Origin of the sequence: Nocardia sp. NPDC060249 (assembly GCF_042728755.1) — a bacterium.
In the GTDB taxonomy this organism is placed as follows: Bacteria; Actinomycetota; Actinomycetes; order Mycobacteriales; family Mycobacteriaceae; genus Nocardia.
Map to the genome: position 1 here is coordinate 39,687 of NZ_JBHXAQ010000004.1, position 114,435 is coordinate 154,121.

Here is a 114,435-nt window from a genome sequence, read left to right on the forward strand (position 1 = left end):
GCTCGGCGTGATCGGGCTGACGATCGCCAGTTGGGGGCGGTCGGCGAGGGCAAGTGCCCGGGCTTGGGCGCCCGCGGTCGCCGGCAACGATCGCGCGGTGGCCGCGTAGCCGGACCCGGTGGTCGACCTGGATTCGTTGTTGATCGCCTCGAGCACACTGCGGTGCTTGGCGGTGGCGGCCGCGTTGACGACGAACTCGCCGTTGGACATCAGCACCGGGACCGCATCCTCGCGCGGTCCGCCCGGTCCACGGACCAGACCACCATCGCGCATCTTGGTCGACCATTCGATCAGGGTGTCGCCGATCTTGGCCAGGCCGAGACTGCTTCCACCGACGACGGGAACCCAACTGGGAACGGTGAAGTCGAGCTTCTTCAGTACCTCGCCGACGGCTTTGAGTACGGTCGCGCACGCCCGTTTCAGGGCGTCGAAGACCTTGCCGACGACTTCGCCGACAGATTTGAACGCTCCCGAGACCACCTGGACGGTCTTCTTGAACGCCGGGACAACCGTTTGGCTCCATACCTTCTCGAAGAAGTTGATGACCGGTTTGAGCGCCTTGTCGAAGGCCTTGACCAGTGCGTCTTTGAGCTTGTTCAGCCAGCTCATGATCTTGTCGATCCATGGCTTGAGGTCGTCGACGATCTTCTTGATGATGCCGAGACCGCCCTCGCTCAGGGCCTTGTCCAGCTCGCCTTGTTGCTTCTCGTGCTCGCCGTGGTCCTTCGCGGCGTTCTTGTGATCGCCGCTCGAGTTCTTGACCGCGGCGGTGAGGGGCGACATGCCGGTCGCGGCGGCCTTCGCCGAGTCGACCAGCTTCTTCGTCGCCGTGGTGTGCGGGGTCTCGAGGGCATCGCTGGCCTTTTGCGCGGCGTCGAGTTCCTGCTGCGCGGTCGCTATCGCCTTGGCATCGTCGCCCTGGCCATTGCCTTTCTCCGCAGGGCTGCCCTTGCCAGGGGGCTTCTTCGGCGCCCGCGGTCCGCCGGCTCCGGCCGGTTGTTTTCCGCCGGGCCGTTTGCCCCCCGGTGCCGGACGCGGGGCCCCCGGTTTCCCGCCCGGCTGAGCGGGTTCGGCCGTCGACTTGGCCACGCCCCCGGGGGACTGCTGTTGACGCGCCCGCATACCCATCGGCGCCGCTGCGGCAAGCGCGGCGGCGCCGGCGACGCCACCAGCCGCCGCCACACCATCTTCGTCTTCGGCCGAGTCGTCGCCGTCGTCGTCGTCGTCGTCGAGTTCGTCTTCCTCGGGATCGAGATCGTCGAGCTCTTCTTCGTCCGCGTCGAGGTCGTCTTCGGGCCGGGATCGGTCCATCGTCTACTCCTTGGGTCATGCGTCGCCGCGACTTACCGCCGTCCGGCCGCGTAGGTGATATCTCGTTGCGCGGCCACGGCTTTCGAACGCAGGTAGGCGCCGTCGTGCTGGGTCGTCGTGAGGTTGATCGTGGTCGACCGATCGAATCGGTGCGTGGTCGCCACATCGGGCAACGCTTGCGCCGGTTTGACGCGCGAAAGGCCCAGTGAGGCAACCACTTGCGCGTCTCGCCCGCCGACATTGAGGGTGTCTTTGTTGATCGATTCCAACAGCGGCCCGTAGCGCGCCGTCGCCGCGGCGTTGACCACGAACTCGCCGTTGGACGCCAGCACCGGCACCCGGTCCTCGCGCGGACCACCTGGCCCCCGCACCACGCCGCCATCGGCCATCCGTGCCGACGCCGCCCACGACGTCATCGCCCCTCCGAGCCCAGCCAGGCTGAGCGTCGCGCCACCGAGCCAACCGGGAAGACTGAACTCGATCTTGGCGACCACCGAGCCGATCACGGCGACGATGTCCGCCACCTGGTTGACCACCCCGGCGAACAGGCCACCGATCCCGCTCCCCAAGCTGCCGAGCGCGTCTTTCACCTCGTCGATCACCGTGGTGAACGGCGCGAGGCACGCGGCGAACACCTTCTTGAAGTAGTCGCCGACTGGCTCGAGCACGTTCTTCTTCACCGTGTCGAAGGCCTTCTTCACGGAGTCCCAATGCTCGATGAGCAGCCCGATCACGACAATCGCGACCTCGATCGCCGCGACGATCTTGCCGATCACCGATTTGCCGACAGCCTTGTTGAGCTTGCCCTGGGATTTGTCCCACTTGTTCGACGCGCCTTCGACATTCTTCTGGGCACCCGCTGAGTCTTTGTGCGCCTTGGCGAGATCGTCGAAACCCTTCGACGATTTGTCGACGTTCTCGGTCATCTTCTGGCTGGTCGCCGCGTGCGTGCCGAGGTTCTTGACGTCGCCGCGCAGCGCTGAGGTTCGATCCTTGAGCGCCTTGGTCTCATCGGTGATCGGTTTGGCGTCACCCGCATTCGACTTATCCGGCGAGGCTTTATCCTTCGCCGCACTCGCCGTGTCTTTGACCTGCGAGACGGCATCCGACAGATTCGCCGGATCAGCCATTCCGGTGAGATAGTCCTTGCCCTGGGCGAGGCCGGCGCCGCCGAGCCCGCTCAGCGCGGCTTTCGGGTCGGCGACGGCCTGGCGCCAGTCAACTCCCGACGTCATCGCGCCCATCGCCAGACCGCCGGCCAGACCGGCACCGCCGCGCACCTTCGAGCCGAGCCCGCCCCGAGGCCTGCCCTGCGGTTTGGATGGCTTGCGAGGCTTGACCGACTGGCTCGGCGGTGTAGCCGTTGGTCGCGCACCCCTAGGTGGTTCGACCGAAGCCGGGCGGTGCTCGTTCTTGTATCGCGTTGGTGCGTCATGCCTTTCGACGCTCGACTGACCGCCCTCCGGGCTATCGGAGTGAGCCACGTCGCCTTTCGACGGCTTGCCCGAACTCTTCACATCGGACTTGGCCGCGCCACCCTTGCCCTTGTCGCCGGCATCGAGTGGATCGCTCGCGGCCAGCGCCGCGCGCAATGCGGCGTCGAACTGCGCGTCGCCTTTACTGCTCATCGTTCTAACCACTCCCTGAGGTGTCTGAAAGGTTGGGCTAGCGCGACCCACCCGCGTAGGTGAGCGCGCGTTGCGCGTGCACGGCGCGCGACCGCGCGTAACTGGTGTCGTTCCCTCGGTTCAGCGCGATGGTGGTCGAATGGTCGATCGCGCGAACTGTCGCGCCGCTCCGCCGCACGCCGCGCAGTGGGGCGATATGCGGACTCTTGGTCAGCGCTGACCGGCCGGTATCGGTGCCGGCTACCCGCAGGTGATCACTGTCGACCGCAGCCATCACCGTCCGCTTCGGGCTCCCGGCCTCAACGACGACCTCATCGGTCGAGCCGGCCGGTGCCTTGGCACGGCTCGCACCGACAAGACCACCGTCTGCCATACGCGCCTGCGCCCACTCGGACATGGCGTCGGCGATGCCGCCCACGCCTGGGAACGCTCGGAACTTGCCGAGGAGATCGGCGACCTTGCCGACGACCACGGCGATGTAGTGCACCATCTTCTGGAACACCCCACCCACGGTCGAACACAACGCCTTGAACGCGCCGGAAACAGCCGTGCTGATGTGGGTGAACGGCTTCAGGACCTCGCCGAACTGGTCCTGGAAGAATCTACCGACCGGATCGAGCACCTTCTCCTTGACGACACTGAACGCCGCCTTGATCTCGTCCCAGTGCTCAACGATGAGCGTGATCGCGAGAATCGCGGCCCCCAGGGCGAGGGTGAACCAGCCGACCGGCGACGCGTTCCACACCAGGTTCAACGCGGTCTGCGCCACTGACCACAGCTTGGACGCGCCGCCGATGATCTTCTGCACGGCAGACGCGGTGCGAATCGCGCCGGTCAGCTTCTTGAGGTTCTTGGCGACGCCGCCGACCTTGCCGACCATCTTCTTGCCGGCGCCCGTGTGGTTCTTGATGGCCGCGAGGTTGTCATTGAACGCGCCGCCGAGGTTCTTGAGGGCGGTCGCCTCATCCTTGAGCCCTTTGGTGTCGACCTTGCCGCCCTTGGGTTTGCTTCCCTTCGGGCCTCCTGGTTTACCGGCCAGCGGAGCCTTGGCAGGTGGACGTTTCGCCAGGTCAACCGGCTTGCTCCTATTCGGCGGTGCCGCAAACCTTTCCGGTCCCGCGGACGCCGGTTTCTGGCTCTTTGCCGGCTGCTTCCGGTCGACACCGGGCGGCTTCGCGCCCGGACCACCTCCGCGTGGCGACTTCGGCGCAGCGCCACGCTCTCGCTTGCCGCTCTCACGCGGCTGAATCGGCTTCTTCGGCGGCCGAGCCGTGGGGCTTGTGCCCTTAGGGTGATCATCGACCTTGGGCGGATTCTTCTGCTGCCGAGCAGGTCTGGACGCGGAAGGCCGACGCGAAGGACTCCTGCTCTTACTCGGCTCCTTCGTATTGTCCGCCTTTTTCGGCCTCTGATCCGTTGAATCGTTGAGGCCGTCCAAAGAGACCGGATGGATCTCGATGTCGAAGCCGGCCAACGGGTCCGGAACACCCTCCGGTTTCGGATCACTCATCGTTTCCAACCTTCCGATCTCTTGTGAATTACCGACGTCTACTTGTCAATACCGAGTCAGCCGCACAGCGGTCACCTGACTACACGCCGACCGGACTGAACCGCGCATCCTGCACGGCCTGCAACATCCGAATCTGCGCGAACGCCGCATCGACATCAGCGACCCGCACATCAAATGTGCGCGGACCAGGCCCGTTATCCGTGCGAGGCAAAGCACCGTCGTGCAGGAACGGCGGCCGATACGCGTACCCGATCTTGCGTTCCTCAGCCTGGGCGGCACGCAACACCGACCGATCGATCACGGCCATCACCTCGATACCGGATGCCCTCCGCGGCACGACCCCGCGTTGCCCACCCACCAGGCCACCGTCGGCCAACCGCTCAGAAGCCCAAGCCACCATCGCATCACCGACACTCTTCAACCCGAACGACTTATTGACCGGGAATCCGATATTGATCTCGAGCCGCTGGAAGATCTGACCGATCGCCTTAACAATCCCCACGACCGTCGACCGCACCGCACCAACCGCGGTACCAACCACCCCACCCATCCCATTGAACCCAGCCATCACAGCGTCAAAAGCCAAGCGGTAAGGCGCAATATAGACCTTGAACGCCGCCATAAAGAACTCAGCCACCGGCGTCAAGACATTCTTCAACACCCAATCAAACGCCGCCCGAATCTGATCCCAATGCTCCACAATCAACTGAATAATCGGCACCGCCGCCGAAATAGCCGCAGCCACCGTCCCCACCGGCGAAAACAACATCGCAATATTCAGCAACTCTTGCGCAAAGGCCCAGTCATCCGACACCTTATCGATCACGGCTTGCACGCCCGCCGAATCAACAATATCAGATACAAACCCAGATACCGCCGAAACAGCACCCCCGACCAGCACCACCAGTTCATTCAGGCCATTCTGGACGTAGCTAGTGAATGACGTCGACATCCGTGAAAACTCGGCGATAGTCACCTTCACACTGGCAAAGAATCCGTTATCGGAGCCTTCAACTGAACTGCTTACCATCGCATCGGCGGATGCTGCAAATACAGTCGCCGCGTTAGATTCAGAGGCACTCAAAGTCTGCCACGCAAGAGCACCAGCGGCAACCCCAGAGAAGACGCCTATCCTCCCGCCAGCTCGCATTACGGTCCTACGTGCTGCGGCCCGCTGTTGAAGTCTCTCCTGGGCTGCTTCCGAGGCTCGATCGCGCTCGAATTTCTCAAGCACTTGCCTATATCTCTTGTCATCCTCCGTTACGTTCGGCAGGTGTCGGAGGTTGTGAGATGGATCGGTGTTTGTCCCACGCTTTCCTAGCGCCGTCTTAGACCTTTTGAGCGCCGGTGGGAGGCGCGCGAAGCGAACTTGATCGCGCTCATTCGCGACAATGTTGCGAAATCGCCAGCCTTGAGCCTTAGGCGCCCAGCCCTTGACCGGGTCGCCGGCATCGCCCTTCACCAGGAGATAGTCGACCGGCACGAACCCCGCGTGCGATTTCCCCGAGAGGGCATTGAAAACCTCCGGATATAAATTGTACAGCTTGTAGCGGAGTTCCACGTCCATCCGGAGCAGGTCTTCAAGGTACGCCCTTGTTCCTTGACGAAATTCCGCGTAATCAACCTCGCGAGTATCCGCCCTCGGCCTTCGACCGAGTTGCTCAACCACTTTTCGGACACCCAGACCTGGCTTTTTTCTAGACCGCTTCCCGGAAGGAGTAGCCGACGGAAATCCACCCTTAGCCTCTACGACCACGAGCTTAAGATTGGGTCGCTTTCCGATTACTGCAACGACATCCAGGGTGTTGTTTCCCCGATCTCCCCTAACCAGAATTTCTCCGCCGTGGATGGCTATCTGCTTTTCCAGGTAAGCCTCCGCGACGTTTAGACCCAGTTCTTCCCCGATAGATTTAGCCCTTTTGTACGAACGGCTTGTATCCTCAGAAATGCGCTCTGCAAATTCTATCAGTCGAGGATCGGTTCCACTATCCGCCAAATCGTCCGCAGTTTGCTCGATTTCATCGGACCTCAGCGCCCCTTCACGCAACCCAAGTGCACTTGTAAGATTCCGCCGGATTCTGGCATTCAACTCTTGATGGTATACAGCCGGGTAATATTCACTTGCCAGTCGCCTCTGTCTGTCAGATGAGCGTTTGTCAATATCGGCTACCTCATCAATTTTCGCAGCATCGAGCTCCGAAGTATCAGGATTTAGGTCAATATTCGTTGTCAGCGCCCCGCGGCGACTAAGGGGACTTGTTGCCATTATTTAACCAACCAATTGATTCGAATAGTTATAGTGAGCATCAGAGGCCAACTCGATCCTTGAGATATAACTGCGAGTTGGTGATCAAGGACTTGCCCACACTGCGCTGCCGGCACCGCGGTCAAAAACGGATTATGTTGCATCCACGCCCGTGTACAGGGTTGACCATCGGCGGTCGACCGATGATGCTGTCGGCGCAGGGATCGCGCCTGTAACTCGCAAGCCGACGTTTTCGTCAGGGCTTGACGTCGAAGCGCGCCGCAAACTCGCGCAGATCGGGCGGCGTAGCAAGCAGTCGATGCGGATACAGCGGGCGATCGTGTGATGGACTCGGGACAGCAACTGCCGGTGCCGTTGACCGCGCAGCCGATGCGGGTCTCGGAAGCGTAAGGTGCAGCAAGTGATCCGCGACTTCAGCGAAGAGGGGCACGGATTCGCTCGGCCAAAAAGACTGAAGAGCGGACCAGCAAACCCACCCAGCCACACGTAGTCGGATTCGTCAGATCGCTCGGTGCTGCCCACCCCCTGGGTCTGGAATAGCCGTTCTCGACGTGAAATCCGTTGAAGTTGGTAAGTGTCCTGCGGGGCAGTGGGATCGCTGACATCAGTCGCGAGACGCTTGGCTGAGCCTCAAAGCCGTTGGGATGCATCGAATCTGATCAAGTGCAAGCTTGCCGCGGTGTGGTACTTCACACTAAACGGCACCGACCACCGCAGCCATGCCGTACAGGATGCGGTGATCAGCGACTACGTCCGGTGGCGCAATCGTCGTCACGCCTGGCCGATCCAGAGGCATGGATCGTAATTTGGCCCGGGTCGAATCCCGATTCAGCCTTCTCTGAATGCGACCAGGTCTGCGTGATCTCCGTACGACAGACTTTGGCTATCAATTGAAATTGACGCTGCGTCTTCAACTCCGAAAATACTTCGTAGCACACCAACTGCACTCTTCGATAGCGCATAGTATTTATCATATATGGTTGGCCATTCGACCGCGTAGACCCAATGGCGGCTTCTCTTGTCAGGCTTTACCCAACCATCTCGAACCAACTGTTCAGCGTCTATATCCCCAATCTGAGGAAATTCGCATCTCAGCAACAGACCCAGTCGGCTGCTCTCGCCGAAGCTGAATCGTACCCATTTCTTGGAATCTGCAACAATGGTCAAGACTCCATCTTCCGGTAGGCGAGATAGCGTCAAAGACAATGCCGACAAGAACGACTGCCATCCGAGAGTTGAACTCGGCGACACTGAGTCATTCGGCTTCTCGTCACCGTGATTCAGACGCCGTTCATATTCGAGCTCATCACGGCTGGAATTCTTCCAATCTTGATAGTTTGGATTGATTATGCCGAGCATGAGATAGCTAGCGCGCAACCTCAATTCTATCGACAGTTCCGGCAATTCCCAAGCAAGCGTGGGCTCGCGCCCGGGAATCGCTTGTGTCGGATTTCCAAACTCCGATGTGAGGCGTGAACCAGCTAGGAAGAATGCGTCAATACGCTCCGACGCGGAGACCGATCCACTTCCTGAAGAGGACAGCCTGAATGATATTTGCCGCAGAACCTGTGAAGGCGCTTCATCACTCCAAATATTGCGTCCAATCGATACATGACCGATAGGTTCCGCGATTTCAAGATTCGTTAGCAGACGAGGGCGAATAGAAGGCTCCGCGACCCGCCACTCTGCGACATCGCAGAACCGCGATACGTCGTCGGGATTCCAGCTCCAGCTGAAATTTGCAGCTAGGCGAGCGCTTCGCACGGCTCCGTCGATGTCGGCTTGCATACTTGAATCCTACTTCTTTCGAGGAGTGATCGTTGGGTCACATCGGAGTCTGCCCGGAGCGCCCGGTCGGCCACCGAACCAGCGGCAGGAGACGCGAGACACGCTACTCTGTCTCAAAATCGATTGCATTGAGGTCAGGAGATTGGACCAAGGCTGGCCCGTGGCGGCGCCTACGACTTTGTCGTACTCGATGAACTGGGCGGCGGCCAACACTGCCGATAGTGCCGCTTTGCGGCCCTTGGTCGCCATCGGCGGGTGATCGAACGGGGATCGCGTGGGGCTGGGTGGCCACATGAGACCAGGGCCGACAATCAATCCAACGCATCATCGGTCAATTCAAGCCGTGACGGGCACCTACACTCGTTACCAATGCTCGCATTTGCCGTCGTGTCGCAGCGCATCAATGGCCGCAATACACTCTCAACCAGCACAAGACACCGGATGCGGCAAAGTTCGGAGATTTCCGGCGCACCAAAGGTTATAAATAAGCCTCAACGACTGACTACAAAACTCTCCATCGGAATCTAAGCCACACCAAATGCGGAGATATCAGGGGTAATACCCAAGTTCTCCCAAGCCTCTATACTCACCTCAGCTGGACTCTTAGCTAGATATACGCTACGGAAAATATCTGCGAGCGAAGTTGCGAACTTCTGATACTCAGTGTATCTACATGGCCAGAATAGTTCGCGACTCCATTTAAGCGCACCATCGCTACGTGACCCAATCCATTCTTCGCCGACAAACATAGGGTTCTCGAATATCGTCTCACTGACTTTTTCACCCGGCGTTGATGTGCACTCCAGGCGATAGTCCTCTACGAAAACTAGAGCTGATCCGTTATCAGTCGAAAACTCAATGTGCCCATCGTTGGGCATGACCCAAACCGTTGCCGCCAGAGCGGCAATGAAATCGCCCCACTCTTCCGGATTGGAGTACGTAAATTCCTCACCGGAATCAATGATCCCCCCCTCCAGTTCATCAAATTCTTCCGAATCGAAACCGCAATCCTCATCGTAGGTAGCCTGAAGGTCCAAATATTTCTGATAGACCGGATTTACGAGATCAATCTGAACAAAAGTATCCTCGCCCGCCAACACAATCGCGAGATTGGGTAGATGCCATGCGATTTCAGACCCATTTCCTGGTCGACGTCGATCCGGCTCACTGAGATCAGTCATGAGACGCGCAGCGAACTCTGCAAATTTATCTGCCACTAGCGCATATACATCCGTAGTTCCCGGGTCGGCCATGGCAACAAAAAATTGCAGCTGAATCATTTGCTGACTACTCTTGCCCTCCTGACGCAAAAAGTCAGGATTGTAGGTTGAATGCGCTATCGGCTGTCCGATGTCAATACCAGTCCGCATAATTGCACCATATTTATCTCGTGACTGCACTTCCCAGCCTGCGAGCCTACAAAAATGTTTGATATCATCCTTTTTCCAGGTCCAATTAAAGCTGGTGGCAAGTTGCACAACTCGAGCCGCGCCTTCGATGTCGCTTTGCATACTTAACTATCCAACTTTCGACTGTTGAGGGCCTGAAACCTCGTTGCGTAGCCTGCTCGAGGGTACACACTATGGGATGTCCCGTAAGTCGTTGAGCAGCAACCGGTATCGAGTCGCCGGTGGTGACCTCCTCGGCTGACCCGGTGATGGTGGAGTTCTCGGGACCGGCCACGCACGTTCTCTCTCCTGATCACCCGGTTGTGGCGTGGGGGGGTGTCAACGGCCGGTACGAGGCCGGCCGCCGGGTTGTGTTTCGAAGACCGGGTGCTGCCCGCAGCTACCGGCTAGCCGGCGACCGGTTTGAAGATGTCGACGATGCTGTTCATCGTGGACAGGCGCCGTTCCTCACGGACTATGTCCATTGCTGTCTGCGGACGGGGCATCGGCTTCACCTGGGGTGGGTCCGCGCCGGCTGCCGCGATCACGGCCGCTTGGACGCCCTGCAAGCCGTCGATGATCGACAGGAGCAGATACGTGTCGAGGGTGTAGCCCTCTGGCGTCGGTGGCTCTTCGGCGTCGGGATCGGGGTCGGATTCCTCCATGTCGAGCCAGTACTCGGCGAGCTCGCGGTCCAACGCCAAGGCCGTCTTGTAGTGCGACCCGCGGGGCAGGCGGTCTTTGAACCGCCAGATGGTGCGCCAGTCGCGGGTGCGGAACTCGATGGGCCCGAAGCAGTCTCGGATGTCGATGCCGCGCTCGAGTAGGTCGTATTCGAGCGCGGCACCGAACTTGTCCCAGAACTCTACGAGCCCTCGGATCCCCCCGGCAGCTCCATGGCGCCTTCGCCGTAGAAGTGGGCGTACAGATCGTTCTGGAAGGCGACCCATTCGTCGATGGGGCGGTCGGCGAACAGGTCGTCGACCGCGTCGTAGGCCTCGCCCAGCAGGATCCGCAGCTGGTCTTCTTCGTCGTCGGTTTCGGCCAGCAAGCGCGCCTGACGGCGGGTCAGTGGCTGGATCGCGATGTCGGCGGTCAGGTGGTAGGGGCCGCGTCGCTTGGCTGCGAGTTCACGCTGGATCTCGTAGAAGCGGCCTTCGTCACCGCCTGCGACCTTTGTAGCCGTTGACGTTTTGCGGGGTGCTGCCATCAGGGGATCTCCGGTTTCGTAGTGGCGGAACGTAGTTACTTGGCGGGCTTGGCCGCGGCGACGGCCTGCTTGACGTCTTCCTTGACGCGGTGGCCGAGACCGAACTTGGCGTCACCGAACGCCGAGGCGTCGAAGACCTGGTACTCGTGCGTGCCGTCGGTCATCGTGACCGGGAACTGGGTGGGGATGAAGGACACGGGGTTGCCCCGCTTTCTCTCCGGAAGCTGACAGGAAGTGGCCGCGTGCCGCGACCGGAGAAGCGCGGCACGCGACCACGTTTCATGGGCGTCGGCTACGCAACGGTGACGACGCAGTTGACCGAGGCCAGCGCGGTGCCGCCGGTCGGGGTGTACACGATGCCGACGGTGGTGTTGCCCACGGTGGCGTTCGCGGCGGCGGTCACGAAACCGGACGCCGACACCGTGATGTTCGAGCCACCGGCCGGGGTGAAGGCGCAGTTGGCGTTCGGCAGGATGCCGCCGAACTGGTCGGTCACCACGATCGGCGCGGACGTGGTGGTGCCGCGCGTCACGGTGATCGGCGCGGGAGCGACCGCCGAGACGGTGTACTTGATGCCGGTCGCGGACAGCAGCTTCTGCCAGCCGGTGCCACCGAAGCCGTGGGCGACGGCGTAACCGAGGGTGTCGTCCTTGAAGGCGGTGAGGGTGAGCTTCTCGCCCATCAGGTTGGTGGGGGTCCACTGCTCGCCACCCCACTTGGTGACGGCGACCTTCGGCATGATCTTGAAGATGTAGATCGGGGCGGCGTCGGTGCCGTCCTTGCCGATCACGACCGCGGAGTAGTAGTTGATCTGCGGGGTGGCGGGCTGCCAGAAACCGACCTCACCGTTGGCCGCGGCCTGGGTGGACGCCAGGTTGGTGTTGCTGGTCAGCGCCAGGTTCAGCAGGTTGGTCTGCTGCGGCTCGAACTCGATGGTGGTGATATCGCTGGTGATGTCGTCGCGGACCGGCTGCATCTCGCCGTACGCCTCGATCGGCGAGGCCGTCACGGCGCGCGCGAAGTTGACGCCGGACTTCTTATCGATCAGGCCGACGGACTGGTACGACGCGGGCAGCGCGAGCAGGTTGCCGGTGGCGTCGGTCATGCTGCCCGGGGTGACGGGGGTGGAGTTCGGCCACGGGGCCAGGAACACCGCGGCGTCGAGCGGCTTGAGCAGCAGCTGGCGCTGGGCGGCCTTCAGGGTGGTCAACGGGGTGGACGAGATGGGAGGCAAGACTTTCTCCATTCATGTGCCCGGTGAACCGGGCTGGACAGGGAACTGGGCAACCCCCGCGATCGGCGGGGGTGCCGGTGATATGCCGTCTACTGACGGCGGGCGTCGATGGCGAAGGCGAGCTCGACCATCTGGTGCAGCGGATCGAGGTCGGGGAATTCGCTCGTCCCGCGGCTGCGACGCAGATTCGGGGCGCTGAAACGCGGTTCAGCAGCAGCGATTTCCTCCACGTAATCGACCAGCACGCCGTTGAAGCGTGCGGCCGAGGCGTTCAGAAAGGCATCGCGCACCTGAATCGCCATGGTCTGCGCCTGCTGCCTGGTGCTGTGGAAAACGGCCGCCCGCACTTTCGCCTGGTAGGTGATCGCGTTGTGATCGAGCGTGCCGCCCGTGGTACGAACCCAGATCAGCGGCAACGTGATTTGGCTCGCCGTCGCGGGCAGGGCACTCACGGTCGGCGCGATGGGTGTGAGCAGCCCGATCATGAACTGCTCGAAGTCCGGGAACTGCCCGGCGTATGGGCTGGTCATGCGACACCGTCGTCGAGTGCCGGGGCGATCTCGACAGCGGCGTGCAGTACGCCCGTCGAGGATTCCGATGGCTGCGACGCGGTGGCTTCCTCAGCGCCGAGCGCGGAACTCGCGGCGAACGTAGTCAATTCCGTCATGGTGATCTCCGGGAGTTGGGAACGGATACCGCTGGGCAAGAACCGCATTCGCGAGTTGGCGGTGCGGGGCCGTCGAGGCGGTCCGTCGTGGAATCAGAGGCCGAGCAGCGGCAGGACCACTGGTGCGAGCACAATGGCCAGCTGAAGCAGTTCGAGCAGGACGGGCAGCATGGAAGTCACCTCCCCTCCGGTGCCGGCGTTTCGAGGGCCTTCAGGCGGTCCAGGATGTCGGCCATGGCGTCGACTACGGTCATGCCGTCGAGCTGGTCCCAGCCCGCGAACATGCCCGCGTCGCGCTGCTGGCTACCGCACAGCTGCTCGCGGATGTCCTTGACATCGGTGCCGATCGGGCCGCAGAACGCGGTGATGAAATCCTGGATCTGGGTTACTTCGGATGCGCTCATCGGAGCGTCCTCTCCGTCGATGAATGCCTGTACGTCGCGACGGAACTCGTCCATGTCGATACCGGCGGGGTCGATTTTTCCTTCGTGGGAGTACTCGCGGTGGGCCACGCAGTCCTCGGCGTCGCGGCCGATGCGGGCCAGGATGGCCGCGCAGCCACGCTTGTAGGCGTCGAGTTGTGCTGGGGTCCAGTCGCTTCCGTCGCCGCGGGAGACGGCTTCGATGCCGATCACGTGGTAGTTGGCGTTGTCGGTGGGCCAGCCGGGCCAGGAGCCGCGGCCCGCGTGCCAGCACACGCCTGCGGCGATCACGCGGAAGGTGCCGTCGCGTTCGAGAACCAGCTGGGCCAGCGGGCCGGGGAGGTCGGCGCGGCCGTCTTGGACGATGCGCCAGTCGTTCTTGCCGCCGCCCGCGGTGTGGTGGCACAGCACGCCGCGCAGGTCACGGAAATCACCGTGGCCGCGGTCGCGCCAGCCCTCGTGTTCGATGACATCCAGCCCGGCAGCGCGCAGCACATCGGCCAGCCATACCGGGTCGCCTGTCCAGGCCATGGGTATCTCCTTGTGTGAGTGAAGGTTCGGGGTCCCGCCCTCGTGGACGAGGGGAAGCGCCGAGGGCGGGACCTTCGCTCCTGACGCGGCGGCGACGTCTACGACCGCAGACCACCTGCGGGAGACGGGCGCGTCAGGAGCGCGGCATGCGGCGGGCTCGAATCCCGCACCGTATCGAGTGTTCTCCGGGGGCCGACCGCATGCAGTTCGGGAACGGCGGGGTCGCCGTCAGATTTCTTCTTGGAGGGTGGCGGGGATCTTGTAGTCCGCCACCGGGGGCTCCATACCTGGCACGTGTAGGCGCAGGAAGCCGAGCAGTTCGTCGATATGGCGCTGAAGTGCGCGGATCAGGCGTATCGCGTCGCGGAATCGCAGGTGATCGTCGGCGGCCTGCTCCTCTAGGGCAACCACCCGCTCCCGCAACTTGGCGACTTCGCGGGCCTGCCACGCGGTCACCGCGCCGATGACGGTGGCCAGTGCCATACCGGTCGCCTGCACGAATTCAGGGCTCAACCACGATGTCATCGGGTTCACCCGCCGATCCGGTCACCGGAGTTACGGCGGGCCTGATCAGTGCGCCCGCGATCAGCGGCGTCGCCAACCCGTAAAGGGTGAGCAGTGTTTCGATCCATGCCGTGTCGATCTCGCGACCGAGGAGATAGGCGAGGACACCCGTCACAGCGACGAGTACCGACCGGACCAGCGCGGGTTCTGGGGTCTTGCTGATTCTCATGATGTGTTCCTTCCCCGAGGTTTCGCGGGTCTCAGATGCGCCCTTCGGCAACATCGCGGTTCAGTGCCTGGGCGAGTGCGCGGGCGTGGCCGTAGCGGACGTAGTCACTGGTGTGCCTGCCGTCGAACAGGTAGCCGCGGGCGTAGGCGACAGCGCCGGTCCACTGACTCCAGTTCGACGGAGACCACCAGCGCTGCAGTTGTTTTCGGGTGGCGGTGTCGAGCATTCGCTGTGCCCAGCGAACCGCCGAGTTCGCGCTGGCGAAGCTGAAGAAGGCGCTCAGATCCGCGATGGTCCGCAAGGGATTGCCCGCGGGCAGTGCGGTGATGGGATCGCCGGGCGCCGCGACCCAATAGGCGGGGATACCGTCGATGGGGCGTTCGCCTACGACGCCATAGCCGCCGGGATCGGTGTCGCCGAGGTACTTGCCCGCCGGTCTGCGCGGATCGGCGATCAACGCGCAGGCGATCACCTCACGACCCGGATGTTCACCGCGGCCGATCTCCGCCGCGAGGTCACCGGCAACCGCCGCACCCTGCGAATATCCAGCCAGCACGACGAGATTCGGCGATCGGTCGATAGCGGCGAGAAGCGCCCGCTTACCTTCGGCGACGCTCTCAGCGTAGCTCACCCGCGACCCGTAGTCGGCGGGATACGGGACCATCCGAGGGGTGAACATCGCCTTGTTCAACGCGTCGATGAAGGCACCGGTGACACCGTCGCCGCCAGGATTCCAGGTTCCGCCGACCACGAGTACATCGATCGTGCGGGGCGATCCCTTCGGAGACCACAGTGACATGTTCGTACCTCTCTGAGACGTGAGTGGAGGTCCCGTTCCGGCGGAGTGCTCCGCCGGAACGGGACCGATGCGCCCCTGCGCTGCGACAACGCCTTTCGACCACAGCGAGCTGCGGGAGACGGGCGCGTCAGGGACGGGCATGCGGCGGGCTCTGAACCCGCTGGCTCGAGCGCCGACGACAAAGCCCCCGTGCCGTTTTCACGGAACGAGGGCTGAGAAGGACTGTGACTACCGGTGGTGCCGGCCGGGTGCCAGCTGGCGAAGCATCTCACCGGAGCTCGATGTCGGCCACAAGCACCGATAGGGGTATTCGGATGGCATCCCGGGCAGCCAGCCGAGGCGGTTCAGCAGATGCACCGGTATCACCGCGAATTCCTCGTTCGCGAGGTGTTGCAATCGCCAGCCGAGCAGGAACTCGGTGACTCCGAGGAGCGCGGAAACATCGGTGAGATTGTCACCGACCTCCAGCGCGTCACGCAGATGGGAGAGGGGGATGAGGCGGTGTGCCACAACATCGTGCACCTCCATCTCGATCCGGCCGCGCCATCGCTCCCCGTCGAGTGCGGCCGCCAGTTCGCGTGATTCGGCCATCTCGATGTGGGCCACGGCGTGTGCGATGACTTCGTTTCGGACATGACCGGACAGGTCGGCCTGGATAAGGACTGCGCGGTCGGCTACCGACCAATACGACACGAAGTCGAAGACCACGGCCGAATCGACCCGGATTCCCTGGTTGAACGCAGATTCTTGGGCGTTGAACCCATTGCGCTGCACCGCGATATCTTGTCGGTCCGGCATCGAGGCATCCGACTCACCTTCATCACCCATGGCAATACACAACTCTCACAACTCGGAACTCACCATGACCCGTCGCATCATCACCACCGGAGACGGTGTCAGATGCCGTATGTCAGGTCACCGAGAGGTGGTACGCGTCACCGTGGTAGGCGCCCGCAGCGAGCGCCAACGATCCACCGCACCAGCGACGACTTGGAGGTCCTCCACGCAGATGTCGGAGAGATCGACATGACCGACACGGTTCCTTCTACCTGGTATCGAGTCGTCTACCCGGTAGAGGGGGCCGCCGTCACGCGTGGGTCTCTCACCGGTCGGCTTACCGGAGTCGTCGGGAGTAAATGCATCGAATGCACCTGACACAAGTAGAACCTCACCCAGCAGCCGAAACATCGAGACTCTCGGTCGAGAGCACGCGCCCATTCTAGCGCTGACGTGAACCGAGTCCCGGTCAGGATCTGGCGGAGCCGGCGCTCGCCGGCATCGAATCGCGGTGTGCCTAAATACTTTTGGGCACGACAAATCCCGCTGGCACTAGTTTGCGCTATCGGCCACAACTTGTCAACACCGACTTTCAGAAGCTGCTAAATCCCAGGTAGACGTGGGTATTCCGATACACGAAAACGACGCGATCGGCCCGAACTGGCTGCGGCCTAAGCACTTCGGGCGCACCTGGAACACGCTGGGCCGGGCCCCACAACGCCAGCGGGGCGCCGGCAACAATCTGCCGACGCCCCGCTGGGTCACTCTGTTCGCTATGCATCTTTCGCCCGGTGCCGCGCCGGAAGGGCACGGTGCGCATCCAGAACCTCACCCACGATGAAGAGCTCCGGCCAGTCCGGCGACCAGGGCCCCGGGACCGGGCTGATCAGACCGGCCTTGCGCAATGTGCGCACCCGCCGAGCGGTGAGGTTGCGAAAACCGTCACCCAGCTCTTCGGCGAGTTTGCCGATCGCCGCCGCATGGAGGCGAACGGCTCTGGCGCGCAGGACCAGAGCCGCGTCGGCGGGCGCCAGATCGACCGGCGGACACACCACCGCTTCGGCCGCCTCGATCGCCGCGGCGAACTCGGCAGGCGCGGCTTCCACGCCCTCCGTCATCGCCAGCGCGATGATGTTGCGCTGCAACCACTCCGCCATCCCGCTGATGGTCGCGACCCCGGTGTAGTCGACGCCGCGCTGTTCGCAGACCAGCCGAACCCAGGCCACCAACACCGACTGGAGATGGTCGGCCGCGCGAGCCGCGGCCGGATTGAACGGAAGTCGTTGTTCCCGTGCGCCATTGCGCGTGCGGTAGTCCACCGTGCCGAAGCGGGTCTGGCGCGTGCGCGCGTCCGACAGGTCCTCATCCAGGTCGGGGATGTCACCGAGCATCCGGGCCAGATCCCGCGCAGCTTCCCGATCCAGGTACAGGTGGTTGTCATCGGCCCACCTGTCCAGTGGGGTCACGCCGCACGAATCCTCACGAATGCGGTTCGACGCCGTGACGGCATCGTATGGGCCCATGTACTTGCTCCTTCGGTCGATAGCGGGCCGGAGCCCCGGTCGTACCCTGCTACGCGGCCGAAATAGAGTGGCGCGCCCCCGGGCGGTGTCCAGGAGTGGCTCCTACTGGGACCCACAATCGGACACCCGTTGTATGCAACGTTGTTGCAACGCGTCTGTCAAGCCGAGGCGGCAGAGTGCTGTACCCAGTCACGTAGCACCACAAACAAACTTGCCATTCACTGTTACGATCTACATCCGGTGTGGGATTTCACTTCGCAAATTCGCAGCCGGTGCCTACATACACTTCATGCATCAGTGCAAACAATCTGCTACCCTCGATGCATGGTGAGACAACGGAGCGCGGTGGTCCCCGCCGAGGTCAGCGCCACCCTGCGACTTGCTCGCAAGGAGCGCGAGATGTCGATGGATCGCGCCGCGAAAGCAGCACGGATCAGTACGAGCCTGTGGACACAGGTCGAGAACGGGACCCAGTACAAGCGCGGTCAGAAGGTCCCCGCCAGCACCACCGCCGAGACCTTGCAGGCCATGGCCGCGGCGGTCGGTCTCGATGCCGAACCGCTGCTGACGCAGGCGGGGCTGGACCCGATCGAGACGGAGCACGTTCGGCCGCAATCCGCTGAGGGCATCGTCGACCTCTCCGGGTTGTCCGAAGGTGATCTGCGAATTGTCGCCGCTTACGTCAACGGACTTCGCGCGGCCAGACACAGCTGAGCTCGAACGACGAATGCCCCGCTCATCGCGGGGCATTCGTCGTTTGCGTACTGCGTCAGGAGGCCGGGGGAGTTTCCACCGGGGTCTCCTCCGCCGCTGCCGAACCGCTGGTCAGCGCCTTGAGGATCGCGGCCAGGCTGCCGGCGGAACCGGTGGTGGCCTCATCGCCCGTGCCGCCGGTGCCGGGATCGGTCTCGTCGGCGACCTCGGTGCCGGTCTCGGTGTCGGCCGGATCCTCGGCAGCCGCCGAACCGCTGGTGAGCGCCTTCAGGATCGCAGCCAGGCTGCCGGCCGAACCGGTGGTGGCCTCTTCACCCGTGCCGCCGGTGCCGGGGTCAGTGGCAGCCGGCGGGACCTCGTCCGCGGTAGCGATGCCCGTGCCGAACATGGCCATCCCGGCGGCGATGACGATGCCGAAGCCCAGCGTGCGAATCTTCTTCATGAAGTGAAACCCCTTGGTATTAACCATGATTGCCGACTTTGTTGCCGACTGAAAGTTTCTAACACGGTCGGCGGCACTTCTCGAGCCCGCGATTTTCGGGGCATTCGCGCAACCATTGCCACATGGTTGCTCGTCACACGTGTGGCGGCAGGACTCGTTTCGGGGATCTCATATCGATTGCCCGAAGACCGTCGTTCGGCGCCGCGAACAGGAACTCGAACAAGGTCATTGCCGCTGGACAATCGATCGATCACACGAACCGCGGCGAGATCCTCGTGGAGTAAGAGACGAGGCAGATCACCGCGCTTGTGCCGAACCCTGAGGTATTCCCAGTTACCGCTCGGCTTAGTCCATGATTGATATCACCCCGAAAACCTGTAACACGTTCAGTTTCGCGAACGATTGGGACGCAGTCGGATTCAGGTCTGCCGCCGCACGCGGTACTTGCCGGAATATATGCTGGGGATTTCCTGGTGGATAGCTGTTTACTCAGGGACCTCAGCTCGGATGGACGGCTCGCTACGACGGGCAGTTCACGGTGTACTCCCACTGGGTGTCATTCGGTCCGGTGACCCGGACACTCACCGTCGAGGACGAGCCCGCGGGCAACGACACGACTCGAGAACCAGTGCCCTGGTTGGCATTGTCGCCGACGTAGCCGGTGTCGAGCACCTGGCCGCCTTCGTAGAAGACCTGGATGCGGTCGGGAATGTTGAGGGTTTCGTAGGTCAGGACGAACGAGGTCGGTCCCGTGACGCCGAGCTGATGCGTCGTGTTGGTGACGCCGGCCCCGCCGGACTTGGTCGAGCGGTTGCACGGCTGCACGCTCTCGGACGAACCACCGCTCGAGCTGCCGCCGAGGATTCCGCTGCCGGTGTCGAGCAGATCCCCCAGAATTCCGCTGCCCGTGTCGATTACCCCGCTTCCGGTCTCACCGCTTCCGGTGTCCGCGCCTGCCGCCGCCCCGGCACTCGCGACCAGCGACAGCGCCGCCCCCACGACAGCGACCGCCCGAAGAATCCCCCGATTCGAAAGACTGATCTTGTTCACAACGCTTCCTCCACAACACTTCTCGCCACGGATCTGGATCAGGTGAACCCGCCGACGCGACCGAACGATCGCTGGGCAAGAGAAGTTCTACACGCGTTTCAAGGGGACCGGAATGCCCGAAATTCGGCCACCGCAGTGTTCAGATGCCGAATAGTTGCCCGGTGGCGCTAGTCCGCGGTATTGGCCGCCGGGCAACACCGCAAAGTCAGCCCACCGCGCCCGGGGCAATTTCTTAGCACGCAGAAGAAAACACCGGACGGTAGACCAAAATAGGCGTCAGAACGGGCCATGGCAATCGTCTAGTGAACCATTTCAGGTCGATGAGTAAAGTCACAGCAATTGCCCGTAACGACACCTATCGGCATAACGATCGGCGCAGCACTCGAAAGCGCAAGGCCCCGAACACAATCCCGGTTCACCTGCCCGGATACCGACAAGGGCCGCACACCCCCCTGGAGTGTGCGGCCCTTGCCGGTGGAGACTCAACGCAAGGTTGCGGTGAGGTGTGGGTAACCCTTCTTGGGGTGCAGGATGGAGAGGTCCCAGCCGGATCCGGCCTGGTCGGCGTAAATGTTCACCGAGGACGGAAGGAAGATCGGCTTGCCGAACTTGACCGCGTAGGTGGTCTTTTCGGGGACACGACCCTCGATGGTGCCGAGAATCGCGGCGGCCGACCACATGCCGTGGGCGATGGTCTGCGGGAAACCCATTGCCTTGGCGCCGATTCCGGACACGTGGATCGGGTTGTGGTCGCCGGACGCGGCGGCGTAGCGGTTGATCATTTTCTGATCCACCCGCTGCACACGCAGCGGCGGCGGGGGCACCTCGTCGGCGGGAGGCGCCGACTTGGGACCGCCCGACAGGGACATGCGCTGCTGGTGCAGGAAGGTGGTCACCTGGCGCCAGACGAGCTCACGGCCCACGCTGATCTCCGTGATCGCGTCCACCAGAAGCCCTTTCGGGTGTTCGCGGAGGTTCTCGATGTGAGTGGAGAAATCGAGGGGCTCGGCAACCGAGATCTCGCGGGTGCGTTCGATGACGTTCTCGAAGTGCACCGCGCCCACCGCGCTGAACGGGAAATCCCGCGCGACGACGAGTTGCATCGCCAGCGGGAAGCTGAGGATGAACGGGTACGTCAGCGGCAGGGTGTCGCTGAAACGCAGGCCGGTGGCATGGCAGTACGCGGCGAGATGGTCGGGGTCGACCCGCACGCCCTCGAGGACAACTCGACGGTCGGGCAGGGTCGGCTTGCGCGCCGACAGCGGACCAGGCAGCGGGATGGCGCCCAGCGCCGCCTTGGCGTACAGGCCGCCGTTCTTGGGAACCCCGGTGAGGGTGATCGTCTGGGTCATCAGGCGCCGATCAGGCTCTGACCGCAGACACGAACCACGTTGCCGCTCACCGCGTTCGACGCGGGGCTCGCGAAGTAGGCGATGGTCTCGGCGACGTCGACGGTCTGGCCACCCTGCAGCAGCGAGCTCATCAGGCGACCGGCCTCACGGGTGCCGACGGGGATGGCGGCGGTCATCGCAGTCTCGATGAAGCCGGGCGCCACCGCGTTGATGGTGATGCCCTTCTCGGCCAGCACCGGCGACTCGGCGTCGACCATGCCGATGACGCCGGCCTTGGACGCGCCGTAGTTGGTCTGGCCACGGTTGCCCGCGATGCCCGCGATGGAGGACACGTCGATCACGCGGCCACCTTCCTTGAGCACGCCCTTGGCGACGAGGCCGGAGGTGATGCGATGCGGGGCAGCGAGATTGACGTTGATCACCGAGCTCCAGCGGCCCTCGTCCATGTTGGCGAGCAGCTTGTCGCGGGTGATGCCGGCGTTGTGGACGACGATGTCGATGCCGCCGAAACGCTCGGTGGCGAAGTCGGCCAGACGCTCGGCGGCGTCGGGCGCGGTGACGTCGAGGGCCAGCGCGGTGGCGCCGATCTTGTTCGCGGTGTCGGACAGCGCCTCGCCCGCGGCGGGGATGTCGGCGACGATCACGGTGGCGCCGTCACGGGCGAACACCTCGGCGATGGTGGCGCCGATACCGCGCGCGGCACCGGTGACGACCGCGACCTTGCCCGCGAGCGGCTTGTCCCACGACGCCGGGGCGACCGAATCGGCGGAACCGACCCGGATGACCTGACCGTCGACGAAGGCCGACTTACCCGAGAGCAGGAAGCGCAGGGTCGACTCGAGGCCGGTCGCGGCGGCGCCCGCTTCGGGGTGCACGTAGACGAGCTGGCCGGTCGCGCCACGCAGCAGCTCCTTGGCGACCGAACGGGTGAAGCCCTCGAGCGCGCGCTGGGCGATCTGCTCGTCGACCGAGCCGACCAGTTCGGGGGTGGTGCCGAGAACCACGACCCGGCCCGACGGGGCGAGGCTGCGCATGGCGGGCTGGAAGAACTCGAACAGCTGCGCGAGCTTGTCGATCGAATCGATGCCGGTGGCGTCGAAGACCAGCGCGCCGTACTTGGTGCCCGAGTCGAGCGAGTCCGCGACGGTGTAATCCGACAGCAGCGCGCGGACCGGCTCGGCCAGGCGACCCTTGCCGCCGAGCAGCACCGGGCCGGGCAGCGCGGGCTCGCCCGCCTTGTAGCGGCGCAGCTCGGCCGGCTGCGGGAGGCCCAGCTTGCTCGCGAGGAACGCGCCGGGGGCGGAGTGGATGAAAGATCCGTAGAGGTTCGGTGCACCCTTGCTCTTGGCTGCCACTGTTCCTACCTTCTCTGTGCTCGACGAGTGTGGTGACCGTGCTCCGCCCAGTGTCCCCCGTGTAAGCGCACACTTGCGGGTACGGTGTCGACAACGAACTTACTCCGGAGTAAGTTTAATGTAAACCGATACGACGCCGCGACCGCACGGGGGCCGATTCCAGCGGCCGGCGTTACCCGGAACCGACGAGACCATGGAGAACTCGAGTGACAAGCAAAGCCCGCTCGGCGACGCCCAAGGCCAGCACTGCTAAGACGAGCACTGCCAAGGCCGCCAAGACTCAGCGCCCGATCGCCATCGTTGGCGGCAACCGCATCCCGTTCGCGCGCTCCGACAAGGCCTACGCCAAGGCGTCCAATCAGGACATGTTCACCGCCGCCCTCGATGGGCTGGTCAGCCGGTTCGGTCTGCAGGGCGAGCGCCTCGGCATGGTCGTCGGCGGCGCTGTGCTCAAGAAGGTCGGCGAGCACAGCCTGATTCGTGAGAGCGTGCTCGGCTCGAAGCTCTCGCCCTACACCCCCGCCCACGACCTGCAGCTCGCCTGTGGCACCGGTCTGCAGTCGATCGTCACCGTCGGCGACGCGATCGCGCTGGGTCGCATCGAGTCCGGCATCGGCGGCGGCGCCGACACCACCTCCGACGCGCCGATCGGCGTGAGCGAGGACATGCGCGAGTGGATGCTCACCGCCAACCGCGCCAGGACCACCAAGGACAAGGTCAAGCTGGTCGGCCAGCTGCGCCCCTCGATGCTCGGTATCGAGATCCCGCGCAACGCCGAGCCGCGCACCGGCCTGTCGATGGGTGAGCACGCCGCCATCACCGCGAAGGAATTCGGCGTCGCCCGCGAGGCGCAGGACGAGCTGGCCTACCTCTCGCACAAGAACATGGCGGCCGCCTACGACCGTGGCTTCTTCGACGACCTGATCACCCCGTTCCTCGGCCTGACCCGCGACGACAACCTGCGTCCCGGCTCCACCGTGGAGAAGCTGTCGACCCTGAAGCCGGTGTTCGGCGTCAAGGCAGGCGACGCCACCATGACCGCGGGCAACTCGACCCCGCTCACCGACGGCGCGTCCGCGGTGCTGCTGTCCACCGACGAGTGGGCGGCCGAGCGCAACCTGCCGGTGCTGGCCCACCTGGTCGACTCCGAGGTCGCCGCGGTGGACTACATCCACGGCCCCGACGGCCTGCTGATGGCGCCCACCTACGCGGTCGCCCGCCTGCTGGCCCGCAACGGCCTGACCCTGCAGGACTTCGACTACTACGAGATCCACGAGGCCTTCGCCTCCGTGGTGCTGGCCACCCTGGCCGCGTGGGAGTCCGACGCCTACTGCAAGGAGCGCCTCGGCCTCGACGGCGCGCTCGGCTCCATCGACCGCAGCAAGCTCAACATCAACGGCTCCTCGCTCGCCGCGGGCCACCCGTTCGCCGCGACCGGCGGCCGCATCGTCGCCTCGACCGCGAAGATGCTGGCGGAGAAGGGGTCCGGCCGCGCGCTGGTCTCCATCTGCGCCGCCGGCGGCCAGGGTGTCGTCGCGATCATCGAGCGCTAGTCCGCGCTGATCACACAGCCACGGCGGGTGGTCTCCGGCTTTCGGAGACCACCCGCCGTTCGTTGTCAGACCTCAGCGGCACATCGGGTTCGGGTGCGGCTGCGACGACCCCCAAGGTCCGCAGATGATGAGCTTCAAAAGGCCGAGTGGAATGTCGATCGCGGCGGAACCGGTTCCGGCGGAGCCTGATTCGGCTACGACCGCTGGTTGCGCGGGGGCGGCGAGCGCGGTGGGCGCGCCCGCGGCGATTCCGGCGACAGCCACGGTGGCAACAAGGACTCGGATCATTCGACGATGCATGATAAGCCTTTCGGGGGACAAACTGAGCGAAGCTGATAAACACATCGAGCGCCTCGATACGAGCGTTATCCATAACTTCCAGGGGCTTGACGGCTTGAATTGCCCAGTGCTACAAGCCATTCAAGTTTCGCGATGCACTGTCAGCTCGCGTCGATAGCGGCGGCGAGAAGCGGCCAGGAGTTGTGTAGGTCCTGTTCCCAATACCGCCAGGTATGGGTGCCGGCGGGGCGGAATTCGGTGTGGGCGGGGATGTTCAGCTCCGCCAGGCGCGCGGCGAGACGCTGGGTGCACTGGTTGGCGGCGGCTTCGATGGCGCCGCCGAGAAGAATCTGATCGGTCATGCCGATGACCTTTCCCGGCGTCGCACCGGGCGGCAGAGTTTCAGCGACGCCGGGGAGCCCGTTGGCGCTGGACAGGTAGATTGCCTTGCCGCGCAGCCGTTCCGCATTGCGGAAGGCGTCGTTCGCGCGCCAGGCGGGGTCGCCGGGCGGGCCCCACATGTTGGCGGGGTCGGCGCCACCGCGGGCGAGGACGACATCGATATAGGCGCGGCTGACCGGATCGTCGACCGAGGCGCAGCCGCTGTAGGAGCCGACGGCGCGGTAGCGGTCGGGGGCGGCGATGGCCAGGTTGAGGACCGCCGTGGCCGACATCGACAGGCCCGCGATGGCATTCACGCCGGTGGTACCCAAGGTGGCGTCGATGATCGGCGGGAGTTCCTCGGTGAGGAAGGTCTGCCATTTGTTGCGGCCGAGCTTCGGATCGTCGCGCTGCCAATCGGTGTAGTACGAGAACGCCCCCGCCGCCGGGGTCACCACGTTGACGTTCTTGTCGGCGAAGAACTGCACGATGTCGGTCTGGTTGTACCAGTTCGCGATGTCCTCGCCGCCGCCCGCGCCGTTGAGCAGATACAGCGTCGGGCGTGGCGCGCTGGTGTCGTGGGGCGTGATGACCTGCAGCGGGATCACCCGGTCCATGGACGCGGAGTACACGTGCAGCGTCTGCTGCCGCTGGCCGGGCCGCTCGATCCGGTCCAGCCGCGATCCGTCCGCGCCGGCGGTCCCGACGGCGACGACCGACAGCGCGATGACGGCGAGCGCGGTCAGCACCGCCCGCTTACAGGGGAACACGAGTCCTCACAGAGTTCGACAATGAGTGCGCCACACAAAGAATGGTTCGCCGGGACGGCAGCGCGAGACCGCCCCGGCGACCAGGTGCCAGACGATCAGCTACCGATCAGATCGCCCAGCACGTCGGAGATGATGTCGCTCAGCGAGCCGGTGGAGCTCAGCTGGCCATCATCGGAACCCAGCCCGTTGTCACCGAGGCTGCCGATCACCGTCTCGCCGGCGTTGGCGCCGCGGGCGGTGAAACAGGCGGTGAGGCCGGGCATCTCATTGCTGACGCCCACGGTGCCCGCGACCCCGACGCCACCGCTGGTGACCATCTGGCCCGCCTTGACGCCGCTGGGCACCGGGTAGGTGATGGTCAGGGTGACCGGGTTGCCCGAGTTGACGAACCAGCCGGTGCTCGTGACCTTCCAGCCGCCGGCGTTGGGCTCGGCGGTGACGTCCTCGGTGACCTGGCCGCCGATCGCGTGATAGGCGGTGATGGTGGTCTTGGTCGGTGCGCCGAACCCGACCGGCGGGAAGTCGGTGATGGTGTTGACGTACGGGTTGCCGATCCCGGTGGTTCCGACGATCACCTTGTAGGTGACCGAGGTGCCGACGCCGATCTGCTCGGCGCTCGCGATCTTGTCGTAGACGTGGGTGATGCCTACGGTGCTCGCATCTTTCTTCTGCGCGTGACTGCTCACCGCGCAGGTGGCGTCGGCGGCGGCGACGCCGGATCCAAGGCCGACACCGACACCGGCGACGACCAGGGCGGCGGTGGCGACGCCCGCGGCGATACGCGAAGTCCGGAACATGATTTTCCTCCAAAGCCCCGGGCGAGACGACCGGGGCGAATTCCTCATCAGGTGGGCTTTCCCCCCTCTGACCACAAGGTATAGGTCCGACTGGACGCTTGTCCTGGAAAAGAAGAACGTGTTCTTATTTTGTGGAACATCGCCGTTTTACTCTCCCGCACGGGTAGCATCCGAGGATTTCGGTCCACTCGAATCAACCCGGAAAAGCCACAACCGGCCTCCGTCTGACGACGAAAGGCCGGTTGTGGGCGTCCAGGGGGCTACTTCTGCGGCAGCTCGTTGTGGCCACCGAACGCCTTCCGCATGGCCGAGAGCATCTTGTCGGCGTACAGGGCCTGGCCGCGGGAGGAGAAGCGCTGGTAGAGGGCGGCGGAGAGCACCGGGACGGGAACCGCGGTGTCGATGGCGGCGTCGATGGTCCAGCGACCTTCGCCGGAGTCGGAGACGCGGCCGCTGTAGGTGTCCAGGTCAGGGTCGGTGACCAGGGCCGACGCGGTGAGATCGAGGAGCCAGGAGGCCACGACCGAGCCGCGGCGCCACACCTCGGTGATCGCCGGGATGTCCAGGTCGTACATGTAGTACTCGGGGTGCTCCATCGGCGTCTCCTCGGCGGAGTGCTCACCGTGCAGGTACTCCGAGCCCGCGTTGGCGTGCTTCAGGATGTTGAGACCCTCGGCGTAGGCGCCCATCGCGCCGTATTCGATGCCGTTGTGCACCATCTTCACGAAGTGACCCGCACCGTGCGGACCACACAGCAGGTAGCCCTTCTCGGCCTGCGACAGCTCACCGGTGCGACCGGGGGTGCGCGGGGCCGAATCGTAGCCGGGGGCGATGGTCGCCAGCAGCGGCTCCAGGTAATCGACCTGAGCCTTGTTTCCGCCGATCATCAGGCAGTACCCGCGCTGTAGGCCGAACACGCCGCCCGAGGTGCCGATGTCCAGGTAGTGAATACCCTTGGGCTCCAACGCCTTCGCACGCTTGATGTCCTCGTGGTAGCGGCTGTTGCCGCCGTCGATGATGATGTCGCCCGGCTCGAGCAGCTCGGCGACGTCCTCGATCACCTTGCCGGTGGCACCGGCGGGAATCATCACCCACACCACGCGGGGCACCTCGAGCAGCCCGATGAACTCGGCCAGGTCGGTCGTGCCGCGGAACTTGTCGCCGAGCTCGGACTCCAGCTCGGGGATCGGCCCTTGGTGGCGCTCGTAGCCGACGGCGGTGTGCCCGTCGCGCACGATCCGGCGCACGATGTTGGCACCCATCCGGCCGAGGCCGATCATTCCCAGCTGCATCAGTTCTCCTCGTTTGTCCGGTCCGTGGTGTCGAGTCTCACCCCGATTGTCTCGCGCCGCCGGGTCGTCGCCCGTGGCGGCGTCGGCCCGCGCGCCGAAATTCCTCCGAATGGGCTGTAACGCCCCGCTCCGAGCCCCGATAAACAGATCGGCTCCGTGTAGTTGCCAGACCCCCGACCCGGCAACTACGCGGAGCCTTTCTGCTGCCCCCACCCGGTTGCCGAGCTGCCGAGCGCGCCGAAGCGCGTTACCCTCGGGCCGGACCCCGCAAACATTCGGGGCCAACCTAACGGAAGGACCTCCGTGCCCAGCGAGTCGACCGCCGGACAACCGGCCGACCGAAGGGGCGAGGTCGGATTACGCAAGCTGCTCGAATCAAATCGCACTTTCGATCCGGACACCACCGCCCTTACGCAGCCCTTGAACACCGTGACCCGCGACCGCTGGTCACCCACCCCCGGCCCGGCAGGCCCGCCCCCGCCGACCCCGCCGGGCAACCAGCAGCTGATCAAGCGAATCGGGATCGCGGTCGGCGCCGTGCTGGCCGTCGGAACCGCCGCCTACCTGGCCGACCTCGCGTTGAGCACGGGTGAGGTGGCGCGCGGCGTCGTCGTCGCCGGTATCGACATCGGCGGGATGGACCAGGCCGAAGCCGACGCGCTGCTGCACACCGAGCTCGGCCCCAAGGCCGAGCGGCCGCTACCCGTGCGGATCGGCGATGTGCAGGCGAGCATGGTGCCCGCCACCGCCGGTCTGTCGGTGGACTACGACCGCACCTGGGACGCCGTCGGCAGCCAGCCGCTGAACCCGGTGAGCCGACTGATCTCGCTCTTCGGCACCCGCGAGGTTCCGGTGTCGAGCACGGTCGACACCGCGGCCCTGGACGCACAGCTCGAGAGCTTCCGCGTCCACGACAACCCGACCGTCGAAGGCACGGTGCGGTTCGAGAACGGCAGGCCGGTCGCGGTCGCGCCGGTGCCGGGCCGGGTGCTCGACACCGAGGCCGCGCGCGCCACCATCACCGACCGCTGGGCCGCGAGCAGCCAACTGGATCTGCCCGTGGTGGCCGCACCCGTCGCCGTGCGCACCGATGCCGTACAGGCGGCGCTGCGCGATATCGCGACACCGGCGGTCGCGGCACCGATCACCTTGTCCGGCAAGGATCTTCAAGCCTCGCTGACCACCGGCCAGATCGCCGACGTCCTCGGTTTCGTCCCCGACGGCAACGGCGGGCTGGCTCCCCGGATCAACAACGACGCCGTCATCGCCTTGCTCGCACCGCAATTGGCGAAGTCCGAGGTGGAACCCAAGGACGCCACCTTCACCGCGGGCGCGGGTAAGCCGACCGTCGTGCCCGCCGTGGTCGGCGAGAAGGTCGACTGGCCCAAGACGCTGGAGAAGCTGCCCGCCCTGCTCACTCAGCCGGGTCCGCGCACCAGCCCGGTGGTGTATCAGCGCATCGAGCCCAAACTCACCACCGAGGCCGCCAACGGGCTCGGGGTCAACGAGATGATCGGCCAGTTCACCACCGGCGGCTTCAGCGGACCCTCCGGGGTGAACATCCGCACGGTCGCCGCCAAGGTCGACGGCGCGGTGGTCAAACCGGGAGATACGTTCTCGCTCAACGAATTCACCGGCCCGCGTACCGCCGCGGAAGGCTATGTGGAGTCCGGCATCATCGACAAGGGCAGGCCGAGCACCGCGGTCGGCGGCGGCATCAGCCAGTTCGCCACCACGCTCTACAACGCGGCCTACTTCGCCGGGATGGAAGACGGCGGGCACACCGAGCACAGCTACTACATCTCGCGCTACCCGGCCGCGCGCGAGGCGACGGTGTTCGACGGCGCGATCGACCTGGCGTTCCGCAACACCGGCACGACCGGTGTCTACATTCAGGCGGTCGCCACCGGCTCCGAGATCACTGTGCGGTTGTGGGGCACCAAAACCGTGAACGTGGAATCGATTACGGGTGAGAAGTCGAAGCCGACCGAACCCAACGAGGTCGTGCTGCCCAAGGGCAAGGACTGCATCGCCTCCGAGGGCGCGCCCGGCTTCACCATCTCCGACACCAGGGTGATCACCGACGCCAAGTCCGGCGCCCAGGTGTCGCGGCATACGCGGACGGTGAAGTACGACCCCATCCCGGTCGTCAAGTGCGAGTAGGGGTTCGATAGCGGCAGGCTCGCGCGGTAGGCGGATTCGCCACCGCGCGAGCCTTTTTCGTCAGCAGTTGCAATCGCAGCTGCAGTCGCCGCAGCAGCAGTCTTCGCCACAACAGTTGCCGCAGCACTCACCGCAATCGCAGCAACTGCCGCAGTCGCAGCGCTTGGCCCAGGCGTCTTTCTGTTCGCCGGTGCAGGGGCTGGTGTGGTCGACACAGCAGGCCATGCCGGTGCAGTAGACGCCGAGGACCAGTCCGCTCGCCTTGAACGGCCCCGGCCTGCCCGGGCGCCGGCCGGGCGGGGACGGAAACTCGTACGGCGAATGCTGTTGCGCCGTAACAGGAGTACGGCACACGTGCCCGACCGCGATGCCGAGTCCTTGGCCGAGGCGGCGCAGCAGGCTCGCCAGCGGATCGAGCAGCGCCCAGCGCACGGTCGGCAGCTGGTCGAGTTCGGCCTCGGACGCGGCCCGCCGGATGCGGGATTCGCTCTCGCGCAGCAGATCGTAGGCGCGGGGCATATCCGTGCCGGTCGCCTCCAGCGGATTGAAACGGCCACGGGCGCGGTCGCGCTCCAGGTCTTCGATGGCGTCGGCCAGATGCGCGATGCGACCGACGTGCCGACCGATTTCCTCCAGGGCGGCAACATTTTCCGGGCGGCCGGCCAATGTCGCGGTATGCCCGAACAGGGTGGCCGCGCAGAGCTGTGTCGGACCGGTGAGATCGTCGAGCGTGATCACTCGAACGGCCTCGATGCCCCGGCCGTGCACCACGGGCCGCAAGCCGGCGTCGGCAGCTCGCGCTTCGAGTGCGGACTGAGAGGCGATCGCCGCGAGCATCGGCTGCACGTCGAGCCCGATCAGATCGGCTTGCCGCTGCGCTCGCACCGCCCAGGTGTTCGACACCCTGCGCAGCGGACGACGGGTGGCAGCGGAGGTATCGCCGTCGTCGACATGATCGCGAATCTTGGCCGCGCCCAGCAACAGTGACGCGGTGGCGGCCAACTGCACGCCGGGCGCGTTCGCGGCGACCACCGACGCGCGCTTCATCCCGCGCAGCGGACACGGACCCGCGCTCGTGCGCGCACCGGCAGCCGACTGCGCCTCGGTGAGCACACTGAGCACGATCGCATCGGTATTGGTTGCCGCCCGCGCCAGCTGACCGTGCCCGTCCCGCAGACCCAGACACAGCCCGCACATGTGTGCCTGCCACTGCCCCGGATCGATGCCATATTTCGCCGCGCCGTGCGCACACGGCTTCAACACACCGAACACTGCCACCCCGTCTGTCATGAAACGTCAACCGTGCACGATCGCAGCCGACGGGGCGGGGCGCAACCGCTAGTCGGTCTTCTTCCGGCCGGCCAGACCGCGCCAGGCGAGATCGTCGAGCAGGTCGACCGCCTCGGCCACTTCGATCCGGCCGCTCGCGACCCGGTCGGCGATGGCCTCGCCCGCACCGATCACCGCCGCCGCGACGACCTCGAAATTGGTGCCGGGGTCGGCGTTCTTGGCGCTGGATTCCAGCAGTTTCGCGGTGAGCTCGATGACGCGCTCACGGGCATTGTCGATTTCGGAGGCAAATGTTTGCTGTCCGATAGCCTGACGGTAGAGAACCTGCCAGGACTGCCGATTGCGATCGACGAAATCGAGGAAACCCTCGAGCGCGGTGCGGACCTGTTCGTGCGGGGTCAACTGCGGGTTGCCCGCGGGTGCGACGGCTTCGATGAAACGGAGACCCTCGCGCTGGATGCAGGCCCGGAACAGCTCATCCTTGGAGCCGTAGTACAGGTAGAGCATGGGTTTGGAGATCTTCGCCTCGGCGGCGATGGCATCCATCGACGTGTCGTGGAAGCCCTTGCGTGCGAATACCTCGACGGCGGCATCGAGCATCTGTTGCTCGCGAACTGCCCGGGGAAGTCGCTTGGTCCCGCCTGCCATCCACTCTCCTACCGCAGGGTGAACCACCTATCTTACTCCAAGGTAAGTTCACCCGCGCTCATTTGCCGCACAGTCGCCGGGCGCGATCAGCAGCCCAGCGCTACGCCCTTGTAGCGCGCCATCCGCAGTACGGAAGTGTCGACCCGGTCGGCGGGCAGTTTGCCACTAGAGACCGACTGTTCCAAACGGTCGAGCACCTGCGGGACCGCGTCGCTGCTGATCCACAGCGCGTTGTCGGCGCCCGCGACGAGCGTGGCCTCGACCGCGTCGGCGATGGACATGCGGGCGGTGATGGCGGCCATGCCGCTGAGATCGTCGGTGAAGATCGGGCCGTTGTAGGGCGCGGCGCCGTAGCCCTTGCCCTCGCGCAGCAGCGTCATCGCGGCCGGGCTGATGCTGGCGGGCACGTCGGGCTCGGTCAGGCCGGGCACGTCGAGGTGGCCGACCATCACCGCCGCGCCGGAGTCCACCAGCTCGCGGAACGGCACCAGGTCGGTGTTCTGCATCTGGTCCAGCGGCGGGGTGGTCACGGCGCCGGTGTGCGAGTCACCGGAACCGGAGCCGTGGCCGGGGAAGTGCTTGATCACCGAACCGAGGCCCACCTCGTTGGCCGCGCGGATGTAGGCGTCCGCGAATTCGGTGACGACCTTCGGGTCGTCGCTGAAGGAGCGGTCGCCGATCACGCTGTCGTCGGGCTGGCTGCTCACATCGACGTCGGGAGCGAAATCGACGGTAATGCCCAGATCCTTCAGCGCCTTCGACCTGGTCAGCGTGAACTGGTAGTACTGCTCAGGGGTTTGGGTCTGCGCGATCTCACGAGCCGACGGCGCGGCGCCGATCACGTTCTTCGCGCGCGAGACCCGCCCGCCCTCTTCGTCGATGGTCACCATCAGCGGGACCTTGGCCTGGGCCTTCACCGCGTCGAGCGCCGACTTGTCGAGCAGGCTCGGATCGGTCCAGCTGCCGACGAAGATGCCGCCCACCTGCTCCGAACTCACCACGTTCGACGCGTCCGCCGAACCGGTGATGCCGACGGTCAGCAGCTGGGCCAGCTTCTCCCGCTGGGAGAGCTTGGCGAGATAGTCTGCGCCGCAATTGCTTTGGATCGGAGTCGCCGACGTGGACGAACTCGGCTCCCCGGGGGCGGCCACTGCGCTGCTGCTCGCCGCGGGCGTCGTCTCGCTCGACGAACCTCCCGAACAGGCGGTGGCAACGGTGGCGAGGACTGCGAACACGACCACAGGCGATTTCCGCATGCGCTCCACGGTAGCTCGCTACCGACACCAACCACACCACCGCGGTTCTGATTGATACCTCCCAGGCCGGGGTAATCTGAGGGAAAAGCCGCTCCGACCAGCGCAGGAGGTCGTCATGGCATGCGATCGGATGCTCATCGCCTACGACGGTTCCGAACACGCCAAACGCGCCATCGAGTATGCCGGGCGATTCCTGACCGCCGACCGCGCGATTCTGCTCACCGCCTGGGAACCGATGGTGCGCCAAGCCGCGCGCATCTCCGGGCTCGCCGGGGTGATGCAGCCGGACTGGGTGCCCGACGAGGAGGTGGAGGACATCGCCTACTCCGACGCCCGCAAGATCAACGCCGAGGGCGTGCACCTGGCGAAACTGGCCGGAATCGACGCCGAACCGCGCACCGCCGAATGCACCACCACGATCTGGAACGCCATCGTGGACTGCGCCGATGAGCTCGACGTCGACATCATCGTCGCCGGTACGCGCGGTTCTACGGGGTTGCGCGCGCTGTTGCACAGCAGCGTCGCCGAGGCCGTTCTCAAGCACGGGCACCGGCCGGTCTTCCTGGTTCCACCGGAGCAGTGAGAGTTCCGTCGCTCTCCCGGATCGACGCCACATCGGCGGCGTTATGGTCGAAGCACCATGAACGAATTCCTGCTCGCTCGACCCGACGCGGTGTTGCGGACGTCAGGGGTGCACAAGGCCTACTCCGACCCGCGCGAGGCAGCGGCGACACTGCGCGCGTGGCAGAGCCGGTCCGGCCCCGGCGACGTCACCGATTCGGCCGGGAAACGGCAGGACTCGCCCGGTGCGGCACCGGCATTGCTCGTCGGAGCGCTCCCTTTCGATCCGCGCGAGCCCGCGGCACTCTGGCAACCGGAGACGGCGCTGCACACCGCGGGACCATGGCGCCCCGCGGCGCTCCCGGAATTACCCGGAGTGCGGGTGGCGGCCGAAATACCCAGTGCGGCAGAGCATGTTGCGCGCGTGACGGAACTGGTCGAGCAACTGGGCGACCCCGCGAACGAACTGCGCAAGGTAGTGGCCGCACGGTCGATTGTGCTGGAGGCCGACGCGCCGCTCGACCCCGAAGTGCTGGCGGCACACCTGCTGACCAGGCATCCGAATGCCGCGGTGTACGCGGTCGACCTGTCCGCGGCGGGTCGACCCGGCGAGACGCTGATCGGGGCGACGCCCGAGGTGCTGGTCGCGCGGCACGGCGACCGCGTCAGCCTGCATCCGCTGGCCGGGACCCTGCCGCGCCGCGCCGATCCGGCCGAGGACGCGGCCCAGGCGCGCGAACTGCTGTCCAGTACGAAGAATCACGACGAGCACGCCTTCGTCATCGACTGGATCCGGCAGCAACTGACCCCCGTCTGCGCGGAACTGCACATCCCCGACGCGCCCGAACTGCTCAGCACCGAACAGGTCTGGCACCTGGCCACCCCCGTTCACGGCGTACTGCGTGACCCGGCGACCACCGCCCTCGACCTGGCCCTGCTGCTGCACCCGACCCCCGCCGTCAACGGCACCCCGTTCACCGCGTCCCTGGATGCGATCGCGGCCGGCGAGCCCCGGCGCGGCTTCTACGGCGGCGCGGTGGGCTGGTGCGGTGACGACGGCGACGGCGAATGGGTCGTGGCGATCCGCGGCGGCGAGCTCTCCGCCGATCGGCGGACGCTGCGGGCGAGCGCGGGCGGCGGGATCGTCGCGGCGTCGGATCCACGCGCCGAGCTGGCCGAGACGACCGTCAAACTTCGCACCCTGCTGAGTGCCCTGCGTTGCGAGCTGCCCAACGACTGACCGAGCCCGGCAGACCTGCTAGGTTGGCCGGAGACAGGCCCCGTCGTCGAGCGTATTGGAGTGCGCGATGAAGTTTGCTGTTCCGGCTGTTGCCAGCGCGGTCGGCGGCGCCCTGCTGAGCGCGATCGCCGTCTTCGCCATCACGGCGGCGGTGCAGCAGAACACGGCGCCCTCGATCGACCGCAGCGGTGACAAGGACTCGTCGCTGCTCAACGCCCCTGAATACGGCAGCCGCTGAGGCCGACGCCCGCGCGTCACGCCCCGCATCGGGGCAACCGGACAGGGCGCCACTGGGTTGGCGCTGGCTCGTCGGCTCGGTAGTAGCCGCCTTCGTACTGACCTTCGCGCAGGCGCCCGGCCTCACCGTCGCCGATACCAAATACGACCTCGCGCAGAACCCCCTCGGGTTCCTCGCGCGAGCGTCGCATCTGTGGAGCAGCCAGGCCCCGATGGGCCAGGTCCAGAACCAGGCCTACGGCTATTTCTTCCCGCACGGCACGTTCTTCTCGGCGGGTCACCTGCTGCACCTGCCCGCGTGGGTCACCCAGCGTGTCTGGTGGGCGCTGCTGCTGCTCGCCGGGTTCTGGGGCATCGTCAAGCTGTGCGAAACGCTCGGCATCGGCTCGCGCGGGTCACGGGTGATCGCGGGCATCGCGTTCGCGTTGTCGCCGCGGGTACTGACCACGCTCGGCTCGATCTCCTCGGAAACCCTGCCGATGATGCTGGCGCCGTGGGTGCTGCTCGCGCCCGCGGCACTGGGCACGGCGATCAAACGGCGGCGCGGCGGCCCGCTCTCGCCGGCGGGGAGCGCATTCGCGCTGGCGTTGATGGGATCGGTGAACGCTGTCGCGACGGTGGCGGCGTTCCTGCCCGCGGCACTGTGGTGGGCAACCTATCGGCCGAATCGGCAGTGGTGGCGGTTCACCCGAGCGTGGATTCCGCTGCTGGTCCTCGCCACCTTCTGGTGGGTGGTGCCGCTGCTGTTGCTCGGCAAGGTGAGTCCGCCGTTCCTCGACTTCATCGAGTCGTCGGGGGTGACGACGCAGTGGGCCGCGTTGAGCGAGGTGCTGCGCGGGACCGACAGCTGGACGCCGTTCGTCTCGCCGGAACGAATCGCCGGCGCGGTGCTGGTGACCCAGCCCGCCGCGGTGCTCGCGACCGGCCTGCTCGCGGCGGCGGGAATGGCCGGGCTCGCGCGGTCGACGATGCCGTATCGGGGCAGGTTCGCCCTGATCCTGTGCGTGGGACTCGCGGGAATCTGCGCGGGCTACGTCGGGACGCTCGGTGGGCCGTTCGCCGAATCGGTGCGGATCTTCCTCGACTCCGGCGGTGCGCCGCTGCGAAATGTGCACAAGCTCGAACCGCTGATCCGGCTGCCGCTGGTGGTGGGGCTGGCGCATCTGCTCGGCCGGGTGGCCCTGCCCGCATCCGTGCCGATGCCGGTGTGGCGCAGCTCCTTCGCCCATCCCGAGCGTGACCGGCTCGTCGCGGTCGCCGCGCTGGTCCTGGCCGCGCTCACCCTCGCGACCTCACTGGCGTGGACCGGACGGCTGGCCCCGCGCGGCGCCTACGACCGGGTGCCCGCCTACTGGACCGACACCGCCGACTGGCTGGCCGACAATGCCGCCGACACCCGCGCGCTGGTGGTACCCGGCGCGCCGTTCGGCAGCCAGATCTGGGGACTCACCCGCGACGAACCACTGCAGGCCCTGGCGAGCACCCCCTGGGCCGTGCGTGATTCGGTTCCCCTGAACCCGCCGGGCACGATTCGCGCGATGGACTCGGTGCAGCGGCTGATCGCCGACGGCAGGCCGTCGACCGGTCTGGCCGCCACCCTCGCCGACCAGGGCATCGGAATCCTGGTGTTGCGCAACGACCTCGACCCCGAGACCTCCCGCTCGACGCGTCCGATGCTGGCGCACCGCGCGATCGAGGGCTCGCCGGGCTTCACCAAGGTGACGTCGTTCGGTGCGAACATCGGACCGCGCGCGGCGGACGCGGGACTGGTGGTCGACAACGATCTCCAGCCCGCCTACCCGGCCGTCGAGATCTACCGGGTCGATGTCCCGCCGCCCGGCACGCCCGTCCACGTGCGCAGCGGCACCGGCGCGCCACCCGCGTTCCCCGGCGCGTACACGGTCCCACTGGACTCGACGCCCGTGGTCCGAGGTGGCCCCGAAGTGCTGGAACGAGTGCGTCGTGACGGAGAGAACCCTACGGCGCCCGTGCTTCTCGAGGCCGACGCGCGACGCGCCGGGTTGCCGCCGCGACCCGTGCTGCTGACCGACACCCCGATGGATCGTGAGTCCGATTTCGGCCGGGTCGACAACCACAACTCCGCGATCCGCGCCGCCGACGACGCCCGGCGCACCCACAACCTGGTCGCCGACTACCCGGTCGAGGGCGCCGAACTCGTGCAGGGCGAATGGTCGGGTGCGAAGGTCACCGCGTCCAGCTCGGCCTCCGACGCCACCCAGATCGGCGGAGCCGCGCCCGGCAGCTCCACCGCGGCCGCCGTGGACGGCGATCCGAGCACCGCGTGGATCAGCAATGGTTCCGAATCCGCCCTCGGGCAATGGATCCGGCTCGATCTGGACAAGCCGATCGCCAGCGGCTCGCTGCGCTTCACCACCACGGCGGCGGCGCTGGGTGATCCGGTGAAGTGGGTCGAGGTCCGCACCTCGCGCGGGACGGTGTCGGCGCGCATCACCGAACCCGGTGAGCCGCTGTCCGTCGCGCTGCCCGCGGGCAGATCCGACTGGGTGATGATCACCGCCGCTCGCACCGAAACCGGTACTCGTGGCGGGCAATTCGGAATCAGCGAACTCACGCTCGACGACTACTCCAACCGGGACGCGCCGGAACGCGTGGATATCCGGCACCGGGTGGTGCTGCCCGATGTCGCCGCGGGGACCGTCGTCAGCGGGTGGGATCTCGGACAGGAATTCCCCGGTCGCGGTAACTGTTTCGACGGTCCCGACCGCGTGCACTGCAGCAAGGGGCTCGGGCTGCCCGCCGAGGAGCCGGGCGTCTTCGGGCGCACCCTGTCGGTGCCGGAACCACTCACCGTCGGGACCGACCTCACCGTGCGCACCCGGCCGGGGCCCGTGCTGGAAGCCTTGCTCACCGACCCGACCAGGCCGGTGGCCCGAGGGCAGGCCGATGTCGCCGACCTGCGCGGCGCCGCCTTCGCCGCGACCGACGGCGATCCGAAGACCACCTGGACCGCACCCGAGTCCACCGTGCGTGAACCGGCGGGCGGCAAACCCACTCTGGTACTGGAACTTCCGGAACCGGCACTGGTGACCGGACTCGACATCACCACCGCGCTCGGCGGCTTACCCGCGACAGCCACCTCCGTCGCGGTGAACATGGGCAACGGCCCGCAGATCCGCGAACTGCCCGAACGCGAACACGGCGAACCGGCCCGAATCTCGCTGTACCCCACCGAAACCGATCGCATCGAGATCAGCATCCAGAGCTGGAACGAGGTGCTCGACCGCACGGCGCTCGGCTTCGTCCTCACCCAGCCCACCGGCCTGGCCGAGGTCGACGTGCTCGGTCCCGAATATCCCGCCCACGCGCCCGGCGACCGGCTGATCACCATCGGCTGCGAGGCGGGGCCGGTGATCGCCATCGGCGGACGCGCCGTGCACACCACGATCACCGCCACCGCCGACGAACTCCGTTCGGGTGCACCGGTTTCCGCGCAACCCTGCCCCGAGGACGCGGCCGACATCGAACTCCTCCCCGGCCACCCCGACCTCACCGTGGCCCCCACCGAACTCTTCACCGTCGACCGCCTGCGCCTCCCCCGCACCGACCCCTACCCCGGAAAAACCACCACCCCGCCCGCCGATGCCACCCCGGAGAACTCCACCGGCCTCGATGAAACCACGACCGCACCTCCCGAAGCCTCCCCCGAGAACCCCGCCGGGCTCGACGAAACCCCCGAGGCCACGCGAGAGAACCCCGCTGATCCAGCTTCGGGTACTCAGGTGCTCGTCCTACCGCTGAGCACCAATGTCGGCTGGCAAGCGCACACCGCTGACGGTCGGGAACTGTCGCCCCTCGTTATCGACGGCTGGCAGCAGGCTTGGCTCGTTCCGCCCGGAACCAGCGGGGAGATCACGGTGTCGTTCCCGGCGGACCGCTGGTATCGACTGGCGATCTTCGGCGGGCTACTGCTGCTGATTCCCCTTGTTCTGCTTGCTGTTCCGCGCCGACGTGCGGTGCCCGATGCCGGTCCGGCTCCGGGCACCTGGGGTACAGCGTGGGTCGCGGCGATCGGGCTGACGGGAGTCGTCGCCGTCATCTCGGGGCCGTTCGGTGCGGGATTCACGCTGATCGCGCTGGGCTGCAACTACTTCCGGCCCGCACTCACGGCTCGTACGCTGCCCTGGCTCGCGGGCCTCGGGACGCTGATCTCGGCGGCCGCCCTGTCGACCGGGACCTGGCGCTCCGGCACCGAATACATGGGCGGTTCGCTGTGGGCCCAGGCACCAGCCGTCATCGCGGTCGTCGCCGTGGGGGTGGCGGCACTGCCCCGCCGCCGCTGAGCGCGGCTCAGCGCACCGCCGGACGCCCCACCGATTCCGGCCCGTGTTCCGCGACTCGCGCGGACCCGGCCCGCCGATCCCAGCGGGCCGCCCAGCTGCGGGCCGGCTCCTCGATCAGGGCGAAGCTCGCGGCGGCCAGCGGGAGCGTGAGCGCGGTGGTCAGGGTGATCACGAAGAGGAAGTCACCGTTGAAGGGCATGATGCCGAAGACCGGGAAGACCACGGTGAGCACCACCAGGTGCCACAGGAAGATGCCGTAGGACCAGCGGCCGAGGAGCGCGGCGGTGCGCGTTTCCAGCCAGCGGTGCGGGGCGCCGGATCGACGCAGCACCAGGGGTGCGAGCAGGCAGAACCCAAGGATCATGCCCAGCACCATCTTCATCGCGTACTGCCACGGTTGCGCGCGTTCCAGACCGGCCGGGCCGCCGAACTCGGTCGCCGAGAGCAGGAACGCGGCGAGCGCCACCGCCCACATCAGCGGTTGACTCGACAGCACTCGCGCCCATCGGGCATCGGGTCGCACGAGGTGGATCAGTTCGGCCAGCAGCATGCCCGCCGCGAACCACGGCAGATAGGCGGGCAGCCAGTTGTCGGAGTGGATCGCGTCCGGCGTCGGGATCGGCCACAGATTCCAGGTCAGGCACACCGCGACCAGTCCGCACAGCACCGGCACCCGCCATCGCGCCGCGGGGCCGCGCAGTCGCACCACCAGCCAGGCCAGCACCGGCAACACCAGGTAGAAGGCCATCTCCACCGACAGGCTCCACATCTGGGTGAGCCCATCGGTCAAGGTCAACGGCACGAACACCTGCAGCAGGAACAGATTCGACACCCACACCCGCAGGTTCGCCGAATGCGCCGCACCGGGCAGCAACAGCAGCACGAACACCACGACGACCCAGTACGCGGGCATCACCCTGGCCACCCGGTGCAACAGATAGCGCGAGGTCCGCGGCGCGCGGCCGAACCCGTGCGCGGCCGCCGCGTGCGGGCGCCACAGCAGGAAACCCGACAGCGCGAAGAACACCGCGACCGCCATATCGAAGCGTTCCAGCATCGGCCCGAGGACCGGTATCCGGCTCGTTCCGGTCTGGAACGCGACGTGCGTGACCAGCACGCCGAGCGCCGCCATCCCGCGCATCCCTTCGAGGGCGGGAATGAAGGCGCGCGGGGGCGGAACGGGGGCGGGGGCGGTCGTCATCGAGGTCCAGTCTGCCGTGTCGGCGATTTCCACGGCACAGCGCCGCACCTTCGGGGCCTGGGCTGTTAGTGTCGGGGCTCACGAGTGCCTGTGGTGCAATACCAGACCACCGGGCCATCCGTGTTCGAACGACGAGGAGAGTTTGCATGGCACTGAGTGCCGGTACCAGAAGAACGGTCGCCTGCGTGCTCGTGGGTCTGGGTGCGGCGTTACTCGTCGCCGCGCTGATGATCCCCACCTACACGGTGAGCAAAGTCGCCAAGACTCCACTCGATCTCGAGATCACGACGATCGCGGAGAACCAGAAGGGCGAGGAGAGCCTCGTCCTCGACTCCAAGTCGTTGACCTCCGGTGACGGTGCCGCCGTGGTGAACAAGGATGTGCCGCTGATCTCCCAGCGTTTCGTCACCGTCGAGGAGCCCTCCGACGCCGACGAGATGACGCTGCAGGCAGGTCAGACGCTGCGGCGCACCGACGTGCAGGGCGATACCGGCCTGCTCACCGCCGCCATCGACCGTGTCACCATCTCGCGCACCACCGGCATGCCGGTGGACACCAACCCCAACGGGTCGATCGCGGTGACCGTGAACAAGGACGGCAGCGTCATGGAGCCGGTGCAGCACACCGGCCTCGGCTACCGCTTCCCGATCGGCACCGAGAAGAAGACCTACCCGTACTTCGACATCAACGTGCGCAAGTCCTTCGACGCGAACTTCATCGAAGAGACCGAGATCAACAACATGAAGGTGTACCGCTTCCAGATGGAGGCGCCGGTCACCAGCACCTGGGACGTCGTGCAGTCGCCGACCAACCGGCTCACCCTGCCCGCCGCCAAGTGGGGCGTGGAGGGCGGCGACACCCCCGTCACCATGACGCGCTACTACACCAACGTGCGTGACCTGTGGGTCGAGCCGCAGACCGGCACCGTGATCAAGGGTGGGGAATCGATCCACCTGTTCTACGCGCGGTCCGGGGACAAGCCCGAGGTGACCGCGCTGAAGTCGCACCTGGTGTTCGACGAGGCGACCGTGGAGTCGCAGATCGCCATCGCCAAGGAGAACACCGACAAGCTCTCGCTGTTCGGGCGTGTGGTGCCGATCGTGTTCGGCGTGCTCGGTGTGCTGGCGCTGCTGGCGGGGTTGTTCCTCGGGCTGCGTGGCGGTGGCACCGCGGCCCATGCGAGTCCGCGGGGGTCGCGTCCGACGCCCGCGCCCACCGCCGCACCCGATGACACCGCGGCGACTCGGTGGGACGGCGACGACGCGCCGACTACGCAGTTCCCCCGCGGGGACTACGACGCTCCTACCGAGCAGATCGACATCGACAAACGTCCCTAGGCGGACACGCTCGGCAACAGCCCCGGTCTTCGGCCGGGGCTGTTGTGTTTTCCGGGACACCCGCAACCGAAACCTGGCGGGTTCGGTCAGCTCAGGACCGGGTTCGCCGGAGCCGGGTGGGTGCGGGCCGCGCGCAGAACGACGACGGCGACGATCGTGGTGGTGACGGCGGCTACGGAGACCGCCGTGCCGATCAGGGATTCGATCGTGCGCGCGAAGGCGAGCATCAGGGTCACCTCGACGGCCAGACCGATCCAGGTGACGGCGGCCAAGGCGGTGCGTTCGACCGCGATGGCCGAGAGCAGGGCGCCCTGCAGGACCGCCAGGATCGCACCGTGCAGGGCGAACAGCCACAACAGGCCCTGGATGGGGGCGTAGTCGGCGCCGGCGAACAGGGGGGCCAAGGGGGCGGCCAGCGCGGCGCCGAGCACCGCGACGACGCCGATCACCGACAGCACCGTCAGTGCGTCGCGGATCGCACGGGCGGAATGGGTGGGCTGGGCCATCCGCGGATACAGCACAACGCCGACTGCTTGCGGCAGCCAGAACGCGATCTTGGTGGCGATGGTGCCCAGCGAATAGCGGCTCGCGTCGACCTCGTCGAGGACGATGCGGACCACGATCAGGTCCACCGAGGACAGCGCCATCAGCGCCGCCTGGACCTGTACGGCACGTAACACCGGCAGGACACCGACGGCCTTGGTCGTATCGGCCGCCGGTTCTCCGCTGTTCCCTGCAGCACCGCTGTCATCGGTCGTCGAGCGCGCGATGCGCCCGGCGACGAACGCCGCGCCGACGATGCCCGCCGCTCCCGCCCACAGCGCACCGGCCGCACCGCCGCCCAGCGCGAGCGCGAGCAGCGCGGGCACCACTCGTGCCGTGCCCGCCATCGCCAGCACGGTGGCGAGCGCACGGAAGTGATTGCCGCCCTGCAGAATTCCCTGCTCACCCGAGAGGATCACCAACGCGGGCGCCGCGCCCAGTGCGGCGGCAGCGGCCCACACGCCCACGTCGAGCACCACGGCCACCACCGGAATCAGCACCACCGCGACAGCGGCGACCATCGCGGCGCACCGCCACATCATCGCCCGCACAGCGCGCAGCGACGCCCCGCGCACCACTTCTCTGGCCACCACGTTCTGCATGGCCAGGGCGGGGACCGCGCACAGCAACTGCACCGCGAGCAGACTCGCGAACTCGCTGTACCCCTCGACTCCCAACCAGCTCGCCGCCAGCAATTGCAGCAGGTAGCCGGCGACGTTGGCGGTCATGGCGCCAGCCGTCACCCAGGTCAGATCGGCAACGACAGGCGGACGGCGGACTGAGGGCACGCCTCATGGTCGCACTTCACTGTGTTCGCCATCACGCCAACCCCACAAATGTGAGTCCGAGCGGACTCACCTTCGCGCGATTCGCCCCCGAACAGCGCGTATTCGCCCTCGGCCACGGTGCGGCCCGACGGGACGTAAGGTGCGTGGACGTGACGAGTAGCGGGCGAGCAAGGGCCTTGGTGGCCGGATACTGCGCTCTGCTCACGATGATCATCGTCGGACCGCTCGCCGGATCGGGCTATCTGCTGCTGCGCGACGCGGTGAGCACCCCGCGTTCCTTCCTCACCGATTCGGCGCTCGGCGTCGGCGCGGCCGCACCCCGCGCCGTTCCGCAGGACGCCGTGCTCGCCGTGCTCTCGCCGGTGATCGACGGCGGCATCCTCGTGAAGGCGATCCTGATCGTCGCGCTGTGGTCGGCCGGATACGGCGCGGCGGTACTCGCGCGACGATTCGTCTCCGCGTCTACCGGAGCACAACTGGTCGCCGCGACCCTCGCGTTGTGGAATCCCTATGTCGCGGAACGACTTCTCCAAGGCCATTGGAGCCTGCTCGCCGGTTACGCCGCGCTCCCCTGGACCGCGCTCGCCGCCGCCCGCATCCGAACAGCCACCAGCAGAACAGAATCCGACGACAACGCGGTGGGCCGCCGATTCGGAGCGGTCGGGTCTTTCGGTGGGTGGGCGGCGCTGACCGCGAGTTTCGCCGCTGCCGGGTTGACGCCGACCGGGTCGTTGCTGGCCGCCGTGATCGGCCTCGCGCTGGTCGGGCGGCGGGCCTTTCTCCCCGCCGTCGTGCTGTGGATCCTGACCTGTGCGCCCTGGCTCACCGCGACCGCGCTCGGATCGGGGGCCGAGCCGTCGGACCCGGCCGGGGTCTCGGCGTTCGCGGCACGAGCCGAACCGTGGCTCGGCACGCTCGGCAGCCTCGCCGGGCTGGGTGGGATCTGGAACGGCGAAGCGGTCCCGGCGAGCCGCACGACCCCGCTCGCCCTGGTCGGCACGCTGTTGCTGCTCGGCATCGTGGCATGCGGGGTACGCGCGGTATGGGCGCTCGGACGCGACGGGCGAGCGCTGCTGGTGATCGCGGCGGTGGCGATCGTGCTGCCCGCCCTAGGTGCGACCAACTGGGGGCTGGCCGCCGGGGAATGGCTGGTGGTGCACGTTCCCGGCGCCGGGCTGCTGCGGGATACGCAGAAGTACGTGGCGCTGGCGATGCCCGCCTACGTGCTGTGCGCGGCGGCCGCCTGCCGAACCGTCACCGTGGCAGCCCGCCGGATACTGGCCCACGACGCGGACGCTGCTGTCATCAACGGGCCCACGGCAATTCGCGATGATCGGGCCGGTTTCCGCCCCGCCGCAATCCTTTTCGTACTTCTCCTCACGCTTCCGCTGGCCGACCTCGCCTGGGGAGTCGGCGGCGCCATGCGACCCGCCCACTACCCGGCGGGCTGGCAACAGGTCGTCGACCACATCGACGCTCCCGGCGACGTAGCGGTACTTCCCGCCGGGATGTTCCGCCGATTCCCTTACAGCGGAACCGCTCCCGTCCTCGACCCGGCTCCCCGCATCCTCCCCAACGACGTCCTGCAAACCGGCGAACTCCGCGTCCGCGGCTACGCGGTGACCGGCGAGGGCAACCGCGCCCGCGCCGTCGAGCGAGCACTACTCGACGGCGCCCCGGCCACCGAACTAGCGGCCCTCGGCGTCGGCTGGATCCTGATCGAACGCACCACCCCCGGCCCGCTCGGCTCCTCCGAGAAAACTCTCGCCACGGCCGAGTTGACGTTCCAGGACGAAGACCTGGCCCTCTACCGCGTCCCTTCCCCGGCCCTTCTCGACATCGCCACCCCGGCCCAGCGCCGAATCTCCGCCGCGGCCCACCTCCTCTGGGCGACCCTGCTGCTCACCGGACTGATCGCCGCGGCACTGCGCCCGGATCGGACGAGCGCCCGGCGAGCGGATCGAGCGGCAGCCGGGAACCGGCTCGACTAGACCCGGGCCGGGGAGACCAATCCGCTGACGGTGCGCCCGCGCGCGGCGGCGGCGAGGACCTCGTAGACACCGGCACCGGTCTGTTCCCAGGAGAACTCGTTGGCGCGGGCTCTGGCCTTTTCACCCATCATCTGGCGGGTCTCCGGGTCGGCCAGGAGGTCACCGGCGGCAGTGGCCAGCGCTGCGGCGTCGTCGACCAGAAGGCCGGTGACGCCGTCGACGATCGAGTCGGTGAGGCCTCGGGAACTGCGGTAACCGATGGTGGGGACGCCGTGCTGGGCGGCCTCGATGACAGCCAGACCCCAGCCTTCCTTGCGCGAGGGCATCACGTGGACCCAGGCCGTAGAGAGGATCTCGTGTTTGCGGCGTTCGTCGACGTGGCCGTGGAAGGTGACGGCGTCGGCGATGCCGAGGTCGTCGGCGCAGGCGCGCAGGTTGGGGGCCCACCAGCCGTCGCCGATGACGTCGAGGTGCACGTCGGGGAAGCGTTCGCGCAGGTGCGCGACCGCGGTGAGAGCGTCTTCGATCTGCTTGTGCGGGACGAGGCGCGACAGGACCGCGATGCGCGGGTGGGTGGCGCGGGTGGCGTCGTCGCCGGGGACGACCTCGGCGGGGACCGGTTCGGCACCGTTGCGGACCACGGCGATGCGCTCACGGTCGACACCGAGCACCGACAGCTCCTCGGCCGACGGTAGCGACACGGTGAGGTACTGGTTGTCGCGGTGCACGCGCGGGGACAGCGTGGATTCGATCCACCAGCCGATCCGCCCGACCAGGCGACCGGCGACCGGCCACTGCTCACGGTGCCCGTGATGCACCAGTACCACCGAGGGCACGCCCGTCGCGGTGGCGAAGAAGGGAATGCCGTTCTGGGTGTCGATCACGACGTCGGGGCGCAGGCCGCGCAGCGGGCCGACACCGAGCCGACCGGCCACGATGGCGGCGAGCGCGCGGGGGTACACGGTGAAGCGCCCGCCCGCGCGACTGATGTCGATGCCGTCGATCCGCTCACGCCTGGGGGCACCCGGGTAACCCGCCGTACGCAGGGTGACCTTGATGCCACGCGCGGCCAGCTGGGCGCCTACCTGCTCCAGATACCGTTCGCTGCCGCCACCCTGTGGGTGCCCGGTGTCACGCCAGCAGAGTAGGAGGACTTCACGCACGGTCGGGGCTCGCATTCGGTTCGGTGGCAGACAAACGTCGGCCCCCACACTAGCGGGTGTGCTCCACGCAACACCGCCGTATCGACAGCGCCCGCCCAGATCAGCCCGTCGCCCCCGAGCTGCCCCCGTGAAGACGAACCCGGCGGAATCACCCGATCGAACCCGATCCAGTCAGTTTTTCCGACTCCACAACGCCGAAATAGGTGATTGCGCCAAGACCCCACCGATCTCCACCCCGACCAACGCCCACAACCACCCCGAACCCACCCCACCCACCCAACGCCCCCACCACCAGCCGCGACCGAAGGGTCTGCCCATAAACTCCTGCCCGTGCCGACCGCCACCCTGCCGACCACCGAACAGCCCGTCCTCCGACGCGACCGATCGAGGTTCGCGCGCCGGGCCACGCTGCGCCGCTCGCTGCGCCTGCTCACCAGCTTCCGCTTCGAGCAGTCCGACCCGGCCCGCTTCTACGGCGGGATCGCCACCGACAGCGCCGAGCTGATCGGCGACTTCTACGCCGACATCACCGGCCGCGACCTCACCGGCACCGTGGTTCTCGACGTGGGCGGCGGCCCCGGTTACTTCGCCGACGAGTTCACCGCGGTGGGCGCACGCTACGTCTCGGTGGAGCCCGACCCGTCGGAGATGCACGCGGCCGGGCTGCGGGTCTCGGGTTCGGTGCGCGGATCGGGGATGGCGCTGCCGTTCCGAGACAACTCGTTCGACGTCTGCTTCTCCTCCAACGTCGCCGAGCACGTCCCGCAGCCGTGGCTGATGGCGGACGAGATGGTGCGGGTGACCAAGCCCGGCGGCCTCATCGTGTACTCGTACACGGTGTGGCACGGACCGTTCGGTGGGCACGAGACCGGCCTCTGGCACTACCTCGGTGGCGAGTACGCGGCCCGCCGGTACCGGCGCAAGAACGGACACGAACCGAAGAACAGGTTCGGCCGATCACTGTTCGCGGTGACAGCGGCGGATGGGTTGCACTGGGCAGCAACGACTTCAGCCGATGTGCGGACTATTTTTCCGCGCTATCACCCACACTGGGCCTGGTGGCTCGTCCGAGTTCCGGTCGTTCGCGAGCTACTGGTCAGCAATTTGGTAGTGGTGGCTACCAAAGCATGATCACGCCAGCCAGCTCAAGCGCCGCGACCTCCGCATCGGCTCGGGTAACACCCTGACCCACGGCGATTCCTGAATCGCCAGGCCTACGGTCTCCAACGTGGTCAGGCCGACCTGATCGGCCAGCGCGCCGACCATCGCGACCGCCTCAGCGGCCTGAATAGCGGCAGTCGCCTGCTCGATCGTGAGTGTGCGGCCTGGCAGGAAGGAGACAACCCATCCGCCACTGCCCACACTTTTCGCTTGATGGTCGGTCTGGTCGCTGGTCATCAACGATCGGCCGATCACTTGCACAGCCATGAGTCGGTCTCCCCAATTCGCTGTTAATGTCCGATGAATCGAGCGAGCTGATCAGTAGCTAAAGCATCCCCTTTTCACCAGCGGAACGCAATAGTGCGTTTCCCCGAAAAGCGAACCGACAGGTTGGAATTCGCAATCTTCACAGTCGTTGCGCCGCAGCGAATTAGAACAGGTTGCAGACAATTCGCCCGCAAAACTGTAACGTGTTCTCATGCACTACGACAGTCTGTTCATCGGCGGGAAGTGGACCACCCCGGCCGGTAGTGACCGCATTTCTGTGGTCTCCCCTGCAACGGAGGAGACCGTGGGCAGCGTGCCGGCGGTAACGAACGCCGATGTCGACGCCGCGGTCGCCGCGGCGCGCGACGCGTTCGACAGCGGGCCGTGGCCATCCACACCTCCACTGGAACGAGCGGAGGTACTCAGCAAGGTTGCGCGGCTGATCGAGCAGCGTTCGCCCGAATTGCTCGCCGCACTCACCGCGGAGATGGGCGCGCCGACGTTAGCGGCCTTGACACTCAACCAGATTCCCGCTGTCGCGGCACTCGACGCACTCGTCGAGCTCGCGAAGACGTTCGCCTGGAACGAGACCCGAGTCGGCCTGTTCGGAACCTCGCGTGTCTCACGGGAACCCCGCGGTGTCGTCGCCGCGATCACCGCCTGGAATGTCCCGTTGTTCCTCGCCGCGAACAAGCTCGGACCCGCGTTGCTGGCCGGCTGCACCGTGGTGCTCAAGCCCTCGCCACTGACTCCGCTGACCGCCAACCTCCTCGCCGACCTCTTCACCGAGGCGGGCCTGCCCGACGGCGTGCTCTCGGTACTGCCCGCCGACGCCGAGGCCAGCGAATACCTCGCGGGCCACCCCGGCGTCGACAAGGTGACCTTCACCGGCAGCACCCCGGTCGGCAGGAAACTGGCCGCACTGGCCGGTGCGCAGCTCAAGACCGTGTCGCTGGAGCTCGGCGGCAAGTCGGCCGCCATCGTGCTGCCCGACGTCGACCTCGCCGCCAGCATTCCCGTGCTCGCGTTCTCCGGGCTGATGAACAGCGGGCAGGGCTGCGTGGCGCAGACCCGAATCCTCGCGCCGCGCAGCCGCTATGACGAGATCGTCGAGGCGTTGGTCGCGCACGTCAAGACCATGCAGACCGGTGATCCGAGCGATCCCGCCACCCAGCTCGGCCCGCTGATCAGCGAAAAGCAGCGCGACCGCGTGGAGGGCTACATCGCCAAGGGCAAGGCCGAGGGCGCGCGACTGGTGCTCGGCGGCGGCAGGCCGGCGGGCGTCGACCGCGGCTGGTTCGTGGAGCCGACGATCTTCGCCGACGTCGACAACGCGAGCACCATCGCCCAGGAGGAGATCTTCGGCCCGGTGCTCTCGGTGATCCCGTACGAGACCGAGGACGAGGCCGTCGCCATCGCCAACGACTCCGACTACGGTCTCGCCGGTTCGGTGTGGACCACCGATATCGAGCACGGCGTCGAGGTCGCGGCCCGGATCCGCACCGGCACCTTCGCGATCAACTGGTACGCCTTCGACCCGACCGCACCGTTCGGTGGCTACAAGAACTCGGGCATCGGCCGCGAGAACGGCCCCGAGGGCCTCGACGCGTTCTGTGAGCAGAAGTCGGTCCTGATGCCCATGGGCTGGACCGCCGAGTAGTCCGGCATACGCACTCACACCAACGCGTGCGCATCACTTCGCTGGACCGACCCCACCTCCTAGTTATCCGGCATATGGACCCGCAGGACCGGCTGCGCGGCCACCTCACCCCGGGCGGGTAGGTCGACGACCTCGACCCGCCAGCCCGGGGGCAGAGCCCGCTCCAGTCGGCCCGCCACGCGCTGCATGGGCGTGCTCGAATAGGTGTCGGACTCGAATCCGGTCACCAGATCGGTCATGCGTCAAACCACCTCTCAGCGTCGATCTCGTCGTTGACCGCATGGCGGTGCAGGAGTCTCGCAGGGGTTTCAGCTCGAGAGGAAATATAGGCGACGGTTCCGCCGACGCCACCAGCGACTCTCTGACATCGACAGATGTACCCAGAAAGAGTTCACGGAAATCGTCGGACGAACCGTGAATACACAGAACCGCCCGTACCGAACGGTACGGGCGGTTCTTGTGTTCGCGGGGGGGATCAGCCCAGGCGCTCCTTGAGTGCCTCGAACTCGTCGCGCACGCCCGAAGGCAGCTTGTCACCGACGAACTCGAACCATTCCTCGATCGACGGGATCTCCTTGCGCCACTCGTCGGCGTTCACCGCGAGTGCCTCGTCGACATCGGCGGCGACCACATCGAGGCCGTCCAGGTCGAGATCGGCGGCGGAAGGCACATTGCCGACCGCGGTGGCCGTGGCGCCCGAGCGACCCTCGATGCGGCCGACGATCCACTCCAGCACGCGGGAGTTCTCACCGAATCCGGGCCACAGGAAGCGGCCGTCGTCGCCGCGACGGAACCAGTTCACGTAGAAGATCTTCGGCAGCTTGGTCGAGTCGGCGTTCTTGCCGAGGTCGATCCAGTGGTTGAGGTAGTCGCCCACGTGGTAGCCGAGGAACGGCAGCATCGCCATCGGGTCGCGGCGGACGGTGCCGACCTTGCCCTCGGCGGCGGCGGTCTGCTCCGAGCCCATGGTGGCGCCCATGAACACGCCGTGCTCCCAGCCGAACGACTCGGTCACCAGCGGAACGGTGGTCTTGCGGCGGCCGCCGAACAGGATGGCCGAGATCGGCACGCCCTGCGGGTCGTCCCACTCCGGCGCCAGGGTCGGGCACTGCGACATCGGCGTGCAGTAGCGCGAGTTCGGGTGCGCGGCGTGGCCCTCCGACTCGGGGGTCCAGTCGTTGCCCTTCCAGTCGATCAGGTGCTGCGGGTCGCCTTCGAGACCCTCCCACCACACATCGTTGTCGTCGGTCTGGGCGACGTTGGTGTACACGGTGTTGCCCGCGTCGATGGTGGCCATCGCGTTGGGGTTGGAGCTGTGGTTGGTACCCGGCGCGACGCCGAAGAAACCGAACTCCGGGTTCACGGCGTAGAGCTGACCGTCCTTGCCGAAACGCATCCAGGCGATGTCGTCGCCCAGGGTCTCCGCGCGCCAGCCGGGGATGGTCGGCTGGATCATCGCGAGGTTGGTCTTGCCACAGGCGCTCGGGAACGCGGCGGCGACGTAGTAGTTCTTGTTCTCCGGCGAGATCAGCTTGAGGATCAGCATGTGCTCGGCCAGCCAGCCCTCGTCGTGGGCCATCGCCGAGGCGATGCGCAGCGAGTAGCACTTCTTGCCCAGCAGCGCGTTGCCGCCGTAGCCCGAACCGAAGGACCAGATCTCCCGGTCCTCGGGGAAGTGGGTGATGTACTTGGTGTCGCTGCACGGCCACGGCACGTCGGCCTGGCCCGCGGCCAGCGGCGCGCCCACGGAGTGCAGCGCCTTCACGAACGGGCGGTCGGTGCCCAGCTTCTCCAGCGCGGCGGCGCCCATGCGGGTCATCACGCGCATCGAGACGACCACGTACTCGGAGTCGGTGATCTCCACGCCCAGCTTGGGGTCCTCGGCGCCGAGCGGGCCCATGCAGAACGGCACCACGTACATGGTGCGGCCCTTCATCGAGCCGCGGTACAGCTCGGTCATGGTGGCGCGCATCTCGGCGGGGTCGACCCAGTTGTTGGTCGGACCGGCGTCGGCCTCGGTGGCCGAACAGATGTAGGTGCGCGATTCGACGCGGGCCACATCGGAGGGATCGGACAGCGCGAGGAAGGAGTTCGGCTTCTTCTTCTCGTCTAACTGCTTGAACGTGCCCGCCTCGACCAGCTGAGTGGTCAGGCGATCCCATTCCGCGTCGGAGCCGTCGGCCCAGACCACGCGAGCGGGCTGAGTGAGCTCTGCGACTTCCTGTACCCAGGCGAGCAGTTCACTGTGCTCGGTCGGCGCCTTGCCGTCGGATCCACGAAGACCAGGAATGGTCGCTGAGGTCATGAAAACTCTCCTGAGATGGGCGGTTGTTCGATCCATCGATCGCCACCATGGGCGGGTAAGGCGTCCGCAGTGACCAACCGTCGCACAACCCCGATAGACGGCTAGGAAGGCCGTACACGGACGGTGGCCGCGCATCGACTGGCAAGAGCGGACGCCCAGGTTCCTGCCTCAAGGTTAACGCGATATGACGACCGATACGGCATCGGGCTCCCTAACAGGTACCCACAGGTGTACCAGTCAATCCCGCGCTCACAGCCGATCGAGCGTGGCAATGTCGCGCTCACAGGCCGTCAGCTGCGCGGGACGCTCCGCGACGAGCCTGCGCGCGAGCGCGTCGAGTTCGGTGACACGCCGATCGACGGCCACGGCCCGCGCCGTCGATTCCCGCACCACGTGCTCGGCCAGCTCGGCCTCGATGTCCACCAGCACTCCGGCGACACGCTGTTCGAGCTGGGCTTTGACATTCACCAATGCCTCGGAGACCCACTGGGCCATGTGGTTGCGTTCGGCGAGCTGGCCACGGGCGCGCACCACCCAGGCGGCCGCGCCGGCGCCGAGCAGCAGTGTCACCGGGACGCTCGCCACGTCGAGTGTCGGGACCAGCGACAGCGGCGCCACGATCAACCGGCCGAGACCGACACCGGCCGACGCGCCGAGGGCGATCATGAGGTGATCTTCGACACCTCGGTGTCTTTTGTCTGGATCTGGACCGACCCGCGGCGCCGGATCGCGTCGACGGGTGGCCGGCGCGGCGGTGCCGATCCGGCGGGCGGCCTCGATGACCCGCTCGGCGATGACGGCGTCGACCGAGACCGACAGTTCCCCGGCCGCCTGCTGCAAACGCTGGGGATAGGCACGCAGCTCGGCGCGGTCGCAGCGATCGAGTTCGGCGCGGGACCGGGTGTGCAGTGCGCGCACCATCGCGCCGAGCTCGGTGGTCAGGTCGACGCGGGCGAGCTGGACCTGGCTGCGCACGGCGGCGAGGCCGGTCTGGCGGCCGCCGTCGCGCTCGGCGACCAGCCCGATGCGTTCCTCTCTGATCCGGGCGGTGTCCGTGCCGGAGCGCAGGGCGGTGACCTGTTCGTCGATTCTCGCCCTGGTGTCGGCGAGCACCCGGGCGCGGACGGCGGTGCGGCGCTGGGCACCGTCGGCCGGTCCCTTCGCGGTGGCCGCGGCGAGGGTGGCGTGCAGTCCGGCCACGCCGGAGCGATCGAGCAGGGCCGAGTCGTCGGTGGCGCGGGCGGCGGCGGCCAGCCGGGCCGAGACAGCGACGATGTCGAGGTCGGTGATGCCGCGCGCGGCGAGCAGTTCGAGATTGCGGTCGCGGGTCGCGCGCCAGTCCTGATAGGCGTGAAAGCCGTTCATGGCGAGCAGGATTCGCTGGTCGGCCGCGCGCAGACGGTCGATCAGGGCAAACATGCCTGCCCCGAGCACACTGCCCGCGTCGAAGAGGATGAGCGCCGCGGCCGGGTCGTTGCCCGCGACGGGATCAGTCAGATCGATATGGGGTTCGAAGCGGGCGAGTTCGATGCGCAGCAGGGTGGTGTTGGCGTCGTCGGGGGCGTAGAAGTCGACGCTGCTGCCCTCCCCCGCGGCGGCCATCGCCCGGAGCAGGGCGCCACCCTGCGGATTCCACCGGTCGATCACCGCGTCCACCGCCTCGGGTAGGGCACCCGGGTCGTCGGCGGGCGCGGCACCCGGATCGCCGCTTCCGTTGCCCGCCACGTCGACGGCCGATCGTTGGCCGGGCGGGACCTCAGAGTCCGGCACTGGACATCCGTTCCCAGGCTCTGACATAGCCGTTGTGCACGCGCAGCGCGGCCCGCCTGGCAGCGGGGGGCATGTCACTGGACACGACGGCACGCCAGCGGGTGGCGCGGGCGAGCGCTTCGTCGGCATCGCCGGGCGCGGGCGACGGGTAGCCGGCGGCCAGGTGAGACACCTGCGGGCAGGCCAATCCGGCGCACAGACCGGCCCAGAGCGCTTCGTCGCCGGTGAGATACTGCTCGATCAGCTCGCGGGCGCGGCCACCGTCGCCGGGGACCGCGCGGGCGGCCAGCCTGGTCAGCTCGTCGAGCAGTTCGCCGCCGCGCACCGCTTCCACCTGCTCATATCGGCGGTGGACCAGCTTGTGCAGCGGATCGACCCCGCTCGCGGAGTGCAGGATCTGGATGATCGCCGACGCGGGCAGATCGGGATCGGCGCGCAGGGCCGACAGCGCGCAGTCCACGCCGTAGAGATCCCAGTTGGCGATCAGCCGCCTGCGCGCTTCCTGATCGGAGCCGACGCCGATGAACAGATCCGCGGCCAGCACCGACGGCACATCGGGGCCCACCGCGAGCCTGCGCAGGTCGCTCAGATCCTCGGCGCTCACCGCTCCCGCCCTGGTCCTGGCGGCCACCGAAGCCACGATCGGCACGATCGGCAGGCCGAGTTCCTGCGCGTGCCGCTGTGCCGCGGCCACGGCCTCGCCCCAGCGCGCGCCCACCGCGTCGGCCTTGTTGAGCACCACCACACCGCGTCCCTGCGGCACGGTCGCGAGCAGGCGATAGTCGGCGGCCTGCGGCGCACCGGCCAGCACGTAGATGACCAGATCACCGTCGAGGACCGGGTCGGGCAGCTCGGGTTGATCGACCGGCGCGGTCTCCTGCGCCGACAACAGAGCCAGCGCGGCCATCACGGTGGTCCGCCCGCTGAGCGCCCGCCCGGTGATCTGGATGTGCAGCGGACGACGGCGGCGCGCAGCCGCCGCGGCGAGCTGTTCGGCGATCCCCGGATCACCCCCGCGACCTGTACCTAGAACCGAGATCAGCGCGTCGAGCTGGTCCGCGGGTCGTGTCTGTGCGAATTCAGTGGCTGTCGGCATTGCGCACACCCCCTTTTCGGAGGGCATTGTGTCAGATCCTGGCCGAGCCGGGGCCGGGCGAACCTTCTGCCGACCTGGGCGGATCAGCGGTCCCCCGAACTCGCCTGCGACGCAGCTGCGCGCATGCTGGACAATGGACGACGTGAACGACGCCGCCAACCACGCCGAGCCGACCAGCCACAAGCTGTCGGAGATGCCGAACGACGCGGGCAGGCGCTCGCTCACCGGGTCCCGGCTGTACCCGCGCGTCACGAGTTTCCGCTCGCGGCGAGGCGCGCTGACGCCGAATCAGCAGACCTCATGGGACCGCACCTGGCCGGTGATCGGGCGCGATGTGTCCAACGATCCGGTCGAGGCCGACGCCTGGTTCGGGCGCGAGGCGCCGCTGGTGATCGAGATCGGCACCGGCACCGGCACGGCGACGGCCGCCATGGCGAAGGCCGAACCGCACCTGAACCTCATCGGCATCGAGGTGTATCAGCCCGGTCTGGCCCAGCTGGTTCAGCAGATCGAGCGCGAAGAGATCGAGAACATCCGGTTGCTGCGCGGCGACGCCGTCGACGTACTGGAGAACATGGTTGCCCCGGAATCGCTGATCGGCGTCCGGGTGTTCTTCCCCGACCCGTGGCCGAAGGCCCGCCACCACAAGCGCAGGCTGCTACAGGCGCCGACCTTCGCCCTGATCGCCAGCAGACTGAAGCCGGGCGGCGTGCTGCACGTGGCTACCGACCACGCGGATTACGCCGAGCATATTCTCGAAGTAGGCTCCAAGGAACCGCTGTTCACCGGCCTGAACGACACCACCGGTGGCGACAGTGCCGCCAACCGCTCTACCGCGCCGATCGGTTTCGAACGGCCCGTCACCAAGTTCGAAGGCAAAGGCCTGCGCGCCGGTAGCGCCATCAACGAGTTCATATGGGGGAAGATCGACAGATGAGCGTGAGTGAGATCGCCCCCGAGATGCCGGTGCCCGCCCAGGCAGGCTCCGGTTCCGAGGCGTTGAGCGGTTCCGATGTCCGGCGTGTCCTGTTGGTCTGGGACGCACCGAACCTCGACATGGGGCTCGGCGCCATCCTCGGTGGACGTCCCACCGCCGCTTATCGCCCCCGTTTCGACGCGCTCGGCCGCTGGTTGCTGGCCCGCACCGCCGAGATCTCGGTCGCCTCCAAGGGGCGCATCGAGGCCGAGGCCACCGTCTTCACCAATATCGCGCCCGGCACCGCCGACGTGGTCCGCCCGTGGGTGGAAGCACTGCGCAATGTCGGCTTCGCGGTGTTCGCCAAGCCCAAGATCGACGAAGACTCCGATGTCGACGCCGATATGCTCGCCCACATCGCGGCCCGTCAACGCGACGGTGGTTTAGCGGGCATCATGGTCGCCTCGGCCGACGGCCAAGCCTTCCGTGAACCACTGGAAGCCATCGCGGCCAAGGGAATCCCAGCTCAGGTGCTCGGATTTCGTGAGCACGCGAGTTGGGCGGTCACTTCGGATACCCTCGGGTTCGTCGACCTCGAGGACATCCCCGGCGTGTTCCGCGAACCGCTACCGCGGGTGAGTCTCGAGTCGCTGCCCGACGAGGGCGCTTGGCTGCAGCCGTTCCGGCCGCTGTCCGCGCTACTCACTTCTCGCCCTGGTCAAGGAGTCGCTTAAGTGTTCACCCGCTGGGGCGATCTGGTCTACCGGTTCCGCTTCGCCGTCATCGTTGTTGTCGGTGCGGCCATGTTGGCGTTGGGTGCTTACGGCATGGGGCTCGGCCCTCGCCTGACGCAGAGCGGCTGGTTCGATCCGGGCTCGGAGTCGGTGCAGGGCGCGCAGATCGCCGACGGGTCCTACGGGCGCGACCACAACGCCGACGTCATCGTCATGTACAACGCCCCCGAGGGCAAAACGATCGATGACCCGGAGTTCCAGCAGAAAGTCGTCGCCAGCCTGACCAGGGTTGTCGCCGAACATCCCGATCAGATCGGGAAGATCAACGGCACCTATTGGAAGGTGGGCGAGGCGCCCGCCGTGCCGTCGGCGTTCGGGTCGAAGGACAAGAAGCACGCGTTCGCCTCGATCGCCATCGCCGGTGACAACGACACGGTCATGATGGCCAATTACCGTGCCGTGCAAAACGTCTTCTACATCCCCGGAGTCGATGTCGAGGTCTCGGGCCTGCAACCCATCGCGGTCACCCTGACCGACACCCTCGACCACGACTCCAAGCGGATGGAGGTGCTGGCCTTCCCCGCGGTGGCGATCCTGCTGTTCTTCATCTTCGGCGGCATCGTCGCCGCCGCGCTGCCGCTGATCATCGGTGGTCTGACGATCATGGGTGCCACCGGCATCGTGATGGCGCTGACCAATTTCACCGAGGTCAACATCTTCGTCACCGGCGTCGTCTCGATGATCGGGCTCGGTCTCGCGATCGACTACGGCCTGTTCATAGTCAGCCGTTTCCGCGAGGAGCTCGCCGAGGGGTACAGCACCGCCGCCGCTGTGCGGCGATCGGTGATGACCGCCGGACGAACAGTTGTCTTCTCCGCGACGATGATCATCGCCAGTCTCGGTGGCATCCTGATCTTCCCGCAGGGCTTCCTGCGGTCGGTCGCGTACGGCACCATCGCGGCTGTCTCGCTGGCGGCGCTGACCGCGATCACGATCCTGCCCGCGATGCTGGGCATCCTCGGCCACCGCGTCGACGCGCTCGGCCTCAAGCGATTCCGCAAGACCAAGACCGCCGAGCAGATCGAGAACGGCTTCTGGGGCAACACGACCCGCTGGGTCATGAAGCACCCGCTCAAGATCGCCATTCCGATCACCGTCGGTCTGCTGTTGCTGATCATCCCGGTCAAGGATCTGGCATTTGGCGGCATCAACGAGAAGTACCTCCCGCCGGACAACACGACCCGCTCCTCGCTCGAGCACTTCTACGAGGTCTTCCCGCAGAAGAAGACCGACCCGATCCAGCTGGTCTTCGTCTCGGACAACACCAACGCGATCGGCAAGGTCTGGAAGGAAGCCAACCAGGCTCCCGGGCTGGTCGGCCCGTTCGAAGTGCCGGTCAAGTCGCCGACCAACCCCGAGGTGTTCCGGACCTCGGCGACCCTGGTCGATCCCACCGGCGGCGCCGAGCCGACGATCGACTACCTGCGCTCGATCGAAGTGCCCGACGGCGTCACGATGTACGTCACCGGTCAGCCCGCGCTCATGGCCGACAGCATCGACACGCTGCTGGAACTGATGCCGTGGATGATCTTGCTCGTGCTGGTCACCACCACCGTGCTGATGTTCCTGACGTTCGGCTCACTGGTGCTGCCGATCAAGGCCGCGTTGATGAGCGCGCTCGGTCTCGGCGCGACCCTCGGCATCCTCACGTGGATCTTCGTCGACGGTCACGGCGCCGGGGTACTGAACTTCACGCCACAACCGATCAGCGCACCGGTCTTGATGCTGATCATCGCGATCATCTACGGCTTGTCGACCGACTATGAGGTCTTCCTGCTCTCCCGCATGGTGGAGGCACGTGCCCAAGGCGCGTCGACCACCGAGGCCGTGCGGATCGGCACCGCCCAAACCGGCAGGATCATCACCGCCGCCGCGCTGATTCTGCTGGTGGTGACCGGCGCGTTCGCGTTCTCCGACATGGTGATGATGCAGTACATCGCCTACGGCATGATCGCGGCGCTGTTCATCGACGCCACCATTCTGCGCATGCTGCTCGTGCCCGCGATCATGAAGCTGCTCGGCGACGACTGCTGGTGGGCGCCGAAGTGGATGAAGCGCATCCAGGAGAAGATCGGCCTCGGCGAACCCATCCTCGACGACGAGCGCCCCGAACACGGTGGCGTGGTCGACCTGGTGAAGACCACCCCGATCACCGATCCGCCGACCATGCAGATGACGGTGGTCCCCGACTCCAAGCTCGCCCGCACCCCGCGCAGGCCGCGCACGGTCGCCGAGATCGAGGCCGAGGCCCCCACCCAGCGCATCGACAAGGTCGTCGACGCCGAGCCCACTCGTCCGCGCCAGCCGATGTCACCCGATCCGACGCGGCCCCGCGCCTCGATGCTGTCCTCGGGTGAGCCGACGCGGGAGTTGCCGGTCGTCAAGCCGGGTACGCCCGCGAAAGCCGATCAGGAAGAACAGGCGAAGCAGGAGGATTCCGGTCCCGACCTGTCGAAGTACGTGTCCGGCGAGCCGACGCAGGTGCTTCCGATCGTGCAGCCGAACACGCCGAATCCCGGTCCGGGAACCGATGATTCGACCCCGGATACCACCGAGGAAGAAGACCGCGGCTATTCGGGTCCGAGCTTCGGCATCCCCCCCGTACCTCTCGCCGACCTCGGCGATCCCCGCACCGGGCCCGGCGGCGCCGCGCGGTCCACCAACGGGCGCGGACACACGAACGGCACCGCCGAAACGCCCAGCGGCCCTTCGATCTCCCGTCCCGAACCGGCCGACAGCGGGTCCGGCCTCGATCTGCCCGGCATCGTCACCGGCGTTCCGCCGCGTGGCTCCGAACGCGTACAGCCGCCGTCGGGGTACACCCCCGGCGTGATCGGTGAGACTCCGCCGGTGCCTCGGGTATCGACGCCGAGCGAGACCGGCGACAGCGCCGGATTCGGCACTCCCCCAGCTGATTCGCCGCCGCGGCCGAGCATCGTGCCGCCGCCGAGGCCGAACACGGCGACCCCGCCGCCCCGGGGAATAGTCCCGCCGTCCGCGCCGAGGATCGTCAACACGCCGCCGACCGCGGCGCCGCAGGCACCCGCTCCGAGCGAGACTCCGTCGAGCGGCACCTTCAACGGCTTCAGCCCGGTGACCGCGTCGAACCTCCGGCCGGTCGTACCCGACTCCCCCGCACCCGATCCGGGCCCGCGGGCCGAGTCGAACCGTCCGGCCGACCAGGCCGATCCCGCAGTGCGCGAGACGAATTCGCGTCCGCACGAAGTCGAGCCCGCGGGCCCCGATTTCCCGGCGGCACCCGGCGCGCATCGCGGCGAGCCGTACCCGGGCAGCGCGGCTCGCGCGGAGACGGAACCCGATGCGCCGATCCCGCCGCAGGGCGTTTTCGGCACCGCGGTACCCGTCGAACCGCAGCCGAGCACCCCGTGGAACAACGGCATGACGGGCCCCGGCACGCCTCGCGGGTTCAACCCGTCCGATCAGGACAGCGGGCCTCGGTTCTCACCGGTCACGCCGTCTTCGGCCCAGGACACGAGCCGTGATCGTCCTGTCGCCGAAACCTCCGGTGACCGGCCGGATTCCGCGCGGCGGGCAGGCCTGGTGCGCCCGCAGGTAGCGCCGCCCGGATTCACCGAGGTCCAGCGCGAGACCGCGCCTTCGCCCCGGCAGCCGGATTCGACAACCGGCGAAACATCCGCCGCCAGTGGGGAACCGGTCGACGAGGCACCGGCGACCGACCAGATCGGCACCGCCGGTCAGTGGCAGGCGCCTTCCGGTTTCACCGCTGTTCCAGCGCCGGCCGCGTCGCCCACGGAGCCTTCGGACGACGAGTCGCCGCCATCCGCCACCACTGAAACTGATTCCACCGCACCGGAATCCCCTGCGGACACCCGCAACGAGATCGAGAACTGGATGGCTCAGTTGCGCTCGTCGCGTCGCGGTACGGCTGCGGACGAGGGTCGCCACCACGGCAGTGAGGGCCGGACGGTCAGCGTGAACGAACTCCTGCGCCGACGCGAGGACGACTGAGTCTGCCGCGCTGATGCGCCAGGGGACCGGCGGGGCTGTCGAGCCCCGCCGGTTCGCCATTTCTAGGAGACCTGGCGCGGTGGCGCGGCCTCGGCGAAGGCACGCGCGTAGCGGGTTCCGGTGATCAGCAACAGGATTCCGACTGCCAGGAACGCGGTGACACGGACCAGGCCGGACAGCGTCGCCAGATCGAACAGGAACAGTTTCGCCAGTGCGGCCGCGGCGACCAGCAGGCCCGAGACCAGGCAGACTTTCGCGACGGCGGGCGAACTGGCGAGCCTGCGCAATCCGTAGAACAGCGAGCCGGTCGCCACCACCATCCACACGATGGTCGCGAGACTGTGCCCGACGATGAAACCATCGGCACCGCCGAGCGACACGCCGAGCGACACCGCGGCAACCAGCACGTAGTACAGCCCCGCGATACTCACCGCGATCCACACACCGGTGACGAGCGCCGGATCGTCGCACCGCGGCAACCGTGGCACGGCCCACGCCACCATCGCCGCCACACCCAACCCGACCACCGCCGCCACCGCCGTCGCGACATCGAGTTCCCGCACCGCGAGGCCCTGCAGTGCCAGTGTTTCCGGCGTAGCGATCGCCAGCATCACCAGCCCACCGAGCAACGCGAACGCGAGGCCGAGCCCGGCCGCCACCCGGGTGCGACTGACGGCCGCCACCGCGAGGAACGCGAGACCGACCGCGAACAGCGTGGTCGGAAGCAGTCGCGGATGACCGCCCGTCGCCATGGCGCAGGTCTGCAAGAGGGCGACCGCGCCGGTCAGCCCCGCCACCAGCGCCGTGTGCCGCGCGATCCGCAACGGCCCGGCAAGGCCGGGACCCGCCGTCGGGCGCGGAATCAGCGCGGTGGCCGCGAGGCCGAGCAGGACCGTGGCCAGGACGGCGGTGATCGAAGCGCTCACCGCGCGGTCGAACAGCGCGGCGGCGGCGAGCACCGGAAGTGCGGTCAGGGCGATCGTGATGCTCGCGGTGATGTCGCCGGGCCTGCGGCGCACTGCGAGCAGCGCCCCGATCAGACCGACCACCGCACCGGCGATCGCGGCAACCAGGAGCCCCTGCCGCTGCTCCGCCTCCGCGCCGGAGATCGCTCCTTCGATCCCGCTGAACGCCACCATCCCCAGCACGGCCAGCATCACCGGCACAGTGCGCGCCACGTGGAGCACCGGCCAATCCCGGCGCATCTGCACCGGAACCCCCGCCGCCTGCAACACCACCAGGAACCCGAGCAGCAGCAACTCGGTGGTCAACGCGGGCGACAGGGCCGCGGCCCCCACCACGACCCCCACGGCCAACGGCTGCGACTGCCACCGCACCGCGATACCAACCCCGATCAATGCCACCACCAGCGCCACCGCGAGCCCCACCCCACCGGGGACCCATCGGTAATAGCCGGTCACCGCAACAACATCCAGGTACAGCCCGGCGATACCGGTGGCCACCAACGCAATTCCACCTACCCGGCCACCAGGACGACCGAACACCCGCCACCCGAGTCCGACGAGGACCACCGAAAGACCAGCCCCCGCAATGACTCGCGCAATCGGACCGAAGAAGCCCGCCTGCGCTGCCAAGACCAACAGCATCAGCACGCCGACCAGGGTCACCCCGACCCCGGCCACCGCCAGCACCCGAGAGATCACCCCTTCCCGCTGCCACCACGGCACCCGAGCCTCGCGCCCCGGCCCACGCATCGGCATGGGCATCGGCATCGGCATCGGTGCGAAGGGACGGGCAGCCGGATAAGTTGCCTGCCCCCACCCCGCGCCAACCTGACGCCCCTGTCCCGCAGGCATTCCCGGCGTCGGAGCGTACGGCACTGTGTGCCCACCACCGGCCCACCCCGCCTGACCGACGTCACTACCACGGGGCGGACCACCGTAAACAGGCGCAAAGCCCGGAACAGGCGGAGCCACAGCAGTCGCAGGACTCACCGCAGCCGCATCCGGCGGCGTAGGCACCGCATCGCCCCCGCGCAGCGCCCCCTCGGCCCGCAACTGCGCGGACAGCACATCCAGATCGCCCCCCAACTGACCCATGCGGGCGCCGAGCGCGGTGAACTCCCCCGAGAGCCGCGCGACCAGCGCGGGATCAATAGCGGTACTCATATCCCCATCGTCGGCGCCCAGCACCCGCCGTACATGAGTAGAAACCCCCGCCGGCCCCCGTTTCCTACCCGAATCGGCCCGGGTAGCCCTCGAGGTCTCCGGCCCCAGGGGTTATGACCCCAGAAACCTTCGCCACTGCACCATCAAGGGATACTTCGCCGTCACCGACCCGAACCGGATACGTCCGTGCACGACGAGGTGCAGGGGTCCGATCGGCGGCCCGGTCCGCACCTTGTTGTTGGCCGAGGACCCCACCAGATCGAGACCGTTGAGGTCGACGGTGGCCGCCGCGGGGACGAGCAGCGTGAGGCTCGTGCAGTAGTCGTCGACCTGAATCTCCACGATCTGCGTCTGCATCACCGCCTCGGTGAAGTCCAGGGTCACGCCGGACATCAGGTTGTTGAGATGCAGCACCGGCGGTACCTGCCACGGCCCGCGTCGATGAACCCCCGACAACCGGCTGCGGATCGCATTCGGATTCGACCCACCGGCCGGAACCGGGAGGTGGCGTGGGCGCGGCATAGCGGCAGGCTGCGGTGTGCCCGCCACCCGCATTCCGGGCAGGTCGATCAGCACGGCGTTGAGTTCACCGCGGGTCTTGGCGGCCAGCGCGGTGTCCATCCGCTCGGTGAATTCCCCGAGCGACAACATGCCGAGCCCGACGGCACGCTGTAGCAGCTGACCGACATGCTCCCGTTCGGCATCGGAAACACGCAGCTCACGGTCGCCGACGGGACCAACCGTCGCGGCACCGGGTACGAAGAGGGATTCAGGACCGCCCATATCATCGAGGGTAACCAGCCACCCCACCGAGCACATCAGGGCAAACCCCTAATCACTGTGGCTACTCGAGTCCCTGTTCGATCGCGTAGCGGGTGAGCTCGACCCGGTTCGCGAGCTGCAGCTTGCGCAGCGTCGCCTGCACGTGGTTCTCCACGGTCCGGTGCGAGAGATTCAATCGAGTGGCGATCTGCTTGGCCGACAATCCCTTGGCCACCATCCGCAGGACTTCCGTCTCGCGCTCGGTCAACGACGGCCGATGCGGCTGATCGGCGGCTGCCGGTGCGGTCGCCATCCGCCGGTACTCCCCGAGCACCAGCCCGGCCAGCCCGGGCGTGAACACCGGCTGACCAGCGGCCGTGGCCTTGACAGCGTCGATGAGCTCGGCGGCTGACGCGCTCTTCACCAGATACCCGCTGGCCCCGGCCTTGATCGCGTCGAGTACGTCGTCGCGCTCGGCCGAGGCCGACAGCACCAGCACCCGGCTGTGCGGCGACACCCGCAGCACTTCGGCGGTCGCCGCGGCCCCGTTCCCGTCGGTGAGCTGCATATCCATCAACACCACGTCCGGCTGCACGGCCGCGGCCCGACGAGCAGCGGTGCCGACACCGTCCGCGGTGGCAAGCACCTCGAAACCGGCTTCGGCGAGATCGCGAGAAACACCCTCACGCCACATCGGATGGTCGTCGACCACCATCACCGTAATCACCGGCATCGCCCAGCTCCTCTTCTCAGCGCGCCGTGTGGCGCGGAATCCGGAATTCCCACTCGGTACCGAGGTCCGCACCCTCGGTCAGCAAGTCGGCACTTCCACCCAGTGCCTCGATCCGGCCGACGATCGACCGCGAAACCCCCATCCGCCCTTCGGCTTCGGCCGCTTCCAGCCGTCCCGCCGCGATCCCCACGCCGTCGTCACGCACACTCACCACCAAGCCGTCTCCGGTGTCTTCGAGCAGCACATAGGCTTTCGCGTCGGCGCCCGCGTGCAACGAGACATTCGACAGCGCGGTGTTCACCGCTGCCGCGATCTCCTGGGCGACCACCCGTCCCACGAGCACCGGATCGCCCGGTGTGGCCACCGATACCTTCGGCGTGGCGTGCGCGGTCAGCAGTGGCCGCAGATCCACTTCGCCAGAATCCGGGTCGGGCAGCTCCGCTTGCTCGGACAGCAGCACCCGCAACGCCACCTCCTGCTCCCCGGCCCGCTGCGCGAGTTCCTGTGCGGACCCACCTATCTCGTCACCACGGCGTTTGATGAACGCGAGTACCTGCAACACCCCGTCGTGCACCTCGCGAGCCAACCGTTCCCGCTCCTGCGCCGCCGCCGTGATCCGCAACGCCCGCTCGAGCTGGCCCTGCGCGCGTCGAGCGGTGTTGGCCGCCAATCCGAGCGCCAACCCGACCGAAACGAGTACCGGTGCGGTCGCGTCGCCCCAGACGTCCTGTCCCCACTGATCACGGACGGTCACCACGACTGCCGACATGGCCAGTCCCGCAACCACACCCGCGACAGGTCCGCGCAGAATCGCCATCGAGATCACCGAGTTCGCGATCCACAGCGTCGTCGGCAGGGTCTGATGCCCGTGGTACCAATCGTAGTCAGCGACAAGGCGAGTCGAGGCGATCAGCGCGATCGTCACCACCTGATCACCGAACACCACCCAGCCGCGGATCTTGCCGGTCGCTTCGGGGAAGTACCACTGCGACAACAGCAGGGCCGAACTCCCCGACCAGATCGCCATCACCGCGATCAGCATCCAGCTCAGTCGAGGATGCTCGTAGTACGGCACCGACGCGATCTGCTGTCCGATCGCGTACAGCAGCGTGACCAGCCGAAACGCCTGCGCCGCCCGCCACAGCGGCGCGGTCGCGGCGTCGGCCGAGCTCAGCTCAGCTGTGTGGGTCCGCATCGCCGGACTCGGCTTCTTCCATGCGCAGCCGCTTCGCCACGTCGAAGCGGCCCGGTGGCTCGGGTTTGTCGGGCTCGGCGCTGAACCGTTTTCGTTCCTCGGTGGCGACCAACTCGCCGAAGGCCTCTTCCGGACTGTCGGCGAGCAGATAGCGAATCGCCGTGTTGCCCACCGCGATCAACGGCACGGCCAGCAGTGCACCCGCGATCCCGCCGACGACCAAGCCGGCGGTGATGGCCAGCACCACGGCCAGCGGATGGATACTCACGGCCCGCCCGAGCAGCAGCGGTTGCAGCACATGGCCTTCCAGCTGCATCACCGCGATGATGATGCCGAGCACGATCAGCGCGGTCACCAAACCCTTGGTGACCAGCGCGATGAACACCGCGACGAACCCGGCGAAGAACGCGCCGATGATCGGGATGAACGCGCTGATGAACACCAGCGAGGCCAGCGGCAAGGCCAGCGGCACATGCAGAATCGCCAGCCCGGCTCCTATCCCGATCGCGTCGACCGCCGCCACCACGACGGTGGCGCGCACGAACCCGACCAGCGTTCCGAAGCCGAGTTCACCGGCGGTGCGGACCTTTTCGCGGTGCGCGGTCGGGATGATCCGGGTGATGAAGTTCCAGATCTGATCCCCGCCGTAGAGGAAGAAGATGAGGATGAACAGGATCAGGAAGGCGCCGGTGAGAATGTGGCCGATGGCGGTGGCGGTGGTCAGCGCGCCGCTGGTCAGGCTCTCGCGGTTGTCCTGAATGGTGCGCACGATGGTGTCGCCCGCGCTGCGGATCTGCTGATCGCTCAGATGCGGCGGACCGTTGATCAACCAGTCCTGCACCTTGTGCACGCTGTTGGTGACCTCGTTGGACAGCCCCGGCACGCCGTCGACGAACTGTTCCACGACAAAGGTGAGCACCCCCGCCAGCAGACCGATCGACCCGAGCAGCGCGACGAACACGCCGAGCGAGCGCGGAATCCCCACCCGCTGCATCCAGTCGACCATCGGCGCGAGCAGCGCGGCGGCGAGCAGCGCGATGGCCAGCGGGATCACCACGGTGGCGAACTTCTGCACGAGCATTCCGACCGCGAGCAACGCGCCGAAGATGATCAGCAGCCGCCAGCTCCACGCGGCGGCCTTGCGGACCAGGGGATGAACTGCCTCGGCATCCGAGCGCCACGGCGTTGACGCGGTCCCGGAATCTGCCTTCTGGTCGGTCACTCGAGAGAGCCTATCGGTCCGAACGCCGGATCGGTGCTCGTGTCGGCGCCTCGGGAAGAGGTTCTGACCACACCTGCCTATCGACAGACCCGCATGTCTGCGCCCGGCCGAGCCGGTGGTCGTGGTGGCGTCGGCTTGTGCAGCGGATTCGCCCGCTGACGAACCACTGTCCAGCACACGGTTCACCGGCCACGTAATTGTCGGATTCGGCGACTTCTGTTGTCAGTCAGCAATTTTCATATATAGACAAACCGAATTACTGTGAAATATCGACGGGCTCTCCTCGGTTTCCACCCAGGAGTGGGCGAATATCGGTGCGATAATGCCCACCCTCTTGCCTGTCCTGATCACCTGGCTAGGTGGTCGGATAGATTGGCAGGCGTGTCGGCGCCCCTGGAAGCGGTCAAACAGACCATGCGAACGCGCTGGCCGCTGTATCTGACGTCTGTGCTGCTGGCAAACGCCTTCGGCGCGGTGCTGGTGTGGGCCTTCATCCAATACGGCCTGCCGGTTCCGGAGGGCGATCCGGGTGGGGTGCGCCAGACCGGTCTGCTCGCGCCACTGCTCGTATTCGGGGTCGCCGCGGTGCTGAGCATCTTCGCCGCCGCCCTCATGCTGCGGCCGGTGATGCGCTGGCAGATGCGCGGCGGACCACCCAGCAGACGCGAGCAGATGGCGGCCCTGCACGTGCCGCTGCGGCAGTCGATCGTGCACCTGGTGCTGTGGATCATCGGCGGCGGGATCCTGGCGGCGATGATCATCACCGAATCGCCCGAGCTGGCGGGTGCGGTGATCGTCACCGAATGTATGGCCGCCACCATCGTGTTCGGCTTCACCTACATGCTGGGCGAACGCATCCTGCGCCCGGTCGCCGCGCAGGCGCTGACCGAGGGCACCTTCGACCACACGCTCACCCCCGGCGTCGGCACCCGGATGGCGATGACCTGGGGCATGGGCACCTTCGCGCCGACCATCGCGATCGTGCTGCTGTGCGTCACCCAGATCTCCTCGGACGTGAAGTTCTCGGCGAAGTCGCTCGCGATCTCGATCCTGCTGCTGTGCGGCGTGGTGATCCTGCAGGCGCTGGCGCTGTCGATGCTGACCGGTTCCTCGATCTCCGACCCGGTGCGGCAGTTGTCCCAAGCCATCAACAGGGTGCAGGCCGGCTCGCGTGACGTGCAGGTGGAGGTCTACGACGGCAGCGAGATCGGGCTGTTGCAGGTCGGCTTCAACCGGATGATGGACGAGGCGGCCAAGCGCCGCAAGCTGCAGGAACTGTTCGGCCAGCACGTCGGCGAGGACGTGGCGCAGCGGGCACTGGACTACGGCACCGAACTCGGCGGCGAGACCCGATTCGTCGCGGTGCTGTTCGTGGACATGGTCGGCTCCACCGCCGCCGCGGCCGAACGCCCGCCGACCGAGGTGGTGAGCCTGCTCAACGAGTTCTTCCGGGTGGTGGTCGACGTGATCGACAGCCACCACGGTTTCGTCAACAAGTTCGTCGGCGACGCGGCGCTCGCCATCTTCGGCGCCCCGCTGGATCGCCCCGACGCGCCGAGCGCCGCCCTCGCCGCGGCCCGCGACCTGCGCGAGGCCCTGCGCGAGGTGACCAGCCTCGACATCGGCATCGGCGTCTCGGCGGGTCTGGCGGTCGCCGGAAACATCGGCGCCGCGAATCGTTTCGAATACACCGTGATCGGCGACCCCGTCAACGAGGCATCGCGGCTCACCGAATTGGCCAAAGATCACCCCGGCCGCGTTCTCGCTTCGGGCAGCGCGCTCTACTTCGCCGACGAAAGCGAGCAGGAACATTGGATAACCGGCGACGAGGTCCAATTGCGCGGCAGACGCAGAAAAACCCGCCTGGCCTGGCCGAAGTCCGCGATCGCCGCGCCGCGCGAGGACAAGTTACCTGCGTCTTCGCTCCGGCCGTGCGCAGTCTGCGGACGGCCGGAAGCCGACTGTGTTCACTAGGCTGAGACCGTGACGGCCGACGACGACCTACCAGGGGCACCGGCCGAGCGCCGCCGCCGCTTTCGGTGGGTCAAGTGGGTGCTCGGCGCGGTGATCCTCGCCCTGCTCGTCGGCGAAGGCGTGTATCTGTGGCCCCGCCTGCACGAATCCTGGCGCACGCTCACCGAGATCCACTGGGGCTGGCTGTTGCTGTGCATCGTGTTGCAGGCGATGTCGATGAGCGGTTTCGGGCGGGTGCAGAAACAGCTGCTGCACGCCGGCGGGGTGGACGTCAGCCAGGGGAAATCGGTATCGGTGGTCTACGGCGCGACCGCGATGTCGCTGACGCTGCCCGCCGGGCAGGTGTTCTCCACCGCGTTCACCTACCGTCAGACCCGGCGCTGGGGTGCGAGCCCGATCGTCGCCTCCTGGCAGCTGGTCTTCTCGGGCGTGGTCGCCGCCGCCGGGCTGGCGTTGCTCGGGATCGCCGGTGCCGCGCTGGTCGGGCAGGGAATCGGAGTCAAATTCGTCGTCGCGCTGGTGGTACTCGCCGTGGTCCTGTTCGCCGGCAACTATCTCGCCCGCCATCCCGGCGCGCTCGAGGCCATGCTGCGGCGGGCGCTCGCGCTGGTCAATCGGCTGCGCAAGAAGCCCGCCGATCACGGCATCGCCAAGCTGGCCGAGATCCGGGCGCAGCTCGAGTCGGTCGATCTGGGGAAGAAGGACGCGGCGCTCGTCGGGGTGTGGGCGCTGGTGCACCGGTTCGCCGACGTGGCGTGTCTGGGCGCCGCCTGTTACGCGATCGGCGCCGATCCCAAGCTGTCCGGGCTGCTCATCGCCTTCGCGGCGGGCAAGGCGGTGGGGTCGATTCCGTTCGCGCCGGGCGGCATCGTCTACGTGGACGCGACGCTGATCTACAGTCTCACCGCGGCCGCCGGACTGCCCGCCGCGCAGGCCGTCGCGGCCGCGTTCGTGTACCGGCTGGTCAGCTTCATCCTGGTCGCCGTGGTCGGCTGGATCGTCTTCGCGTTCCTGTTCCGCACACCACAGGCCGACGACGAGGAGTACGAACAAGAATTCAAGCAGCAGCGACGAATCTGATCACCGCCGCTCTGATCACCGCCGCTCTGATCACCGCAGCGCGCGAATGGCCGCCCGCCAGCCGAGCAGGAACAGCGCGAGGACGCAGGCCGCGACGATCATGAAACTGAATGCGGTGCCCTGACCACTGATGGCGCGCAACACCATCCCGCCGACGAGGGTGCTCGCCCAGATCAGGATTCCGGTGGGCCACAACGCCGTTGCGTCGAACCGCGTGTTCCGTGCGAGGTAGACCGCCAGGACCCAGCCGAGAATCAGTCCTGCCGCGAAGGGCCACACCGTTTTCAGCAGACCGGCGATGACGGCTTCGTCGTGACTGCGCCTCCCGATCGCGCAGAAGAAGATCACCAATAGAGCATCGATACCGAACGGCGCGTATCTCTTCACCGACGTAGCGTAACCGGTCAAGATCGACTTCGAGACCGGGTTCATAGCCACTGAGCAGTGATAACTCTCGCTCTACGGCTCCGGCGTCGCCAGCGATTTCAGCAGCACGGCCGCGAGTCGTGAAGTGGCGTCGCCACTGTCGACGTCGGCGATGTGCACCGCGAAGACCAGATCGCCCATGGTCGCCAGCAGCCAACCGTCGGCGCCGCCCCTCGCGGCGAAGGCGGTGATATCCCGGAAGCCGCGCAGCGCAGCGGTTTCGGGCTTGCCGATGCCCTCGTTCATCATTGCGCGCAGCCGGTCGACCGCGGGCTGGGGCAGCGCGGGAACCGGCGTATCGGTGGTGCCCGGCTTGCCCGCCTCGATCATCGGCGGCACCACCGACCCACGCGAAATGGCCGCCGCGGCGATCGCCATCCCGAAGGGGCTCACCTGCACCGCGTCGGCACCCGCGCCCTGCCGCACCTGCTCGGTGCTGCGGCCGGGCGTGCTGATCCGCCCGGTCACCTCGTCGAGTCCGGTCACCTTGAAGTCGACGCCGACGCCGAGCGCGGTGGCCGCCTCGGCCGCCTCCTGCACGGTGACGTCCTGCGGCGGCTTGTTCTTGGTCGCCGCGGCGACGGTGCGGAACAGGTCCATCGTGCCGCCCGCCGGGAACAGTCCGGTGAAGGCGATCGGGCCCTTCTCCGTCGCGTACGAGTTCTGCGCGACCGCGACAACCGCGCCGGTCGACGGCTGAATGGCGACGACCGTGGCCGGGGTCCCCGCACTCACCACGGCGTCTTCGGCGGCGCGCTGCAACCGCTGATCCATCGTCGCGGCGATATCGGGCCCGGCAGGCCCCTGGTATCCGGCCACCTGGTTGACGAACCGGCCGTCGGCCTCGAAGATCTGCACACCCCAGCCCGCGGTGGCCTCGAGGCTGTCCTGCCACACCTCGCGCAGCGCGTCGAGCATCGGCGAGCGGGTGCGCCGGTCGGCCGAGATCAGTTTGGGCTGCTTCTCCATCACCACACCCGGCACCCTGGCCATCCGTGGTTCCAGGATCGCGAAATCCCCGTCGCGCAGGTTCACCGCGACGATCGGCTTGCCCTGCGAGCCTGCCAGCTGCTGCATCAGCGACGGCCCGGTGATCAGGGGCGCGACCGGTTCGATGGCGTCGGCGAGCGCGTTGGTGGTGCCGACGAGATCGCCGGTGCGGCTCGGGTCGATCTTGATGACGTTGAGCGTCTGCTCGGTCATCAGCGTTTCGCCGGGCAGGTCGACCACCTTGGGCGGCGGCTTGGCGGTGGTGCGCACCAGCTTGACGGTGCGATTGTTCGTGAGCTGCGGCATGACCACCGCGGGCTCCCAGGAGATCCGCCAGCCGATGGCGAGCTTGCGGACGGTGCCCTGCAGTGTGTAGGTCCAGTCCTTCTTCTCGCCGAAGTTCCAGGCCACTTCCATGCTGAAGATCGCCGATTGCTTGTCGAGGTCGATGACCTGCGACGCCTCATAGTCGACGGTGCCCGATTGCAGGCCCTCGAACATTTGCTTCATGGTTGCGGAAGCGGCGGCGGGGTACGAGGTCAGGTCGGCGGCTTTGCCGTAGTCCTGATCGTCGAGGTACTCGGTGAAGCGCTGAACCACCGTCTCCGACTCGCTCGTCTTCCCACCCACTCCGCACGAGCACAGCGCGATGGCGAGGGTCGCAACCCCCGCGATCGCCATTGCGCCCCGGACGCGAAAGCGGCGGGATCCCCACACATCCATATCGCCCACTCTTCACTCTTGCCACTCCGGTAACAAATCCACCGTACCGGAAGTTGACCCGTCTCCAATGCCCCGGTCAGTCGGGATACTCCCCGACCTCGACCCCTCGATTGTGCCGGAAATCTCGCCCCGATGAGGGTCCGTTTTCCAACCTCGCCCAGTAAGCGGCAACAACTGCTGTGTCAACCGTACCGACAGCCGCGCCAGGTGGTGCGGATCTCGCATTTGTCCGGCGATTCAACGCGAGGGTACCCAGGCCGTCTCCCGCCAACCGCACGGCATCGGCTTTACCGAGTCGATACACACCGGTTCACGCAGAGCAGAATTCCCCGCGCTGATAACGGCGTAATCTTGTAATCAACGCAACGTGCGCAAGACAGATAGCAGGTGATTTCCATGCGGAACGATCGACGCGAGCGCGGATTCGGCCGACCCGGCGGTTGGCAGCAAGCCGACCTTCCCGACCCCGCCGACGCCCACGACTGGTTCGCCGGACGATTGCCCGCCGACTGGTTCACCGGGCCGGTGGACATCGAGATCGACCGCGACGAGATCGTCGTGGTCGGCGAACTGCCCGTCCCCGGCGACGCGAGCACCCCGACGGCCACGAAGGAAGGCGCGCTGGCCCGCTTCCGCGAGTCGACCCGCCCGGCCCGCATGCAGATCGCCGACGAGGCCCAGCGGCGTTACGGTCGCAGCGTCGCCTGGGGCGTGCGGGTAGACGGCGAGCGGATCCTGTTCACCCACTTGGCCGTCCCCGTGATGACCCGTCTGCGCCAGCCCGAACGCCAGGTCCTCGACACCTTGATCGACGCGGGCGTCGCCCGCTCCCGCGCCGACGCCCTGGCCTGGACGGTCAAACTCGCAGGCAAACACGCCGAAACCTGGCTGGCCGAACTCCGCGAAGCCATGCGCAAGGTCGACGACCTGCGCTCGGAGGGCCCGACCGGTTTGTGATTTACAGTGGCCTGCATGGAAACCGTGCAGGCCACTGGTCCGATTCTCGTCATCAACGGACCGAACCTGAACATGCTCGGTACCCGTCAGCCCGAGATCTACGGCGCCGACACCCTCGACGATGTCGTCGCACTGTGTGAGCGGACCGCCGCCCGATTCGAACGCGAGGTCGTCGCGTTCCAGTCCAATCACGAAGGCGCGCTGATCGACCGGATCCACCAGGCCCGCGGCGAGGTGTCGGCCATCGTCATCAACCCCGGCGGCCTCACCCATACATCGGTGGCACTGCGCGACGCCCTGGTGATCCCGGAGGTGCCGATCGTGGAGGTGCACATCAGTAATGTGCACGCGCGCGAGGAGTTCCGGCACCATTCGTTCGTCTCCCCGATCGCGACCGCGGTCATCGCCGGCCTCGGCATCCGAGGCTATGGCGCCGCGATCGAATTCTTGAGCCAGGCCTAGCTAAGCCGGAAGACGGGGAATCCCGGTGCGATAGCGATCAATTCGGCATCGGAGGCGTCTTTGGTGAGGCCCTCGAAGAACTTGCCGACCTCCCAGCCCCACTTCTCCAGGTACAGCCGAAGCAGCGGCACCTTGTCGGCGTCGGCGACCTCGGCGGCGGTGAACCGCTCGGTCTTGCGGCCGAGGCGCAGTTCGCCGGCGCCCGCCACGCGCAGATTGCGCACCCACTGGACGTGCCCACGCGGTGCGACCAGGTAGCGCTCGCCGTCGGCGGCCGTCATCACATTGACCATGGTGGTGCGCCATTCACCGCTCTTGCGGCCGCGCACGGCCAGCAGCCGCGACCCCATGATGCTGATCCCCAGTTTGGGCAGCAGGTTGGCGATCTTGTTGACGATCGGGTCGATGCCGGTCGGGGGGAGGTGGCGGGTCGCGTTGTCCATGTCGATCACTCCTAAAACCGTGAGCACTGCTCTCTGTTGAGTACAAGCATGCGCGATCCGCGAACCCAAGTCAAGAGCAGTGCTCACAGTTTTCGAAATGTCCAATTCGAACGAAGCATTGCCGCGATCTTATGTAGTACGTATGCTACAAATCATCGAAGGTTGATGACTGGGAGGACTCATGGCTTCGAACAACAACGCTGTGCTCGATGTCGCGCGACTACGGATGCGGTACGACGAGACCGACGTCCTGCACGATGTGGCATTTCACGCCGATCGCGGGGAAGTGCTCGTCATGCTCGGGCCCAACGGCGCGGGCAAAACCACCACGATCGAGATCCTCGAGGGGTTCCGCAGGAGGTCGGCCGGCAAGGTCGAGGTGCTGGGGGCCGATCCCGAACACGGTGACGAACTCTGGCGCGCCCGCATCGGCGTGGTGCTCCAATCCTGGCGTGACCACGCGAGATGGCGAGTGGCCGAACTACTCGGCCATCTGGGTGGGTACTACAGCCCCTATTCCACGGCCCGGGTGACAAGACCGTGGGACACCGATGAGCTCATCGAGTTGGTCGGGCTCACCGAACAGCGCGATGCGAAGATCGCCACCCTGTCCGGCGGGCAGCGTCGCAGACTCGATGTGGCGATCGGCATCGTCGGCCGGCCGGAACTGCTCTTCATGGACGAGCCGACCGCGGGCTTCGATCCCGCCGCCCGGCGCGACTTCCACGACCTGGTCCATCGCTTGGCCGATCTCGACGAGACCACCGTCCTGCTCACCACCCACGACCTGGACGAAGCCGCGAAACTGGCGGACCGGATCCTGATCCTGGCCGGTGGCCGGATCATCGCCGACGGCTCCCCGGAGGAACTCAGCGCCGCCACCGCGGGCGAGGCCGAGGTGCGCTGGACCCGCGACGGCCAGCGATTCGTCCACACGACGACCGAGTCGACCAAGTACGTCCACGAACTGTTCAAGCAGCACGGCGAACTGATCGAGGACCTCGAGGTGCAGCGCGCGTCGCTGGAGGACACCTATATGGCGCTGGTCCGCCGTTTCGAATCCGATACGACCGCCCAACCCGTTCGTTCGCTGCAGGAGGTCACGCGATGAATCCCACGCTGGTGGCGGTCAGGGGCGGCCTGACCGCGATGTGGATCGAACTGCGGCAGCTGTACACCAACGGGACGAGCCTGATCGGCCAATTCCTCACGCCCGTACTGTTTCTGATCGCGATCTTCTTCCTGCGCGACCGGAACTATCACGACACCGAACTGTCCCTCGGCGAACTCGCCGTGCCGGGCCTGCTCGGCGGCATCATCGCGTTCAACGGCCTGTACGGCATCGCCGAAGTCCTCGCGCTCGACCGGGAGGACGGCACATTGTTGCGCGCCAAGACAATTCCGAACGGCATCCTCGGCTACTTCATCGGCAAGATCGGCACGACCGCGGCCGCGGTCCTCGTTCAGCTGGTGGTGGTGCTGGCCATCGGCGCGGTGATCGTCGGCGGATTGTCGATGCCAGGCGGCGGCCTGGTCACGCTGGCGTGGGTGATCGTGCTCGGTCTGCTGGCCACCCTGCCGATCGGCGCCATCCTGGGCGGGCTGATCGTCGGCGCCCGCGACGTCTTCCTGCTGACGCTGCCGCTGATGGGACTGATCGCCATCTCCGGCATCTGGTACCCGATCACCGCGCTCCCCGGCTGGGTGCAGGGCCTGGCCCAGCTGTTCCCGATGTATTGGCTCGGTCTCGGCATGCGCTCCGGGCTACTCCCCGCCGAGGCGGCGGCCATCGAGATCGGCGGGTCGTGGCGGCACCTCGAGACCGCCGCGGTACTCGGCGTATGGTCGATCGTCGGGTTGTCGCTCGCGCCGATCGTGCTGCGGCGAGCGGCCCGCCATGAGTCCGGATCCAGCGTGGCCGTCCGCCGCGAGAAAGCGATGCAGCGTGCCTTCTGAGGTCATCTACAACCGCATCGCGATGTTGCGCGCCGAGCGCGGCATCTCGCGGCGGGACCTGGCCGAAGCGCTCGGTGTGCACTACCAGACCGTCGGCTACCTCGAACGCGGCGAATACAGCCCGAGCCTGCACCTGGCCCTGCGGCTGGCGGCCTATTTCGAGGTGGCGGTAGAAGTGGTGTTCTCCACCGAGCCCTTCCCGAGATTGGGATCGGGCGCCGAGACCGCGTGAACACCGGAAACCGTTCGGCACCACCGTGCCGAACGGTTTCCGCGCGTCATCCGCGAAATACCTGGAACGTCGATTCGGGCACCCCGGCAGCTCGCTCCCAATACGACGAAACCGATTCGGCTAGAACGGTATCCACGCCGACCGCGGCACCGGTCGCCACCACGTGCCGCGCGCCGGCCGCCATCATCCGCAGGTATGCCGGATCAGCCGGACCCCCGTCCTCGGCCGTTCCCGCCCACGCGGCGTACAGCTCGCCGACACTGCCCAGTGACCGCTGGGCGTAGGGCATGAACCGAGCTATCTCGGCACCGGACCGGTCGATGATCGCCAGCGCCTGCTCGTAGCCGAGCAGCAAAGGCAGAAACAGGGCGAGCATCGCCTGGTAGAAAACCTGGGCCGCGCCGTCATCGGCACCCAGGTATTCCATTGCCGCCAAGGGCCGCAACAACTCTCGTTGCGCTTCGAATACCGCTGGTCGGCCGCTGTAGAAGACGTAAGCCGCAGGTCCGCCCAGTTCGTGCGGCTGAGCCATCACCCCACCGGCGAGAAACTCACCACCGCGAGCCCGGACGAACGCCGCCCCCTGCCGAGTTCGCTGCGGCGAATCCGAGGACAGGTTGACCACGACCTTGCCGGTCAGATCGACGCGGCCGAGAATCTCGTCCATCGCGTCGTAGTGGGTCAGGCTGAGCACGATGAGCTCCGCCGCCGCCACCGCGTCGGCGACGGTCTCGGCGCGATGAGCACCCAGACCGTCGGCCTTGCCCGGGGTTCGGTTCCAGACCGTCACCGGGAAACCGGCGGCGCGGTAGGTGCGCACGATCTGCTGCCCCATCGGGCCGAGGCCGATGACGGTGACCGCATCGGCCGCTCGGCCCGAAGCCGGCATCAGGACGCCTCGCCGCGGAACAGCGCGTACGGCGAGATCTGCTTGCCGGTCGCCTCGGACGCGTCGACGGCCTTGCGCCAGTACGACTGGGCGAGGTGGGACAAGCTCGCGTCGACGCCTGCCTCTTCGCTGGCGTCGATGATGTGCTGGGCGCCCGCGTCCATCATCTTCAGGTGCGAGAGCTCCGCGAAGCCGCCCGCCTTGTTCGCCTCGGCGAACTGTTCGATGAAGAACGGGTAGGCGCCGGCGGAGCGGACGGCGAACGGTACGAACTGGTCGATGCTGTGGCCGGAGTTCGCGATCATCGCCGACGCCTGGTCGAACGCCAGCAACCAGGGGTGGAAGGTGATCAGCAGGGCCTGGTAGAAGATCTGGGCCAACCCGTCGTCCGGGCCGAGGTATTCCTGCGGGCTGAGCGGGCGCAGCAGCTCGGCGTGCGTGTCGAAGACAGTCTTCGGGCCGCTGTAGAAGATGTAGGACGAGGGATGGACGATATTGTCGCCCGCCGACATCACGCCGCCGGAGAGGAATTCGGCGCCGCGCTCGCGAACCCACTTCGCGCCCGCCCGTGCCTTGTCCGGTGAATCGGAGGACAGGTTGGCGATCACCTTGCCGGGCAAGTGGTCGATCGCCTGGCCGAGCACGTCGTACATGGCGTCGTAGTGGGTGAGGCTGAGCACGGAGACCGCGTTGGCGTCGAGCGCCTCGGCGACGGTGCCTGCGCGCTTGGCCCCCAGCGCCACCATGGCGTCGACCTTGGCGGTGCTGCGATTCCACACCGTCACCTCGACGCCCGCTTCGAGGAAGGCCCTGACCATGGCCTGGCCCATCGGGCCGAGGCCGAGAACGGAAACGGAACGGGGAGCGGTCTGCTCGGACATGGTGTGGCCCTTCGATTCTCGATACTGGTTGGTTCGGCGCCGCTTTCCATGGTGGTCGGCGCGAGTATCGTCGGGAAGACCGAACGTTCGGGTGTGGTTGCTTACCCAGAGGTTCGAAATACGGTCAGAAGGGTGTGGCGACGGTGAACAGTGACGCAGATCACGATGTGTGCGGTATGAGTCTGGCCATCGACGTCGTCGGTGGTAAATGGAAGCTGCACCTGATGTGGGTGCTCGGCGCCGGGCCGCAGCGATTCGGTCAGATCCGGCGGCTGCTCGAGGGCGTGAGCGAGAAGGTGCTCGCCGAGAATCTGCGGCATCTGGAGAGCACCGGCGTGGTGCACCGCGAGATCTACCCCGAGATCCCCCCGCGGGTGGAGTACTCGCTCACTCCGCTGGGCGAAGCCCTTCGCCTGGCACTGGAACCGCTCGAGACCTGGGGCGATGAGAACCGCGCGGCGCTGGCCACCGCTACCCGGCCGTCCGCCCCGCAGTCCTCGCCCGCCCGAATCGCGCTGTAACCATCAGCGCGTCGGGCACAGGTGTTCGACGGCGATCCGTTCGCCGATGCGTTCGACCAGGTCCGCCGCCGCGATGATCGAGCGTGCGGGATCGGGCTCGAGATCGCTGAGCGGATAGCACGCGGCGAACCCGGCGGCTCGAATCTCCCCTGGCGACAACAGGGTTCGTCCCACCGCCGCGATCACCGGCACGCCCGCCTTCTTCGCCGCCGCCGCGACCCCGACCGGCGCCTTCCCGTGCATGCTCTGGTGATCCAGCGAGCCCTCGCCGGTGACGACCAGCCTGGCCCCGTCGATCAGGGCCGTGAATTCCAGCAGCTCGAGCAAGACATCGATCCCACTGCGCACCTGCGCGCCCAGCACCGCGAGCGCCCCGAAACCGGTGCCGCCCGCGGCGCCCGCCCCACCGATCTCGGCATAACCCGTGCCCAGCACGGCCGCCCAGTTGGTGAGCCCCGCTTCGAGTTTCAGCATCTGCCGAGCGCTCGCACCCTTCTGGGGCGCGTACACCGAGACCGCGCCAGCCGGCCCGAGCAAAGGATTGTCCACATCGCAGGCCAGCGTGAACAGCGTCGTCGCGACCGCCGGATGCAACCCGCCTCGATCCACCGAGGCAACCTGCTCGAGCATCGCGGCCACATCCCCGCGGCCCGCCAGTTCCCGCCCCTGCTGATCGAGCAACCGCAACCCGAGCGCCCGCAGCAATCCCGATCCGCCATCCGTCGACGCGCTCCCGCCCAGCCCGAGCACGATCTCCCGCGCCCCGGCGTCGAGCGCGTGCGCGATGGCCACCCCCAAGCCGAACGTGTCGGCCCGCAGCGGATCCAGCCGCCCACCGGGCAACTTCACCAGCCCCACGGCCGCCGCCAACTCCACCACCGCGGAATCTCCCCGCACGGCGTACACCGCCGTCGAGACCTCGCCGGTAGGCCCGGGCGCCTCGACCTCCACCCGCTTCCACCCCGACGCCACGAAGGCGTCGACCATCCCGTCACCGCCGTCGGCCACCGGCACGCACCGCACCTGGGCCTTCGGCGCCCGCCGAGCGATTCCCCTGGCCAGGGCCTCGGCAACCTCCGGTGCGGTCAACGACCCCTTGAACTTGTCGGGAGCGAGCACGACGAGTGGTCCGCCAGCCATCTGTTCCACCTCTCCGCGTATTCGTAGTGTCGTTCCCGAGCTCGACCGTTCGCTCTCGGTCTGACGTCAGGCGCGCAACGGCTCGGAGGTGGTCGAGGAGTGCCCCATGTTCTCATTTGCCCGGTGGGTTGTCCTCCCGAACACGGTAGCGTCGACATATGGCGACCGAGGTCCGCAACAACACCGCGCTCGAGCGGTTCGAACTCACCGCCGACGGTCAACCCGCCGGCTATATCGAATACCAGGACACCGGGGACGAACGCGCCCTCGTGCACACCGAGATCTACCCCCGCTTCGAAGGCCGAGGACTGGCGAACATCCTGGTCGAAGCCGCGTTGGACACCAGCAGAAACCAAGGTTTCAGCGTCCTGCCGATGTGCCCGGTCGTCCTGCATTTCATCACCACCCACCCCGGCTACATCGCCTACGTACCGCAGCGAGCCAGGGAGTTGTTCGGTCTACCTCAGTAGCGCGCGACGGCCCCGTCGACAGCCAGTTGCAACTCGTCCTTGACCAGCCTGGCGATGTCGGCGGGCCGCTGCGGCAACTCGAGAATCGGCGCCCGGAAGTACGCGCTCCCCGACACCACCTCGGCCGCGGTCGGTTCGACACCGGCCGCATAGGACCCGTAGTTCATCCCCATGGCGACCAGTGCGGGCGCGGCGTCCAGTTTGGCCGCACGGAACGCGATATGCCCGATTCCGCTGCCGACCGCCTGCACCTTGGTGTGATCTACCTCATTGCACGTCCCCTCGGGGAAGATCGCCAGGTGATCACCGGCGGCCAACCGCTGCGCGCACACATCCATCATCCGCTGACCTGCGGCATTGACCGCGCGAATGCCGTGATCCTTGCCGCGGAACACGGGGATCCCGCCCATCATGTCCACCTTGCGCCGCTGCTCGGGATCGAGGAAGAGCTCGTCCTTGGCCAGCACCCGCACCCGCCCGATCTTCGAGCGCAGCGGTGAGCGCCACGCCGTCGCCGCGACCGTGTACGGGTCGCTGGTCGAGAGGTGGTTGATCGCGTAGATCACCGGCCGACCGCTGCGGATCAGGGCCTTCAACTGCTGTTTCGCGCCCTCGGCGAACATCACGCGCGGCCGGAAGCGCCGGGCCAGCACCGCATACGAGGCCAGCGCCTTCCACCTGTTCTGCTGATGGCGCAGGTAGTAGTCGTACACAGCGTCGTTGTCGTCGAGCAGGACTTCGGGCGAGTGCATAGCGCGACACTACCGGGCGATCGCGGGGATCACGCACGAAGAAATTCCGGTTCCGATCCGCTGCGCGGGAAGCGCGCATCGCCGCTCCAATGCGATGATGGCTCGGTGGCAGGCGGAGACGACCCGGACGAGCGCCGGACTCGCGACGGGCACGGCGACGATCGGCGGCGCGGTCAGCCCGCGGTGAACGTCCGCGCGGGCAACCTGCTGGTGTCCGCGATAGACCTGGTGGAACCTACTTTCCGGCGTACCGTCGTGTATGTGATCGAGCACAACGACGCGGGCAGCCTCGGCGTGGTGCTGAACCGGCCGAGTGAGACCCCGGTCGTGGATGTCCTGCCCGCCTGGGCCGACCTGGCCGCCACTCCGACCGATCTCTACATCGGCGGCCCGGTCAAACGCGATGCGGCGCTGTGCCTGGCGGTGCTGCGCGCGGGCGTCGACATTTCCGAGATCCGCGGCCTGCGCCGGGTCGACGGCCGGGTGGTGCTGGTCGATCTGGACGCCGACCCCGCCGAGATCGGCCCGCTCGTGGAGAAGATCCGGGTCTTCGCCGGATACGCGGGCTGGTCGATGGGCCAGCTCGACGGCGAACTCGACAACGACGATTGGATCGTCGTCTCGGCGCTGCCGTCGGATCCGATCGCCACCGACCGCCACGATCTGTGGTCCGCGGTCCTGCGCCGCCAGCCGTTGCCGCTGGCCTTGCTGGCGACACACCCGATTGAACTCGAACGCAACTGATCCCGTTACTCCTTCACACGAACAGGAGTGACCTATGAATTACGACGAGCAGTGACCAGGGCCGCCGATGAACGACGGTCGCGACGAACTGATGCGCGCGCTCTACGCCGAGCACGCACCCGCGCTGTGGCGTTTCACCCTCGGCTTGGTGCGCGATCCCGGCCGGGCCGAGGACATCGTGCAGGAGACCCTGCTGCGCGCCTGGCAACGCCCGACCGTGCTGGAGCAGACCGAAACCTCGCCGCGCGCATGGCTGTTCACCGTGGCTCGTAATCTCGCGGTCGACGAGCATCGCAGTGCCAGGCACCGCCGCGAGTTCGGCACCGACAACCCACCGGAGCAGGTGAGCCCGGACCAATCGGATCGGGCGCTGGACGGCTGGCTGGTCGCCGACGCGTTGAGCACGTTGAGCCCGGATCATCGTGAGGTGATCGTGCGGGCCTACTATCGCGGCCTCGGCATGGCCCAGATCGCCGACGAACTCGGCATCCCCGCGGGGACGGTGAAATCGCGCTTGCACTACGGCATGCGCGCCATGCGACTGGCGCTACAGGAGATGGGGGTGACGAACCGATGACCGATCTCGCCGACGAGTACAGCACCTGGGACGCGGCCTATGTCCTCGGTTCGCTCGGCGCCGCCGAGCGGCGTGAATACGAGGCGCATCTGCTCGCCTGCGCGCACTGCCGGCAGGCCGTCGCCGACCTGTCCGGGATGCCGGGCATGCTCTCGCTGGTCGACCGCGATACCGCACTGTCGATGATCGCCTCGCCCGAGCCGGTTGCGCCGCCGGTCCCCGACCTGATCCCGGCGCTGGCGGCGGCGGCCGAACGGCACCGGCGGAAGCGGCGCTGGATCAGCGTCGGCAGCGCGGTGGCGGCCGCCGCGGCGGCGGTGGCGATCGCTATTCCGGTGACTGTCACCATGGCGCGCCCGGCGACCCCGACCGAGCAGATCGTCGCGGAGCAGCAGATGCAGGCGGTGGAGCAGACACCGGTGAGCGCGCAGGTGAAGCTGGTGCGCGACGGTGACCGCACGCGCCTGGTGATGACCTGCCGCTACGCGCCGAGCGCCTACGGCTCCGGCTACACCCGCACCTACGGGCTGGTGGTGACCGCGGGTGAGCAGCGCTTCGAACTCGACCAGTGGCCCGCGGGCCCCGGCACCGAACTGACGGTGGATCGCACCATCGACGCACCGCCGGATTCGATCAGCACGGTGGAGATCACGTCCGTCGATTCCGGCCGGACCGTCCTGGTCGCCCGGGTCTGAACGCGAAACGGTCCGGTCTCCGTGGGGGAGACCGGACCGGGTGGGCGACAGGTTACTTCGCTTGCTTGCGGAAGATCGACTTCGACCACAGGAAGCCGCCGCCGGCGATGACCGCGCACCAGACCAGCGAGATCCAGCCGTTGGCGCCGATCTCGGTCCCCATCAGCAGGCCGCGCAGCGTCTCGGTGATCGGGGTGAAGGGCTGGTATTCGGCGAACTGACGCATCCCGACCGGCATCGTGTCGGTAGCGACCAGCCCACTGCCGAGGAAGGGCAGCAGCACGATGGGAAAGGGTGCGTTGCTGGCACTTTCGGGGGTGGGCGAGAGCAGGCCGAGCGCGATGGCGAGCCAGGTGAAGGCGAAGGTCACCAGGGCGAGCAGCCCGAACGCGCCGACCCACTCCACGACGTTCGCGTTGGGCCGGAAGCCGACCAGCATCGCGACGGCGGTCATCGCGACAACGCCCGCCATCGCCTGGATGAGCGCGCCGAGCACATGCCCGGTGAGCACCGAGGACTGCGAAATCGCCATCACCCGAAAGCGATTCACGATGCCCTTGCTCGCGTCGGTGGCGATCGAGACGGCTACCGACACCGTCAGGTAGGCGGGCAACAGCAGCATCATGCCCGGCGCCAGATAGTCGATGTAGCTGCCGCCCGACGACTTCTCGAGCGCCCCGCCGAAGACGTACTTGAACACGAGCATCAGCACGATCGGCATGATGATGATGCTGAACGTCATGCTGGGGTAGCGCTTGACGTGAATCATGTTGCGCCGCAGCATCGTCATCGTGTCGGCGAAGGTGTAGGACTTGGACTTGGTCTGAGTGGTCATCGCAGTGACTCCTGCTCGATGGTGGCGCGGCCGGTGAGGGTGAGGAAGACGTCGTCGAGATTGGGGGTGTGCACGGAAATGCCGCCTGCTTCGATGTTTTCGGCATCCAGGAGGTCGAGGACGGCGCGCAGTGACCGCACGCCGCCGTCGCTGGGCACGGCGAGGGTCAGCCCGTCGGTGCCCTCGACCACCTTCGCCGCCGAACCGAACGCGCGCTGGGCGGCGTTCACATCGGTCTGATCGGTGAAATCGATGCGGATGTGGCCACCGGGGATCAGTCGCTTCAGTTCTGCCGCAGTGCCTTCCGCGACGATCCGGCCGTTGTCGAGCACCGCGATCCGATCGGCCAGCTGGTCGGCCTCCTCGAGGTACTGCGTGGTGAGGAAGACGGTGACGCCGAGATCGTCGACCAGGCCGCGGATGATCTCCCAGATGGAGCGGCGGCTGCGCGGATCGAGGCCGGTGGTCGGTTCGTCGAGGAAGATCACCCGCGGGTTGCCGACCAGCGTCATCGCCAGATCGAGCCTGCGGGTCATACCGCCCGAATAGGTGCTCGCGGGCTTGTCGGCGGCCTCGACCAGGTCGAAGCGTTCCAGCAATTCGTCTGCCAGCGTGCGGGTTTCGCGACGCGGCAGATGGTTCAGATCCCCCATCATGTGCAGGTTCTCCCGGCCGGTCAGTAGCTCGTCGACGGCGGCGAACTGCCCGGTGACGCCGATCAGCTCGCGCACTCCGCCTCGGTCGGTCGCCACATCGTGGCCGCCCACGGTGCACTCGCCGCCGTCGGCGGCGATCAGCGTGGTGAGGATCTGCACGGTGGTGGTCTTGCCCGCGCCGTTGGGGCCGAGCAACGAGAAGACGGTGCCCTCGGCGACGGTGATGTCGATGCCGTCGAGAACTGTTTTGTCGCCGTAGGCCTTTTGGAGACCGCGTGCGGTGATGGCCGAGTTGACCATGATCGTCCCTTTCCACAGGATTACATTCATTGCTGCGAATATGTGCATGAGTTATCGACACAGCCCCCAGGGGCTGCGGTTGGTGTGTGCGGTGTGTGGTTGTGCGTCCGAGGACGGAGCTAGATGTCGAGTTCCTCGATCTGCGGGTGCGCGGTCATGTCTTCGACCTTGCGATAGAGCTTGTCGGGCACGCGATCCTTCAGGTCTTTCAGGTCGTCGAGGATCTCGTACTCGTAGTCGCCCCAGTCCCACGCCTTGTCGCCGATGCCGAACATGCGGCGCCAGTATTTCCAGTCCTTCATGTCGCCCGCGGCGTCCCCGGTCGGGTACTCCGACCACAGCGCCGAGTGCGTGTGGAGCACGAGCTTGCCCTTGCGGCTGCGGAAGACCTGCTGGTGCAGTACCCGCTTGTCGCCGACATCGCGCCATTCGCCCAGCAGCACGCCCTGGAAGCGCACCTGCCGGACACCGTCGCGACCCACCTGCAGGACGACCTCCTCGAAGCCGGCCTCACGACCTTCCTCCAGTTCGATGAGCCTGCGCAGCGCGCTGACCACGGTGCTGGAGAGGTTTCCGCCGACGAGCTCTTGCGCCCGCTGGAACACGGGGAGATCGTCGTCGGCTACGTAGATCGTCTTGTTGGGCATGAACCCACTATACGTATATGTGTACGTACACACAAGGGGTGGTTTTCGCCCACCCTCTGAACTCCCCCTCGGCGCGCCTCGTAACCCCAGCAGACGCGGTGCACAGCGGCGTCGGATTTTCGTCGCGGAGAAGGAGGGCCGATGCCGGACAGAGTGGTGGACTACCTGGTACGAACGGTAGCCGACCGGGGAATCACCCAGATCTTCGGCGTCGACGGCGCCAATATCGAGGACCTCTACGACGCGATCTTCGACGCAGGCGGTTCCCCCGCGGGCATCGTCGCCAAGCACGAGTTCTCCGCGGCGACCATGGCCGACGGGTATGCGCGCAGTACCGGCGGGCTGGGTGTCGTGGCCGCGACATCCGGTGGTGGAGCGGTGAATCTCGTTGCGGGACTCGCTGAGTCGTTCACCTCACGGGTACCGGTGCTGGCGTTGATCGGACAGCCGCCGACCAGCCTGGAAGGATTCGGCGCGTTCCAGGATTCGAGCGGCCTGTCCGAATCCATCGACGCGACAGCGTTGTTCGCGACGATCAGCAAGTACTGCGCTCGCGTGACCGATCCGCTCGAGCTGCCCGCACAGCTCGCCGCGGCGATCGCGGCCGCGGACAGCGGTGGACCGGCGGTGCTGCTGATTCCGAAAGATGTGCAGCAGCAATCAATGCCGGACTCGATCCACGCGCAACAGTTCGACACAGTCGCCGACAGAGCACAGCTCGATCGCACCTCGCCGAGCTACCCGGCAGCGGCGTCCCCGCACACCATCGCCACCGAACTCACCCACGCCCGGCGCACCGGGAAGGTGGTGATCATCGCCGGTGATCAGGTCGCCCGCGACGATGCCCGCGCCGAACTCGCCGAACTGGTCGCCACGCTCGACGCCACCATCGGTGTGGCCCCCGACGCCAAGGACGTGTACTCCAACACCGGCCCCGGCTACTGCGGCGTCGCGGGCAGCATGGGTCACGCCGAGCTGGCCGAAGCTCTGTCGGCGGCGAGCGCCTGCCTGCTCGTCGGCACCCGCCTGCCGGTCACTGCCCGCGCCGGGCTCGACGCGGCCCTCGCCGACCTGCCGGTCCTCAGCATCGGCGCACAGGCGCCGTACCTCGCGGCGACCCACGCCACCAGCGCGGACCTCGCCGAAACGATCGCGACGCTGCTGGCCGGTATCGGGGCAGGACCGGCGACAAGCAGGCGTCACGCCGAGCCCACGCCGATGACCGTCCCCGCCGCGGTGGGCCCGGGCCTGCGCTATCGCACCGTCATCGAGGCGATCCAGCGCGCGCTGCCCGACGGCGCCGATGTTTTCGCCGACGCGGGTAACACCGGCGCCTCGGTGGTGCATTACCTACGGGTACCCGAGCGCGGACGGTTCACGGTCGCACTCGGGATGGGCGGAATGGGTTACGCGTTCGGTGCGGGGATCGGATCCGCGTTCGCCCGCCGCGCCGCGCCCGACGGCCCGCACCGCACCGTCGTCATCGCCGGTGACGGCTCGTTCTTCATGCACGGCATGGAGATTCACACCGCGATCGAACACGACCTGCCCATCACCTTCGTGGTGTTCAACAACAACGCGCACGCCATGTGCGTCACCCGGGAACAGCTCTACTACCGGGATCGCTACAGCTTCAACCGTTTTCAACCGTCACATCTGGGAGCGGGCCTGGCGGCCATGTTCCCCGGGCTGCCCGCCCGCACCGTCTCCGACGCCACCCGGTTGCCCGGCGCGCTGGACCTCAGCCTCGCCGTCACCGGGCCGTCGTTCCTCGAAATCCTCTGCGACCCCGACGAAGTCCCGCCGTTCCTCCCCTTCCTGTCCGCCCTCGAATCATCCAGGAGCATCCCGTGACCACCAGCGCCCTGCCGGCCCTGTCCGACATCCCCGAGGAGGTGCCCGGCGTCATCCGTATCGAGAACTCCGACCGGGAGACCACGACGCCGATCATCATGGACATGCTGCGGTCGGTGTATCCGCACGACCAGATCTTCGGCGACTACTGCCCCGTGCAGACCTACATCGCGGCCCCACCGCGCGAGGTCTACGACTACCTCGCCGACACCCGCTCGCTCGAGGAATGGACCTACAGCCTGCGCGGATTCACCGAAACCGAGGAGCCCGGCCTGTGGCTGTCCTACGACCGCCTCGGTGACGCGACCAAGTGTTTCACCCGCACCGTCAGCCATTCCGACGCGATGACCGTCGACTATCACTGCGCGTGGGACCAATCCGAGCACCTCTGGATGATCTACCTGATGCGGGTGATCGACGCCCAGGTGGTGTTCAACAAACCCGGCTCGGTGGTGACGTGGGTCAACTGCAAGCACCCCTTCTACGACGAAAACGGCTATCCCGAGACAGCGCCGCCGAAGCGCCCCGTCTGGGTCGGCGATTTCTGGGAGATGTTCTCCGCCGGACACCAGCTCGAGCTGGACAACCTCAAAGCCATCTGTGAATACCGCGCGGCCAACGGGCTGCCGATCAAGCCGGAGTGGATGCAGTGAACATGCCGCAGGTGAGTCTGGTCGACGTCGCGAGCTATCTGCCCGGCGACCCCGTCCCGACCGACTACTTCACCCAGTTCTCCCGCTCGGAGCGGATGGCGAAGAACGTGATGTTCCGTTCGCCGGCCGGCCGCCATCACATCAGCCGCGACGAAACCGCGGTCGACATGGCCGAACAGGCCTTCGCCGTCCTGCGGGAACGCCACGGCGCCGATCTCGCCTCCGAGATCGACATCATCATCACCCACACCCAACTGCCCGATAATCCGGTGCTCGGCGCGGGCCCCGAGCTGGCTCGGCGACTGGGCGCCCGTCCGTCGCAGGTCCTCGATGTGCACAACAGCGGCTGCGCGGCGTTCGTCCAGATGATGGCGATGGCCCGGATGATGATGGCCACCAGCGAGGCGAAGACCGCGCTGATCGTCGCCGCGCAGAATTGCGCGGGCCCGGTGTTCACCCAGCCCGATATCCGGAAATTGGCGCAGGCGCCGGTGCCCGGCGACGGTTGCGGTATCGGCCTGCTGCGCAAGGATGATTCGGGCCCGATCCTCGATATCGAAACCCGCACCTATCCCGAATTCGCCGGCGATATGGACTTTTCCACGAATGGTCCACGCAAGTACTGGGAGCCGGGCGAGGGCCAGGGCTGCGTGAGCTTCTCCGAATCCAAGATCACCAAGGTGTTCGCGCGCGGCAATCGGCTGGTGCCCGAGGTGGCGCTGGAGGTGTGCAAGCGGATCGGGGTGAAGAGCAGCGATATCGACACCTTCGTCACCAATCAGCCGAACCGGCTGTTCCTGCGCAACTGGCACGACGCGCTGGAGCTGCCCGCCGAACGCCATCCCGATACCTTCGATCAGTGCGGAAACCTGTTCGCCGCGGGCATTCCCGTCACCCTCGATGCGGAGAACCGAGCAGGCCGGTTGCGCAACGGGTCGGTGGTACTGCTGTCGGCGTTCGCGCACGCGGGCGACTTCGCCGGTGCGGCGGCTGTTCGCTGGGGCGCGGCGCGATGACTGTGCGGCTGGTGGAACCGACGATCCCCTCCCATCGGTTCCACACCACGGCGACACCCACGCTGTTCGACCTCGGGCTCAGCGAGAACCCGTTTCCCCCGCTGCCTTCCGTCCTCGCGGCGGTGCATGTCGCACTCACCCAGGCCAACCGGTATCCGGAATTCCTGCCGGAGGAACTGCCGCGGGTCATCGCCGATCACCTCGGGGTCTCGCCCGACGACGTGGTGGTCGGCGCGGGGGCCACCGGGGTCGCGATGCAGGTGATCCGGACGCTCGGCGGCGGTGAACTTCTCACCAGCACACCCACGTTCGACGGTTACCCGATCATGGCCGAGATGGGCGGGATGACTCTTGTCTCGATTCCCCTCGATTCCGGTGGCAATCAGGACCTGGAGGCCATGCGCCGCGCGGTGAACCGGCGCACCTCCCTGGTCGTGCTGTGCCGCCCGCACAACCCCACCGGCACCGTCCTCGGCGCGGCGGCGGTGCGCTCCTTCCTGGCCTCGATCCCGCACCGCGTGCCGGTGCTCCTCGACGAGGCCTATGTCGAATTCCTCGACCCGGCAGACCGTCTCGATATCCGTGCTCTGCTGCACCGGCACCCGAATGTGTTGATCCTGCGCACCTTCTCGAAGGCATACGGACTGGCTGGCCTGCGGATCGGCTACTGCGTGGGCCGCGGAAGACTGATCGAACGAATCCGCCACCAGCAGTTGCCGTTCGGTACCCCCACCGCGTCCATCGCCGCGGTGCGGGCCGCCTACGCGGCGGACACGGAACTGCGCGACCGTGTCGACCGCATCAACCGAGAACGAGATCGCCTGCGCATTACCCTGCGTGCCTGCGGAATCGACGTGCCGCACAGCTGCGCGAACTTCCTCTACCTACCCGGCCCCGGCGTGGCCACCGCCCTGCGCCGCGCCGGTATCAAAGCAAAGGCCTACCCGGACGGTAGCGCCCGAATCACGGTCGGCGACCCCGCCGCGGGCCACGCCGTCCACGCCGCTCTCGTCGACCTGCGGTAGCCCCTTCGGCAACGGAACCCGACCCGGCCACCGGCCGGGTCACCACGATCGGGACCCGGCCCCTCCACCAGGTCCCGGTCATCCACGGCTCAGCACCCGCCGTGGATGTCGGACTCGTGGTGTGACCGGGTGTGTCGAGATGTCAGCAGCTACTGTTGCCGCCACCGCAGCTGCTGCTACTGCCTCCGCCGCAACTGCTGCCACTGCTGGATCCGGAGTCGCTGCTCGTCGACCAGGCGCTGCCGATGGACCAGCTGCTGTCAGTGGAGCTCCAACTACTCGAACCCGAGCGCCTCGCCCGCGGACGAGGACGCGCCCGCCCTCGATTCGCGGCCCGCTGCGCGCGCCTGGTCCTGTCGGCCGAGGTGTCGGCCGCCCGGATGATCATCGCGATGATCATCACCGGCACTCCGATGAGCACAGCGACGAATACCGCGACTACGACGATCGCGAGCAGTGTGGCGATCACATCGATGACGTTCATGGGGACCCCCTACCTGAATCGGTGTGTCGAGACCGACCGTAGCCGCGCGTTCTTGCAATCCCCTTTCGGCCGGCTAGCGGTGAGAACGCCCGTCGTCGCCGGCTTCTCGCACGCCACGCCTGCCCGACATCGCACGCCGACGCGCCCGGCGAACCGCGGCCGCGTCCCGTTCATTTCGGGCTTCCGGTGTGGCACCGAGGATGACGAGCCCGACCAGCACCAACACGACCGTGGCGGCCAGCAGTGCTGCTCCGATACCACCGCCGAGCAACAGCCCGACGACGGCGACGATGAACGCCACGACAAAGACCATGGTTCCTCCCCCGAGATGAGCGCCGCCGCAGACCGACGACACCGAATTACCTACTGATCCAACCGGCTTTCAGCTCAGCAGCTGCTACCGCCACCACAACTGCTGCTGCTACCGCCGCCACAGCTACTGCTCGACCCCGAGTCGCAGCTGCCCGACCAACTACTTCCGCTGTCGGCACTACTGCTTGTGCCGCCGGACCAGCTGGTGCTCGCCGAACTCCAACTGCTCGACCCCGAGCTGTCGCCCCGTCGACGATTCCGCGCCCGCGCCAGCTCTCGCGCTCGACGATTCGCGGCGATCCGTGCGCGCCGTTCCGGTCGCCCCGCCGGATCCGAGACCTGCTGAACAATCGCCAGGACGGCCATGACAGGCACGGTCACTATTCCCACCACACCGAACACTCCGACAAGAAGCGCGAGAACGGTGGTGGCTACATTGCTGATGCTCATGGACCCCTCCTACCTGGACCGGTATGTCGAGGGCGACCGTAACCACGCGTTCTTGCAATCCCCTTGTGGTTCAACCACTACCGAGGCGGCGGGCGGCGATCAGTCGCCGCCGCCACCCCCACAGCCGCCGCCTCCGCAGCCACCACCACCACAGCCGCCGCCGCCATGCCCACCGCTGCCGCTGTTTCCCCCACCGCCACCGTGCGACTGCCCGCCACCGTCACCGAACCAGCTGGCCCCGCCCGCGGACGAACCGGCAGCCCACCACCGCTTCGACTTCCGCGAACCCCCGGGATCACGAAAGGCGAGAACGCCACCGACCACGACGCCGACCGCCCCGATGACAAGCAGAACGATCCCCGCAGTCACCGAATAGCTGGTAGTGATCGCCCCGACCAACGCAAGAACAAGCCCAGCCCCGACAACCTTCATGACTCCCCCGATCAAGGTCCTGCTCCTGTTGTACCGGAACGGGGGACCCTGCCGCTAGGGGTTAGTTGGCGGGGGCGCAAGTGTCGCGGAGGGAGCAGCCACCGCAGGAGGAGCCGCAGCCGCCGGCAGGGGCGGGCGGGAGAAGTGGTTCTACTGTGCGGGCGGCGGCGTTGGCGCCTGCGCCGAGGGTGAAGATCGCGATGACCGCGACGAGTACGGCGACGCCGACGCTCGCGAGACCACCGGCTACCAGCACGACCAGTCCGCCCGCGAACAGCAGGGCGCCCGCGCCGACGGAGGTGGGGGCGGCGATGCGATTGGCGAGGCGGAAATTGTCGTCACTGTGCAGCGCGGCTTCGGTGGTGACACCGAGGAAGCGGTTGCGGGGCAGTTTGCCGAGCAGTCCGAGCACGCCGGTCACAATCGCGACCGCGGCCAGCGCGAACAACAGGAGAGCGACGACGACCATTCATGCAGGCTAGCGCACCCGTGAAGACCCGAAATCAGGGCTCCCCGCCGAGGGTGACCGGCCACACACCGCGGGTACGCGCTGCCGAGGCCGCGCGGCACGTTCTCGGCCCTTGGGAAATCACCTCGCGTCAACGTTCTACGCTGTTAGACGATGTTTACCGGGGATCGGCGAGAACAAGAAGGCAGGACCGTGCAGGACACTCGTGCAACCGAGACTGACGTACCTCAGCACCGGTACAACGCCGAGCTGGCTGGGCGGATCGAACGCCGCTGGCAGCAGAACTGGACCGAGCGCGGCACCTTCAACGCGCCCAACCCGGTCGGGCCGCTCGCCGGGCAGACCCCGCCCGACAAGCTGTTCATCCAGGACATGTTCCCGTTCCCCTCGGGCGCGGGCCTGCATGTCGGCCACCCGCTGGGCTATATCGCCACCGACGTCTTCGGCCGCTACCACCGCATGCGTGGCCGCAACGTGCTGCACGCGCTCGGCTACGACGCCTTCGGCCTGCCCGCCGAGCAGTACGCCGTGCAGACCGGCGCGCACCCGCGGGTGACCACCGAAGCCAACATCGCGACGATGCAGCGTCAGCTGGACCGGCTGGGCCTGGGCCACGACCCGCGGCGTTCGTTCGCCACCACCGACCCCGAGTACTACCGGTGGACGCAGTGGATCTTCCTGCGCATCTACAACGCGTGGTACGACCAGGAAGCCGGTCGGGCCCGGCCGATCGCGGAGCTGGAAGAGCAGTTCGCCACCGGCGCGCGTCCGGTTCCCGAAGGCGACTGGAACACCATGCCGGCCGGTGAGCGCGGCGCGCTGATCGACTCTTATCGTCTGGTGTACCAGTCGGATTCGATCGTCAACTGGTGCCCGGGGCTGGGTACGGTGCTGTCGAACGAAGAGGTCACCACCGACGGGCGCAGCGAGCGCGGGAACTTCCCCGTGTTCCGTAAGCGTATGTGGCAGTGGATGATGCGCATCACCTCCTACTCCGATCGCCTGGTCGACGACCTGGACACCCTGGACTGGCCGGACAATGTGAAGTCCATGCAGCGCAACTGGATCGGGCGCTCGCGTGGCGCTCAGGTGCGGTTCGACGCGGACGGCGAGACCATCGAGGTGTTCACCACCCGTCCCGACACCCTGTTCGGCGCGACGTATGTGGTGCTGGCCCCCGAGCACGAGCTGGTCGACAAGCTGACCGCCGCCGCCTGGCCCGCGGGCACGGATGCCCGCTGGACCAACGACAGCGCCACCCCCGCCGAAGCTGTTGGCGCCTACCGCAAGTCGATCGCGGCGAAGTCGGATCTGGAACGGCAGGAGAACAAGGAGAAGACCGGCGTCTTCCTCGGCTCCTACGCCACCAACCCGGCCGACGGCTCGCAGGTGCCGATCTTCATCGCCGACTACGTGCTGAGCGGCTACGGCACCGGCGCCATCATGGCCGTGCCCGGCCACGACAGCCGTGACTGGGATTTCGCGACCGCGCTGAACCTGCCGATCATCGAGGTGATCGACGGTGGCAACGTTGCCGAAGCGGTCCATTCCGGCGAGGGAAAGCTGGTGAATTCCGGCTTCCTGAACGGTCTTTCGGTCGACGAGGCCAAGGCCACCATGATCGGTCACCTCGAAGCCGAGGGCCACGGCACCGGCACCGTCCAGTACAAGCTGCGCGACTGGCTGTTCGCGCGTCAGCGGTACTGGGGCGAACCGTTCCCGATCGTCTACGACGCCGACGGCGTGGCGCACGCGCTGCCGGAATCCATGCTGCCCGTGGAACTTCCGGAGATGGAAGACTTCGCGCCGGTCACCTTCGACGCCGACGACGCGAACTCCGAGCCGTCCCCGCCACTGGCCAAGGCCACCGACTGGGTGAACGTGGAGCTGGATCTGGGCGACGGGCCCAAGCAGTACCGCCGCGACACCAATGTGATGCCCAACTGGGCCGGTAGCTCCTGGTACCAGCTGCGCTACGCCGACCCCTCCAACACCGAGACGTTCTGCGCCGAGGAGAACGAGAAATACTGGCTGGGCCCGCGCACGGCCGAGCACGGCCCGAACGATCCGGGCGGTGTCGACCTGTACGTCGGCGGTGTGGAGCACGCGGTGCTGCACCTGCTGTACGCGCGGTTCTGGCAGAAAGTGCTCTTCGACCTGGGCGATGTGTCGGGCAGCGAGCCCTACCGCCGCCTGTACAACCAGGGCTATGTGCAGGGTTACGCCTACACCGACGAGCGTGGCGCGTATGTGCCCGCCGCCGAGGTCGTCGAGCGGGACGCGAAGTTCTTCTGGACCGGCGCCGACGGCGTGGAGATCGAGGTCTCCCAGGAGTACGGCAAGATCGGCAAGTCGCTGAAGAACGCCATCTCGCCCGACGAGATGTGTGACCTCTACGGCGCCGACACCTTCCGCTTCTACGAGATGTCGATGGGTCCGCTGGATACCTCGCGCCCGTGGGCGACCAAGGACGTCGTCGGCGCGCACCGCTTCCTGCAGCGCGTCTGGCGCCTGGTGGTCGACGAGGAAACCGGCGCGCTGAAGGCCACCGACACCGCGCCGTCGGACGAAACCCTGCGCCTGGTGCACCGCACCATCGCCGGCGTCGACGACGACCTGGCCGCGCTGCGCGACAACACCGCCGGTGCCAAGCTGATCGAGCTGACCAACCACCTCACCAAGAACTACCCCACCGGTGCCCCCCGCGCCGCCGTGGAACCCCTGGTGCTGATGCTCGCTCCGCTGGCTCCGCACATCGCCGAAGAACTGTGGGAACGCCTGGGCCACACCACATCCCTGGCCCACGGACCCTTCCCCGCCGCCGACCCCGCGCTGCTGGTGGCGGACTCGGTGGAATACCCGATCCAGGTGAAGGGCAAGGTTCGCAGCCGAATTCAGGTCCCCGCCGACGCCGACCCCGCGTCGATCGAGGCCGCCGCCCTGGCCGACGAGAAGGTCATCGCGCTGCTCGACGGTCAAGCGCCCCGCAAGATCATCGTGGTGCCGGGCAAGATGGTCAATATCGTCCCCTGACCTGCGGTACCGCTGTCGGCGAAGGCCCCGGAACGATCACTGACGAAAGTCATATCGCCGGGGCCGACGCCGGTTCCGCGAATCACCCGAAGGTGACCGGGCGCGGGCACGGCGGCTGTTTATTCGACAACACCGATGCCTGTGGCGAAGCCGGTAGGTCCGAGGCACATTCCGTTGACGACTCCCGGACCGAAGAAGAGACCAGTTACAGGCCCGGGCGCCGGTGCATTGGAGCCGAATCCGACCCCCGGTCCCATCCAAACACAGGTGTAGGCGTTTACCCCGCCGGTGTCAGATTGCGTTCCATCGAACGGGGCCCCGGCGGGTCCAGGATTCACAATGGGTAGTGCCGCCGCAGTTCCGGCCCCCAGCGCGATCGCCGGCACGATGGCCGCTGCCGCGATCGCCGCACGCACAGTGTTCTTGTTCATGATGCCTTCTCCTCTGGATAGTGCCGACGGTTCGGCGTTTCCTTTCTGGTAGGAAAAAACATACGGAGGAAAGGACAGGGTCCGCGTCCGTGCTGACGCCCGAAAGCACTGCGTGCTAGCACGCAGTGGCGACTTCGGTGATTCGTACCCTCAGGCTTGCACTTGCAGGACGTCGTTCAACGTCACCAGCGCCAAATTGCGTTCCCTGATGATGTCGACCAATTGGCCGTAGCAGTGAGTGACCGGGGGGAAATTCGCGTGGCCGATGATGATCGACTGGGCGGCGAAGTATTTGTGGGCGCACTCGATCAGATATTCCTCGGTGATGAGGCCCGAGTCGGAAAGGGAGCCGTACCACATGGTGGGGACGGTGTATCCGAGGTCGGCGGCCACCTTGTCGACGGTGGCGTTGTGATATCCGAACGGCGGACGATAGTACGGTGTGCCGTCGACGCCGAAGTTGTTGCGCAGGAACGTTTTCGTGCGGCTGAGCTGGTCAGCCACCTCGGTGGTGCTGATCTTGGTCAGGGCGGCGTGGTCCCAGGTGTGGTTGCCGAGCTGGATCTGACCCGATTCCACCAGGGGGCGCAGCGCGTTGCGGTGGATGGTCCAGGACTCGTAGTAGCCGGTGACGAAGAAGGTGAAGCGGGCGCCGGTGTCCTTCGCCCATTTCACGTACGCGCCGACGACTTCGGCGCTGGCGCCGTCGTCGACCGTCAGTGCCATGGTGAGCCCCTGACCGGGCAGCGCGGTGATGGGCTTCGGGGGGATGATCGACTTCGGGCCGCCCGGCGGCGGCGGGAGCAGGGGCTGGACGGGTACCGGAGCGGGCGGCGGCGTCGGGATCTCGCCGCCGGAACCCGCCTCGACGGTCTCACCCTCGGCGGTCGCGCAGCCGGTCAGCGCCACGGCGGTACCCGCAGCCAACATCGCCAGCATTCGACGTCTATCCACTTACGAACCCCTACTCGAGCCAGGTGCACCCGCCCGCGGGCCAGGGCACGATCAAATCAGCGGGACGGTACCCACCGAATCCATCGAGCGCCTGAACCAGCGGATACCTCTGTGCGAATTCCAGCGCCGACCCCATGGACGCAGTTATCGGCGACCATACCGAATCCCCTTGTCGCGGTCAGCGCGGCCGCAACACGATCTCGGTCGGATGCCCGTCACGTGGGGTGTCGACGGCGGTGCGCACCGCACCGGCCACCGTCTCGGCGGTGAGGAACTCCTCCGGCCGGTACTCGCGACCCTCGCCGGCGACGATCGCCCGCTGCATATCGGTGTCGATGCGACCGGGGAACAGCGAGGTCACCCGCAGCGCGGGCTCTTCCTGACGCAGCGCGTCGGCGAGGGCGCGCAGCCCGAACTTGCTGGCCGCGTAGGAGCCCCACCCGGGATGCGCGCGCAGTCCCGCGCCCGAATTGATGAGCACCACATGCCCGTTCGCGGCGCGCAGCGCGGGCAGCAACACCCTCGTCAGCTCGGCGATCGCGATCAGATTCACCTCGAGGGTTTCGCGCCACTGCTCGACCGAGGACTCGGCGACCGTTCCGAGGTCCGCGATTCCCGCGTTGTGCACGAGGACATCGAGTCGCGAGATCCGCTCGGCCGCCGCGGCCACCGCGGGGTAGTCGGTGAGCGCGACCGGCCAGCCCGTCGCCTCGGGCAGCTCGGTGAGAATCGGCTTCAGCGCGTCGGCGGATCTGGCACCGAGCAGCAGGTCGTGGGTGGGTGCGAGTTCGCGGGCGATCGCGGCACCGAGTCCACGGCTCGCACCGGTGATGAGAGCGGTCTGGGCGGGAGTACTGGTCACCGTCATACATCCCACGCTAGCGGGCACGCGGATCTCGACACCCTGGCCGTTTCCGCGCGCGGATGACTGCGCCGACTAGTACCGTCGGACTATGACCGATCCCCGGTACAACTACGGACCAGCGGACCCGCAGTACCCCCAGCACCAGGGCCAGCCTCAGTACGGCCAGGGCCAGCCCCACTATCCTCAGGGCGAACCGGAGCCCAAGGTCAATGTGGGCAAGCTGTGGGCAGGCGGTATCGGCACGGCTGTCGTGGCCGCGTTGCTGGTGGTCGTCGCGATCATGCTGATCCGCGGTGTGCTCGGCATCGCGATCCTCTCGCCCGAGGGCGCGGGTGCGTACGGCACCGTCTCCACCACCTCCTACGCCATCGCCGCCGCGGCTGCCGCCCTGCTGGCCACGGCGCTGTTGATGGTGCTGCTGCTGGCGATGCCGAGCCCGCTCACCTTCTTCACCTGGATCTGCCTGCTCCTGACGGCCGTCGCGGTGATTCTGCCGTTCACACTGGTCGCCGACCTGGACGCCAAGATCGCGACCGCGGCGATCAACCTGCTGGTCGGGCTGTGCATCACCACCATGCTCAGCTCGGTCGGTTCGGCGGCGCAGAACGGGTCGCGTCAAGCCGGGTACTGATCGTCACAGTGCCGTCGAGATGCCCTGGGGCCCGCTCCACCGCAGAATAGATAGATGACCGACCCCGGTTTCACCTCGACGCAGCTCGCGGCCCGCGCCGCCTACCTCCTGCGGGGCAACGACCTGGGCACGATGACCAGCGCCGCGCCCCGCCTCTACCCACACATGTGGAGCTGGGACGCGGCGTTCGTCGCGGTGGGGCTGGCGCCGTTGAGCGTGGAACGGGCGGTGGTCGAGCTCGACACACTGCTGTCGGCGCAGTGGAAGAACGGGATGATCCCGCACATCGTGTTCGCCAACGGTGTCGACGGGTACTTCCCCGGGCCCGCGCGGTGGGAATGTCGCAAGCTGGCGAGCAACGCCCCCGACGGCCCCGACACCTCCGGCATCACCCAACCGCCGGTGCACGCCATCGCCGTGCAGCGCATCCTCGACCATTCCCGCAGGCACGGGCGCTCCACCCGCGCGGTCGCCGAGGAATTCCTGAACCGCCGCTGGCCTGATCTGGTGCGCTGGCACCGCTGGCTCGCCCATGCCCGCGACCCGAAGGAAACCGGGCGGGTCACGCTGTACCACGGCTGGGAATCCGGGATGGACAACTCGCCGCGCTGGGACCGCGCCTACGCCAATGTTGTTCCGGGGACGGATCTTCCGCCGTACCGCCGCGCCGACACCTCGATCATCGCCGACCCCACCCAGCGGCCGAGCGACCGTGAGTACGACCGCTACCTGTGGCTGGTCGAGCAGATGCGCCGCGCGAACTACGACGATTTCCAGCTCACCTCGGTGATGAGTTTCGCCGTGGAGGACGTGTTCGTGTCCGCGATCTTCGCGCTGGCCTGCGAGGTGCTGGCCGATATCGGCGAGGAGTACAAACAACCGCACGCCGACGTCCGTGAACTGCACGGCTGGGCCGAACGTTTCCGCAAGGGCGTGGTCGCCACCACCGACGAACGGACCGGCGCCGCACGGGATTACGACGTCCGACTGCAGCGCTGGATCAGCACCGAGACCCTCGCCATGTTCGCCCCGCTGATCTCGGGCGGCCTGTCGCGCCACGCCGAGCGCGCCCTGCTCAACACCTTCGAAGGCCCGCGCTTCTGCGGCCACCCCGACCTGCGCTACGCCCTGCCCCCGTCGACCTCCCCGGTCTCCAAGGACTTCCGGCCCCGCGAATACTGGCGCGGCCCCGTCTGGCCGGTCATGAGCTGGCTGTTCTCCTGGGCATTCGCCCGCCGGGGCTGGGCGGAGCGCTCCTACATGCTCCGCGCCGAAGGTCTGCGCCAGGCCGGCGACGGCAGCTTCGCCGAGTACTACGAGCCGTTCACCGGCGCTCCGCTGGGGAGCATGCAGCAATCCTGGACTGCCGCTTCGGTTCTCGACTGGCTCGGCTAGTTCTCCGCGATGCCGGCGTGCCATTCGACGGTGATGCCGAGTTCGCGCGCGAGAGTCGACGCCAGTCCCTCCGGGTCGCCGCCGTTGATGGTGGCGCCGCGCAGCGCGGTGATGCCGTAGATGCCGGTGAGGTCGCAGTCTTCGAAGCGCAGATTCTGCTGGATGCGGGCGCCGGTGAAACGGGCGCCGACGAGGTTGCAGCGTTCGAAGCGGACGTTGCGGAACTCGGTGCCCTGGAAGTCGGCTTGACGTAGGTCGCAGTCGCGGAACACCACGGTGCGCAGGCGGGATTGGGCGAAGGAGGACAGGTCGGCGCGCGTGGAGTCGATCAGCACATCGCGGAGAACTCCTGCGGTCCAGGACAATCCGGTGAGGCGGCCGTTGTCGATCAGGGTTTCGATCATCGAGGAATCGTCGGCCTGGACGTTGGCCAGATCGCAGACGCGCAAGGTGGATTCGGCGAGCGTGCTGTGCCGCAACGTGCTCGGAAACCGAACACTGTCGAACAGGCAGGCCTCGACGCTGATACCGGAGACGTGACGCTCGGCGAAATCCACGTCGCGATATTCGACGTCGGTCACGGTGAGTTCGTCGATCGGGTCGTCGCCGGGCGAGACCGCGGGTCGCAGCGCCCCCGGCTTCGCCACCGCCGGCTCGAACCGCACCTCACGCTTGCGCGCCATGCCACCACTTCCTGTCAGCCGATGTCCGGACCAAGATACGGGCACGGGCCGACAGGCTTTCCGTAACTATTCACAGACACTCACCAACACCACTGGTCACACAGGCAACAAATCACTACGGTCGACGGCCATGGACACCCAGCGCTGGAGTTCGACGGTTCGTGGTTGTGTTGCGCTCATCGCCCTGGCCTGCGTGCTGCCCGCTACCGCGCAGGCGGAGCCCAGCGGGCCGGATGTGTCGTCCTGGCAGCACGTGGACGGACGGATGATCGACTGGCACGCGGTGCGCGCGGCCGGACATCAGTTCGCGATGGTGAAGGCCACCGAGGGTCTGCACTACATCAATCCGTACTTCGTGCAGGACAGCATTCTGATGCGAACCGCCGGGGTGGCGCGCGGCACCTATCATTTCGCCCGCCCCGAACTGCCGCCGGAACCGCAGGCCGCGATGTACGCGGCGACGGTCCTCGGCCAGAACGGGCCCCTCGACCTTCCCCCGGTGCTCGACCTGGAAACTTCGGGCGGTCTGGCCCCCGCCGCGCTCATCGACTGGACCCACCGCTACCTCAACGCGCTGCAAACCCTCACCGGCCGCACGCCCATCATCTACACCTACCCGCACTTCTGGAAGACCGCGATGGCCGACACCAGCGCCTTCACCCGCTACCCGCTCTGGATCGCCGACTACAGCGGCAACGACCAGCCCGAAGTCCCCGGCAACTGGCCCACCTGGACCTTCTGGCAAACCACCGACCGCGGCACCGTCCCCGGCATCAGCGGCGGCACGGATCTCAACATCTACAGCGGCGCGCAAGGCGACCTCGCCCGCTTCGCCAACATGTCCGGCATGTTCGGCAGCAGCTGAGGCCGGACATGACAAAACCGCTACCCGCCCAGCCGGGTAGCGGTTTCGTCAGCGGATCGGGGGTCGGCTAGACGCCGATTCGTCCGCCGTTCTTCTTCCAGACGACCGCGACGGCGGGACGCGGCTGCGAGGTGCCGCCGTCGGGCCAGTGGGACTGCGGGTTGTCGGGGGTGGCGTCGTCGGCCTCACCAGGGTGCTGGACCGACACGATGACGTGGGATTCGGTGACGATCGGGCCGCAGGTCTCGGCGCCCTTGGGGACGGTGAGGAACTGCTTGGTCTCACCGCGGTTGGGGCCGTCGAGGATCACCGAGAACAGGCCGTCGTTGGTCTTGAGGGCGTTGCCGTCGGTGGAGATCCACAGGTTGCCGTACGGGTCGAAGGCCAGGTTGTCCGGGCAGGAGATCGGGCTGACCTTGGTCTTGTCGAAGCCGGCGAAGTAGGTGTCGGCGGCGGCGGGGTCACCGCAGACCAGCAGCAGCGACCAGGTGAAGTCGGTGCCGGTGTGGTTGTCGGTGAGCTCGAGGACCTGGCCGTTCTTGTTCAGCTTGCGCGGGTTGGCCTCGTCGACGCCCGGCTTGTCGTCCTTGGCGCGGTTGTCGTTGTTGGTCAGCGCCACATAGACCTTGCCGGTGAACGGGTTGGCCTCGAAGTCCTCGGGGCGGTCCATCTTGGTGGCGCCGACCTTGTCGGCGGCCAGCCGGGTGAACACCGCCACCTCGGCGGCCGACATGCCCTCGACCAGGGACTTGCCCTTGCCGTCGTCGCCGGTCTCGAGCAGCGGAATCCACTGCCCCTTGCCGGTGAAGCCCTTGTCGGAGGGGACCGCGCCGCTGCCGTCGATCTTGTCGGCGTGATCGCCGGTGAGCTTGGCGACGTAGAGGGTGCCCGCGTCGAGGATGGTCAGGTTGTGCCGCATCGCGGAAGCACCGGTGCCGGACTGCATCTTGCGCGAGGAGATGAACTTGTACATGTAGTCGAACTTCTCGTCGTCGCCGGTGTAGGAGACGACATCACCGGAGTCGGTGACGTAGATCGACGCGCCCTCGTGCTTGAGGCGGCCCATCGCGGAGTGCTTGATCGGCGTGGACGAGGCGTCCCACGGGTTGACCTCGACGACGTAACCGAAACGGTTGGCCTCGTTGGGTTCCTGGCTCAGGTCGAAGCGCTTGTCGGTGCGCTCCCACTGGTTCGGCGTGCCGCCCTTGGGGAAGCCGTAGCGCTTGACGCGCCCCTGCGGGTCGGAGGCCTTGTCACCGTTGGCGAAGTAGCCGTTGAAGTTCTCTTCACCGGACAGCACTGTGCCCCACGGAGTCACGCCACCGGCACAGTTGGCGAAGGTGCCGAGCACCTTCTTGCCCGACGGGTCGGCGCCGGTGATGGTGAACGCGCTGCCTGCGGCCGGACCGGTGAGCAGGAACTCGCTGTCGGCGGTGATGCGGCGGTTGTACTTGCCGAAGACCGGGGTGAGCTTGCCGGAGCCCGCTTCACCCTTGACCTCGACCACGGCCATGCCGTGGGCGGCCTTGGTGATCGCGATCTGCTCGTCGGTCGGGGCGTCTTTGTTGTACCCGCGGAACATCATCGGGCCGGTGGTGTACTCGTGGTTGACCACGAGCAGGTAGCTGTTGGCCTGGCCCTCGATCGGCATCAGCGCGGCGAAGTCGTTGTTGTAGCCGAACTGCTTCAGCTGCGCCGCGGCGGTCTGCTTGTCGAAATCGAACGCGGGAGCGTCGGCGAAGATCGGGTCACCCCAGCGGATGACGACCTGCTGGTCGTAGCCCTCCGGAATGGTCAGCGCGTCTTCCTTGTTCGGCGCCACCGCGGTGAAAGCCGTTCCGGTGCCGGGGGTTCCGGCCGGGGTCGGGGCCGGGGTCTTCGCGGCCTCGGAGTCGTCACCACAGGCGGCCAGCGCACTCGCGGCACCGACAGCCAGCACCGCCGCCGCGCCGCCCTTGATCAGGCCGCGGCGGTTGAGGCCGCTGACGATGTCACCGAAGTAGGCACCCTCGGAGGTGTTCGGCGGCTCGTGAAAGCAGGCGTTGCCGCACTTGTATTCACAGGTCAGGGCGGCGCGTGCCGACTGACCGTCATGCTTGACGAACAGGGCGAGCGGTTTCGGACTCACGGTGACTCCTGAGTAGAACGGACTCCGGGCACCGTAAGCAGCCCAAGCGAGCCATCGGGAACGCGTAGATGAACGGACGACCAAAACTCGGCGCGCGCTGTGACCGATCACGGATGGATCAGCCACAGCGCGCGCCGAGTGCGCAGGGAGGTGTCATCAGGCGTTGACCGGAAGGGAGATCACCACTTCCTGCTCGTTGCCAGGAAGATAGTGCACCTGCACGATCCGGCCGACCTGCACGTGCCCGACCGCGGTGGGCGGCAGGTATTTCTCGGCGCGGGTCTCGAAGGTGGTGCCGTCCGGGCGGGTGACCACCAGGCCGAGCGCGATCTCGGTGTAGCCGCCGCGGATGCGACCGGGAACATCCAGGCTGCGGACCACGGCCTGGGCGGCCAGCCCGCGTTCGGCGATGTCGAGCTTGCCGCGGGTGGTGATGCCCTTGCGGATGAGTGATTCGTTCATCGCCCGCTGGGCTGCGCCATTGTCGCCGGAGCGGTCGACCTCGACCTTGTCGGTGCGACCGGGCAGGTACCGGACCGGCAGCACGACGCCCGGCTGCAGCAGGGCCAGTTCGGTGAGCGGCACGATCATCTTGGCGTGCGAGTCGAAGACCTTTCCGTCGGACCCCTCGACCCGGAAAGCGATCTTGACCTGCGGTTGGTCGTTCACCGAGACGCCGGTCTGCCGGAACGAGGTGATGGTGCCGATACCGACCGCGCCGTCGCGGAACTCGCTGCTGTTGCGGCCGGTGAAAGCTTCGAGGATGCCGTCGCCGGTGAAGGCGAAAACGATCGGAACGATGGTGAGCGCGATGATCGGCAGGGCCATCTGGGGACCGACCCAGCCGAGCATCGCGCCGGTGTATTCGTCGGGGGTGTAGGTGAGTCCGTAGTAGAGGTAGTAGCCGATGGCGAGGATTCCGAAGGCGACCGCGGCCGCACGCAGCGTGGATTTCATGATTTCTCCTTGGATGGATGCGACCGGGTCGCGAGAGGTCAAGCGCCGACGATGGTGGAGCAGGCGAAGGTGATGTCGAACTTCACCGTCGACGGGCCCGCCAGCGGGTTGGTCATGTCGGCGCTGATGCCCTCGCCGGTGATGCGGTAGGTGTTGCCGTCCTTGGCCAGGGTCGCCGAACCGCCGGGCTGGCCGTTGCCGTAGCCGACGGCGTAGGGCAGGCCGTTGGCACCGCCCTGGCTACCGCCGACGGCGACCGCCTGGACCTTCTCGCCTTCGACCGACGCGCTGACCGAGAGGCTGCCGTAGGTGGCGTTGGCGGTGTCGGTGAGCGCCAGGGCCAGGGTGCCTCCCTGCTTGGCACAGGTGGTGTCGAACTTCGCGGCGAATTCCTTGCCGTCGACCGTCGCGGTGGACTTGCCCGCGGCCGGGGCCGGAGCTGCCGATCCGGCGGTGCTCGGGGAGGTGGTGCCCGCATCGTTGCTGCAACCGGTGACGAACAGCGCGGTGGCGGCGGCGGAAGCGGCGAGGGCGGCGATCAGCTTGGTGTTCATGGTGGTTTCCGTTTCTCTCGGTGTGACCGGGCTGGTAACCCGTTGAGAGAAAGGTAGAAATCTTTCCCCGCCTACCGATCCCAACTTTCGTGCTCGGTAACCGCCGCACCGGCCGCCGAAGATACCTATAACCTGGTCGGATGCGGAGACCGCGCGCCATGGTGCTCGATGAGGTGTGGCGGGGGCTCGACGGTGTCGACGCGTTGAGCGGGGCCGATGGTGGGCCGTTGCGGCGGACGGTGAAGTTGATTCTCGATCCGCTGGTGCTGCGGCCGATGCAGCATCCCGGGCTGGCGTCGAGCATGCTCGACGAGGACGGGATCGCGCTGCTCACGGCACTGGTGCACGCGCAGTCCGATGCGCTGCGGGCCTGTGCGGCGTGGTTCGTTGTCCTCAAGCAGGTGCGACGGCGGCTGCGGATCACCGAGGGGAACGCCCAGGATCTGTACTTCCAGCGCTGTTTCGAGCTGGCGACTGTCGCCGGTGCGCCGGAGGGGGACCGCGCGCAGGCGAGGGCCGAGGCGATGCTGCGGGAAGTCCATGAGAGCACCGGCGGGCGCACCACCGCCGCGCTGAAACGTCATCTCACCGACCCGGCCCGCGCCGCCGAGCTGGCAGAACTGCTCGACATCGCCTGGGCACGCCGCCCGCTCGCTCCCTACGGCGCCCGGGATCTGGCGGCCGAACTGACCGAGCTGCTCGAAGCCTGCACGCTCGCCCGCTCGGGCGATCCGGCCGATGCGGGACCGCTGTTCGACGACATCGTCGACAGCGGCGCGGGCACCCGGCGCGGGATCGCCCTGTGGCTCGCGCATCCCGGCGCGGGCGCCGACGATCTGGGTCTCACCATCTGTTCCAGGCCACAGCGACCCGAGCTCGGCGCGTCGGCGTCGACCGCGAGTCTCGGTCTGCCCTTCGACCGGACCGTGTACGAGCGGGTCTTCACGGTGTTGCAGGGCAGCATCGATCGGACCGACCTCCCCGAGATTCCGGAGCTGGTCACACGGGAGATCTCGCGCAGTTGCTCGCCATGGGGTCTGCTCGACGAATCGCTGCGGGTCGCCGCGGCGGCGGGTTCCGAACTGGCGCTGGGTCTCTCACCGATCGCAAACACGGCGGCCGGGGTCGACCAGGCACCCTCGTCGCGTGCGCACGATGTGGTGAACGGTCGCTGGCGGCGGGAAGGGTATGTGCTCCAAGCCCGTCGGTACGCGGTGCACGTGGTCGACGGGCAGACGGGACCGCTCGCGGCGGTGGCCGCCGAGTTACGCACGCCGTGGCGCCCGTATTCACGCCGGTTGTGGGTGCGTTTGCACGGTCGGGACGTGCGCGAGCTGCCGGTGTTCGATCCCGGTGAGCTGTGGGATCTGCTCGACGGTGTCGCCCGGTCGGTGATCCTGGACCACCGCACCCGGGTCAAACAGGCGCTGACCGCCGACACCGTGGCCGATGTGGAAGCGAGGGCCAGCTGATGACGGTCGTCCACCTTCGCCGTGCGGAGCCGGGCCTGGTCGTGATCGCTCCGGAGCGGGCGCCACTGGTCACCGATGCCGCGCCGGGGCTCGATGTGCTGGTCCTCGAAGTGAGTGGGGGACATCTGAGTTGGAGTCTGTTCGGCGACCAAGTGGTACCCGCGGCGGTGCTCGACGATGTCGAGGCGGCGCAGGACTGGGTGTGGGCGGTGTACGGCGAAGCGGTCGCCTCAGCTGTCGCGGACGACCAGCCCGCAGCGCTGACAGCCTTGCCCGCCCGGCCGGAGTCGACGGCGGCCCTGCGGCGACTCGCCTATGCGCACTGGGCGAGTCGGTGGTGGCCCGCGTCGACTGTCGACGGGATTCCCGCCCTTGATCCGCAGCTGCTGGTCGAGGAGATCGAGGCGCTGACCGAGCAGTGCGAGATGATGTTCGACGGAGACATCGACGAGCGGTCCGGTGCGCTGGGCGCCGGCGCGGGGCTCGGCACGGAGGTGGCCTCCGACGGCGGGGGCGATGTCGAGCTGTTCGATGCTCCGGGTGACCGGGGTCCCGAAGGCGATGGCGCGTCGATCGGTCGATCACGTGGTCGCGCTGAGGATTACGCGCTGGCCGCTGGTGGTGCGGATTCGCCCGACGGGCTGATCGTCGCGCGCGGCAGTGGTGGCTGGGACTGGCGGCGTTGCCCGCCCGGCATTCTCGACGCGGGCGAGCACGCCGTGTCCTGGCAGGTGTCCCGGGCGGCCGGGGTATCGACGGTGCGGGTCAGCGTGGTCGCCGCGCCGGATTGCCGGCGACGGGTCCCCGAACACCTTCGGCCACACGCGCGGGTACGAGTGCGGCTGTCCGCCGACACCGGCGATGACCGACCGGAACCCGATGTAGAGATGTCCTTGCACCTGCGGGGCGATGCCTGGACCTCCTCCGCGCGAATCCCCGGCACGCCGGAAAGCTCGCCGGAGATCACCATCTTCGTACCCGGCGCCGGTCCCGCCGATCAGCAGGAAGACGAGTCGGCCGCCCGGAATCGGATCCGCCGATTCGCCCGCGCCCGGCTCACCGAACACACCGGCGACCAGCGCCTGACCGCCGAAACAGCGGCCGCGGAAACAGACGAGGACTTCTGATGGCAGCCACCGGCAGGACATCCGATCGCGACGACGCCCAGCTCACCGCGGGGTACGCGGCCTATCAGCGTGGCGATGTGGTCGCGGCGCTGGAGATCTTCGAGCAGGCAGCCGACGGTGCGGCGCCGAGATTGCGCAGTGCCGCGCTGATCAACGCCGCGAGCATGGCCGACGAGCTCGGGGAGCATCGGCGGTCGGTGGTGCTGTTCCGCACGGCTTTGGCGGAAATGCCCGACGATGCCGCACATCAGCGACCCGCGGCATTGGTGAATCTGTCGCAGGCGCTCCAGCATCTGGGCGAGTTCGATGCCGCGCAGGATGTGCTCGAGCAGGCGCGTGCGCTGCTCGAAGACAGCACCGATCAGGGGCTGCTGCGGGTGGCGTGTCTGTTGTCGCTGACGGCGGTCGCGCTGCACCGGCAGCAGTGGGCGCGAGCCGGTGAGCTGGCGGTCGAATCGCTCGGTGTGACAGAACGTTTCGCGCCGGAGCTGGCCGGTCACCCGTTGATGAACCTGGCGGCCTGCTCGTTCGAGACCGGCCGCTGGGAACTGGCTGTCGACTTCGCTCGACAGGGGGTGGCCGCCTTCGCCGCGGCGGGCGAGGCCGCCTCGGTCGCGGAGTCACAGCAGAACCTGGCCACCATGCTGGTGCGGGCCGGGCATTTCGACGAGGCCCAGGAGCCGCTGCTGGCCAGTCAGGAGTTCTTCGAGGCCGGCGAACTGGGTCACTGGTCCGGGATCGGGTCCAAGACGATGGGCTTTCTCGCCGAACGCCGCGATGACTTCGGTACGGCGCGTGCGCATTACGAGCGGGCGCTGGATCGATTCGACTCCACCGGGGCCGTGGTGGACGCGGCGGACGTCCGGCTGCGCCTCGCCACCGTCGCCTGTGCGGAAGGTGATCTCGCGACCGCCGAAGAGCTGCTCGACGCGTCGTTCTCGGTCTATGCCGCACAGGGACTCGGGATGCACTGCGCCCAGCTCGACTACTGGCACGCCGAGCTCCTCCACGCCTGGATCGAGCAAGCGGCACACCCGGATCCAGACCTCGTGGCCCGTGCGGTCTCCCTGGCTGTCCCCGCCGCGCTCGCCATCGACGCCGTTCGCCACACTCTCCCCAACGGCAACCAGCGCGAGCACTGGCACCGCACTGTCGCCGAACCCGCCATGCGCGTCGCCTTCCGCTGCGCCGCCCTCGCCGGAAACGGCCGGCTGGTGAGCGATCTGATCGAGACACAATGCGCTGGAACCGCTCTCGATCCCGGCGCACACACCGACGGCACAGCACCCGGCCTCGAATTCCAGCTGTTCGATCCCGCGTCCGTCGAGCAGATCACCACACCGGCCCTGCAACTCGGCGCCGCACTCGCCGACGTCGCCACCGCCGCGGGCATCCCCGTGGCGCCACCACCCCGACTGATCGATCACGGCCGGATAGTCCTGGCGGACTTCATCTCCCACGCCGAGCAACGCTACGGCCGCCCCGTCCGCGACACCCGGGTGATCGCGCTATGAACGGACCGGCACCGCAAACGCCCTCGGCAGCCGAACCCAGCAGTGCGCCCACCGCATTCATCAGGCTGGCCGACGCCGGTGACGTGTACGTGTCGTGGCGGTGGGCCGACGACGCGTTGGCGCGTGGCGTTGCGGTGCTGCCCCGGGACCAAGTGCGCGAGACACTGCGACTGCTGACCGATGCGGTACCCGATCCCACGCGACCCGACGAGCTGCGGCGGGTCATGACTGTGGGGGCGCTGGCTGATCCGGAGGCGGAAAGTGTGTTGGCGCAAGCGCTGTCACGCACCCTGCTGCCCTATGGGCTCGCCGTGCAGCTCTATGAACTGTCGCAGCGTGGGATTCGGCCGCATCTGCGAATCCAGCCTTCGCCCAGGCTGGCGCAGGTGCCGTGGGAGATCCTCGCCCCCGATCCCGGGATCCGGCTGCTGGACATCGCCGATGTGAGCCTGCTCGCGCCGGTGTCGGTGGTGCACGCGCCGGACCGGATCGTGCACCGCTGGAACGACACTCGCGAGCTGCCCGTGGTCGCGGTGCTCGATCCGCGCGTGCCGGGATTTCGCGCCGACTCCGAACTCGGCTCGGTGCTCGGCAGGCCCTCCACGGAAACCCTGGTGGCACAACACTTCGGCCGCTATGGAGATCGCGTGGTCCCCCGGGTCGACGACGCGGTCGAACTCTTCCGTCGCGCCGACACCGACCGCGACTGGTTGTCCGAGGTCCTGCGGGCAGGCGCGAGCCGGCTCGTGTACGTCGGCCATGTCACCGCTCCCGCACCGGAATCGGGCCGCAGCGAACACGCCGAACTCCACCTCAGCTGCACCGCCGATACCCGGGGCTTCGCGGCGGCGAACCGCACCCACCGCCCGCTCTCGGCGAAAGATCTCCTCCTCGGTACCCACACACTCGACTCCACCCCCGTCCCCGGACGTGACCGGTGGCCGATGCCGAGCCGCGTCGCCCTCATCGCCTGCGAGAGCGGCGGCGACCTGCGTTTCACCGAGGCCCTCGGCCTCACCACCGCGGCCCTCTCGGCGGGCGCCGAACTCGTCACCGCCACCCGCTGGCCGCTGCCCACCGACCACGCCTTCCACACCCTCACCCCCACCACAGGCCACCCGCTGCAGGCCGCGATCTGCGCCGTGGACACCGCGCACGATTCCTCCACACCCGTCCCCACCCTGCTGACCTGGCAGCGATCACAGTTGTCCGCATGGCGGGATGCGCCCGCGCCCGAGAACTCACCCCTGCTCTGGGCGGCCTTCGCCACCGTCACCGGCTGAACGGCTATTCGGGCAGTCCCAAGCCCGCGGCCAGTACCGGCCACGACCGATAGAACGCATCACGCCAATAGCCCCAGGAGTGGGTACCGCTCGCCTGACGATCGAAGGTGGCGGGAATTCCCAACTCGTCCAGCCGGGACTCGAGGTTGCGGGTGCACCAGTTCACCGCGGCCTCGATGATCCCGCCGACGACGAGCTGGTTGGCCAGGCCGAACGGCGTCGGGTTCATCATGTACGGGTCGTCGATGCGGTCGTGCGGGCCCGGCAGGCCGGAGGCATCCGAGACGAACAACCTTGTGCCGCGCAGCTTCTCGGCATGGACGACCGGGTCGTTGGCCACCCAGGCCGGGTCGTCGTCGGCGCCGTACATATTGCCGACATCGCCCCCACCGTAGGTCTCCACGACCAGCTTGGTGAACTGCTTGCCGATCGGGTCCGAGATCTGCGCGCAGCCGCTGTAACCGGCGACGGACCGGTAGAAGCCCGGCTTGGCCTCCGCCAATTGCAGGACGGCCGTCGCGGTCATCGAGTTGGCGGCGATGGCGTTGACGCCGTTGGTGCCCAGTGCCGCGTCGACCAGGGGCGGGAGTTCGTCGAGGAGGAAGGTGCGCCATTTGTTGCGGCCGAGCGCGGGGTCGTCTTGCTGCCAGTCGGTGTAGTACGCCCAGGCGCCGCCGATCGGCATCACCACATTGACGTCCTTGGTGGCGAGGAAATCGCCGACGTCGGTGTTCTGCCACCAGGTGGCGCGGTCCTCGCCGCCCCCGGCGCCGTTGAGGAGGTAGAGCGCCGGGCGCGGTACCGAGGCGTCCGCGGGGCGCTGCACCTTCACGGTGATGCCCTTGTTCATTGCGGCGGAGAACACCAGCATGGTCAGATTTCGATCATCGATCCGGCTCGAGATGATGTTCGAACCGTTCGCGGTGGTCGGCGTCGCGAGGAGTTTCTTGGCTTCGATGATCGGATCGCGCCCGTCGGCCAGGCCGTTGCCCGCGCCGAAAGTGGCGACACACGCGGCCAGCACGCTGCCGACGACGCCGAAAGCCATTGTGCGCCTGATTGTTCTGCCCATCGACCGAGAATCCCCATCCGTGAATCGGCAGGCGTGACGCAGGCCGCAGGCACAGACAGTATCCGGGGAACCGATCGATCGTCGAGCCAGAGGTGATACGGGCAGCCGACCCCACCCGGGGCGGGGTCGGCCCGGTGGTCAATGATCGTCGTAATGGTCCGCGTGGGCGGCGTGGCGGTGGCCGTCGTGGATGTAGTCGACGTGGTCGCCGTGCGGGACGGCGACATGACCACAGCCGGGGCCGTGCTCGTGGGTGTGGGCGGTGTGCTCGACGTGTGCTGAGGTCTCGCACTCGTCGAAATGGCCGTCGTGTTCGCGGTGCAGGTGACCGTCGTGGACGTAGTCGACGTGGTCCTCGTGCGGGACGGCGACGTGGCCGCAGGTGGGCCCGTGGACATGGGTGTGCTGCGGGTGTTCGGCGTGCGTGGTGGTCATCGGCTCTCTCTTTCCGGTTTCCCGGAACGCGGTCCGGTACTGATCGAATGGAGCTGAAGCACTGTCGACATTAGCAGTTGCGCATGCGTTGCTGCGAGGCCCCTTACCTGGTCAGAGGACCTGATCGAGGAAGCGGCGCAGGCGCGGGGTCTGGGCGTCGTCGAACAGCGCGTCAGGGGTCCCGGTCTCCACGACGACGCCCTGATCCATGAACACGACGCTGTCGGAGACCTCGCGGGCGAACCCCATCTCATGGGTCACCACGATCATCGACATGCCGCCCGAGGCCAGGTCGGCCATCAGCGCCAGCACGCCCTTCACCAGCTCGGGGTCCAGCGCCGAAGTGGCCTCGTCGAAGAACATCAGCTCCGGTTTCATGGCCAGCGCGCGGGCGATGGCGACGCGCTGCTGCTGGCCGCCCGACAGCGACGCCGGCCTGGCGTCGGCCTTGTCGGCCAGTCCCACGATCTCGAGCTGTTCGATCGCCAGCGCACGGGCCTCGTCGGCGGACAGGCCGCGCAGTTTGCGCGGGCCGAGCACGATGTTGTCGGCGACGGTTTTGTGCGGGAACAGGTTGAACTGCTGGAAGACCATGCCGATGCGCTGGCGCAGCTTGTCGGGGTTGTCCTTCAGCACCGACTTGCCGTCGAGGAGCACATCGCCGGAATCGGGTTCGTGCAGGCGGTTGAGCACACGCAACAGCGTCGATTTCCCCGAGCCGGACGGGCCGATGACGGTGGTGGCGTGGCCTGCCTCGACGTGGATGTCGACACCGCGCAGGATGTGGTTGTTGCCGAGCGTCAGCTCGAGCCCGGTGCCGGTCAACGATGCGCTCATGCGCCTCGCCCTTCTGTGATGACTGCCTGCTCGATCGGGTCGGCGGGAGTGGGTTTGCCGGTACGCATGCGCTGGTCGATGTAGTTGACCAGGTGGGTGAGCGGGATGGTGAGCACCAGATACATCAGGCCCGCCGCCACCAGCGGAGACAGATTGCCGGTCTGGGCGTTGAGGTCGCGGCCGACGGCGAACAGTTCGCGCTGGGAGGCGAGCAGGCCGAGGAAATAGATCAGCGACGAATCCTTGATCAACGCGATGAACTGGTTCATCAGCGCGGGCAGCACCCGGCGCACGCCCTGCGGGATCACCACCAGCGTCATCGACTGGCGGTACCCGAAGCCGATGGCCCGCGCGGCTTCGAGCTGACCGGGCTCCACCGACTGGATGCCGGAGCGGAAGATCTCGCCGATATAGGCCGAGGAGAGCAGCGCCAGCGCCACCGCGCCGAGCCAGTACGGGTTGCCGCCGGTGATATTGCGGACCACCGGGCCGATGCCGAGGCCGATGAGCAGGATGATCACCACGGCGGGCAGACCACGGAAGATATCGGTGTAGACGCGGGCGGGCCAGCGCAACCAGCGGGTGCGGGAAATTCCCATCACCGCGAGCAACATACCGATCACGGTGCCGAGGACACCCGAAACCAGCGCCAGGATCAGGGTATTCGGCAGGCCGGTCTTGATCAGATCGGGAAAGGCCTTGCGGTACAACGACCAGTCGAAGAAGGTGTCCTTCAACTGTTGCAGCGTCGACTTCTGCGCGACCTGTTCGGTCTCCCCCGACTGATTCTCGGCCGCCAGCGCCTTGAAGTCCGGGAGCTGGGGTGTGGGGGCCGCTTTGGAGCCCGGCTTCCAGCCCGGCGGGAGTTCACGTGGCACCCAGTCGGCATACAGGCGGGCATAGGTGCCGTCGGCGATCACCGCGTCCAGGCCGGAGTTGAGCGCGTCGATCAGCGGCTGATTGTTCTTGGCCACCGCGTAGCCGACGAAATTGTCGAGGCTGAAGGTGTTCTGCGAGACCACGATTCCGTCGCCCGGTTTGATCGCGCCCTCGGCCTGCGCCGACGGTGCGACCCAGGCGTCGACCTGGCCGGACTTCAGGTTCGCGTAGGCGGTGTTGTAGTCGGGGAACTTCACCGGATCCAGCTTCAGCTGGTTCACCACGAATTCGTCCTGCACGGTGCCCTGCACGACCGCGATGCGCGAGCTCGAGTTCAGATCACCGAAGCCCTGCACCGCGCTGCCCTGCGGAACGACCAGGGAGAAGTAGCCGAAGTCGTAGCCGTTGGTGAAGCCGACGAGTTCGCGGCGGGCATCGGTGGTGGTGATGTTGGACGAGCCGACATCGAAGCGCTTGCCCGACACCTGGGCGAGCAGGCCGGCGAACTCGGTGCCGGAGAACTCCACGCGCAAGCCGAGTTTCGCGCCGATCGCGGTGAGGAGTTCGTTGTCGAATCCGGTGAAAGCGCCTTCGCTGTTCACGCAGATGCTGGGCGGTGCGTCGGACAGGGTGCCGACGCTCAGGGTGCCCGGATTGAGCAGACCGAGTTTCGTGGTGTCGATCGAGTCGACCGGCGCCGTTGTCGCGGTGGTGTAGCGATCGGCGCCAGCGGTCTCGCCCGCGGCCAGATTGGTCGGTGCGGCCGCGGCGGCGCTCGGTCCCGGTGGCGAACAGAGGTCGCGCGCGGAGCTGCTTTCGGAGCCGCCGCACCCGGTCGCCGCGACGCCGACGAGGAGCAAGAGGGCAGCGATCCGTGCCCGAGTTCGTACACCTGCCATGCCGATAGACCCTAGCCGCAACCTTGCACAGCGAAGGTTACGCAGGGCTGCGGCTCACGGTGTCGATCCGCGGCGACGGCCGGTCGGGGCCCGGAAGCGGGTTCGCCGCAGCGTGATCGAAATTACGCGAGACCCTCGAGGACGGCCGGGTTCGTCTCGTCACGCCATTCGATGGCGCGCCGGACTTCGGTGAGGTCGTAGCCGGGGCCGGAAACACCCACGGTGAACAGGGTGACGCCCGCATCGTGCAGCGCCTTCGCCTCGTCGCGGCCCTGCCACTGCACCGAACGCTCGATCCGCGACTCGTCGGTGCCCGCGACGGCCGCGTGCTCGGCCAGCACCTTGTTCTTGTGGCCGAGAGTCGCCACATCGGCGAAGGAGTGCCAGATGTCGGCGTACTCGGCGACCAGGCGCAGCGTCTTGCGCTCACCACCGCCGCCGATCAGGATCGGGATGTCGCGGACCGGCGGCGGGTTCAGCTTCCCGAGCCTGGCGGTGATGCGCGCCATGCTCTCCTTCAACAAGTTCAGCCTGGTGCCCGGCGTACCGAACTCGTAGCCGTACTCGGCGTAGTCACGCTCGAACCAGCCCGCGCCGATGCCGAGAATCAGTCGGCCGCCGCTGATGTTGTCCACCGTGCGCGCCATATCCGCGAGCAGGTCGGGATTGCGGTAGCCACCGCCGGTGACCAGCGCGCCCAACTCGACCCGCTCGGTCTGCTCCGCCCACGCGCCGAGCATCGTCCAGCATTCGAAATGCGCGCCTGCCGGGTCGCCGGTGAGCGGAAAGAAGTGATCCCAGTTGAAAACGATGTCGACCCCAGCGTCCTCGGCCCGCAACACCGCGTCGCGGATGAGGCCGTAA

The 114,435-nt window shown here is 67.2% G+C and carries 103 protein-coding genes and 1 pseudogene (1 of these 104 cut by a window edge); 39 read left to right on the forward strand and 65 right to left on the reverse strand.

Annotated elements, in window-relative coordinates:
* The 18 genes and pseudogenes from ACFWFP_RS17170 to ACFWFP_RS17255 form a co-directional block, all read right to left on the reverse strand.
* Positions 1-1,311, reverse strand: a pseudogene (locus ACFWFP_RS17170) (hypothetical protein); the annotation flags it as partial.
* 32 nt (positions 1,312-1,343) lie between these two features.
* The gene (locus ACFWFP_RS17175) at positions 1,344-2,939 is read right to left on the reverse strand and encodes a hypothetical protein (protein WP_379296087.1); all 1,596 of its coding nucleotides are present in this window, start codon (positions 2,937-2,939) and stop codon (positions 1,344-1,346) included.
* A 37-nt stretch (positions 2,940-2,976) separates the two neighbouring features.
* Positions 2,977-4,449: a hypothetical protein gene (locus tag ACFWFP_RS17180; RefSeq protein WP_379296089.1), complete on the reverse strand. Its 1,473-nt coding sequence runs from the start codon at positions 4,447-4,449 to the stop codon at positions 2,977-2,979.
* Between the two features lie 79 nt (positions 4,450-4,528).
* Positions 4,529-6,715: a hypothetical protein gene (locus tag ACFWFP_RS17185; RefSeq protein ID WP_379296091.1), complete on the reverse strand. Its 2,187-nt coding sequence runs from the start codon at positions 6,713-6,715 to the stop codon at positions 4,529-4,531.
* A gap of 828 nt (positions 6,716-7,543) precedes the next feature.
* On the reverse strand, positions 7,544-8,503 hold the full coding sequence (locus ACFWFP_RS17190; protein ID WP_379296093.1) for a DUF6301 family protein: 960 nt from the start codon (positions 8,501-8,503) through the stop codon (positions 7,544-7,546).
* A gap of 524 nt (positions 8,504-9,027) precedes the next feature.
* Positions 9,028-10,014, reverse strand: a complete 987-nt coding sequence (locus tag ACFWFP_RS17195; RefSeq protein WP_379296095.1) for a DUF6301 family protein — start codon at positions 10,012-10,014, stop codon at positions 9,028-9,030.
* Between the two features lie 284 nt (positions 10,015-10,298).
* On the reverse strand, positions 10,299-10,595 hold the full coding sequence (locus ACFWFP_RS17200; protein WP_067455163.1) for a hypothetical protein: 297 nt from the start codon (positions 10,593-10,595) through the stop codon (positions 10,299-10,301).
* 161 nt (positions 10,596-10,756) lie between these two features.
* Complete coding sequence (locus ACFWFP_RS17205) at positions 10,757-11,101, reverse strand: hypothetical protein (protein WP_379296097.1); 345 nt, start codon at positions 11,099-11,101, stop codon at positions 10,757-10,759.
* Positions 11,102-11,136: 35 nt separating this feature from the next.
* Positions 11,137-11,298, reverse strand: a complete 162-nt coding sequence (locus tag ACFWFP_RS17210; RefSeq protein ID WP_379296099.1) for a hypothetical protein — start codon at positions 11,296-11,298, stop codon at positions 11,137-11,139.
* 95 nt (positions 11,299-11,393) lie between these two features.
* Positions 11,394-12,335, reverse strand: coding sequence for a hypothetical protein (locus ACFWFP_RS17215; protein WP_379296101.1), 942 nt, complete (start codon positions 12,333-12,335; stop codon positions 11,394-11,396).
* Between the two features lie 89 nt (positions 12,336-12,424).
* Positions 12,425-12,820 carry a hypothetical protein gene (locus ACFWFP_RS17220; RefSeq protein ID WP_379296103.1) on the reverse strand — a complete coding sequence of 132 codons (396 nt, stop codon included), beginning with the start codon at positions 12,818-12,820 and terminating at the stop codon, positions 12,425-12,427.
* Positions 12,821-12,861: 41 nt separating this feature from the next.
* Positions 12,862-13,002 carry a hypothetical protein gene (locus ACFWFP_RS17225; RefSeq protein WP_379296105.1) on the reverse strand — a complete coding sequence of 47 codons (141 nt, stop codon included), beginning with the start codon at positions 13,000-13,002 and terminating at the stop codon, positions 12,862-12,864.
* Between the two features lie 176 nt (positions 13,003-13,178).
* Entirely contained in the window at positions 13,179-13,955 is a 777-nt protein-coding gene (locus ACFWFP_RS17230) for an N-acetylmuramoyl-L-alanine amidase (protein WP_379296107.1), read from the reverse strand.
* A 228-nt stretch (positions 13,956-14,183) separates the two neighbouring features.
* Positions 14,184-14,480, reverse strand: a complete 297-nt coding sequence (locus ACFWFP_RS17235) for a hypothetical protein (protein WP_378635123.1) — start codon at positions 14,478-14,480, stop codon at positions 14,184-14,186.
* Positions 14,458-14,688: a hypothetical protein gene (locus tag ACFWFP_RS17240; RefSeq protein ID WP_379296109.1), complete on the reverse strand. Its 231-nt coding sequence runs from the start codon at positions 14,686-14,688 to the stop codon at positions 14,458-14,460. The genes ACFWFP_RS17235 and ACFWFP_RS17240 overlap by 23 nt, the downstream gene beginning before the upstream one ends.
* Before the next feature lie 31 nt (positions 14,689-14,719).
* The gene (locus ACFWFP_RS17245; RefSeq protein WP_379296111.1) at positions 14,720-15,487 is read right to left on the reverse strand and encodes a PE-PPE domain-containing protein; all 768 of its coding nucleotides are present in this window, start codon (positions 15,485-15,487) and stop codon (positions 14,720-14,722) included.
* Between the two features lie 228 nt (positions 15,488-15,715).
* Positions 15,716-16,285 (reverse strand): ImmA/IrrE family metallo-endopeptidase, encoded by a 570-nt coding sequence (locus ACFWFP_RS17250; RefSeq protein WP_379296113.1) that lies wholly within the window; start codon positions 16,283-16,285, stop codon positions 15,716-15,718.
* 752 nt (positions 16,286-17,037) lie between these two features.
* Positions 17,038-17,787 (reverse strand): hypothetical protein, encoded by a 750-nt coding sequence (locus ACFWFP_RS17255; RefSeq protein ID WP_379296115.1) that lies wholly within the window; start codon positions 17,785-17,787, stop codon positions 17,038-17,040.
* A gap of 324 nt (positions 17,788-18,111) precedes the next feature.
* Here ACFWFP_RS17255 and ACFWFP_RS17260 point away from each other — a divergent pair, with 324 nt between their 5' ends.
* On the forward strand, positions 18,112-18,501 hold the full coding sequence (locus ACFWFP_RS17260) for a helix-turn-helix domain-containing protein (RefSeq protein WP_379296117.1): 390 nt from the start codon (positions 18,112-18,114) through the stop codon (positions 18,499-18,501).
* 55 nt (positions 18,502-18,556) lie between these two features.
* Here ACFWFP_RS17260 and ACFWFP_RS17265 read toward each other — a convergent pair whose 3' ends face one another.
* From ACFWFP_RS17265 to ACFWFP_RS17280, 4 genes are all read right to left on the reverse strand, one after another.
* Entirely contained in the window at positions 18,557-18,970 is a 414-nt protein-coding gene (locus tag ACFWFP_RS17265; RefSeq protein WP_379296119.1) for a hypothetical protein, read from the reverse strand.
* Between the two features lie 492 nt (positions 18,971-19,462).
* Complete coding sequence (locus tag ACFWFP_RS17270; protein WP_379296121.1) at positions 19,463-19,993, reverse strand: hypothetical protein; 531 nt, start codon at positions 19,991-19,993, stop codon at positions 19,463-19,465.
* A gap of 482 nt (positions 19,994-20,475) precedes the next feature.
* The gene (locus ACFWFP_RS17275; protein ID WP_379296123.1) at positions 20,476-21,345 is read right to left on the reverse strand and encodes a MaoC family dehydratase; all 870 of its coding nucleotides are present in this window, start codon (positions 21,343-21,345) and stop codon (positions 20,476-20,478) included.
* Positions 21,345-22,700, reverse strand: a complete 1,356-nt coding sequence (locus ACFWFP_RS17280; protein WP_379296125.1) for a 3-oxoacyl-ACP reductase — start codon at positions 22,698-22,700, stop codon at positions 21,345-21,347. The genes ACFWFP_RS17275 and ACFWFP_RS17280 overlap by 1 nt, the downstream gene beginning before the upstream one ends.
* A 206-nt stretch (positions 22,701-22,906) precedes the next feature.
* Here ACFWFP_RS17280 and ACFWFP_RS17285 point away from each other — a divergent pair, with 206 nt between their 5' ends.
* Positions 22,907-24,253: an acetyl-CoA C-acetyltransferase gene (locus ACFWFP_RS17285; RefSeq protein WP_379296127.1), complete on the forward strand. Its 1,347-nt coding sequence runs from the start codon at positions 22,907-22,909 to the stop codon at positions 24,251-24,253.
* Between the two features lie 72 nt (positions 24,254-24,325).
* On the opposite strand, the gene ACFWFP_RS17290 is transcribed toward ACFWFP_RS17285, so the two are convergent.
* From ACFWFP_RS17290 to gnd, 4 genes are all read right to left on the reverse strand, one after another.
* On the reverse strand, positions 24,326-24,541 hold the full coding sequence (locus tag ACFWFP_RS17290; RefSeq protein ID WP_379296129.1) for a hypothetical protein: 216 nt from the start codon (positions 24,539-24,541) through the stop codon (positions 24,326-24,328).
* Positions 24,542-24,693: 152 nt separating this feature from the next.
* Positions 24,694-25,662 carry an alpha/beta hydrolase gene (locus tag ACFWFP_RS17295; RefSeq protein WP_379296784.1) on the reverse strand — a complete coding sequence of 323 codons (969 nt, stop codon included), beginning with the start codon at positions 25,660-25,662 and terminating at the stop codon, positions 24,694-24,696.
* Positions 25,663-25,778: 116 nt separating this feature from the next.
* Complete coding sequence (locus ACFWFP_RS17300) at positions 25,779-26,480, reverse strand: hypothetical protein (protein ID WP_379296131.1); 702 nt, start codon at positions 26,478-26,480, stop codon at positions 25,779-25,781.
* Positions 26,481-26,740: 260 nt separating this feature from the next.
* Positions 26,741-27,772 (reverse strand): phosphogluconate dehydrogenase (NAD(+)-dependent, decarboxylating), encoded by a 1,032-nt coding sequence (gene gnd / locus ACFWFP_RS17305; RefSeq protein ID WP_379296133.1) that lies wholly within the window; start codon positions 27,770-27,772, stop codon positions 26,741-26,743.
* A gap of 303 nt (positions 27,773-28,075) precedes the next feature.
* Between gnd and ACFWFP_RS17310 the strand changes: the two genes are divergently transcribed.
* Positions 28,076-29,935: a VanW family protein gene (locus ACFWFP_RS17310; RefSeq protein WP_379296135.1), complete on the forward strand. Its 1,860-nt coding sequence runs from the start codon at positions 28,076-28,078 to the stop codon at positions 29,933-29,935.
* A 60-nt stretch (positions 29,936-29,995) separates the two neighbouring features.
* Here ACFWFP_RS17310 and ACFWFP_RS17315 read toward each other — a convergent pair whose 3' ends face one another.
* From ACFWFP_RS17315 to ACFWFP_RS17325, 3 genes are all read right to left on the reverse strand, one after another.
* Positions 29,996-31,225, reverse strand: coding sequence for a DUF5685 family protein (locus ACFWFP_RS17315; protein WP_379296137.1), 1,230 nt, complete (start codon positions 31,223-31,225; stop codon positions 29,996-29,998).
* A 48-nt stretch (positions 31,226-31,273) separates the two neighbouring features.
* Positions 31,274-31,873, reverse strand: coding sequence for a TetR/AcrR family transcriptional regulator (locus tag ACFWFP_RS17320; RefSeq protein WP_056823668.1), 600 nt, complete (start codon positions 31,871-31,873; stop codon positions 31,274-31,276).
* A gap of 86 nt (positions 31,874-31,959) precedes the next feature.
* Positions 31,960-33,129 (reverse strand): glycoside hydrolase family 3 N-terminal domain-containing protein, encoded by a 1,170-nt coding sequence (locus tag ACFWFP_RS17325; protein ID WP_379296139.1) that lies wholly within the window; start codon positions 33,127-33,129, stop codon positions 31,960-31,962.
* 115 nt (positions 33,130-33,244) lie between these two features.
* On the opposite strand from ACFWFP_RS17325, the gene ACFWFP_RS17330 reads away from it, so the two are divergent.
* From ACFWFP_RS17330 to ACFWFP_RS17345, 4 genes are all read left to right on the forward strand, one after another.
* Positions 33,245-33,712 (forward strand): universal stress protein, encoded by a 468-nt coding sequence (locus ACFWFP_RS17330; RefSeq protein WP_379296141.1) that lies wholly within the window; start codon positions 33,245-33,247, stop codon positions 33,710-33,712.
* Between the two features lie 57 nt (positions 33,713-33,769).
* Entirely contained in the window at positions 33,770-34,930 is a 1,161-nt protein-coding gene (locus ACFWFP_RS17335) for an isochorismate synthase MenF (protein ID WP_379296143.1), read from the forward strand.
* Positions 34,931-34,997: 67 nt separating this feature from the next.
* Positions 34,998-35,168 (forward strand): DUF2613 domain-containing protein, encoded by a 171-nt coding sequence (locus tag ACFWFP_RS17340; protein ID WP_022566695.1) that lies wholly within the window; start codon positions 34,998-35,000, stop codon positions 35,166-35,168.
* Entirely contained in the window at positions 35,149-39,489 is a 4,341-nt protein-coding gene (locus tag ACFWFP_RS17345) for an alpha-(1->3)-arabinofuranosyltransferase (RefSeq protein ID WP_379296786.1), read from the forward strand. Before ACFWFP_RS17340 ends, ACFWFP_RS17345 begins: the two co-directional genes overlap by 20 nt.
* 7 nt (positions 39,490-39,496) lie before the next feature.
* Here the strand turns inward: ACFWFP_RS17345 and ACFWFP_RS17350 are convergent, their stop codons facing one another.
* Complete coding sequence (locus tag ACFWFP_RS17350) at positions 39,497-40,690, reverse strand: acyltransferase family protein (RefSeq protein WP_379296145.1); 1,194 nt, start codon at positions 40,688-40,690, stop codon at positions 39,497-39,499.
* Positions 40,691-40,836: 146 nt separating this feature from the next.
* Here ACFWFP_RS17350 and ACFWFP_RS17355 point away from each other — a divergent pair, with 146 nt between their 5' ends.
* A complete protein-coding gene (locus ACFWFP_RS17355) occupies positions 40,837-42,027 on the forward strand; it encodes a DUF3068 domain-containing protein (RefSeq protein ID WP_379296147.1) in 1,191 nt (396 codons plus the stop codon).
* 86 nt (positions 42,028-42,113) lie between these two features.
* Here the strand turns inward: ACFWFP_RS17355 and ACFWFP_RS17360 are convergent, their stop codons facing one another.
* The gene (locus ACFWFP_RS17360; RefSeq protein ID WP_379296149.1) at positions 42,114-43,298 is read right to left on the reverse strand and encodes a polysaccharide biosynthesis protein; all 1,185 of its coding nucleotides are present in this window, start codon (positions 43,296-43,298) and stop codon (positions 42,114-42,116) included.
* 209 nt (positions 43,299-43,507) lie between these two features.
* Here ACFWFP_RS17360 and ACFWFP_RS17365 point away from each other — a divergent pair, with 209 nt between their 5' ends.
* Positions 43,508-45,349: a hypothetical protein gene (locus ACFWFP_RS17365; protein WP_379296151.1), complete on the forward strand. Its 1,842-nt coding sequence runs from the start codon at positions 43,508-43,510 to the stop codon at positions 45,347-45,349.
* Here ACFWFP_RS17365 and ACFWFP_RS17370 read toward each other — a convergent pair.
* Positions 45,346-46,512 (reverse strand): glycosyltransferase family 4 protein, encoded by a 1,167-nt coding sequence (locus tag ACFWFP_RS17370; protein ID WP_379296153.1) that lies wholly within the window; start codon positions 46,510-46,512, stop codon positions 45,346-45,348. The two genes, ACFWFP_RS17365 and ACFWFP_RS17370, sit on opposite strands and share 4 nt — an antisense overlap.
* Positions 46,513-46,842: 330 nt before the next feature.
* On the opposite strand from ACFWFP_RS17370, the gene ACFWFP_RS17375 reads away from it, so the two are divergent.
* A complete protein-coding gene (locus tag ACFWFP_RS17375; protein ID WP_379296155.1) occupies positions 46,843-47,643 on the forward strand; it encodes a methyltransferase domain-containing protein in 801 nt (266 codons plus the stop codon).
* Here the strand turns inward: ACFWFP_RS17375 and ACFWFP_RS17380 are convergent, their stop codons facing one another.
* The gene (locus tag ACFWFP_RS17380) at positions 47,644-47,940 is read right to left on the reverse strand and encodes a hypothetical protein (protein ID WP_056823697.1); all 297 of its coding nucleotides are present in this window, start codon (positions 47,938-47,940) and stop codon (positions 47,644-47,646) included.
* Between the two features lie 211 nt (positions 47,941-48,151).
* Here ACFWFP_RS17380 and ACFWFP_RS17385 point away from each other — a divergent pair, with 211 nt between their 5' ends.
* The gene (locus tag ACFWFP_RS17385; RefSeq protein ID WP_379296157.1) at positions 48,152-49,600 is read left to right on the forward strand and encodes an aldehyde dehydrogenase; all 1,449 of its coding nucleotides are present in this window, start codon (positions 48,152-48,154) and stop codon (positions 49,598-49,600) included.
* 59 nt (positions 49,601-49,659) lie between these two features.
* On the opposite strand, the gene ACFWFP_RS17390 is transcribed toward ACFWFP_RS17385, so the two are convergent.
* From ACFWFP_RS17390 to ACFWFP_RS17405, 4 genes are all read right to left on the reverse strand, one after another.
* On the reverse strand, positions 49,660-49,839 hold the full coding sequence (locus tag ACFWFP_RS17390) for a hypothetical protein (protein ID WP_379296159.1): 180 nt from the start codon (positions 49,837-49,839) through the stop codon (positions 49,660-49,662).
* Between the two features lie 236 nt (positions 49,840-50,075).
* Complete coding sequence (locus ACFWFP_RS17395) at positions 50,076-51,905, reverse strand: phosphoenolpyruvate carboxykinase (GTP) (protein ID WP_379296161.1); 1,830 nt, start codon at positions 51,903-51,905, stop codon at positions 50,076-50,078.
* A gap of 249 nt (positions 51,906-52,154) precedes the next feature.
* On the reverse strand, positions 52,155-53,675 hold the full coding sequence (locus ACFWFP_RS17400; RefSeq protein ID WP_379296163.1) for a hypothetical protein: 1,521 nt from the start codon (positions 53,673-53,675) through the stop codon (positions 52,155-52,157).
* Positions 53,662-54,771 carry a hypothetical protein gene (locus ACFWFP_RS17405; protein ID WP_379296165.1) on the reverse strand — a complete coding sequence of 370 codons (1,110 nt, stop codon included), beginning with the start codon at positions 54,769-54,771 and terminating at the stop codon, positions 53,662-53,664. Before ACFWFP_RS17405 ends, ACFWFP_RS17400 begins: the two co-directional genes overlap by 14 nt.
* A gap of 133 nt (positions 54,772-54,904) precedes the next feature.
* On the opposite strand from ACFWFP_RS17405, the gene trmB reads away from it, so the two are divergent.
* From trmB to ACFWFP_RS17420, 3 genes are read left to right on the forward strand one after another with little or no spacing between them, the layout of a single operon-like run.
* Positions 54,905-55,708 carry a tRNA (guanosine(46)-N7)-methyltransferase TrmB gene (gene trmB, locus ACFWFP_RS17410; protein WP_379296167.1) on the forward strand — a complete coding sequence of 268 codons (804 nt, stop codon included), beginning with the start codon at positions 54,905-54,907 and terminating at the stop codon, positions 55,706-55,708.
* Positions 55,705-56,421: an NYN domain-containing protein gene (locus ACFWFP_RS17415; protein WP_211300370.1), complete on the forward strand. Its 717-nt coding sequence runs from the start codon at positions 55,705-55,707 to the stop codon at positions 56,419-56,421. The genes trmB and ACFWFP_RS17415 overlap by 4 nt, the downstream gene beginning before the upstream one ends.
* The gene (locus ACFWFP_RS17420) at positions 56,422-60,471 is read left to right on the forward strand and encodes an MMPL family transporter (protein ID WP_379296169.1); all 4,050 of its coding nucleotides are present in this window, start codon (positions 56,422-56,424) and stop codon (positions 60,469-60,471) included.
* 62 nt (positions 60,472-60,533) lie between these two features.
* On the opposite strand, the gene ACFWFP_RS17425 is transcribed toward ACFWFP_RS17420, so the two are convergent.
* From ACFWFP_RS17425 to ACFWFP_RS17445, 5 genes are all read right to left on the reverse strand, one after another.
* Positions 60,534-62,210 carry a DUF2339 domain-containing protein gene (locus tag ACFWFP_RS17425; protein ID WP_379296171.1) on the reverse strand — a complete coding sequence of 559 codons (1,677 nt, stop codon included), beginning with the start codon at positions 62,208-62,210 and terminating at the stop codon, positions 60,534-60,536.
* 501 nt (positions 62,211-62,711) lie between these two features.
* A complete protein-coding gene (locus ACFWFP_RS17430) occupies positions 62,712-63,383 on the reverse strand; it encodes a DUF1707 domain-containing protein (RefSeq protein WP_379296173.1) in 672 nt (223 codons plus the stop codon).
* A gap of 61 nt (positions 63,384-63,444) precedes the next feature.
* Positions 63,445-64,095 (reverse strand): response regulator, encoded by a 651-nt coding sequence (locus ACFWFP_RS17435; protein WP_379296175.1) that lies wholly within the window; start codon positions 64,093-64,095, stop codon positions 63,445-63,447.
* A gap of 16 nt (positions 64,096-64,111) precedes the next feature.
* The gene (gene macS / locus ACFWFP_RS17440; RefSeq protein WP_379296177.1) at positions 64,112-65,290 is read right to left on the reverse strand and encodes a MacS family sensor histidine kinase; all 1,179 of its coding nucleotides are present in this window, start codon (positions 65,288-65,290) and stop codon (positions 64,112-64,114) included.
* Complete coding sequence (locus ACFWFP_RS17445; protein ID WP_379296179.1) at positions 65,271-66,512, reverse strand: AI-2E family transporter; 1,242 nt, start codon at positions 66,510-66,512, stop codon at positions 65,271-65,273. The genes macS and ACFWFP_RS17445 overlap by 20 nt, the downstream gene beginning before the upstream one ends.
* Positions 66,513-66,926: 414 nt before the next feature.
* Here ACFWFP_RS17445 and ACFWFP_RS17450 point away from each other — a divergent pair, with 414 nt between their 5' ends.
* Complete coding sequence (locus tag ACFWFP_RS17450; protein ID WP_379296788.1) at positions 66,927-68,486, forward strand: adenylate/guanylate cyclase domain-containing protein; 1,560 nt, start codon at positions 66,927-66,929, stop codon at positions 68,484-68,486.
* A 9-nt stretch (positions 68,487-68,495) separates the two neighbouring features.
* Positions 68,496-69,566, forward strand: a complete 1,071-nt coding sequence (locus tag ACFWFP_RS17455) for a YbhN family protein (RefSeq protein WP_379296181.1) — start codon at positions 68,496-68,498, stop codon at positions 69,564-69,566.
* Positions 69,567-69,596: 30 nt separating this feature from the next.
* On the opposite strand, the gene ACFWFP_RS17460 is transcribed toward ACFWFP_RS17455, so the two are convergent.
* Together ACFWFP_RS17460 and ACFWFP_RS17465 are read right to left on the reverse strand one after the other, a co-directional pair.
* Complete coding sequence (locus ACFWFP_RS17460; protein ID WP_379296183.1) at positions 69,597-69,953, reverse strand: DUF3054 domain-containing protein; 357 nt, start codon at positions 69,951-69,953, stop codon at positions 69,597-69,599.
* 72 nt (positions 69,954-70,025) lie between these two features.
* On the reverse strand, positions 70,026-71,705 hold the full coding sequence (locus tag ACFWFP_RS17465) for an NTF2-like N-terminal transpeptidase domain-containing protein (protein ID WP_379296185.1): 1,680 nt from the start codon (positions 71,703-71,705) through the stop codon (positions 70,026-70,028).
* A gap of 396 nt (positions 71,706-72,101) precedes the next feature.
* On the opposite strand from ACFWFP_RS17465, the gene ACFWFP_RS17470 reads away from it, so the two are divergent.
* Both ACFWFP_RS17470 and aroQ read left to right on the forward strand, forming a co-directional pair.
* The gene (locus tag ACFWFP_RS17470) at positions 72,102-72,662 is read left to right on the forward strand and encodes a hypothetical protein (protein WP_379296187.1); all 561 of its coding nucleotides are present in this window, start codon (positions 72,102-72,104) and stop codon (positions 72,660-72,662) included.
* A 15-nt stretch (positions 72,663-72,677) separates the two neighbouring features.
* Entirely contained in the window at positions 72,678-73,124 is a 447-nt protein-coding gene (gene aroQ / locus ACFWFP_RS17475) for a type II 3-dehydroquinate dehydratase (RefSeq protein WP_379296189.1), read from the forward strand.
* Here aroQ and ACFWFP_RS17480 read toward each other — a convergent pair.
* The gene (locus tag ACFWFP_RS17480) at positions 73,121-73,567 is read right to left on the reverse strand and encodes a nitroreductase/quinone reductase family protein (protein ID WP_379296191.1); all 447 of its coding nucleotides are present in this window, start codon (positions 73,565-73,567) and stop codon (positions 73,121-73,123) included. The genes aroQ and ACFWFP_RS17480 overlap by 4 nt on opposite strands.
* Before the next feature lie 181 nt (positions 73,568-73,748).
* Between ACFWFP_RS17480 and ACFWFP_RS17485 the strand changes: the two genes are divergently transcribed.
* Genes ACFWFP_RS17485 through ACFWFP_RS17495 form a run of 3 tightly spaced genes read left to right on the forward strand, consistent with a single transcriptional unit; the run spans position 73,749 to position 75,755 of the window.
* Positions 73,749-74,678, forward strand: coding sequence for an ABC transporter ATP-binding protein (locus ACFWFP_RS17485; RefSeq protein ID WP_379296193.1), 930 nt, complete (start codon positions 73,749-73,751; stop codon positions 74,676-74,678).
* Positions 74,675-75,523, forward strand: coding sequence for an ABC transporter permease (locus tag ACFWFP_RS17490; protein ID WP_379296195.1), 849 nt, complete (start codon positions 74,675-74,677; stop codon positions 75,521-75,523). The genes ACFWFP_RS17485 and ACFWFP_RS17490 overlap by 4 nt, the downstream gene beginning before the upstream one ends.
* Positions 75,513-75,755 (forward strand): helix-turn-helix transcriptional regulator, encoded by a 243-nt coding sequence (locus tag ACFWFP_RS17495; protein ID WP_056823747.1) that lies wholly within the window; start codon positions 75,513-75,515, stop codon positions 75,753-75,755. Before ACFWFP_RS17490 ends, ACFWFP_RS17495 begins: the two co-directional genes overlap by 11 nt.
* Positions 75,756-75,801: 46 nt before the next feature.
* Here ACFWFP_RS17495 and ACFWFP_RS17500 read toward each other — a convergent pair whose 3' ends face one another.
* On the reverse strand, positions 75,802-76,644 hold the full coding sequence (locus tag ACFWFP_RS17500) for an NAD(P)-dependent oxidoreductase (protein ID WP_379296197.1): 843 nt from the start codon (positions 76,642-76,644) through the stop codon (positions 75,802-75,804).
* Positions 76,644-77,525 carry an NAD(P)-dependent oxidoreductase gene (locus ACFWFP_RS17505; RefSeq protein ID WP_379296199.1) on the reverse strand — a complete coding sequence of 294 codons (882 nt, stop codon included), beginning with the start codon at positions 77,523-77,525 and terminating at the stop codon, positions 76,644-76,646. The genes ACFWFP_RS17500 and ACFWFP_RS17505 overlap by 1 nt, the downstream gene beginning before the upstream one ends.
* A gap of 176 nt (positions 77,526-77,701) precedes the next feature.
* Between ACFWFP_RS17505 and ACFWFP_RS17510 the strand changes: the two genes are divergently transcribed.
* Positions 77,702-78,046: a winged helix-turn-helix transcriptional regulator gene (locus ACFWFP_RS17510; protein WP_379296790.1), complete on the forward strand. Its 345-nt coding sequence runs from the start codon at positions 77,702-77,704 to the stop codon at positions 78,044-78,046.
* Positions 78,047-78,049: 3 nt separating this feature from the next.
* Here ACFWFP_RS17510 and ACFWFP_RS17515 read toward each other — a convergent pair whose 3' ends face one another.
* On the reverse strand, positions 78,050-79,186 hold the full coding sequence (locus tag ACFWFP_RS17515) for a glycerate kinase (RefSeq protein WP_379296201.1): 1,137 nt from the start codon (positions 79,184-79,186) through the stop codon (positions 78,050-78,052).
* Between the two features lie 158 nt (positions 79,187-79,344).
* Here ACFWFP_RS17515 and ACFWFP_RS17520 point away from each other — a divergent pair, with 158 nt between their 5' ends.
* A complete protein-coding gene (locus tag ACFWFP_RS17520; protein ID WP_379296203.1) occupies positions 79,345-79,656 on the forward strand; it encodes a GNAT family N-acetyltransferase in 312 nt (103 codons plus the stop codon).
* On the opposite strand, the gene ACFWFP_RS17525 is transcribed toward ACFWFP_RS17520, so the two are convergent.
* Positions 79,650-80,408 carry a lysophospholipid acyltransferase family protein gene (locus ACFWFP_RS17525; RefSeq protein ID WP_379296205.1) on the reverse strand — a complete coding sequence of 253 codons (759 nt, stop codon included), beginning with the start codon at positions 80,406-80,408 and terminating at the stop codon, positions 79,650-79,652. The two genes, ACFWFP_RS17520 and ACFWFP_RS17525, sit on opposite strands and share 7 nt — an antisense overlap.
* Positions 80,409-80,513: 105 nt before the next feature.
* Here ACFWFP_RS17525 and ACFWFP_RS17530 point away from each other — a divergent pair, with 105 nt between their 5' ends.
* The 3 genes from ACFWFP_RS17530 to ACFWFP_RS17540 all read left to right on the forward strand — a co-directional run bounded on the left by ACFWFP_RS17530 (position 80,514) and on the right by ACFWFP_RS17540 (position 82,424).
* A complete protein-coding gene (locus ACFWFP_RS17530) occupies positions 80,514-81,152 on the forward strand; it encodes a YqgE/AlgH family protein (protein WP_379296207.1) in 639 nt (212 codons plus the stop codon).
* A 67-nt stretch (positions 81,153-81,219) separates the two neighbouring features.
* Complete coding sequence (locus tag ACFWFP_RS17535; protein ID WP_379296209.1) at positions 81,220-81,729, forward strand: sigma-70 family RNA polymerase sigma factor; 510 nt, start codon at positions 81,220-81,222, stop codon at positions 81,727-81,729.
* Positions 81,726-82,424: an anti-sigma factor family protein gene (locus tag ACFWFP_RS17540; protein ID WP_379296211.1), complete on the forward strand. Its 699-nt coding sequence runs from the start codon at positions 81,726-81,728 to the stop codon at positions 82,422-82,424. Before ACFWFP_RS17535 ends, ACFWFP_RS17540 begins: the two co-directional genes overlap by 4 nt.
* A 52-nt stretch (positions 82,425-82,476) precedes the next feature.
* Here ACFWFP_RS17540 and ACFWFP_RS17545 read toward each other — a convergent pair whose 3' ends face one another.
* From ACFWFP_RS17545 to ACFWFP_RS17555, 3 genes are all read right to left on the reverse strand, one after another.
* Positions 82,477-83,259 (reverse strand): ABC transporter permease, encoded by a 783-nt coding sequence (locus ACFWFP_RS17545; protein WP_379296213.1) that lies wholly within the window; start codon positions 83,257-83,259, stop codon positions 82,477-82,479.
* The gene (locus ACFWFP_RS17550) at positions 83,256-84,245 is read right to left on the reverse strand and encodes an ATP-binding cassette domain-containing protein (protein ID WP_379296215.1); all 990 of its coding nucleotides are present in this window, start codon (positions 84,243-84,245) and stop codon (positions 83,256-83,258) included. The genes ACFWFP_RS17545 and ACFWFP_RS17550 overlap by 4 nt, the downstream gene beginning before the upstream one ends.
* Positions 84,246-84,334: 89 nt before the next feature.
* Positions 84,335-84,862 carry an EXLDI protein gene (locus ACFWFP_RS17555; protein WP_379296217.1) on the reverse strand — a complete coding sequence of 176 codons (528 nt, stop codon included), beginning with the start codon at positions 84,860-84,862 and terminating at the stop codon, positions 84,335-84,337.
* A gap of 141 nt (positions 84,863-85,003) precedes the next feature.
* Here ACFWFP_RS17555 and ACFWFP_RS17560 point away from each other — a divergent pair, with 141 nt between their 5' ends.
* The 5 genes from ACFWFP_RS17560 to ACFWFP_RS17580 all read left to right on the forward strand — a co-directional run bounded on the left by ACFWFP_RS17560 (position 85,004) and on the right by ACFWFP_RS17580 (position 90,264).
* Positions 85,004-86,716 carry a thiamine pyrophosphate-binding protein gene (locus ACFWFP_RS17560; protein ID WP_379296219.1) on the forward strand — a complete coding sequence of 571 codons (1,713 nt, stop codon included), beginning with the start codon at positions 85,004-85,006 and terminating at the stop codon, positions 86,714-86,716.
* Entirely contained in the window at positions 86,713-87,369 is a 657-nt protein-coding gene (locus ACFWFP_RS17565; protein ID WP_379296221.1) for an SRPBCC family protein, read from the forward strand. The genes ACFWFP_RS17560 and ACFWFP_RS17565 overlap by 4 nt, the downstream gene beginning before the upstream one ends.
* A 2-nt stretch (positions 87,370-87,371) precedes the next feature.
* Entirely contained in the window at positions 87,372-88,385 is a 1,014-nt protein-coding gene (locus tag ACFWFP_RS17570) for a 3-oxoacyl-ACP synthase III family protein (RefSeq protein ID WP_379296792.1), read from the forward strand.
* Positions 88,382-89,410, forward strand: coding sequence for a pyridoxal phosphate-dependent aminotransferase (locus ACFWFP_RS17575; protein ID WP_379296223.1), 1,029 nt, complete (start codon positions 88,382-88,384; stop codon positions 89,408-89,410). Before ACFWFP_RS17570 ends, ACFWFP_RS17575 begins: the two co-directional genes overlap by 4 nt.
* A gap of 380 nt (positions 89,411-89,790) precedes the next feature.
* Positions 89,791-90,264, forward strand: a complete 474-nt coding sequence (locus ACFWFP_RS17580; RefSeq protein ID WP_379296225.1) for a hypothetical protein — start codon at positions 89,791-89,793, stop codon at positions 90,262-90,264.
* Between the two features lie 885 nt (positions 90,265-91,149).
* On the opposite strand, the gene ACFWFP_RS17585 is transcribed toward ACFWFP_RS17580, so the two are convergent.
* Complete coding sequence (locus ACFWFP_RS17585; protein ID WP_379296227.1) at positions 91,150-91,557, reverse strand: SdpI family protein; 408 nt, start codon at positions 91,555-91,557, stop codon at positions 91,150-91,152.
* A 192-nt stretch (positions 91,558-91,749) separates the two neighbouring features.
* On the opposite strand from ACFWFP_RS17585, the gene leuS reads away from it, so the two are divergent.
* Complete coding sequence (gene leuS / locus ACFWFP_RS17590; protein ID WP_379296229.1) at positions 91,750-94,590, forward strand: leucine--tRNA ligase; 2,841 nt, start codon at positions 91,750-91,752, stop codon at positions 94,588-94,590.
* A 119-nt stretch (positions 94,591-94,709) separates the two neighbouring features.
* Here leuS and ACFWFP_RS17595 read toward each other — a convergent pair whose 3' ends face one another.
* The 3 genes from ACFWFP_RS17595 to ACFWFP_RS17605 all read right to left on the reverse strand — a co-directional run bounded on the left by ACFWFP_RS17595 (position 94,710) and on the right by ACFWFP_RS17605 (position 96,843).
* On the reverse strand, positions 94,710-95,021 hold the full coding sequence (locus ACFWFP_RS17595) for a hypothetical protein (RefSeq protein ID WP_379296231.1): 312 nt from the start codon (positions 95,019-95,021) through the stop codon (positions 94,710-94,712).
* 150 nt (positions 95,022-95,171) lie between these two features.
* Entirely contained in the window at positions 95,172-95,960 is a 789-nt protein-coding gene (locus tag ACFWFP_RS17600) for a polysaccharide deacetylase family protein (RefSeq protein WP_379296794.1), read from the reverse strand.
* 193 nt (positions 95,961-96,153) lie between these two features.
* Complete coding sequence (locus tag ACFWFP_RS17605; RefSeq protein WP_379296233.1) at positions 96,154-96,843, reverse strand: SDR family oxidoreductase; 690 nt, start codon at positions 96,841-96,843, stop codon at positions 96,154-96,156.
* Positions 96,844-96,928: 85 nt separating this feature from the next.
* On the opposite strand from ACFWFP_RS17605, the gene ACFWFP_RS17610 reads away from it, so the two are divergent.
* Complete coding sequence (locus ACFWFP_RS17610; RefSeq protein WP_379296235.1) at positions 96,929-97,471, forward strand: DUF6069 family protein; 543 nt, start codon at positions 96,929-96,931, stop codon at positions 97,469-97,471.
* A gap of 54 nt (positions 97,472-97,525) precedes the next feature.
* On the forward strand, positions 97,526-98,866 hold the full coding sequence (locus ACFWFP_RS17615; protein WP_379296237.1) for an amylo-alpha-1,6-glucosidase: 1,341 nt from the start codon (positions 97,526-97,528) through the stop codon (positions 98,864-98,866).
* Here ACFWFP_RS17615 and ACFWFP_RS17620 read toward each other — a convergent pair.
* On the reverse strand, positions 98,863-99,549 hold the full coding sequence (locus tag ACFWFP_RS17620) for a pentapeptide repeat-containing protein (RefSeq protein WP_379296239.1): 687 nt from the start codon (positions 99,547-99,549) through the stop codon (positions 98,863-98,865). The genes ACFWFP_RS17615 and ACFWFP_RS17620 overlap by 4 nt on opposite strands.
* A 130-nt stretch (positions 99,550-99,679) precedes the next feature.
* On the opposite strand from ACFWFP_RS17620, the gene ACFWFP_RS17625 reads away from it, so the two are divergent.
* Positions 99,680-100,414, forward strand: a complete 735-nt coding sequence (locus tag ACFWFP_RS17625) for a glycoside hydrolase family 25 protein (RefSeq protein WP_379296241.1) — start codon at positions 99,680-99,682, stop codon at positions 100,412-100,414.
* A 67-nt stretch (positions 100,415-100,481) separates the two neighbouring features.
* Here the strand turns inward: ACFWFP_RS17625 and ACFWFP_RS17630 are convergent, their stop codons facing one another.
* The 3 genes from ACFWFP_RS17630 to ACFWFP_RS17640 all read right to left on the reverse strand — a co-directional run bounded on the left by ACFWFP_RS17630 (position 100,482) and on the right by ACFWFP_RS17640 (position 104,053).
* On the reverse strand, positions 100,482-102,542 hold the full coding sequence (locus tag ACFWFP_RS17630; RefSeq protein WP_379296243.1) for a PhoX family protein: 2,061 nt from the start codon (positions 102,540-102,542) through the stop codon (positions 100,482-100,484).
* Between the two features lie 156 nt (positions 102,543-102,698).
* Entirely contained in the window at positions 102,699-103,499 is an 801-nt protein-coding gene (locus ACFWFP_RS17635) for a hypothetical protein (protein WP_379296245.1), read from the reverse strand.
* 38 nt (positions 103,500-103,537) lie between these two features.
* A complete protein-coding gene (locus ACFWFP_RS17640) occupies positions 103,538-104,053 on the reverse strand; it encodes a lipoprotein LpqH (RefSeq protein ID WP_379296247.1) in 516 nt (171 codons plus the stop codon).
* A gap of 158 nt (positions 104,054-104,211) precedes the next feature.
* On the opposite strand from ACFWFP_RS17640, the gene ACFWFP_RS17645 reads away from it, so the two are divergent.
* Genes ACFWFP_RS17645 through ACFWFP_RS17660 form a run of 4 tightly spaced genes read left to right on the forward strand, consistent with a single transcriptional unit; the run spans position 104,212 to position 109,449 of the window.
* On the forward strand, positions 104,212-105,525 hold the full coding sequence (locus tag ACFWFP_RS17645; RefSeq protein WP_379296796.1) for a hypothetical protein: 1,314 nt from the start codon (positions 104,212-104,214) through the stop codon (positions 105,523-105,525).
* Positions 105,525-106,652, forward strand: coding sequence for a hypothetical protein (locus ACFWFP_RS17650; RefSeq protein ID WP_379296249.1), 1,128 nt, complete (start codon positions 105,525-105,527; stop codon positions 106,650-106,652). Before ACFWFP_RS17645 ends, ACFWFP_RS17650 begins: the two co-directional genes overlap by 1 nt.
* Positions 106,652-108,166, forward strand: coding sequence for a tetratricopeptide repeat protein (locus ACFWFP_RS17655; RefSeq protein WP_379296251.1), 1,515 nt, complete (start codon positions 106,652-106,654; stop codon positions 108,164-108,166). Before ACFWFP_RS17650 ends, ACFWFP_RS17655 begins: the two co-directional genes overlap by 1 nt.
* Positions 108,163-109,449, forward strand: coding sequence for a CHAT domain-containing protein (locus ACFWFP_RS17660; RefSeq protein ID WP_379296253.1), 1,287 nt, complete (start codon positions 108,163-108,165; stop codon positions 109,447-109,449). Before ACFWFP_RS17655 ends, ACFWFP_RS17660 begins: the two co-directional genes overlap by 4 nt.
* A gap of 4 nt (positions 109,450-109,453) precedes the next feature.
* Here ACFWFP_RS17660 and ACFWFP_RS17665 read toward each other — a convergent pair whose 3' ends face one another.
* From ACFWFP_RS17665 to ACFWFP_RS17685, 5 genes are all read right to left on the reverse strand, one after another.
* A complete protein-coding gene (locus tag ACFWFP_RS17665; protein WP_379296255.1) occupies positions 109,454-110,521 on the reverse strand; it encodes an alpha/beta hydrolase in 1,068 nt (355 codons plus the stop codon).
* A gap of 138 nt (positions 110,522-110,659) precedes the next feature.
* Positions 110,660-110,956, reverse strand: a complete 297-nt coding sequence (locus ACFWFP_RS17670) for a hypothetical protein (RefSeq protein WP_067454945.1) — start codon at positions 110,954-110,956, stop codon at positions 110,660-110,662.
* A 111-nt stretch (positions 110,957-111,067) separates the two neighbouring features.
* Positions 111,068-111,793 carry an amino acid ABC transporter ATP-binding protein gene (locus tag ACFWFP_RS17675; protein WP_379296259.1) on the reverse strand — a complete coding sequence of 242 codons (726 nt, stop codon included), beginning with the start codon at positions 111,791-111,793 and terminating at the stop codon, positions 111,068-111,070.
* Positions 111,790-113,571: an ABC transporter substrate-binding protein/permease gene (locus ACFWFP_RS17680; RefSeq protein WP_379296261.1), complete on the reverse strand. Its 1,782-nt coding sequence runs from the start codon at positions 113,569-113,571 to the stop codon at positions 111,790-111,792. Before ACFWFP_RS17680 ends, ACFWFP_RS17675 begins: the two co-directional genes overlap by 4 nt.
* Positions 113,572-113,693: 122 nt before the next feature.
* On the reverse strand, positions 113,694-114,435 hold the 3' portion of the coding sequence (locus ACFWFP_RS17685; protein ID WP_379296263.1) for an LLM class F420-dependent oxidoreductase. 53 nt of this gene lie beyond the right edge of the window; 742 of the gene's 795 nt are visible here — the last part of the coding sequence; its start codon lies off the right edge, out of view — the gene reads right to left on this strand; the stop codon is at positions 113,694-113,696.

Coding starts and splice junctions, on each gene's coding strand:
- ACFWFP_RS17490 (WP_379296195.1), top strand. CDS start 74,675: ATGAATCCCACGCTGGTGGCGGTCAGGGGCGGCCTGACCGCGATGTGG.
- ACFWFP_RS17620 (WP_379296239.1), bottom strand. CDS start 99,549: ATGGCGCGCAAGCGTGAGGTGCGGTTCGAGCCGGCGGTGGCGAAGCCG.
- ACFWFP_RS17605 (WP_379296233.1), bottom strand. CDS start 96,843: ATGACGGTGACCAGTACTCCCGCCCAGACCGCTCTCATCACCGGTGCG.
- ACFWFP_RS17570 (WP_379296792.1), top strand. CDS start 87,372: ATGCCGCAGGTGAGTCTGGTCGACGTCGCGAGCTATCTGCCCGGCGAC.
- ACFWFP_RS17260 (WP_379296117.1), top strand. CDS start 18,112: ATGGTGAGACAACGGAGCGCGGTGGTCCCCGCCGAGGTCAGCGCCACC.
- ACFWFP_RS17360 (WP_379296149.1), bottom strand. CDS start 43,298: ATGACCGCCAACGTCGCCGGCTACCTGCTGCAATTGCTGGCGGCGAGC.
- ACFWFP_RS17415 (WP_211300370.1), top strand. CDS start 55,705: ATGAGCGTGAGTGAGATCGCCCCCGAGATGCCGGTGCCCGCCCAGGCA.
- ACFWFP_RS17205 (WP_379296097.1), bottom strand. CDS start 11,101: ATGGCAGCACCCCGCAAAACGTCAACGGCTACAAAGGTCGCAGGCGGT.
- ACFWFP_RS17380 (WP_056823697.1), bottom strand. CDS start 47,940: ATGGCTGTGCAAGTGATCGGCCGATCGTTGATGACCAGCGACCAGACC.
- ACFWFP_RS17635 (WP_379296245.1), bottom strand. CDS start 103,499: ATGAAATCCACGCTGCGTGCGGCCGCGGTCGCCTTCGGAATCCTCGCC.
- trmB (WP_379296167.1), top strand. CDS start 54,905: ATGGACGACGTGAACGACGCCGCCAACCACGCCGAGCCGACCAGCCAC.
- ACFWFP_RS17350 (WP_379296145.1), bottom strand. CDS start 40,690: ATGACGACCGCCCCCGCCCCCGTTCCGCCCCCGCGCGCCTTCATTCCC.
- ACFWFP_RS17660 (WP_379296253.1), top strand. CDS start 108,163: ATGAACGGACCGGCACCGCAAACGCCCTCGGCAGCCGAACCCAGCAGT.
- ACFWFP_RS17670 (WP_067454945.1), bottom strand. CDS start 110,956: ATGACCACCACGCACGCCGAACACCCGCAGCACACCCATGTCCACGGG.
- ACFWFP_RS17190 (WP_379296093.1), bottom strand. CDS start 8,503: ATGCAAGCCGACATCGACGGAGCCGTGCGAAGCGCTCGCCTAGCTGCA.
- ACFWFP_RS17550 (WP_379296215.1), bottom strand. CDS start 84,245: ATGAATGTAATCCTGTGGAAAGGGACGATCATGGTCAACTCGGCCATC.
- ACFWFP_RS17300 (WP_379296131.1), bottom strand. CDS start 26,480: ATGTTCCGGACTTCGCGTATCGCCGCGGGCGTCGCCACCGCCGCCCTG.
- ACFWFP_RS17540 (WP_379296211.1), top strand. CDS start 81,726: ATGACCGATCTCGCCGACGAGTACAGCACCTGGGACGCGGCCTATGTC.
- ACFWFP_RS17560 (WP_379296219.1), top strand. CDS start 85,004: ATGCCGGACAGAGTGGTGGACTACCTGGTACGAACGGTAGCCGACCGG.
- ACFWFP_RS17680 (WP_379296261.1), bottom strand. CDS start 113,571: ATGGCAGGTGTACGAACTCGGGCACGGATCGCTGCCCTCTTGCTCCTC.
- ACFWFP_RS17610 (WP_379296235.1), top strand. CDS start 96,929: ATGACCGATCCCCGGTACAACTACGGACCAGCGGACCCGCAGTACCCC.
- ACFWFP_RS17485 (WP_379296193.1), top strand. CDS start 73,749: ATGGCTTCGAACAACAACGCTGTGCTCGATGTCGCGCGACTACGGATG.
- ACFWFP_RS17175 (WP_379296087.1), bottom strand. CDS start 2,939: ATGAGCAGTAAAGGCGACGCGCAGTTCGACGCCGCATTGCGCGCGGCG.
- ACFWFP_RS17235 (WP_378635123.1), bottom strand. CDS start 14,480: ATGACATCGTGGTTGAGCCCTGAATTCGTGCAGGCGACCGGTATGGCA.
- ACFWFP_RS17655 (WP_379296251.1), top strand. CDS start 106,652: ATGGCAGCCACCGGCAGGACATCCGATCGCGACGACGCCCAGCTCACC.
- ACFWFP_RS17555 (WP_379296217.1), bottom strand. CDS start 84,862: ATGCCCAACAAGACGATCTACGTAGCCGACGACGATCTCCCCGTGTTC.
- ACFWFP_RS17650 (WP_379296249.1), top strand. CDS start 105,525: ATGACGGTCGTCCACCTTCGCCGTGCGGAGCCGGGCCTGGTCGTGATC.
- ACFWFP_RS17405 (WP_379296165.1), bottom strand. CDS start 54,771: ATGCCGACAGCCACTGAATTCGCACAGACACGACCCGCGGACCAGCTC.
- ACFWFP_RS17390 (WP_379296159.1), bottom strand. CDS start 49,839: ATGACCGATCTGGTGACCGGATTCGAGTCCGACACCTATTCGAGCACG.
- aroQ (WP_379296189.1), top strand. CDS start 72,678: ATGGAAACCGTGCAGGCCACTGGTCCGATTCTCGTCATCAACGGACCG.
- ACFWFP_RS17615 (WP_379296237.1), top strand. CDS start 97,526: ATGACCGACCCCGGTTTCACCTCGACGCAGCTCGCGGCCCGCGCCGCC.
- macS (WP_379296177.1), bottom strand. CDS start 65,290: ATGCGGACCCACACAGCTGAGCTGAGCTCGGCCGACGCCGCGACCGCG.
- ACFWFP_RS17395 (WP_379296161.1), bottom strand. CDS start 51,905: ATGACCTCAGCGACCATTCCTGGTCTTCGTGGATCCGACGGCAAGGCG.
- ACFWFP_RS17265 (WP_379296119.1), bottom strand. CDS start 18,970: ATGGTTAATACCAAGGGGTTTCACTTCATGAAGAAGATTCGCACGCTG.
- gnd (WP_379296133.1), bottom strand. CDS start 27,772: ATGCAGCTGGGAATGATCGGCCTCGGCCGGATGGGTGCCAACATCGTG.
- ACFWFP_RS17220 (WP_379296103.1), bottom strand. CDS start 12,820: ATGATCGGGCTGCTCACACCCATCGCGCCGACCGTGAGTGCCCTGCCC.
- ACFWFP_RS17290 (WP_379296129.1), bottom strand. CDS start 24,541: ATGATCCGAGTCCTTGTTGCCACCGTGGCTGTCGCCGGAATCGCCGCG.
- ACFWFP_RS17600 (WP_379296794.1), bottom strand. CDS start 95,960: ATGCTGGCGATGTTGGCTGCGGGTACCGCCGTGGCGCTGACCGGCTGC.
- ACFWFP_RS17385 (WP_379296157.1), top strand. CDS start 48,152: ATGCACTACGACAGTCTGTTCATCGGCGGGAAGTGGACCACCCCGGCC.
- ACFWFP_RS17515 (WP_379296201.1), bottom strand. CDS start 79,186: ATGGCTGGCGGACCACTCGTCGTGCTCGCTCCCGACAAGTTCAAGGGG.
- ACFWFP_RS17435 (WP_379296175.1), bottom strand. CDS start 64,095: ATGCCGGTGATTACGGTGATGGTGGTCGACGACCATCCGATGTGGCGT.
- ACFWFP_RS17255 (WP_379296115.1), bottom strand. CDS start 17,787: ATGGGCCCATACGATGCCGTCACGGCGTCGAACCGCATTCGTGAGGAT.
- ACFWFP_RS17580 (WP_379296225.1), top strand. CDS start 89,791: ATGATCATCGCGATGATCATCACCGGCACTCCGATGAGCACAGCGACG.
- ACFWFP_RS17250 (WP_379296113.1), bottom strand. CDS start 16,285: ATGCCGGACCGACAAGATATCGCGGTGCAGCGCAATGGGTTCAACGCC.
- ACFWFP_RS17355 (WP_379296147.1), top strand. CDS start 40,837: ATGGCACTGAGTGCCGGTACCAGAAGAACGGTCGCCTGCGTGCTCGTG.
- ACFWFP_RS17275 (WP_379296123.1), bottom strand. CDS start 21,345: ATGACCCAGACGATCACCCTCACCGGGGTTCCCAAGAACGGCGGCCTG.
- ACFWFP_RS17575 (WP_379296223.1), top strand. CDS start 88,382: ATGACTGTGCGGCTGGTGGAACCGACGATCCCCTCCCATCGGTTCCAC.
- ACFWFP_RS17320 (WP_056823668.1), bottom strand. CDS start 31,873: ATGGCAGGCGGGACCAAGCGACTTCCCCGGGCAGTTCGCGAGCAACAG.
- ACFWFP_RS17450 (WP_379296788.1), top strand. CDS start 66,927: ATGCGAACGCGCTGGCCGCTGTATCTGACGTCTGTGCTGCTGGCAAAC.
- ACFWFP_RS17425 (WP_379296171.1), bottom strand. CDS start 62,210: ATGCCGATGCCGATGCCCATGCCGATGCGTGGGCCGGGGCGCGAGGCT.
- ACFWFP_RS17335 (WP_379296143.1), top strand. CDS start 33,770: ATGAACGAATTCCTGCTCGCTCGACCCGACGCGGTGTTGCGGACGTCA.
- ACFWFP_RS17510 (WP_379296790.1), top strand. CDS start 77,702: ATGAGTCTGGCCATCGACGTCGTCGGTGGTAAATGGAAGCTGCACCTG.
- ACFWFP_RS17480 (WP_379296191.1), bottom strand. CDS start 73,567: ATGGACAACGCGACCCGCCACCTCCCCCCGACCGGCATCGACCCGATC.
- ACFWFP_RS17330 (WP_379296141.1), top strand. CDS start 33,245: ATGGCATGCGATCGGATGCTCATCGCCTACGACGGTTCCGAACACGCC.
- ACFWFP_RS17535 (WP_379296209.1), top strand. CDS start 81,220: ATGAACGACGGTCGCGACGAACTGATGCGCGCGCTCTACGCCGAGCAC.
- ACFWFP_RS17625 (WP_379296241.1), top strand. CDS start 99,680: ATGGACACCCAGCGCTGGAGTTCGACGGTTCGTGGTTGTGTTGCGCTC.
- ACFWFP_RS17240 (WP_379296109.1), bottom strand. CDS start 14,688: ATGAGAATCAGCAAGACCCCAGAACCCGCGCTGGTCCGGTCGGTACTC.
- ACFWFP_RS17470 (WP_379296187.1), top strand. CDS start 72,102: ATGCGGAACGATCGACGCGAGCGCGGATTCGGCCGACCCGGCGGTTGG.
- ACFWFP_RS17325 (WP_379296139.1), bottom strand. CDS start 33,129: ATGCGGAAATCGCCTGTGGTCGTGTTCGCAGTCCTCGCCACCGTTGCC.
- ACFWFP_RS17195 (WP_379296095.1), bottom strand. CDS start 10,014: ATGCAAAGCGACATCGAAGGCGCGGCTCGAGTTGTGCAACTTGCCACC.
- ACFWFP_RS17500 (WP_379296197.1), bottom strand. CDS start 76,644: ATGCCGGCTTCGGGCCGAGCGGCCGATGCGGTCACCGTCATCGGCCTC.
- ACFWFP_RS17180 (WP_379296089.1), bottom strand. CDS start 4,449: ATGAGTGATCCGAAACCGGAGGGTGTTCCGGACCCGTTGGCCGGCTTC.
- ACFWFP_RS17595 (WP_379296231.1), bottom strand. CDS start 95,021: ATGAACAAGAACACTGTGCGTGCGGCGATCGCGGCAGCGGCCATCGTG.
- ACFWFP_RS17525 (WP_379296205.1), bottom strand. CDS start 80,408: ATGCACTCGCCCGAAGTCCTGCTCGACGACAACGACGCTGTGTACGAC.
- ACFWFP_RS17585 (WP_379296227.1), bottom strand. CDS start 91,557: ATGGTCGTCGTCGCTCTCCTGTTGTTCGCGCTGGCCGCGGTCGCGATT.
- ACFWFP_RS17315 (WP_379296137.1), bottom strand. CDS start 31,225: ATGACAGACGGGGTGGCAGTGTTCGGTGTGTTGAAGCCGTGTGCGCAC.
- ACFWFP_RS17520 (WP_379296203.1), top strand. CDS start 79,345: ATGGCGACCGAGGTCCGCAACAACACCGCGCTCGAGCGGTTCGAACTC.
- ACFWFP_RS17340 (WP_022566695.1), top strand. CDS start 34,998: ATGAAGTTTGCTGTTCCGGCTGTTGCCAGCGCGGTCGGCGGCGCCCTG.
- ACFWFP_RS17545 (WP_379296213.1), bottom strand. CDS start 83,259: ATGACCACTCAGACCAAGTCCAAGTCCTACACCTTCGCCGACACGATG.
- ACFWFP_RS17430 (WP_379296173.1), bottom strand. CDS start 63,383: ATGGGCGGTCCTGAATCCCTCTTCGTACCCGGTGCCGCGACGGTTGGT.
- ACFWFP_RS17665 (WP_379296255.1), bottom strand. CDS start 110,521: ATGGGCAGAACAATCAGGCGCACAATGGCTTTCGGCGTCGTCGGCAGC.
- ACFWFP_RS17225 (WP_379296105.1), bottom strand. CDS start 13,002: ATGACGGAATTGACTACGTTCGCCGCGAGTTCCGCGCTCGGCGCTGAG.
- ACFWFP_RS17465 (WP_379296185.1), bottom strand. CDS start 71,705: ATGGATGTGTGGGGATCCCGCCGCTTTCGCGTCCGGGGCGCAATGGCG.
- ACFWFP_RS17505 (WP_379296199.1), bottom strand. CDS start 77,525: ATGTCCGAGCAGACCGCTCCCCGTTCCGTTTCCGTTCTCGGCCTCGGC.
- ACFWFP_RS17245 (WP_379296111.1), bottom strand. CDS start 15,487: ATGTCACTGTGGTCTCCGAAGGGATCGCCCCGCACGATCGATGTACTC.
- ACFWFP_RS17645 (WP_379296796.1), top strand. CDS start 104,212: ATGGTGCTCGATGAGGTGTGGCGGGGGCTCGACGGTGTCGACGCGTTG.
- ACFWFP_RS17230 (WP_379296107.1), bottom strand. CDS start 13,955: ATGGCCTGGACAGGCGACCCGGTATGGCTGGCCGATGTGCTGCGCGCT.
- ACFWFP_RS17185 (WP_379296091.1), bottom strand. CDS start 6,715: ATGGCAACAAGTCCCCTTAGTCGCCGCGGGGCGCTGACAACGAATATT.
- ACFWFP_RS17640 (WP_379296247.1), bottom strand. CDS start 104,053: ATGAACACCAAGCTGATCGCCGCCCTCGCCGCTTCCGCCGCCGCCACC.
- ACFWFP_RS17675 (WP_379296259.1), bottom strand. CDS start 111,793: ATGAGCGCATCGTTGACCGGCACCGGGCTCGAGCTGACGCTCGGCAAC.